This window comes from Sinomonas flava (assembly GCF_039531875.1).
Taxonomy (GTDB): Bacteria; Actinomycetota; Actinomycetes; order Actinomycetales; family Micrococcaceae; genus Sinomonas; species Sinomonas flava.
Window position 1 is genome coordinate 67,971 of sequence record NZ_BAAAQW010000003.1, and the last position, 104,625, is coordinate 172,595.

General features: G+C 71.2%; 95 protein-coding genes and 2 tRNA genes (1 of these 97 cut by a window edge). 20 read left to right on the plus strand and 77 right to left on the minus strand.

Annotated features, from left to right (window positions below; translation table 11 throughout):
* The 3 genes in view from ABD298_RS02990 to pyrR are tightly spaced (each overlapping or abutting the next) and all read right to left on the minus strand, a layout consistent with a single transcriptional unit that may run on beyond the window.
* On the minus strand, positions 1-659 hold the start of the coding sequence (locus ABD298_RS02990; RefSeq protein ID WP_344298218.1) for a dihydroorotase. It extends 682 nt beyond the left edge of the window; the window shows 659 of its 1,341 coding nt (coding positions 1-659); the start codon lies at positions 657-659; its stop codon lies beyond the left edge, outside the window.
* On the minus strand, positions 656-1,681 hold the full coding sequence (locus ABD298_RS02995) for an aspartate carbamoyltransferase catalytic subunit (protein WP_344298219.1): 1,026 nt from the start codon (positions 1,679-1,681) through the stop codon (positions 656-658). Before ABD298_RS02995 ends, ABD298_RS02990 begins: the two co-directional genes overlap by 4 nt.
* Positions 1,678-2,304 (minus strand): bifunctional pyr operon transcriptional regulator/uracil phosphoribosyltransferase PyrR, encoded by a 627-nt coding sequence (gene pyrR, locus ABD298_RS03000; RefSeq protein ID WP_344298220.1) that lies wholly within the window; start codon positions 2,302-2,304, stop codon positions 1,678-1,680. The genes ABD298_RS02995 and pyrR overlap by 4 nt, the downstream gene beginning before the upstream one ends.
* 178 nt (positions 2,305-2,482) lie before the next feature.
* Between pyrR and ABD298_RS03005 the strand changes: the two genes are divergently transcribed.
* Positions 2,483-3,652, plus strand: coding sequence for a PrsW family intramembrane metalloprotease (locus tag ABD298_RS03005; RefSeq protein WP_344298221.1), 1,170 nt, complete (start codon positions 2,483-2,485; stop codon positions 3,650-3,652).
* Positions 3,653-3,736: 84 nt separating this feature from the next.
* On the opposite strand, the gene nusB is transcribed toward ABD298_RS03005, so the two are convergent.
* From nusB to aspS, 15 genes are all read right to left on the minus strand, one after another.
* On the minus strand, positions 3,737-4,147 hold the full coding sequence (gene nusB, locus ABD298_RS03010) for a transcription antitermination factor NusB (RefSeq protein ID WP_208712629.1): 411 nt from the start codon (positions 4,145-4,147) through the stop codon (positions 3,737-3,739).
* Entirely contained in the window at positions 4,147-4,710 is a 564-nt protein-coding gene (gene efp / locus ABD298_RS03015; RefSeq protein WP_208712630.1) for an elongation factor P, read from the minus strand. The genes nusB and efp overlap by 1 nt, the downstream gene beginning before the upstream one ends.
* An 88-nt stretch (positions 4,711-4,798) precedes the next feature.
* Positions 4,799-5,308: a tetratricopeptide repeat protein gene (locus ABD298_RS03020; protein ID WP_344298222.1), complete on the minus strand. Its 510-nt coding sequence runs from the start codon at positions 5,306-5,308 to the stop codon at positions 4,799-4,801.
* The gene (gene aroB / locus ABD298_RS03025; RefSeq protein ID WP_344298223.1) at positions 5,305-6,408 is read right to left on the minus strand and encodes a 3-dehydroquinate synthase; all 1,104 of its coding nucleotides are present in this window, start codon (positions 6,406-6,408) and stop codon (positions 5,305-5,307) included. Before aroB ends, ABD298_RS03020 begins: the two co-directional genes overlap by 4 nt.
* Positions 6,405-6,947, minus strand: coding sequence for a shikimate kinase (locus tag ABD298_RS03030; protein WP_344298224.1), 543 nt, complete (start codon positions 6,945-6,947; stop codon positions 6,405-6,407). Before ABD298_RS03030 ends, aroB begins: the two co-directional genes overlap by 4 nt.
* A 50-nt stretch (positions 6,948-6,997) precedes the next feature.
* Positions 6,998-8,197 (minus strand): chorismate synthase, encoded by a 1,200-nt coding sequence (gene aroC / locus ABD298_RS03035; RefSeq protein ID WP_344298225.1) that lies wholly within the window; start codon positions 8,195-8,197, stop codon positions 6,998-7,000.
* 26 nt (positions 8,198-8,223) lie between these two features.
* The gene (locus tag ABD298_RS03040; RefSeq protein ID WP_344298226.1) at positions 8,224-9,105 is read right to left on the minus strand and encodes a shikimate dehydrogenase family protein; all 882 of its coding nucleotides are present in this window, start codon (positions 9,103-9,105) and stop codon (positions 8,224-8,226) included.
* Complete coding sequence (gene mltG / locus ABD298_RS03045; protein ID WP_344298227.1) at positions 9,102-11,069, minus strand: endolytic transglycosylase MltG; 1,968 nt, start codon at positions 11,067-11,069, stop codon at positions 9,102-9,104. The genes ABD298_RS03040 and mltG overlap by 4 nt, the downstream gene beginning before the upstream one ends.
* Positions 11,070-11,119: 50 nt before the next feature.
* Entirely contained in the window at positions 11,120-11,656 is a 537-nt protein-coding gene (gene ruvX, locus ABD298_RS03050) for a Holliday junction resolvase RuvX (RefSeq protein ID WP_208712980.1), read from the minus strand.
* 31 nt (positions 11,657-11,687) lie between these two features.
* Positions 11,688-14,369: an alanine--tRNA ligase gene (gene alaS / locus ABD298_RS03055; RefSeq protein ID WP_344298228.1), complete on the minus strand. Its 2,682-nt coding sequence runs from the start codon at positions 14,367-14,369 to the stop codon at positions 11,688-11,690.
* Between the two features lie 106 nt (positions 14,370-14,475).
* Positions 14,476-14,688: a hypothetical protein gene (locus tag ABD298_RS03060; RefSeq protein WP_344298229.1), complete on the minus strand. Its 213-nt coding sequence runs from the start codon at positions 14,686-14,688 to the stop codon at positions 14,476-14,478.
* A gap of 24 nt (positions 14,689-14,712) precedes the next feature.
* Positions 14,713-15,093 (minus strand): DUF948 domain-containing protein, encoded by a 381-nt coding sequence (locus ABD298_RS03065; RefSeq protein WP_344298230.1) that lies wholly within the window; start codon positions 15,091-15,093, stop codon positions 14,713-14,715.
* Positions 15,094-15,235: 142 nt separating this feature from the next.
* The gene (gene rpsD / locus ABD298_RS03070; RefSeq protein WP_208712638.1) at positions 15,236-15,859 is read right to left on the minus strand and encodes a 30S ribosomal protein S4; all 624 of its coding nucleotides are present in this window, start codon (positions 15,857-15,859) and stop codon (positions 15,236-15,238) included.
* A gap of 148 nt (positions 15,860-16,007) precedes the next feature.
* A complete protein-coding gene (locus ABD298_RS03075) occupies positions 16,008-17,393 on the minus strand; it encodes a replication-associated recombination protein A (RefSeq protein WP_344298231.1) in 1,386 nt (461 codons plus the stop codon).
* 52 nt (positions 17,394-17,445) lie between these two features.
* Complete coding sequence (gene aspS / locus ABD298_RS03080) at positions 17,446-19,221, minus strand: aspartate--tRNA ligase (RefSeq protein ID WP_344298232.1); 1,776 nt, start codon at positions 19,219-19,221, stop codon at positions 17,446-17,448.
* A gap of 56 nt (positions 19,222-19,277) precedes the next feature.
* Between aspS and ABD298_RS03085 the strand changes: the two genes are divergently transcribed.
* Entirely contained in the window at positions 19,278-20,537 is a 1,260-nt protein-coding gene (locus ABD298_RS03085) for an APC family permease (RefSeq protein ID WP_344298233.1), read from the plus strand.
* A gap of 18 nt (positions 20,538-20,555) precedes the next feature.
* Here ABD298_RS03085 and hisS read toward each other — a convergent pair whose 3' ends face one another.
* Positions 20,556-21,899, minus strand: a complete 1,344-nt coding sequence (gene hisS, locus ABD298_RS03090; protein WP_344298234.1) for a histidine--tRNA ligase — start codon at positions 21,897-21,899, stop codon at positions 20,556-20,558.
* A gap of 138 nt (positions 21,900-22,037) precedes the next feature.
* On the opposite strand from hisS, the gene ABD298_RS03095 reads away from it, so the two are divergent.
* From ABD298_RS03095 to ABD298_RS03105, 3 genes are all read left to right on the plus strand, one after another.
* The gene (locus ABD298_RS03095) at positions 22,038-22,775 is read left to right on the plus strand and encodes a peptidylprolyl isomerase (protein WP_344299026.1); all 738 of its coding nucleotides are present in this window, start codon (positions 22,038-22,040) and stop codon (positions 22,773-22,775) included.
* Positions 22,776-22,819: 44 nt separating this feature from the next.
* Positions 22,820-24,250 (plus strand): DUF349 domain-containing protein, encoded by a 1,431-nt coding sequence (locus ABD298_RS03100; protein ID WP_425564288.1) that lies wholly within the window; start codon positions 22,820-22,822, stop codon positions 24,248-24,250.
* A gap of 121 nt (positions 24,251-24,371) precedes the next feature.
* The gene (locus ABD298_RS03105) at positions 24,372-24,977 is read left to right on the plus strand and encodes a type IV toxin-antitoxin system AbiEi family antitoxin (RefSeq protein WP_344298236.1); all 606 of its coding nucleotides are present in this window, start codon (positions 24,372-24,374) and stop codon (positions 24,975-24,977) included.
* 6 nt (positions 24,978-24,983) lie between these two features.
* Here the strand turns inward: ABD298_RS03105 and ABD298_RS03110 are convergent, their stop codons facing one another.
* The 9 genes from ABD298_RS03110 to pdxT all read right to left on the minus strand — a co-directional run bounded on the left by ABD298_RS03110 (position 24,984) and on the right by pdxT (position 34,917).
* Entirely contained in the window at positions 24,984-27,299 is a 2,316-nt protein-coding gene (locus ABD298_RS03110; protein ID WP_425564342.1) for a RelA/SpoT family protein, read from the minus strand.
* 151 nt (positions 27,300-27,450) lie between these two features.
* The gene (secF, locus tag ABD298_RS03115; RefSeq protein WP_344298237.1) at positions 27,451-28,446 is read right to left on the minus strand and encodes a protein translocase subunit SecF; all 996 of its coding nucleotides are present in this window, start codon (positions 28,444-28,446) and stop codon (positions 27,451-27,453) included.
* On the minus strand, positions 28,446-30,212 hold the full coding sequence (gene secD, locus ABD298_RS03120; protein ID WP_344298238.1) for a protein translocase subunit SecD: 1,767 nt from the start codon (positions 30,210-30,212) through the stop codon (positions 28,446-28,448). Before secD ends, secF begins: the two co-directional genes overlap by 1 nt.
* A 96-nt stretch (positions 30,213-30,308) precedes the next feature.
* Positions 30,309-30,743, minus strand: a complete 435-nt coding sequence (gene yajC / locus ABD298_RS03125; protein WP_425564289.1) for a preprotein translocase subunit YajC — start codon at positions 30,741-30,743, stop codon at positions 30,309-30,311.
* A gap of 123 nt (positions 30,744-30,866) precedes the next feature.
* Complete coding sequence (ruvB, locus tag ABD298_RS03130) at positions 30,867-31,940, minus strand: Holliday junction branch migration DNA helicase RuvB (RefSeq protein WP_344298239.1); 1,074 nt, start codon at positions 31,938-31,940, stop codon at positions 30,867-30,869.
* Positions 31,933-32,574, minus strand: a complete 642-nt coding sequence (ruvA, locus tag ABD298_RS03135; RefSeq protein WP_344298240.1) for a Holliday junction branch migration protein RuvA — start codon at positions 32,572-32,574, stop codon at positions 31,933-31,935. Before ruvA ends, ruvB begins: the two co-directional genes overlap by 8 nt.
* Positions 32,575-32,834: 260 nt before the next feature.
* Positions 32,835-33,437, minus strand: coding sequence for a crossover junction endodeoxyribonuclease RuvC (gene ruvC / locus ABD298_RS03140; RefSeq protein ID WP_344298241.1), 603 nt, complete (start codon positions 33,435-33,437; stop codon positions 32,835-32,837).
* Between the two features lie 32 nt (positions 33,438-33,469).
* On the minus strand, positions 33,470-34,225 hold the full coding sequence (locus tag ABD298_RS03145) for a YebC/PmpR family DNA-binding transcriptional regulator (RefSeq protein ID WP_344298242.1): 756 nt from the start codon (positions 34,223-34,225) through the stop codon (positions 33,470-33,472).
* Positions 34,226-34,227: 2 nt separating this feature from the next.
* Positions 34,228-34,917: a pyridoxal 5'-phosphate synthase glutaminase subunit PdxT gene (gene pdxT, locus ABD298_RS03150; protein ID WP_344298243.1), complete on the minus strand. Its 690-nt coding sequence runs from the start codon at positions 34,915-34,917 to the stop codon at positions 34,228-34,230.
* Positions 34,918-35,028: 111 nt separating this feature from the next.
* On the opposite strand from pdxT, the gene asnB reads away from it, so the two are divergent.
* From asnB to ABD298_RS03165, 3 genes are all read left to right on the plus strand, one after another.
* The gene (asnB, locus tag ABD298_RS03155; RefSeq protein ID WP_344298244.1) at positions 35,029-37,692 is read left to right on the plus strand and encodes an asparagine synthase (glutamine-hydrolyzing); all 2,664 of its coding nucleotides are present in this window, start codon (positions 35,029-35,031) and stop codon (positions 37,690-37,692) included.
* Between the two features lie 5 nt (positions 37,693-37,697).
* Positions 37,698-39,710 (plus strand): M3 family metallopeptidase, encoded by a 2,013-nt coding sequence (locus ABD298_RS03160; protein WP_344298245.1) that lies wholly within the window; start codon positions 37,698-37,700, stop codon positions 39,708-39,710.
* Positions 39,711-39,798: 88 nt separating this feature from the next.
* The gene (locus tag ABD298_RS03165; protein WP_344298246.1) at positions 39,799-41,094 is read left to right on the plus strand and encodes a phosphoribosyltransferase family protein; all 1,296 of its coding nucleotides are present in this window, start codon (positions 39,799-39,801) and stop codon (positions 41,092-41,094) included.
* A gap of 91 nt (positions 41,095-41,185) precedes the next feature.
* Here the strand turns inward: ABD298_RS03165 and ABD298_RS03170 are convergent, their stop codons facing one another.
* The 10 genes from ABD298_RS03170 to ABD298_RS03215 all read right to left on the minus strand — a co-directional run bounded on the left by ABD298_RS03170 (position 41,186) and on the right by ABD298_RS03215 (position 52,949).
* A complete protein-coding gene (locus ABD298_RS03170; protein ID WP_344298247.1) occupies positions 41,186-41,434 on the minus strand; it encodes an acyl carrier protein in 249 nt (82 codons plus the stop codon).
* Positions 41,431-42,723 (minus strand): dihydrolipoamide acetyltransferase family protein, encoded by a 1,293-nt coding sequence (locus ABD298_RS03175; RefSeq protein ID WP_344298248.1) that lies wholly within the window; start codon positions 42,721-42,723, stop codon positions 41,431-41,433. Before ABD298_RS03175 ends, ABD298_RS03170 begins: the two co-directional genes overlap by 4 nt.
* Positions 42,716-43,696: an alpha-ketoacid dehydrogenase subunit beta gene (locus ABD298_RS03180; RefSeq protein ID WP_344298249.1), complete on the minus strand. Its 981-nt coding sequence runs from the start codon at positions 43,694-43,696 to the stop codon at positions 42,716-42,718. The genes ABD298_RS03175 and ABD298_RS03180 overlap by 8 nt, the downstream gene beginning before the upstream one ends.
* Positions 43,693-44,694: a pyruvate dehydrogenase (acetyl-transferring) E1 component subunit alpha gene (pdhA, locus tag ABD298_RS03185; protein ID WP_344298250.1), complete on the minus strand. Its 1,002-nt coding sequence runs from the start codon at positions 44,692-44,694 to the stop codon at positions 43,693-43,695. Before pdhA ends, ABD298_RS03180 begins: the two co-directional genes overlap by 4 nt.
* A complete protein-coding gene (gene acsA / locus ABD298_RS03190) occupies positions 44,691-46,493 on the minus strand; it encodes an acetate--CoA ligase (protein WP_344298251.1) in 1,803 nt (600 codons plus the stop codon). The genes pdhA and acsA overlap by 4 nt, the downstream gene beginning before the upstream one ends.
* 170 nt (positions 46,494-46,663) lie before the next feature.
* Positions 46,664-47,572, minus strand: a complete 909-nt coding sequence (gene pdxS, locus ABD298_RS03195; protein ID WP_344298252.1) for a pyridoxal 5'-phosphate synthase lyase subunit PdxS — start codon at positions 47,570-47,572, stop codon at positions 46,664-46,666.
* Between the two features lie 68 nt (positions 47,573-47,640).
* On the minus strand, positions 47,641-48,261 hold the full coding sequence (pgsA, locus tag ABD298_RS03200; RefSeq protein ID WP_344298253.1) for a phosphatidylinositol phosphate synthase: 621 nt from the start codon (positions 48,259-48,261) through the stop codon (positions 47,641-47,643).
* A complete protein-coding gene (locus tag ABD298_RS03205) occupies positions 48,251-48,910 on the minus strand; it encodes an HIT family protein (protein WP_344298254.1) in 660 nt (219 codons plus the stop codon). Before ABD298_RS03205 ends, pgsA begins: the two co-directional genes overlap by 11 nt.
* Before the next feature lies 1 nt (position 48,911).
* Positions 48,912-50,942: a threonine--tRNA ligase gene (gene thrS / locus ABD298_RS03210; RefSeq protein WP_344298255.1), complete on the minus strand. Its 2,031-nt coding sequence runs from the start codon at positions 50,940-50,942 to the stop codon at positions 48,912-48,914.
* Between the two features lie 99 nt (positions 50,943-51,041).
* Complete coding sequence (locus ABD298_RS03215; RefSeq protein WP_344298256.1) at positions 51,042-52,949, minus strand: PHP domain-containing protein; 1,908 nt, start codon at positions 52,947-52,949, stop codon at positions 51,042-51,044.
* Positions 52,950-53,077: 128 nt separating this feature from the next.
* Here ABD298_RS03215 and ABD298_RS03220 point away from each other — a divergent pair, with 128 nt between their 5' ends.
* Together ABD298_RS03220 and ABD298_RS03225 are read left to right on the plus strand one after the other, a co-directional pair.
* Entirely contained in the window at positions 53,078-53,815 is a 738-nt protein-coding gene (locus ABD298_RS03220) for an SOS response-associated peptidase (protein ID WP_344298257.1), read from the plus strand.
* Positions 53,816-53,886: 71 nt separating this feature from the next.
* On the plus strand, positions 53,887-54,147 hold the full coding sequence (locus ABD298_RS03225) for a mycoredoxin (protein ID WP_344298258.1): 261 nt from the start codon (positions 53,887-53,889) through the stop codon (positions 54,145-54,147).
* 62 nt (positions 54,148-54,209) lie between these two features.
* On the opposite strand, the gene ABD298_RS03230 is transcribed toward ABD298_RS03225, so the two are convergent.
* The 3 genes from ABD298_RS03230 to ABD298_RS03240 are packed head-to-tail and all read right to left on the minus strand — an operon-like array spanning position 54,210 to position 56,373.
* Positions 54,210-54,932, minus strand: a complete 723-nt coding sequence (locus ABD298_RS03230) for a lipoate--protein ligase family protein (protein WP_425564343.1) — start codon at positions 54,930-54,932, stop codon at positions 54,210-54,212.
* A gap of 47 nt (positions 54,933-54,979) precedes the next feature.
* A complete protein-coding gene (locus tag ABD298_RS03235) occupies positions 54,980-55,816 on the minus strand; it encodes a thioesterase family protein (protein ID WP_344298260.1) in 837 nt (278 codons plus the stop codon).
* Positions 55,813-56,373: a DedA family protein gene (locus ABD298_RS03240; RefSeq protein ID WP_344298261.1), complete on the minus strand. Its 561-nt coding sequence runs from the start codon at positions 56,371-56,373 to the stop codon at positions 55,813-55,815. The genes ABD298_RS03235 and ABD298_RS03240 overlap by 4 nt, the downstream gene beginning before the upstream one ends.
* Before the next feature lie 105 nt (positions 56,374-56,478).
* Between ABD298_RS03240 and ABD298_RS03245 the strand changes: the two genes are divergently transcribed.
* Complete coding sequence (locus tag ABD298_RS03245) at positions 56,479-57,933, plus strand: MFS transporter (protein ID WP_344298262.1); 1,455 nt, start codon at positions 56,479-56,481, stop codon at positions 57,931-57,933.
* Between the two features lies 1 nt (position 57,934).
* On the opposite strand, the gene ABD298_RS03250 is transcribed toward ABD298_RS03245, so the two are convergent.
* Positions 57,935-59,068: an FUSC family protein gene (locus ABD298_RS03250; protein ID WP_344298263.1), complete on the minus strand. Its 1,134-nt coding sequence runs from the start codon at positions 59,066-59,068 to the stop codon at positions 57,935-57,937.
* 135 nt (positions 59,069-59,203) lie between these two features.
* Between ABD298_RS03250 and ABD298_RS03255 the strand changes: the two genes are divergently transcribed.
* Positions 59,204-60,931, plus strand: coding sequence for an alpha-amylase family protein (locus ABD298_RS03255; RefSeq protein ID WP_344298264.1), 1,728 nt, complete (start codon positions 59,204-59,206; stop codon positions 60,929-60,931).
* 27 nt (positions 60,932-60,958) lie between these two features.
* On the opposite strand, the gene ABD298_RS03260 is transcribed toward ABD298_RS03255, so the two are convergent.
* Entirely contained in the window at positions 60,959-61,933 is a 975-nt protein-coding gene (locus ABD298_RS03260) for a hypothetical protein (RefSeq protein WP_344298265.1), read from the minus strand.
* 56 nt (positions 61,934-61,989) lie between these two features.
* Positions 61,990-62,874 carry a hypothetical protein gene (locus ABD298_RS03265; RefSeq protein WP_344298266.1) on the minus strand — a complete coding sequence of 295 codons (885 nt, stop codon included), beginning with the start codon at positions 62,872-62,874 and terminating at the stop codon, positions 61,990-61,992.
* A gap of 147 nt (positions 62,875-63,021) precedes the next feature.
* On the opposite strand from ABD298_RS03265, the gene ABD298_RS03270 reads away from it, so the two are divergent.
* The gene (locus ABD298_RS03270) at positions 63,022-64,320 is read left to right on the plus strand and encodes a DUF2254 domain-containing protein (RefSeq protein WP_344298267.1); all 1,299 of its coding nucleotides are present in this window, start codon (positions 63,022-63,024) and stop codon (positions 64,318-64,320) included.
* Positions 64,321-64,390: 70 nt separating this feature from the next.
* Here the strand turns inward: ABD298_RS03270 and nrdF are convergent, their stop codons facing one another.
* From nrdF to nrdH, 4 genes are read right to left on the minus strand one after another with little or no spacing between them, the layout of a single operon-like run.
* A complete protein-coding gene (gene nrdF, locus ABD298_RS03275) occupies positions 64,391-65,368 on the minus strand; it encodes a class 1b ribonucleoside-diphosphate reductase subunit beta (RefSeq protein ID WP_344298268.1) in 978 nt (325 codons plus the stop codon).
* 37 nt (positions 65,369-65,405) lie between these two features.
* Positions 65,406-67,526, minus strand: a complete 2,121-nt coding sequence (gene nrdE / locus ABD298_RS03280; protein ID WP_208712990.1) for a class 1b ribonucleoside-diphosphate reductase subunit alpha — start codon at positions 67,524-67,526, stop codon at positions 65,406-65,408.
* Between the two features lie 20 nt (positions 67,527-67,546).
* Entirely contained in the window at positions 67,547-68,035 is a 489-nt protein-coding gene (nrdI, locus tag ABD298_RS03285) for a class Ib ribonucleoside-diphosphate reductase assembly flavoprotein NrdI (RefSeq protein ID WP_344298269.1), read from the minus strand.
* Positions 68,036-68,073: 38 nt separating this feature from the next.
* Positions 68,074-68,322 carry a glutaredoxin-like protein NrdH gene (gene nrdH, locus ABD298_RS03290; RefSeq protein ID WP_208712668.1) on the minus strand — a complete coding sequence of 83 codons (249 nt, stop codon included), beginning with the start codon at positions 68,320-68,322 and terminating at the stop codon, positions 68,074-68,076.
* Between the two features lie 353 nt (positions 68,323-68,675).
* On the opposite strand from nrdH, the gene ABD298_RS03295 reads away from it, so the two are divergent.
* From ABD298_RS03295 to ABD298_RS03305, 3 genes are read left to right on the plus strand one after another with little or no spacing between them, the layout of a single operon-like run.
* Positions 68,676-69,590 (plus strand): LysR family transcriptional regulator, encoded by a 915-nt coding sequence (locus ABD298_RS03295; protein ID WP_344299029.1) that lies wholly within the window; start codon positions 68,676-68,678, stop codon positions 69,588-69,590.
* Complete coding sequence (locus ABD298_RS03300) at positions 69,587-70,429, plus strand: DUF72 domain-containing protein (RefSeq protein WP_344298270.1); 843 nt, start codon at positions 69,587-69,589, stop codon at positions 70,427-70,429. Before ABD298_RS03295 ends, ABD298_RS03300 begins: the two co-directional genes overlap by 4 nt.
* A 38-nt stretch (positions 70,430-70,467) precedes the next feature.
* Positions 70,468-70,968, plus strand: a complete 501-nt coding sequence (locus tag ABD298_RS03305; RefSeq protein WP_344298271.1) for a DUF2004 domain-containing protein — start codon at positions 70,468-70,470, stop codon at positions 70,966-70,968.
* 65 nt (positions 70,969-71,033) lie between these two features.
* On the opposite strand, the gene metE is transcribed toward ABD298_RS03305, so the two are convergent.
* From metE to ABD298_RS03360, 11 genes are all read right to left on the minus strand, one after another.
* Positions 71,034-73,424, minus strand: coding sequence for a 5-methyltetrahydropteroyltriglutamate--homocysteine S-methyltransferase (gene metE, locus ABD298_RS03310; protein WP_344298272.1), 2,391 nt, complete (start codon positions 73,422-73,424; stop codon positions 71,034-71,036).
* Between the two features lie 43 nt (positions 73,425-73,467).
* On the minus strand, positions 73,468-74,418 hold the full coding sequence (locus ABD298_RS03315) for a methylenetetrahydrofolate reductase (RefSeq protein ID WP_344298273.1): 951 nt from the start codon (positions 74,416-74,418) through the stop codon (positions 73,468-73,470).
* Between the two features lie 296 nt (positions 74,419-74,714).
* A complete protein-coding gene (locus ABD298_RS03320) occupies positions 74,715-75,554 on the minus strand; it encodes a hypothetical protein (protein WP_344298274.1) in 840 nt (279 codons plus the stop codon).
* On the minus strand, positions 75,551-76,549 hold the full coding sequence (locus ABD298_RS03325) for a VWA domain-containing protein (protein ID WP_344298275.1): 999 nt from the start codon (positions 76,547-76,549) through the stop codon (positions 75,551-75,553). The genes ABD298_RS03320 and ABD298_RS03325 overlap by 4 nt, the downstream gene beginning before the upstream one ends.
* Positions 76,546-77,526: a vWA domain-containing protein gene (locus ABD298_RS03330; RefSeq protein WP_344298276.1), complete on the minus strand. Its 981-nt coding sequence runs from the start codon at positions 77,524-77,526 to the stop codon at positions 76,546-76,548. Before ABD298_RS03330 ends, ABD298_RS03325 begins: the two co-directional genes overlap by 4 nt.
* A complete protein-coding gene (locus tag ABD298_RS03335; protein WP_344298277.1) occupies positions 77,517-77,984 on the minus strand; it encodes a hypothetical protein in 468 nt (155 codons plus the stop codon). Before ABD298_RS03335 ends, ABD298_RS03330 begins: the two co-directional genes overlap by 10 nt.
* Positions 77,974-78,858: a DUF58 domain-containing protein gene (locus ABD298_RS03340; protein WP_344298278.1), complete on the minus strand. Its 885-nt coding sequence runs from the start codon at positions 78,856-78,858 to the stop codon at positions 77,974-77,976. Before ABD298_RS03340 ends, ABD298_RS03335 begins: the two co-directional genes overlap by 11 nt.
* Positions 78,859-78,865: 7 nt before the next feature.
* Complete coding sequence (locus ABD298_RS03345) at positions 78,866-79,885, minus strand: AAA family ATPase (RefSeq protein ID WP_344298279.1); 1,020 nt, start codon at positions 79,883-79,885, stop codon at positions 78,866-78,868.
* Positions 79,886-79,952: 67 nt separating this feature from the next.
* Positions 79,953-81,212 (minus strand): ROK family protein, encoded by a 1,260-nt coding sequence (locus ABD298_RS03350; RefSeq protein ID WP_344298280.1) that lies wholly within the window; start codon positions 81,210-81,212, stop codon positions 79,953-79,955.
* 85 nt (positions 81,213-81,297) lie between these two features.
* Positions 81,298-82,443 (minus strand): class I SAM-dependent methyltransferase, encoded by a 1,146-nt coding sequence (locus ABD298_RS03355; protein WP_344298281.1) that lies wholly within the window; start codon positions 82,441-82,443, stop codon positions 81,298-81,300.
* A 9-nt stretch (positions 82,444-82,452) separates the two neighbouring features.
* Entirely contained in the window at positions 82,453-83,871 is a 1,419-nt protein-coding gene (locus ABD298_RS03360) for a phytoene desaturase family protein (protein ID WP_344298282.1), read from the minus strand.
* Positions 83,872-83,937: 66 nt separating this feature from the next.
* Here ABD298_RS03360 and ABD298_RS03365 point away from each other — a divergent pair, with 66 nt between their 5' ends.
* On the plus strand, positions 83,938-85,803 hold the full coding sequence (locus ABD298_RS03365) for a SulP family inorganic anion transporter (RefSeq protein ID WP_344298283.1): 1,866 nt from the start codon (positions 83,938-83,940) through the stop codon (positions 85,801-85,803).
* Here the strand turns inward: ABD298_RS03365 and ABD298_RS03370 are convergent.
* The gene (locus tag ABD298_RS03370) at positions 85,793-87,265 is read right to left on the minus strand and encodes a sialidase family protein (RefSeq protein WP_344298284.1); all 1,473 of its coding nucleotides are present in this window, start codon (positions 87,263-87,265) and stop codon (positions 85,793-85,795) included. The two genes, ABD298_RS03365 and ABD298_RS03370, sit on opposite strands and share 11 nt — an antisense overlap.
* A 138-nt stretch (positions 87,266-87,403) precedes the next feature.
* Here ABD298_RS03370 and ABD298_RS03375 point away from each other — a divergent pair, with 138 nt between their 5' ends.
* Complete coding sequence (locus ABD298_RS03375) at positions 87,404-87,607, plus strand: hypothetical protein (protein WP_344298285.1); 204 nt, start codon at positions 87,404-87,406, stop codon at positions 87,605-87,607.
* Positions 87,608-87,726: 119 nt separating this feature from the next.
* On the opposite strand, the gene ABD298_RS03380 is transcribed toward ABD298_RS03375, so the two are convergent.
* A complete protein-coding gene (locus tag ABD298_RS03380) occupies positions 87,727-88,404 on the minus strand; it encodes an alpha/beta hydrolase family protein (RefSeq protein ID WP_344298286.1) in 678 nt (225 codons plus the stop codon).
* Between the two features lie 52 nt (positions 88,405-88,456).
* Between ABD298_RS03380 and ABD298_RS03385 the strand changes: the two genes are divergently transcribed.
* A complete protein-coding gene (locus ABD298_RS03385; RefSeq protein WP_344298287.1) occupies positions 88,457-88,840 on the plus strand; it encodes a cupin domain-containing protein in 384 nt (127 codons plus the stop codon).
* 64 nt (positions 88,841-88,904) lie between these two features.
* On the opposite strand, the gene ABD298_RS03390 is transcribed toward ABD298_RS03385, so the two are convergent.
* The 16 genes from ABD298_RS03390 to ABD298_RS03465 form a co-directional block, all read right to left on the minus strand.
* Positions 88,905-89,321, minus strand: coding sequence for a MarR family winged helix-turn-helix transcriptional regulator (locus ABD298_RS03390; protein ID WP_344298288.1), 417 nt, complete (start codon positions 89,319-89,321; stop codon positions 88,905-88,907).
* Between the two features lie 63 nt (positions 89,322-89,384).
* Positions 89,385-89,531, minus strand: a complete 147-nt coding sequence (locus tag ABD298_RS03395) for a hypothetical protein (RefSeq protein WP_208712684.1) — start codon at positions 89,529-89,531, stop codon at positions 89,385-89,387.
* Between the two features lie 171 nt (positions 89,532-89,702).
* A tRNA-Ala gene (locus ABD298_RS03400) sits at positions 89,703-89,775 on the minus strand.
* A 1-nt stretch (position 89,776) separates the two neighbouring features.
* Positions 89,777-89,849: transfer RNA gene (locus ABD298_RS03405), tRNA-Ala, on the minus strand.
* 140 nt (positions 89,850-89,989) lie between these two features.
* Positions 89,990-90,667, minus strand: a complete 678-nt coding sequence (locus ABD298_RS03410) for a histidine phosphatase family protein (protein ID WP_344298289.1) — start codon at positions 90,665-90,667, stop codon at positions 89,990-89,992.
* Between the two features lie 4 nt (positions 90,668-90,671).
* A complete protein-coding gene (gene rsfS, locus ABD298_RS03415; protein WP_344298290.1) occupies positions 90,672-91,064 on the minus strand; it encodes a ribosome silencing factor in 393 nt (130 codons plus the stop codon).
* Between the two features lie 30 nt (positions 91,065-91,094).
* Positions 91,095-92,405: a hypothetical protein gene (locus ABD298_RS03420; protein ID WP_344298291.1), complete on the minus strand. Its 1,311-nt coding sequence runs from the start codon at positions 92,403-92,405 to the stop codon at positions 91,095-91,097.
* A gap of 5 nt (positions 92,406-92,410) precedes the next feature.
* Complete coding sequence (nadD, locus tag ABD298_RS03425) at positions 92,411-93,043, minus strand: nicotinate-nucleotide adenylyltransferase (protein ID WP_255405760.1); 633 nt, start codon at positions 93,041-93,043, stop codon at positions 92,411-92,413.
* A 71-nt stretch (positions 93,044-93,114) separates the two neighbouring features.
* Entirely contained in the window at positions 93,115-93,357 is a 243-nt protein-coding gene (locus ABD298_RS03430) for a hypothetical protein (RefSeq protein WP_344298292.1), read from the minus strand.
* Positions 93,358-93,459: 102 nt separating this feature from the next.
* A complete protein-coding gene (locus ABD298_RS03435; RefSeq protein ID WP_344298293.1) occupies positions 93,460-94,809 on the minus strand; it encodes a glutamate-5-semialdehyde dehydrogenase in 1,350 nt (449 codons plus the stop codon).
* Positions 94,810-94,853: 44 nt separating this feature from the next.
* Entirely contained in the window at positions 94,854-95,984 is a 1,131-nt protein-coding gene (gene proB, locus ABD298_RS03440; protein WP_425564344.1) for a glutamate 5-kinase, read from the minus strand.
* Positions 95,974-97,575, minus strand: a complete 1,602-nt coding sequence (obgE, locus tag ABD298_RS03445; protein WP_344298295.1) for a GTPase ObgE — start codon at positions 97,573-97,575, stop codon at positions 95,974-95,976. The genes proB and obgE overlap by 11 nt, the downstream gene beginning before the upstream one ends.
* A gap of 175 nt (positions 97,576-97,750) precedes the next feature.
* Positions 97,751-98,002: a 50S ribosomal protein L27 gene (gene rpmA / locus ABD298_RS03450; RefSeq protein ID WP_208712691.1), complete on the minus strand. Its 252-nt coding sequence runs from the start codon at positions 98,000-98,002 to the stop codon at positions 97,751-97,753.
* Positions 98,003-98,055: 53 nt separating this feature from the next.
* Entirely contained in the window at positions 98,056-98,367 is a 312-nt protein-coding gene (rplU, locus tag ABD298_RS03455) for a 50S ribosomal protein L21 (protein ID WP_208712996.1), read from the minus strand.
* A gap of 271 nt (positions 98,368-98,638) precedes the next feature.
* Positions 98,639-100,159 carry a bifunctional hydroxymethylpyrimidine kinase/phosphomethylpyrimidine kinase gene (locus tag ABD298_RS03460; protein WP_344298296.1) on the minus strand — a complete coding sequence of 507 codons (1,521 nt, stop codon included), beginning with the start codon at positions 100,157-100,159 and terminating at the stop codon, positions 98,639-98,641.
* Between the two features lie 2 nt (positions 100,160-100,161).
* Positions 100,162-103,569 (minus strand): Rne/Rng family ribonuclease, encoded by a 3,408-nt coding sequence (locus ABD298_RS03465; protein ID WP_344298297.1) that lies wholly within the window; start codon positions 103,567-103,569, stop codon positions 100,162-100,164.
* A 389-nt stretch (positions 103,570-103,958) separates the two neighbouring features.
* On the opposite strand from ABD298_RS03465, the gene ABD298_RS03470 reads away from it, so the two are divergent.
* The coding region (locus ABD298_RS03470; RefSeq protein ID WP_344298298.1) for a vitamin K epoxide reductase family protein at positions 103,959-104,625 on the plus strand (667 nt) is incomplete at its 3' end.

The window sequence follows — 104,625 nt, forward strand, 5'->3', positions numbered from 1 at the left end:
AGGACGTCGCGGGCGATGATGCTCTCCTCCGCCACCGCGGGCCAGCCGGGCAGGCCGAGGACCGCGGACACGGCGCCCTCGTTCATCTGGGCGCCCGCGGTAAGGCGCGGCTCCTGCGCGTGCTGGGCCACGACGCCGTCGAACGCCTTGACGTACTCGAGGGCGCGGCGCATGAGGACGGGGTCGTGCACGCACATGCCGTCGTCCGAGAACATCCGCACGTGCGCTGCGGACTCGGCCATCGCGCCGAGCTCGGCGAGCTGCTCGCCGGCGAGTCCCACGGTCACGGCGCCGACCGGCCGGACGTCGACCCAGCCTGCGCGCCGGCCGAGCGTCGCGACCTGTTCGACGACGCCCGCGGTGTCCGCGACCGGGTTGGAGTTGGCCATCGCGTGCACGGCGGTGTAGCCGCCGAGAGCGGCCGCGCGGGACCCGGTCTCGACGGTCTCCGCGTCCTCGCGGCCGGGCTCGCGGAGGTGGGTGTGGACGTCGACGAGGCCCGGGAGCGCGACGAGGCCGTCGGCGTCGACCACGGTGGCGCCCTCGGCGTCGAGGCCCGAGCCGACGCGGGCGATCCGGCCGTCGGCGATGAGCAGGTCGACCCGCTGCTCGCCGTAGAGCGAGGCGCCGCGGACGAGGTACGTCTCTGAAGCGGTCATGAGGCAGTCTCCTTGGCGAGGTGTGCGGGCAGGGCCTGTCGTTCAGGCTGGGGCGGACCGTCCAGGCCCCCGGACATGAGCAGGTAGAGCACTGCCATGCGCACCGACACGCCGTTGGCCACCTGTGCCAGGACCTTTGACCGCTTTGAGTCGGCGGCCGTCGAGGAGATCTCCAGGCCGCGCACCATCGGGCCGGGGTGGAGGATGATCGTGTCCTTGAGCCCGAGCTCGTCCAGACGGGCGAAGCGCTCGTCCCCGAGCCCCCAGCGCCGCGAGTACTCACCGGTGGACGGGAAGTACGAGGCGTTCATGCGCTCCGCCTGGACGCGCAGCATCATGACCGCGTCGGGGCGCGAGGCGAGGGCGGTGTCGAGGTCATAGGAGACCGCGCACGGCCACTGCTCGATGCCCACCGGCAGGAGCGTGGGGGGTGCCACGAGAGTCACGGAGGCGCCCAGCGCGGTCAGGAGCCACACGTTCGAGCGCGCGACGCGCGAGTGGAGGATGTCGCCGACAATGATGACCTTCGCCCCGGAGAGCGCAGTCCCGGTCGACGCGGTTCCCGCGAGCCGGGCCCAGTGGCGGCGGAGCGTGAACGCGTCCAAGAGTGCCTGGGTCGGGTGCTCGTGCGTCCCGTCGCCCGCGTTGACCACGGCGGCGCTGATCCAGTCCGTCGTCGCCAGGCGGTGCGCGGCGCCCGAGGCGCTGTGGCGGATCACGACGGCGTCTGCGCCGATCGCCTCGAGCGTCTGGGCGGTGTCCTTGAGCGACTCCCCCTTGGAGACGGACGAGCCGCGTGCAGCGAAGTTGATCACGTCCGCCGAGAGCCGCTTGGCCGCGGCTTCGAAGGAGATCCGCGTGCGGGTCGAGTCCTCGAAGAAGAGGTTGACCACGGTGCGGCCGCGCAGCGCGGGGAGCTTCTTGACCTCGCGGTCGTTGACGGCGCTCATCTCCTCGGCGGTGTCGAGAATGCGGATGGCGTCGTGGGCGGAGAGGTCCTTGGTGCTCAGGAGGTGCCTCACCGGGCCACTCCCTCGCTGGCCGGGGCCTCGATCGAGACCAGGTCCTCGTCGTAGCCGCCCGCCGCGTCCACCTCGGTCAGGCGGACGCGGACCTTCTCGGCGCGCGACGTCGGAAGGTTCTTGCCCACGTGGTCGGCCCTGATCGGGAGCTCGCGGTGGCCGCGGTCCACGAGGACGGCGAGGCGCACCGAGCGGGGGCGCCCGAGGTCGGTGAGGGCGTCGAGTGCGGCCCTGATGGTGCGGCCCGAGTACAGGACATCATCGACGAGCACGACGACGCGGTCGTCGATGCCGCTCGCGGGGAGGATGGTCCGGGCGGGCGAACGCGTAGGCTGGCGTGCGAGGTCGTCCCGGAACATCGTGATGTCGAGCTGGCCCACGATCGCGGCCGCGTCGACGCTCGGGTCGGCGGTTGCGAGCTTGGCCGCAAGCCGGACGGCGAGGGGGTAGCCCCGCCGCGGGATGCCGAGGAGGACGAGCCCTTCAGGGCCCTTGTTGGCTTCGAGGATCTCGTGCGCGATGCGCGTGAGCGCGCGGTCGATGTCGCCCGCGCTCAGGACGATGCGCTCCGCCCCTGAGGAAAGGTCCTCGCCGCCGGATTTCTCTGCCTGGGATGATGCCACAGCAGACCCCTTTCCCCGCCTCGCAGGACGGAATTAAAAGGACAACGGTCGATCCACGCTACCACAGCGCCGAGGGCCCTCAAGGCCCCTGTGGCTCCCGTCACCGGCACCCGGCGCAGGCCGGCTGCAGGGTCCTCACGCTGCCCCCGGGAGAGCGCGCCGGCGCTAGCCTTGAGCCATGACCAGGTACGACGCCGGCTGGCCGCCTGCCTTTCCCAGTCAGGCTCCCCAGCCGCCGCCCGCCCGCAGGGGCGCCGGGCTCCTCGCCCTCTTCGTCGCGGGCGGGGTGCTCGTGGTCGCGAGCCTCCTGCTCGTCGTCCCCTTCCTGCTGCGCTCGACCGGCAGCGCCGGCTTCGCGATCGGGTTCGTCCTCTCTCTGTTCCCGCTCGCCGTCGTGCTCCTGGCGGTGTATGCCGTGGACCGATGGGAGCCGGAGCCGAAGCGCCTGCTCGCCTTCGCCCTGGCGTGGGGCGGGGCGGTCGCCGTGGCAGCGACGACGCTCGTCCAGCCCCTCTTCATGGCAGCGTTCGCCCCGCGGGGGGCCACCGAAGCCCGCACCATGGAGTTCCTCGCCACCGTCCAGGCCCCCATCGTCGAGGAGACGGCCAAGGGCGTCGGACTGCTCATCCTCATGCTCGTGGCGCGCAGGCATGTGGGCGGTCCGGTGGACGGGATCGTCTACGGCATGACGGTGGGCGCGGGGTTCGCCTTCACCGAGAACGTCCTGTACTTCGGGCGCCTCTATGACGACAGCTCGGGCTCCCCAGCGTCGCTCGCAGTCATCTTCACCCTCCGCGGGATCCTGTCCCCCTTCGCCCACGCGATGTTCACCGGTGCCATCGGCCTCGCGATGGGATTCGCCGCGCGGCGGTCCGGCCCCGTCGGGATTGCGGTCGCGTTCGTCGTGGGCCTCGTCCCCGCCATGCTCCTGCACAACGTGTGGAACGGCGCGGGCGAGGACTTCTTCATGCTCTACGCCCTCGTGCAGGTCCCGCTCTTCGCCGCATCGGTGGCGGGCGTCTACGTCCTCAGGCGCGCCGAGGCGCGGATCACGCACGCCCGCCTGGTCGAGTACGCCCAGGCCGGCTGGTTCACGCCGCTCGAAGTCGAGATGCTCGCGACCCCCCGCGGCCGCTCCGCCGGCCTCCGCTGGGCCACGTCGGCAGGACGGCGGGCGCCGATGCAGGCCCTCATCCGCACGGCGACGCAGCTGGCCTCGAGGAGGCAGCGCGTCCTGAGCGGGAGGGACCTTGACGGCTACGAGGGCGCCGAGCGCGACCTCCTCGACCGAGTCGTCCGCCTGAGGGCCGAGATCACGGGCGTTCCCCACGACCGCCCGCAGCTGTGAAGCTCAGGACGACGCGTGCCGGGACCACGCAAGGAGGGGCCCCGCCAGCGGCGGGACCCCTCACTTCACGCAGACACCGGCGGGTCAGGCCAGCAGGGTCGGCTTGAGCTGCTGCAGGCGCCCCAGGAGGCCGTTGACGAACTGCGGCGACTCGTCGGTGGACATCGTCCGGGCGAGGGCGACCGCCTCGCTCACGGCAACACCGTCCGGGACGTCGTCGTTGAAGAGCAGCTCCCACGCACCGATCCGCAGGACGATCCGGTCGACGGCCGGCATCCGTTCGAGGGTCCAGCCCTGCGCGTACGTGCGCAGGATCTCGTCGATCTGCGCCTGCTTGGCCGTCACGCCGTCGACGATCTCGACCGTGTACGGGTTGATGGTCTGCTCGGTCGAGTCGCGGCGCCGCTGGATGACCTCAGACGGCGTCACCGAGCGCTGCTCGGCTTCGAAGAGGATGTCGAGGGCCCGCGAACGGGCCTTTCCACGGGCGCTCACTAGTCGTTGACACGTCCCAGGTAGCTGCCGTCACGGGTGTCGACCTTGACCTTGGTCCCGGTCTCGAGGAAGAGCGGCACCTGGATCTCGTAGCCCGTCTCGACGGTCGCGGGCTTCGTGCCGGCAGACGAGCGGTCCCCCTGGAGGCCCGGCTCGGTGTAGGTGATCTCGAGGACCACGCTCGGCGGGAGCTCGACGTAGAGCGGGGAGCCGTCGTGGAGGGCGATGAGGATCGTCTGGCTCTCCAGCATGAAGTTCGCGGCGTCGCCGACGGTCTCGCCCGGAACGGTGATCTGGTCGTAGGTGTCCGTGTCCATGAACACGAAGTCCGCGCCGTCCTTGTAGAGGTACTGGTAGTCGCGGCGGTCCACCGTGGCCGTGTCGATCTTGGTTCCGGCGTTGAACGTCTTGTCGACGACCTTGCCCGAGAGGACATTGCGCAGCTTGGTGCGCACGAACGCCCCGCCCTTGCCCGGCTTGACGTGCTGGAACTCGATGACGTTCCACAGCTGGCCGTCCAGGTTCAGTACGGTGCCGTTCTTGATGTCGTTGGTGGTTGCCACGAAAAGCCTCTCTGGTCTGCTGTGAGAAATCCGCAGACCATTCTACCCGTACGGGACGCCTCCGCCCCGACGCGGCGGCTCCGGAGCGTCAGGACTGGGCGCTGAGGACTTCGCGGACCCGCCCCAGAGCCACCGTGGAGGTGTAGATGAGGCTCGCATCCGCCGAGGCGGCGACCCGGAGGTCGAGTGCCTTGGAGAACGCGCTCTCCGCGGCGGAGTACTTCCCGCGGGTGAACTGGATCTTCCCGAGGTAGTGGTAGACCACCGCCTCGCGCGGCGTCCCCTTGACCTCGGCGAGCAGCTTCTGGGCGCGCTCGACGGCGCGGTCGTTGCGGTGGCCCGCGCGCATGACGTCGAGCTCGAGGACCTTGAGCTTGAACGACTCGGGATCCTGGTAGCGGGCCTCCATGAGGATCTCGGCCGCCTCGTTCACGTGTCCCCGCGCCAGTTCCACCATGGCGTGGTCAGCCGGCTCTGCGGTGGCTGCCAGCGCGGACTCGCAGCGTTCCTCGTCGACGATCTCGGCGTCGAGCGTGTCAGGGTTGAGGGCGATCCCGGGGAAGCCGGCGTCCGGCCATTCGCGGCGATCGAGCATCATGCCGGTATCCCCTCCGCAATCTCCTGGTAGGCGGCGAAGAGGAGCGATGTGTCCGGGACCTCGAGGATTCCGGGCTTCGCGACGTCGTCCAGGACGACGAAGCGCAGCAGGTCGCCACGTGCCTTCTTGTCCCGGCGCATCCCGTCGAGGAGTGCCTGCCACCGGTCCGGCCGGTAGGAGGTGGGCAGCCCGAGGGAGGTGAGGATGCTGCGGTGGCGGTCGGCGACCTCGTCCGAGAGCCGTCCGACGCTGCGGGAGAGCTCCGCAGCGAACATCATCCCGACGCTCACGGCGGCCCCGTGCCGCCACGAGTAGCGCTCCGCCAGCTCGATGGCGTGGCCGAGGGTATGGCCGTAGTTGAGGATCTCGCGCAGGCCGGACTCCTTGAGGTCGGCGGAGACGACCTTCGCCTTGACGGCGATGGCCCGCTCGATGAGCTCCCGCACGGTCGACGACGCCGGGTCGGCCACGGCGGCCGGGTCGCGTTCGATGAGCTCGAGGATGGCGGGGTCGGCGATGAAGCCGCACTTCACGACCTCTGCCATGCCCGAGACGAGCTCGTTGCGGGGAAGCGTCGCGAGCGCGTCGAGGTCGGCGAGCACGGCGGCCGGCGGATGGAAGGCGCCGACGAGGTTCTTGCCCTCCGCCGTGTTGATCCCCGTCTTGCCGCCGACAGACGCGTCGACCATCGCGAGCAGGCTCGTGGGCAGGTGGACGACCCGGACGCCGCGGAGCCAGGTTGCGGCCACGAAGCCCGCGAGGTCGGTCACGGCCCCGCCGCCCACCGCGACGATCGCGTCCGACCGGGTGAAGTCGTTCTGTCCCAGCACCTGCCAGCAGAACGCCGCGACCTGGATGTGCTTGCCCTCCTCGGCGTCCGGGATCTCGGCGGTGACCGCCGTGAATCCGTCGGCTGCGAGGGAGTCGCGCACGGCGTCGCCGGTTGCCCGCAGCGCGCGGGGGTGGATGACGAGCACGCGGCGGACGCGCTCCCCGAGGATGGGCGCGAGCCGGTCGAGCAGGCCGTGGCCCACCACCACGTCGTAGTTCTCCGCGGGTGTGGCTCCCGTGACCTTGATGACTGCAGCGTCGCTGCTCATGCCTGGACTCCCTCGTCGATGCGGTGTGCCGCCGCCTGCGTGTGTGCGCCCGTGTCGCTCCCCGAGCAGATCCGTCGCGCGATGAGTTCCGCGACTTCCGGGGCCGTGCTCGTCCCCGTGTCCACCGTCAGCGACGCGAGCTGCTCGAAGACGGGCCTGCGCCGGTCCATGAGCGCCTTCCAGCTGCCTTCGGCATCCCCGTGCAGGAGCGGCCGGTCCGCGCTTCCGGCGAGCCGGGGGGCGACGTCGTCCCATGAGGCGCGCAGGTAGACGCGGTGGACGTCCGTGAGCCGTGTGCGCGTCTCCTCGCGCAGGACGGATCCGCCGCCGAGCGCGAGGACAAGGCCTTGGGGGTGGATTCCGGTGAGGGCCCGCGCGATGGCCTCGGCCTCGGCGGCGCGGAACGCCTCCTCCCCGTGGGCGGCGAAGATCTCGGGGATCGGGCCGTGCTCGGCCACGACGAGCGCATCGGAGTCGAGGAACTCGGCCCCCACGAGCTCGGCGAGGGCGACGCCGACGGAGCTCTTCCCCGCGGCCATGGGACCGAAAAGGACTACCGGTCGGTCAAGCCGGCATGGAGCCGGCGCGGTCATCCAACCACCGAGTCGAGGTTCGCGGGGATGGCGGCGACGTAGGCTTCGAGGTTGCGCCGGGTCTCGGCGACCGAGTCGCCGCCGAACTTCTCGAGCACGGCCTGGGCCAGGACGAGCGCGACCATCGCCTCGGCGACGACGCCGGCGGCGGGGACGGCGCAGACGTCGGAGCGCTGGTGGTGGGCCTTGGCCGCCTCTCCGGTGGAGACGTCGATCGTGCGCAGGGCGCGCGGCACCGTGGCGATGGGCTTCATGGCCGCGCGGACGCGGAGGACGTCGCCGATGCTCATGCCGCCCTCGATGCCGCCGGCCCGGTTGGTAGAGCGGACGATCTTGCCTGCGGCGTCGCGGACGATCTCGTCGTGGGCGGCGGACCCGCGGCGGGCAGCGGTGCGGAAGCCGTCCCCGACCTCGACGCCCTTGATGGCCTGGATGCCCATGAGTGCCCCGGCGAGGCGCGCGTCGAGCCGGCGGTCCCAGTGGACGTAGCTTCCGAGGCCCGGCGGGAGCCCGTAGGCGAGGACCTCCACGACGCCGCCGAGGGTCTCGCCCTCCTTGTGCGCGGCGTCCACCTCAGCGACCATCGCCTCGGAGGTGGCGGCGTGGAAGCAGCGCAGGGGGTCGGCATCGAGCGCTTCGACATCCGCCGGCAGCGGCAGAGGAGCGTCCTCGGGGGCAGCCACTCCGGCGATCTGGGTCGTGTGGCTCACGAGCTCGATCCCGAGCTCGCGCAGGAACGCTGCGGCCGCGGTGCCGAGCGCTACCCGGGCAGCGGTCTCCCGGGCTGACGCGCGCTCGAGGACCGGCCTGGCCTCGTCGAAGCCGTACTTCTGCATCCCGGTGAAGTCGGCGTGGCCCGGGCGGGGCCGGGTGAGCGGAGCGTTGCGCGCCTGTCCCTCGAGCTCGGCCGCGTCGACGGGGTCAGCCGCCATGATCTGCTCCCACTTGGGCCACTCGGTGTTGGCCACCTGGATGGCGACGGGGCCGCCCTGGGTCAGTCCGTGGCGCACGCCGCCGACGATCGTCACCTCGTCGGCCTCGAACTTCATGCGGGCGCCGCGGCCGTAGCCGAGACGGCGGCGGGCGAGCGCCGCCTTGATGTCCTCGCTTGTCAGGCCGACGCCGGCCGGGAGGCCCTCGACGATTCCAACGAGTGCCGGGCCATGGGACTCACCGGCGGTCAACCAACGCAACATGTATTCCATCCTGCCACGCGCGCGCACTAGGCCGTGCGCCGCGGTACTCCCACTGAGTCGCACATCACATCTATGACGCGCGGTTCCCTCGCGTCCTCGCGGCCGGTGAACAGCACGATCTGTTCGACGGCCTGGTAGACGAGCATCTCGAGCCCGTGCAGCACACGGCCCCCGCGGTCGGTCCAGGCATCGCCGAGCCTGCTGGGCCACGGATCGTAGGCGACGTCGAGCAGGACGCGGTCGCCGCCGTCGGACGCCGCCGGCAGTGACCCCAGCTCCGCCGCCAGGGGGTCGGCGGCGCGGGGCGGGAGGGTGCTCACGACGGCGTCTGCCGCGGTAAGGCGGCGTGCGCCCCCCATGATCGGTGCGAGGGAGACCGCCAGTCCGAGCCGCTGGGCGAGGCCCGCAGCCTCCCCTGCACGTGCAGGGTCCCGGACGAGGAACTCGACACCGGTCGCCCCGAGCTGCGCGAGAGCGGCGACGGCCGCGAGGGCGGTGTTGCCAGCCCCGACGACGACCGGGCACTGCACCCGCTGCAGTCCCGCGTGCCGGAAGGACTCGACGATCCCGGCGACGTCCGTGTTGTGACCGACGAGGACGGGGCCGCTCGGGCCGTCCTCGACGACCACGGTGTTCAGGACGCCCAGCTCAGCGGCGAGGCCGTCGAGCCGGTCGACGAGCGGGACGAAGGCAGCCTTCAGCGGCATGGTCACCGAGAGCCCCCGCCAGCCCGGCTCGCTCCGCACGCGCGAGGCGAAGGCAGGCAGCTGGGCCTCCGTGAGATCGAAGGATCCGTACTCCATGTCGATGCCGAGGACCGCGTAGGCGGCACCGTGCAGCGCCGGGGACTTCGAGTGGCCGATCGGATGCCCGAGCACCGCGGCGCGGCGGCGGGGGGATCCGGTCACTTGCACTTCCCCGCGTTCGCCTGGCACCACTGCTCGTACTGCTGCGCGTACCCGAGGTGCTCGGCGTACGTCTTGGAGAACTTGGTCTCCCCCGTGTCCAGGTTCACGGTCACCCAGTACAGGTAGTCGTTGGGCGTGGGCTTCGCCGCGGCCTGGATCGCCGTGGCTCCCGGCGAGCCGATCGGGCCCGGCGGCAGGCCGGCGTGCTGGTAGGTGTTGTACGCGTTGCCCTGGTCGGCCTTCTCGGCCTCGCTGATGTGGTAGCTCTTCTTGCCGATTCCGTAGGTGACGGTCGCGTCCGACTGGATGAGGCCGTTCGTCTCGGGGTTGGGCTTGAGCCTGTTGTAGATGGCGCCTGCGACGTTCCCGTAGTCGGCCCGGCCGCCCTCCGCCTGGACGATGCTGGCAACGGTGAGGACCTGGTACTGCTTCGCCGGGTCAGTCACCCCCGCCTTCTTGAGCTCGTCGAGGGTCGTGTTGACGAGCTTGGTCAGGATGTCCTTCGCGGAGCTCCCCACGGGGAGCCGGTACTCGCCGGGGGCGAGGTAGCCCTCGAGGTTCTTCGCCTGGGCCGGCAGGCCGAACTCGGACGGCTTGGCGTTGAGCGCGTCGAGGTCCTTGCGGTCCACCGAGGCCGCCTTGGCGATCTCGTCGAGGGACTCCGAGACGCGCAGTCCCGCGTTGAGGGCCAGGTAGATGACCTTCTCGCCCGAGGTTCCCGCGAGCACCTGGGCGGCGTCCGAAGAGGGCATCTCCTTCTTGAAGGTGTAGTCGCCGGGGTGGAGGCTGCCCCCGGTCGCTGCGAAGGCCTTGAGGAAGGTGTTCGCGTCGGCGACCACGCCCTGCTTCTCGAGGCTGTTCGCGACGGCGGCGGGCCCCGATCCGGGCTGGACCGTCACCGTGACGGAGCCCTCCCCCGGGCCGGGATAGTCGGTGACCTTCCCGATGCCGAGCACGGGGCTGAGGATCTGGACGACGACGAGGGAGGCGCCCACGAAGAGCGCGATCGCGAGCCCGAGCCCGACGACCAGCCGGAAGCGGCGGGAACGCTTCGAGGGCGCGGGCGCCACGACGGGCTCCCCGAAGACCGCGTGGTCCACCTCTTGGGGCTCGTCGTACGCGGGGTCGTGCCCATGGTCGTACGCGTGGTCGTTCCCGTGGTGTACGGCCGTCCGGACGTCGTCCCCGTAGCCGGCGGGTGCCTGGGCGTTCCATTCCTCGCGGCGGGAATCCTCGAGCGTGTCCGCGTGCCGATGGGCGGCACCGGCGTGGCCGCGGGTGTAGCCCTGGGCGGCGAGCGGGAAGACGCTGCGCCGGTCCTGCTGGTCTGCCGAGCCTGTACCGGCACCGGTCCGCTCGTCAGGGGAGCTCACGCGGCTCACCGGGACGGTCGCGGGCGCCGACTCGGGGACGGCCGGGAAGAAGGCGGTGGGCGGCGGCAAGGCCGGTTCGGCGGAGCGGGCAGGCGTGGGCGCGGGGACCACGGGCTCCGGAAGGACGGCCGGGGGGCCGGCGTCTGCCGCGGGGACCGGCGACGGCGGCGTGAACGCGAGCGCGCTGGGGCCGGACGACGGCGGGTACGCACCCCATCCCATGGCCGCGGAGGTGGGGCTCGTGCCGGATGAAGGCCGGGCCTGGGGCGCCTCGGGGCGGCTTGGGCTCTGGGCGGGCGCTGCGGCGGAGAACGATCCGCGGCGGCGGCCTTGGGGCGCCTGCCGGTCCCGATCGTGCGCGGGGGCAGCGGGCGAGGAGGCCGGCTGGACTGAGGAGGTGGGGAAGGCCCCGCTCAGCGCGGCTGCCGCCGCCGGCGAGGGCGTGGCGGTCGCCGCCGGAGGGGTCGGATCCGACGGCAGGCGCGGGAACGCCGAGGGCGGCGGCGCGTAGGCGCGCCGCTGCGGCGTGAGCATGCGCTGCTGCGCCTCCTGCCGGGCACGCTCGCGCTCGCGCAGCTCCCTACGGGTCAAGGGCCGATCAGGCACGGCGGGGGTCGTGTTCTCCTGGGGGTCCATCCTTGCTAGCCTCTCATATCCGAGTCGTCGCCACGGATTTCCCCATTCCGCGGACTGCGGGCCATCACTGCAGTCCCCGCTTCGCCGCGCCCTCTGAGGAGGTCCAGCGCGTGCTGGAGGATGCCCACGGCGGCCACTTGGTCCACCACTCTACGATGCTCACGCGAGTCGAGGCCAGCTGCGTGGAGGGTCCGGTGGGCCTCGACGGTCGAGAACCGTTCGTCCACCAGCCGGACCTCGCATCCGGCCCCGGCGTCGGCCAGCCGGTCCGCGAGCAGCTCTGCGACGCCGCGCGCGAGTGCCGCCGACGCGGTCTCCCCGCCTGCCAGGGTGCGCGGCAGGCCGACATAGACCTCGACGGCGCCGCGTTCGAGCACCTCGCGCACGAGCACCTTGATGTCGCTGTTGCGCTTCGGATCCCGCGCGAGCGTCTTCAGCGGCGTCGGCAGGATGCCGTCGGCGTCGCACACCGCGACGCCGACGCGCACCGTGCCCACGTCGACTCCCAGGCGGACTCCGCGCCTGAATCCTTCTGACACCATGCCTTCAGCGGTGGCCATAGGCGCCCCGCCGTCAGCGCTGCGCCACGGCTGCAGCGACGGCCGAGAGCGCCTCGACGATCTTGGACGGGTCGGTGCCGCCGCCCTGGGCGATGTCGTCCTTGCCGCCGCCTCCGCCGCCGAGCACGCCGGCTGCGGCGCGCACCAGCGCACCGGCCTTGACGCCTTCCGCGCGGGCCTCCTCGTTCGTCGCGACGAGGACCGCGGGCCGCCCCTTGGCGACGCCCGCCACGGCGACGGCGGCGGGCGACCCGCTGCCGAGCCGCGCCCGGAGGTCGAGCGCGAGGGCGCGCAGCTCGTCAGCGGAACCCAGCTCGCCGGCGTCGTGCGTGATGAGCCGGACTCCGGCGACGTCCTTCGCAGAGCCCACCAGCGAGCCGGCCGCGGCCTGCAGCTTCTCCTTGCGGAGCCGCTCGAGCTCCTTCTCGGCTGCCTTGAGCTTCTCGAGGGTTGCCGAGACGCGCTCGGTGAGCTGGGCGGACGGCGCCTTGAAGATCTCCGTCAGCTCCGAGACCAGCGCCCGTTCCGCGGCCTGGTGGCGGAACGCGTCGAGGCCGACGAAGGCCTCGACGCGGCGGTTGCCCGAGCCGACGGACTGCTCCCCGAGCAGCGTGAGCGAGCCGATGAGCGCGGTCGTGTCGACGTGCGTGCCGCCGCAGAGCTCCATCGACCACGGGCCGTTGATCTCCACCACCCGCACGCGCGAGCCGTAGTTCTCGCCGAAGAGCGCCATCGCGCCTGCGGCCCTGGCCTCAGCGAGGGGCATCTCGGCGGTGTTCACCATGAAGTTGTCGCGGATCGCGAGGTTGGCGACCTCCTCGATCTCGCTCCGGGCCGCGCCCGAGAGCTGCTCGCCCCAGGCGAAGTCGAAGCGCAGGTACCCGGCCTTGTTGAAGGAGCCCCTCTGGACGGCCTCCGGGCCCAGGATCTGGCGCAGGGCCGCGTGCACGAGGTGCGTCGCGGTGTGCGCCTGTTCGGCGCCGTGGCGCCGCTCGCGGTCGACGGTGGTGCGCACGACGGCGTCGGCGTTCAGCTCGCCTTCGCGCACGATGGCCCTGTGCACGCTCAGGCCCTTGATGGGCCGCTGGACATCGAGCACTTCGGCGACGAATCCGTCGCCCGTGATGAGGCCGGTGTCGGCCGCCTGGCCGCCGGCCTCGGCGTAGAACGGGGTCTCCTCGAGGACGATCTCGACTTCCTCGCCACTGCCGGCGCGGTCGACGCGGGAGCCTGCGGCCACGAGGCCGCGGATGCGGGATTCGCCGTCGAGCTCGGTGTAGCCGGTGAACACGGTGTCGCCGGCGCCGTGGAGTTCCTGGAAGACGCTGAGGTCGGCGTGGCCGCTCTTCTTCTCCTTGGCGTCCTTGCGGGCGCGCTGGCGCTGGTCCTCCATGAGCGCACGGAACCCGGCCTCGTCGACCGTGACTCCCGCTTCCTCGGCCATCTCGAGGGTGAGGTCGATCGGGAAGCCGTACGTGTCATGCAGCGTGAAGGCCTCCTCGCCCGAGAGCGGCGAGCCCTGGGCCTTGGAGAGCGTGACGGCCTCGTCGAGGCGGGCGGTCCCCGCGGCGATGGTCCGCAGGAACGCCTTCTCCTCGCCGTAGGCGATCCGGCTGATGCGGTCGAAGTCCTTCTCGACCTGCGGGTAGACGCCCTTCATCGCGTCCCGCGAGGCGGGGAGGAGCTCGGGGAGGACGGGCTTCTCCACCCCGAGGAGCCGCATGGCCCGGACGGCCCGTCGGATGAGGCGTCGCAGGACGTACCCGCGCCCCTCGTTCGACGGCGTGACGCCGTCGGCGATGAGCATCAGGGCACTGCGCACGTGGTCGGCCACGACGCGCATGCGGACATCATCCGTGTGGTGGGGGTCCTCGTCGGACTCGGCAGAGGTGTACTCCCTGCCCGAGAGCTCCGCGGCCTTGTCGATCACGGGGCGGACCTGGTCGGTCTCGTACATGTTCTCGACGCCCTGGAGGATCATCGCGAGGCGCTCCATGCCGAGGCCCGTGTCGATGTTCTTCTTCGGCAGCTCGCCCAGGACCGTGAAATCGGTCTTCGAGCGCACGTCGTCGATCTGGTACTGCATGAACACGAGGTTCCAGATCTCGATGTAGCGGTTGTCGTCGGCCACGGGGCCGCCCTCGACGCCGTAGGCAGGGCCGCGGTCATAGTAGATCTCGGAGCAGGGTCCGGCTGGGCCGGCCTGGCCCGTATGCCAGTAGTTGTCCTTCTTGCCCATCCGCTGGATGCGCTCGGCCGGGATGGAGGTGTGCTTGATCCAGAGGCTCGCGGCCTCGTCGTCCTCCTCGTAGACCGTGACCCAGAGCTTCTCGGCGGGCAGCCCGTACCCGCCGTCGTCGACGCTCCTGGTCAGGAGGTCGAACGCGAACGTGATCGCGTCCTCCTTGAAGTAGTCGCCGAAGGAGAAGTTCCCGCACATCTGGAAGAACGTGCCGTGGCGGGCGGTCTTGCCGACCTCCTCGATGTCCGCGGTGCGGATGCACTTCTGCACGCTGGTCGCGCGGCTGTAGGGCGGCTCTTCGCGCGCGGTGAGGTACGGGATGAAGGGGACCATGCCCGCGACGGTGAACAGCAGGGACGGATCGCTGGAGACGAGCGACGCCGAGGGCACGGCCGTGTGCCCCTTGCTGACGAAGTAGTCGACCCAGCGCCGGGTGATCTCGTGCGACTTCATGTGCGTGTGCTTCAACCTTCCGCAAAGTTGCGGGCGCGGTGCGTCCGCGCCGAGCATGCGCCCCTCCCCTGCGGGCGGGCGCCTCCATCAATTCTAGGCGTCCAGGCTAGGCCTCGAGCCCGAGCCCCCTGCGCAGCTCCGCCTCGCGCTCGCCCATGCCCGCCCTCACCTGATCGGCGAAGTGGGCCACGCTGTCCGCGAGGGAGGCGACGGCACGGTTGAGGCCGCCGGGCGAGGCCAGCGAGCGGGCTTCGGTGATCTTCTGGTAGGCGATGACCCCAAGGGCCACGCCGACGCCGAGCCAGACAATGCGCTTCACGTGGTGTGTTCCTTCGTCTGCTTCTCAGCGGCTCCGCCGGCCGGGCCGGCGGGCACCGCGCTGCGGCTGGGAGAGGGCGGAGCGGACGCCGTACGAGAACGCGGCGACCTTCACGAGCGGGGACCCGACGGTCGCGGCGACGAGCGACGACAGGGCAGAGACGTTGGCCGTTGTGTCGGAGACGTTCTCTGCGATCACATCGACCCTCTTGAGCTCGCCGTGCGCCGTCGTGACGGTCGCGGTGACCTCGTCCATGAGCGGTGTGGCGCCGTCCGCGAGTGTGCGGATGGAACCGCGGAGCTCATCCAGGACCCTCCCGAGCTTCAGGATCGGCACGGCCAGCAGCGCCACGAGGACGGCGAACACGCCTGCGGCGATGAGCCCAGCGATATCCCCTCCGGACACGGATTCCACCTCTTCTTCCTCCCCCAATTTCCGCTTCAGGTGCGGACCCTCTGGCTACCTTACACACGCAAGGAGCCCGCGGCGCGCGCCGCGGGCTCCTTGCGTGCAGCCCGTCCGTCCCCCGTCGGGGGACGGAGCGGGATCAGCGGGCGTAGTACTCGACGACGAGCTGCTCTTCGCAGGTCACGGGGACCTCGGAGCGCTTCGGACGGCGCACGAGGCGGGCCTGGAGGGCCTCGAGCTTGACGTCGAGGTAGCCGGGAACGGCCGGGAGGACGTCGCGGTGGGCGCCGGCAGCGGCGACCTGGAACGGCGTCATCGTCTCGGAGCGCTCGTGGACGCCGATGAGCTGGCCCTCGGCGACGCGGAACGACGGACGGTCGACACGCTTGCCGTCCACCGTGATGTGGCGGTGCACGACGAGCTGGCGGGCCTGGGCGATCGTGCGGGCAAAGCCGGCACGGAGCACGAGGGCATCGAGACGCATCTCGAGGAGCTCGATGAGGTTCTCACCGGTGAGGCCCTTGGTGCGCTTGGCCTCCTCGAAGGCGCGGGTCATCTGCGCCTCGCGGATGCCGTACTGGGCGCGGAGGCGCTGCTTCTCGCGGAGGCGGACGGCGTAGTCCGAGTCCTGCTTCTTGCGGGCGCGGCCGTGCTCACCGGGGCCGTACGGGCGGCGCTCCATGTACTTGGCGGCCTTGGGGGTGAGGGCGAGGCCGAGAGAGCGCGAGAGGCGCGTCTGACGGCGGGCACGAGTGCTCGACACGTGTGTCCTTTCATACTGCCGCGGCGATGGAAATCCTGGCCTCCGGATGTGGAGAGCGTTGGCCCGCGACTGCCTCTTGCTGCCGACGGGACGCGCCACATCGAAGGGCGTCCCAGTCGTGCCAGACGAGCGTCAACTCTAGCACGGCCTAGGAGCCGCGGACGATTCCGCGCAGCCGCTCGACGCGGGCCTGCAGCTCGCGCTCCGCCCCGTTGCCCGTCGGGAGGTAGTAGTCCTTGCCGACCAGGTCGTCCGGCGGGTACTGCTGGCGCGCCACCGAGTGCGGCGCGTCGTGGGCATACGCGTAGCCCTTGCCGTGGCCCAGCCGCTGCGCGCCGGCGTAGTGCGCATCGCGCAGGTGGGGCGGAATGCCGGTGCCGAGTCCGGCGCGCACGTCCGCGATCGCGGCGTTGATGCCCATGTAGGCGGCGTTGGACTTCGGGGCGGTGGCGAGGTGCACCACAGCCTCCGCGAGCACGATCCGGCCTTCGGGCATCCCGATCAGCTGGACAGCCTGGGCCGCGGCGACCGCGGTCTGGAGTGCGGTCGGGTCGGCCATGCCGATGTCCTCGGCAGCCGAGATGATGATGCGCCGCGCGATGAAGCGCGGATCCTCCCCGGCCTCGACCATGCGCGCGAGATAGTGCAGCGCGGCGTCCACGTCCGAGCCGCGGATCGACTTGATGAACGCGCTCACGACGTCATAGTGCATGTCGCCCGCGCGGTCATATCGGACGGCGTGGGCGTCGACGGCCTTCTCGGTGTGCGCAAGCCCGATGGTGACGGGCCCGTCCCCGCCGTGGCCCGCCTGGTTGAGCGCGACGGCGGCGGCGGCCTCAAGCGCGGTCAGGGCGCGCCGGGCGTCCCCCCCGGCCAGCCGCACGAGGTGCTCGGCGGCGTCGTCCGCGAGCACGACGGCGCTGGCCAGCCCCCGCGGGTCCGTCACTGCGCGCTCGACGAGGCCCCGGATGTCCTCGTCCGTGAGCGGCTTGAGGGTGAGGAGCAGCGAGCGGGACAGCAGCGGGGAGACGACGCTGAACGACGGGTTCTCCGTGGTTGCCGCGACGAGCACGACCCAACGGTTCTCGACGCCCGGCAGGAGCGCGTCCTGCTGGGCCTTGGTGAACCGGTGGATCTCGTCGAGGAAGAGGACCGTGGTGGTCCGGTGCAGGTCACGGGCGGTGAGCGCCTCGTCCATGACGCGCCGGACGTCCTTGACGCCCGCAGTGATGGCGGAGAGCTCGACGAACTTCCGGCCAGGTCCGCGGGCGATCACGTGCGCGAGCGTGGTCTTGCCTGTGCCCGGAGGGCCCCAGAGGATGACCGAGCTGGGGCCGGTCGGCCCCGAGCCCGCGGCGCCAGCGGCAAGCTGGCGAAGCGGCGAGCCCTCCCCCAGGAGGTGCTGCTGGCCCACAACCTCATCGACCGTGCGCGGCCGCATGCGCACCGCGAGGGGTCCCCGCTGGGCCTCGGCCGCCGCGCGGGCGGACGAGGGTTCCCCAGCGGCAGGCTCCGATCCGAACAAATCTTCCATCGCCCCTACGCTACCGCGTGGGACGAGGACGATTCACACTGAGCTGCCTCGCCTACGCCTCGGGCTTCTTCGGCTCGGGCTTGGCGTCGACGCCCGCCTCCTTGCGCTGCTCCGGGGTGATCGGGGCAGGGGCCGCGGTGAGCGGGTCGTAGCCGCCGCCGGTCTTCGGGAACGCGATGACCTCCCGGATCGACTCCACGCCCGCGAGCAGCGCGACAACACGGTCCCACCCGAAGGCGATGCCGCCGTGCGGCGGGGCGCCGTACTTGAATCCCTCGAGGAGGAAGCCGAACTTCTCCTGCGCCTCGTCGTGGTCGATGCCCATGACCTTGAACACGCGCTCCTGGACGTCGCGGCGGTGGATACGGATCGACCCTCCGCCGATCTCGTTGCCGTTGCACACGATGTCGTAAGCGTAGGCGAGGGCCTCGCCGGGCTCCTCGTCGAACGTGTCCATGAACTCGGGCTTGGGCGACGTGAAGGCGTGGTGCACGGCCGTCCACGCCGAGTAGCCGAGGGCGACGTCGCCCGAGGCGGTCGCGTTCGCCGCCGGCTCGAACAGGGGCGCGTCCACAACCCACACGAAGGCCCAGTCGTTGGGGTCGATGAGACCGGTGCGGTGGCCGATCTCGACGCGCGCTGCGCCGAGAAGGGCGCGCGCGTCATCCTTGGCGCCCGCGGCGAAGAAGATGCAGTCGCCCGGCTTCGCGCCGACGGCCGCGGCGAGGCCCGCACGCTCGGCCTCGGTGAGGTTCTTCGCGACCGGCCCGGCAAGCTCGCCGTCCTCCTTGAACAGGACATATGCGAGGCCCTTGGCGCCGCGCTGCTTGGCCCACTCCTGCCACGCGTCGAGCGTGCGGCGCGGCTGCGAGGCCCCGCCGGGCATGACCACCGCACCGACGTACGGTGCCTTGAACACGCCGAACGTCGTGTCCTTGAAGTACTCGGTGAGGTCCGTGAGCTCGAGCCCGAAGCGGAGGTCCGGCTTGTCGGAGCCGTACTTCGCCATGGCCTCGGCGTAGGTCATGCGCCGGATCGGAGTCGGGATCTCGACGTCGATGAGCTTCCACAGCGCGGACACGATCCGCTCGCCGAGCGCGATGATGTCGTCCTGCTCGACAAAGCTGGCCTCGATGTCCAGCTGCGTGAACTCCGGCTGCCGGTCGGCACGGAAGTCCTCGTCCCGGTAGCAACGGGCGATCTGGAAGTACTTCTCGATCCCGCCGACCTGCAGGAGCTGCTTGAACAGCTGCGGGGACTGCGGGAGCGCGTACCACGACCCCGGCGCGAGGCGCGCGGGCACGAGGAAGTCGCGGGCGCCCTCGGGGGTCGAGCGGGTCAGGGTCGGGGTCTCGACCTCGAGGAAGTCCTCGGCGTGGAGCAGCTCGCGGGCCACGCGGTTCGCCTCCGAGCGCAGGCGCATGGCGCGGGCCGGCCCCGGGCGGCGGAGGTCCAGGTAGCGGTGGCGCAGACGCGCCTCCTCGCCGACCTCGACGTGCTCGTCCACCTGGAACGGGAGCGGGTCGGCGGTGTTGAGGACCTCGACCTTCTCGGCGATGACCTCGATCTCGCCGGTGGCGAGCTGCGGGTTCTCGTTGCCCTCGGGGCGGCGTTCGACCGTTCCGGTGACCTGCAGCACGAACTCGTTGCGCAGGCCGTGGAAGACCTCCTCCTCGCGGACCACGATCTGCGACACGCCCGTGGAGTCGCGGAGGTCCACGAAGGCCACCCCGCCGTGGTCGCGGCGGCGGGCTACCCAGCCCGCGAGGGTGACAGTCTGGCCAATGTGCTCGGAGCGCAGTGTCCCGAGGCCGTGTGTGCGCAGCAAAGGTCTTCCTTCACTAGGATCGACAGTGGTTCGCATCGAGTTTACCCGGAGGTCCCGTGCCGCCCGCCCCCCGCCTCGGCCGACGCCTTGGAACGCTCGACGCGACGGCTATCGGCCTCGGCTCCATGCTGGGGGCCGGCGTCTTCGCCGTCTTCGGCCCGGCGGCCGCACTCGCGGGCCCGTTTATGCTGCTCTCGCTTCTCCTCGCCGGCGCCGTCGCGTACGCGAACGCGGTCGCCTCGGCGGCGCTCGCGGCCAAGTACCCCTCGAGCGGGGGCACCTATGTCTACGGCCGGGAACAGCTCGGCCCCTGGGCGGGCTTCCTCGCCGGCTGGGGCTTCGTCACGGGCAAGAGCGCCTCGTGCGCGGCGATGGCCCTCACCTTCGCGCACTATGTTGCGCCCGTGCATGCGGTGCCCGTCGCGGTCGCCGCTGTGGTGGCGCTGACCGGGGTCAACCTGGCCGGGATCACGCGGACGGCCCTGGTCACGAAGGTGCTCCTCGCCGTCGTCCTCGCTGTCCTGGCCTTCGTCGCAGTGGCGGGTCTCGCGCTGCCTGCGCCCGGGCTGCCCGCCTCCGCGCACGACGGGGCGCCGCCCGGCCCCCTCGGCCCCGTCACCGCCGCCGGGGTGCTGTTCTTCGCCTTCGCCGGCTACGCGCGCATCGCGACGCTGGGCGAGGAGGTGAAGGACCCCTCCCGCACCATACCCCGCGCGATCCTGGGGGCTCTCGCCGGCGCCTTCGCCATCTATGCCGGCCTCGCACTCCTCCTCTCGGCGCGCCTCGGGCCCAGGCTCGCGGATGCAGCGGCCCCGATCCACGACCTGGTCGCGGGGGCGGGACCCGCTGCGGGCGGGATCGTCCAGGCCGGGGCGGCTGCGGCGTGCCTCGGGGCGCTGCTGGCGCTCATCGCGGGAGTGGGCCGCACCTCGCTCGCCATGGCGCGCGAGGGGGACCTGCCCGGGCCGCTCGCACGCATCGCCGGGTCGCACAGCGTTCCGTGGGCGGCGGAGCTCGCGGTGTGCGCCGTCGTCGTGCTTCTCGTGGTGGGCGGTAGCGTCCTGACCGTGATCGGCTTCTCGAGCTTCGGGGTGCTCGTCTACTACGCCGTGGCGAACGCCTCGGCGTTCACGCTTCCCCGTCCCGAGCGGCCGTGGTACTCGCCCCGCTGGCTCAACGCCGCTGGCGCCGTGGCGTGCCTCACCCTGGCCTTCACGCTGCCGTTGACCTCGGCCCTCGTCATGGCCGGAGTGCTCGCGGCGGGCGTGGCCGGACGCGCGGCCGTGCTCGCCGCACGACGGCGCCGGGCCGGCTGAGGCGTGCGCCTCGCCGGCCTAACGGCTGGTGGCCAGGACCTGCGGCACGAGGTCCCGGGCAGGGGGCATCCAGCTCGCCGGATCCGCCTCGACCTGCTCGCCGGAGCGGATGTCCTTGACCTCGTGGCGGCCGTCCGCGTGGGAGAACCAGACGAACGGGATCCCGCGGCGGTCCGCGTACTTGATCTGCTTGCCGAACTTCTCGGCCTTCGCCGCGACCTCCACCGGGATGCCCCTGCTGCGCAGCTGCGCGGCGACGCGCTGGGCGTCGGTCCACGAGCCGTCGTCGACGAGCGTGACCAGCACCGCCGTAGGCACCGAGCGGCTCGCGGCCGCGAGGTCCTGGCTCAGGATGCGGGACACGAGGCGCGTGACGCCGATCGAGAGGCCCACGCCGGGGAACTTGCGGTTCCCCTTGGTCGCCAACGCGTCGTAGCGGCCGCCGGAGCAGATCGAGCCGAGCTGCTCGTGTCCCACCAGGACCGTCTCGTACACGGTGCCGGTGTAGTAGTCGAGGCCGCGGGCGATGCTCAGGTCCGCGACCACCTTGCCCGGGGCTGCGGCGGACGCGGCGGCGATGACCTGCTCGAGCTCGGCGAGGCCCTCGTCCAGGAGCTCGTCCTGCACGCCGAGCGCCCGCACCTGGTCCACGAACGAGGTGTCCTCGGTGCGGATCGACGCGAGCTCGAGGGCGGCCTTGGCCTGCTCGGGCGTGGCGCCCAGCTCCTGCTGGAGGAGCTCGGCGACCTTCTCGGGGCCGACCTTCTCGAGTTTGTCGATGCTCCGCAGGACGCCCGCGGTGTCGGTGAGGCCGATCCCCCGGTAGAACCCCTCGGCCAGCTTGCGGTTGTTCACCCGCAGCCTGAACGGCGGGATCGGGAGCGCCGAGAGGGCCTCCGCGATGACGAGCGCGAGCTCGACGTCATAGCGGAACGGCAGCTCGCCGTCGCCCACCACGTCGATGTCCGCCTGCGTGAACTCGCGGGCGCGTCCCTCCTGGGGCCGCTCGCCGCGCCACACCTTCTGGATCTGGTAGCGCCGGAACGGGAACGCGAGGTACCCGGCGTTCTCCACGACATAACGCGCGAACGGGACAGTGAGGTCGAAGTGGAGCGCGAGGGCGTTCGAATCGTCCTTCGACGCCGAGTCCTCGTCGTCCTGCAGGCGGGAGAGCCCGTAGACCTCCTTGTCGATCTCGCCCTTGCGCAGGAGCTGGCCCACCGTCTCCACGGCGCGGGTCTCGATCGAAGCGAAGCCGTGCAGTTCGAAGGTGCGCCGGAGCGTGTCGAGCACATGGAGCTCCACGAGCCTCTCCTGCGGAAGCCACTCGGGGAATCCGGACAGCGAGGCGGTACGTGCCATGGGTGAAGAACTCCTTGTGCGTAGACTGACTGCTGCACAAGTTTATGCGCCTCTCATCCACCCAGAAGCGCCAGAGCGTAGGAGGAGACGTCGGTGGCCAAGCGGAACGTGCGTGAGGACCGCCGTCGCGTCCGGCTCATGGAGGCGAAGGCGGACCTGCGCCGGGAGAAGGAGCGGCGTCGCCGGCGGGACAACACCATGGCGGCCGCAGTGGCCGCAGGGGCCATCGTGCTCGCCGCCGTGCTCCAGGGGACGGTCTTCGCCTCCAATCCCACCGCGGCGGACTATGCCGCTGCGCAGGCCGGGCTCAACCAGGCCTCGGCCAGCCCCTCCCCCAGCGCGAGCAACGGGCCGCAGATCCCCTCGCCCGAGACCGCCGCGGGGAAGACGTTCACCGGGGACCTCGTGCTCAACGGCAAGACGCTCGGCGTCGAGCTCGACGGGACGAAGGCGCCGCAGGCAGCGGCGGTGTTCTCCTCGCTCGCCCAGGCGGGCACCCTCAACGGGCGCTCGTGCGCGCGGCTGACGACGGGCGCGCAGTTCGCGCTCCTGCAGTGCGGGCAGGTGGCCGAGGGCCAGCCCCAGCCGGACTACACGTGGGGGCCGCTCGAGAACACCCCTGCGGACGCGATGTACCCGGCGGGGACCATCGCCGTCGCGAGGACGGCGAACAATGCGTACGGCAACGGGCAGCAGTTCTTCATCGTGTACCGGGACACCACGATCCCCGCGGACAGCGCAGGCGGGTACACCGTCGTCGGAAAGGTCACCTCGGGCCTCGACGCCGTCCAGGCCATCGCGGCCGGCGGTGTCACGACCGGCGAGGACGGGGCCCCGGTGACACCTGTCACGATAGACTCGTTCACGGTGAAGTGACGTGGCTGCCCGTGCCGACTGCTGTGCCGGCAGTGCCACCTGAAATGCAACCTCTAAGCGAAAGAGTTCTAGCGGTGACCGAAAGTCAGAAATCCGACGACACCGCGGCCCCTTCGGCCGCTCCCGTTCCCTCCCCCGCTGCCTTCGCGGCGAAGCCGAGGCCGGCCTCGCCCGCGGTCGTGGCACCTCAGGCGCCGACCCCGGCACCGGCACCGCCGGTGTCCCTCACGGAGGCTGCGAAGTGGGGCCGCGTCGAGGGTGACGGCCACGTCTTCCTCACGGTCGACGGCGAAGAGCACCCGGTAGGCCAGTACCCGGGGGTCTCCCCCGACGAAGCCCTTGCCTACTTCGCGCGGAAGTTCGAGGACGTCGTCGCGCAGATCTCGCTGCTGGAGCAGCGCGTGAGCTCCCACGCCTCGGTTGCGGACGTCCGCAAGGCCGTCACGCACCTGCGCGAGCAGCTCACGGAGCGGGCCATGGTCGGCGACGTGCGCTCCGCCGAGGGCCGCCTCGACGCGCTGGAAGCCTCCCTCGCCGACGCCGAGGCCCAGGAGAAGGCCGCCCACGAGACCGCCCGCGCAGAGGAACTCGCCCGCCGCGAGGCCATCGTCTCTGAGGCCGAGCAGATCAGCGGGCAGGACCCGGAGCGCACGCAGTGGAAGTCCAGCGGCGCCCGCATGAACGAGCTGTTCGAGGAGTGGAAGACCTCCCAGAAGTCTGGGCTCCGTCTGGGCAGGGCCACCGAGGATGCCCTGTGGAAGCGCTTCCGCGCCGCGCGCACCCAGTTCGACCGCCACCGCCGCGCCTACTTCTCGCAGCTGGACAGCCTCAACGCGCAGGCCAAGTCCGTCAAGGAGCGCCTCATCGCCGAGGCCGAGTCGCTGCAGACCTCCACCGAGTGGGGGTGGGCCGCGGGCGAGTACCGCCGCCTCATGGACGAGTGGAAGGCCGCGCCGCGGGCGAGCCGCAAGGACGACGACGCCCTCTGGCTGCGTTTCCGGGCGGCGCAGAACGTCTTCTTCGAGGCCCGCCAGGCAGCGAACGAGGCCGTGGACCGCGAGTACTCGGCCAACCTGAAGGTCAAGGAGCAGCTGCTGGCCGAGGCCCAGCAGCTCCTGCCGATCACCGACCTCGCGACCGCCAAGAAGGCGCTCCAGTCCATCCGTGACCGCTGGGAGGAGGCCGGCCGCGTTCCCCGGGCAGATATGGGCCGTGTCGAGGCCGGCCTGCGCAAGGTCGAGGACGCCATCGCCCACGCGGACCAGGAGAACTGGCGCCGGACGGACCCCGAGACGAAGGCGCGCACCGATTCCGCGCTCACGCAGCTCGAGTCGTCGATCGCCGCCCTCGAGGACGAGCTCGCCGACGCCGAGAACTCCGGCGACGTGCGTGCCGCCTCCAAGGCCCGCGAGGCCCTGGACGCCCGCCGCGCCTGGCTCGAGACCCTGCAGCGGTCCGCGGGCGAGCTCGGCTGAGCCCCGACGTTCCGCCTCCGGGAGGGGGCCCGCAGCGGTATGCTGCGGGCCCCCTCCCGCTTTATCCACAGGGGTGGCGCACGGGATGCGCGGTTCGCGCGGACGTGAGCATGATGGCCCCATGGCTACCCCGCTCCATCCCGCACCGGCGTCCGACGCCGATCCGCCGGTCCTCGTCGCCGGCGGCCCGTTCACCGCAGTCGAGCTCCAGGCGATGGAGCACGACGGCGTGCTCCGCCGCCTGATCGCCGACGCGTACGTGCCAATCCAGTGCGGGGAAGCCCCAGAGCTCCGAGCACGCGGCCTCGCCGCGATCCTCGCGCCGCGCCTCGTCCACCGCACAGTGGTCGGCCGCCTGACGGCCGCCTGGGTCTACGGCTGCGCGGGGAGGCCGGACACCCCGGTTCTCCTCGTCGACGGCTCCCGACGCATGTCCACGCTGCGTGCCACGCATCGGCTGCTCGTCCACGAGGTGTACTTCGGGCCCTTCGACGTCGTCGAGCTGGCCGGGGTGAGGGTTACGAGCCCGCTGCGCACCGCCGTCGACCTTGCGATCCACTCCGAGGAAGGCGTGTCCGTCCCGGTGCTCCGCAGGATGCTCGCCCAGCCCCGGCTCGGCCTCACGGTCGGTCTCGTGGCGCGCGGGCTCGATGCGCTCCCAAGGCAACCGCATCTGGCGCGGGCGCGCCGCGTCATCGCCCGGGTGGCGGGAGCGCCGGCGTCGTGAATCCCCTCAGGTGCGCCGGCGGTTGCCGGTCGTGCGGTACACGTCGAATACCCCGTCGATCCGCCGCACGGCGCTCAGCACGTGGCTGAGGTACTTCGGGTCGCCCATCTCGAACGCGAAGCGCGAGACGGCGAGACGGTCGGTGGACGTGTGCACGTGTGCGGAGAGGATGTTCACGTGGTTGTCGGAGAGCACGCGCGTCACATCCGAGAGGAGGCTCTTGCGGTCGAGTGCCTCGACCTGAATCTCCACGAGGAACACGCTCGACTGCGTCGGCGCCCACTCGACGTCCACCATCCTGTCCGGCTCCGACCGCAGCGTCGCGATGTTCGTGCAGTCGGTGCGGTGGACGGAAACGCCGGAGCCGCGGGTGACGAAGCCGACGATGGGGTCCGGCGGCACGGGGGTGCAGCATCGCGCGAGCTTGACCCAGACGTCCCCGACACCCTTCACGATCACGCCGGAGTTCGAGTACTTCGGCGGGATGCTGCCCTTGGTCGGGGCGATCGTCTCCGCGATGTCCTCGGCCGCGCCCGCGGCGCCGCCGAGGCTGTCGACGAGCTTCTCCACGACCGACTGGGCAGAGGCGTGGCCGTCGCCGATCCCTGCGTAGAGCCCGGCGATGTCCTGGTAGCGGAACTCCTGGGCGACGGCGAGGAGGGCGTCGTGGCTCAGGAGGCGCTGGAGCGGGAGGTTCTGCTTGCGCATCGCGCGCGTGAGCAGCTCCTTGCCCTTGTCGATGGCCTCCTCACGCCGCTCCTTGGTGAACCACTGCCGGATCTTGTTGCGCGCGCGGGCGCTCTTGACGAAGTGCTGCCAGTCCTGGCTCGGACCGGCTCCCTCCGCCTTCGACGTGAAGATCTCCACCCAGTCGCCGTGGTTCAGCTCGCTGTTGAGCGGCACCAGCTTCCCGTTGACGCGGGCGCCGATGGTGCGGTGGCCGACCTCCGTGTGGACGGCGTATGCGAAGTCGACCGGGGTCGATCCGGCCGGGAGCGCCATGACCTCGCCCTTCGGCGTGAAGACGAAGACTTCCTTGGCGTTGATCTCGAAGCGGAGCGAGTCGAGGAACTCCCCCGGGTCAGAGGTCTCCTGCTGCCAGTCCACGAGCGAGCGCAGCCAGCCCATCTCGGAGGCCTTGCCGCTGGGCGTGTGGCTCTGCCCGTTCGGCTGGTTCTTGTACTTCCAGTGCGCGGCGACGCCGTACTCCGCGCGCCGGTGCATCTCATGGGTGCGGATCTGGATCTCGACCGGCTTCCCACTCGGCCCGATGACCGTCGTGTGGAGAGACTGGTACATGTTGAACTTCGGCATCGCGATGTAGTCCTTGAACCTGCCCGGAAGCGGGTTCCACCTCGCGTGGAGGGTGCCCAGTGCGGCGTAGCAGTCGCGGACCGAGTCCACGAGCACGCGCACGCCCATGAGGTCATTGATGTCGTCGAACTCCTTCTGCCGGACGATCATCTTCTGGTAGATGGAGTAGTAGTGCTTCGGGCGCCCGGTGATCTCGGCCTTGATCCGCGCCGAGCGCAGGTCCTCGGCGATCTGCGCGCGGATCACCGACAGCTGCTTCTCGCGCTCCGGGGTGCGTGCCCCCACCATCCGCACGATCTCCTCGTACACCTTCGGGTAGAGCGCGGCGAAGGAAAGGTCCTCGAGCTCCCACTTGATCGTGTTCATGCCGAGCCTGTGCGCGAGGGGCGCGAAGATCTCGAGGGTCTCACGCGCCTTCCGCGCCGACGACTCCGGGGACACGAAGCGCCAGGTGCGGGCGTTGTGCAGGCGGTCCGCGAGCTTGATCACGAGGACCCTGATGTCCTTCGCCATCGCCACGACCATCTTGCGCACGGTCTCCGACTGGGCCGCGTCACCGAACTGGACCTTGTCCAGCTTCGTGACTCCGTCGACCAGCATCGCGACCTCGGGGCCGAAGTCACGCCTGAGGTCGTCGAGGGTGTAGGGGGTGTCCTCGACCGTGTCGTGCAGCAGCGCGGCCGCCAGGGTCGTGCCCGTCATGCCGAGCTCGGCGAGGATGGTGGCGACGGCGACGGGGTGGGTGATGTACGGGTCGCCGCTCTTCCGCTTCTGCCCCTGGTGGCTGCGCTCGGCCACCTCGTAGGCGCGCCGGATGAGATCGAAGTCCTCCCGAGGGTTGTTGGCCCGGACGGTGCGCAGCAGCGGCTCGAGGATCGGCGAGTGGGCGTTCGGGCCTCGCCCGGTGAGCCGGGCGAGGCGCGAGAACGTCCAGTCGCGGCGGCCCAGCGTGGGCCGCTCGAGGAGGCTGTTGCCTCCGGCGGGCGCATCGGAGAGGGCCGCCGCCACAGGGTCGGCGGGAGGCTGCGACGTCGTGTCACGCGTGCCGCTGTCCGCGGCGCCGGGCGCCGCGGGCTGAGCTGGCGTCGGACGCTCTACCACTGGCGGCACCTCCACACTTCTCGTCGGGATTCCCTCAGTGTATGCCTCGGCGAACCGCTCAGACGCCCGCGTTCGCTGTGGACCGACGCGACCGCACCCGGTCCGCCTGCTTCACGAGCTCGGGCTCGCGCTCGCGCAGCCACGCATACATGGGAGCCGCGATGAAGATCGTCGCCGCGGTGCCGATGAGGATGCCGACGAACAGGGCGAGCGAGAGGTCCCTGAGGGTGCCGGCACCGAGGAGGCCCGCGCCGATGAACAGGATGGCCGCGACGGGAAGGACCGCGACCATCATGGTGTTGATCGACCGGACCAGCGTCTGGTTCACCGCGAGGTTGACCTCCTCGGTGAAGGTCCGCCGGGTCGACGCTGTGATGTCTGCGGTGTTCTCCCGGATCTTGTCGAACACCACGACGGTGTCGTACAGCGAGTAGCTCAGGATCGTGAGGAAGCCGATGATCGCCGAGGGGGTGACCTCGAAGCCGCTGGCCGCGTAGACGCCGCCGGTGACCACCATGGTGACGAGCATGCCGGTGAGCGCCGAGAGCGACATCTTCCACGTCCGGAAGTACAGCGCCATGAGGACAGCGGCGAGGAGCACGAAGACCACGAACCCGATCATCGCCTGCTGGGTCACGTCAGCGCCCCAGGTCGGGCCGACGAACGACGACGTGACCTTGTCCGCCCCGACGCCGTACGCCTGCGCGAGCTTGTCCTTGACCTGGATGGTCTGATCGTCGGTGAGTCGCTCGGTCTGGACCCGCATCGTTCCCGGGGCGATGTTGCTGGCCCGTGGCGCGCTGTCGGCAGCGACCGACGTGACTGCCGCCTCGCCGAGGTGGGCATCGGTCGTGGACACCTGGGACACGCGGAACTCGCTGCCCCCGCGGAACTCGATGCCGAGGTTGAAGCCGCCGGCGAGGATGGGGATGAGGATCGAGGCGAGCACCAGGATCCCCGCGACCCCGAACCAGATCTTCTTGTTCTGGACGAACCCGTAGGAGCGCTTGCCCGTGTAGAGCTCGTTGCCGAACCGTGCGAAGAAGTTGGACATCAGTTCTCCTCCTCGGAACGCTCGTCGGCGCGGCTGGCGCGTCCCGCCGGCGACGAGACCCGTGCCCGCTCCGCCTCGGCCGCGCGCCGTTCTGCGATGGTCATGCGCCGCCCGGCCTCGCGGGCAGCGGCCGCGTTCTTCGGCCTGAGGTTCGCCTTGGCCGCCTCCGACGCCTCGCGCAGGCGCCCCGCGCCCCGGTACAGCGGGACGGCGCCGAGCCGCTCGGGATCGAGGCCGGAGAACCGGTGGCCCTCGCCGAAGAACCTGGTCCGCGCGAGGACCTGGAGCATCGGGTGGGTGAACATGAACACGACGAGGAGGTCGGCGATTGCCGTGAGGCCGAGCGTGAACGCGAAGCCGCGTACGTTGCCCACCGCCACGAAGTAGAGCACCACGGCGGCGAGGAGGTTCACGGCCTTGGAGGCGAGCACGGTCCGCTTGGCACGCTTCCAGCCGTTCTCGACGGCGGAGACCAGGCCGCGGCCCTCGCGGAGTTCGTCGCGGATGCGCTCGAAGTACACGATGAAGGAGTCCGCCGTCTGGCCGATCGCGACGATGAGGCCAGCGACGCCGGCCAGGGAGAGCCGGTAGTTCTCCGTCCAGCCGAGGATTGCGATCGCGAGGTAAGTCAGGACCCCGGCGACAACGAGCGAGGCGATGGTGACGAAGCCGAGCGCCCGGTACTGGAAGAGGGAGTAGATGACGACGAGGAGGAGGCCGATTCCGCCCGCCAGCAGGCCCATCTCGAGCTGCTGGCTGCCCAGGGTGGCCGAGATCTGCTCTTCGCTCTGGATCTCGAAGCTGATCGGCAGCGCCCCGTAGCGGAGCTGGTCGGAGAGGGTCTTGGCAGTCGCCTCGGTGAAGTTGCCGGTGATCTGCGGCCGACCGTCGGTGATCACGGCGAGGGAGCGCGGCGCCGAGATGACCTTGTCGTCGAGCACGATCGCGAACTGCGCCTTCGGATCGTTCTGGTTCGCCACGTAGAACCCGTTGAGGCGCTGCGTCACGGCCTTGAACTTCTCGGTTCCGGAGTCGTTGAACTGGATGTTCACAGCCCACTCGTTGGTCACGGCGCCCTGCCGGCCCTGCTGGAGCTGGAACGAGGAACCGGCGATCTCGGTGCCGAGGACCTCGACGGGGCCGAGGATGTACTTCACCGCGCCGGCGCCGCTCCCGGCGGTCTCGCACGTGACGAGCGGCTTGGAGGGATCAGACCGCTGGGTGGTCTCCGGCAGTGCCCCGGTGCAGTCGAGCGCCTCGAACTGCTGGTAGACGTCCGCGGTGATCCAGTTCGTGTCGCTCGCGTTGGCCGGCGCGGCCGTCGGCTTCGGGAGCTGGTCCGCGGGAGTGCGCTGGTCCGCCGGCACCGCGGCAGGGTTGCCGGCCACGAGGACGGGACGGAAGTTCATGTCGGCCGAGGCCTGGATGAGCTGGCGGGTCTCAGCAGACGGGGTGCCCGGCAGGCTCACGACGACGTTGCGGCCCGACTGGGTGCTGATCTCCGCCTCGGAGACGCCGGAGCCGTCGACGCGCTGGCGGATGATCTCGACAGCCTGGTTGAGCTGCTCCTGGTTGATCTGGGAGCCGCCCGCGACCTTCGGCGCGAGGATCATCTGGGTGCCGCCCTCAAGGTCGAGCGCGAGCTTCGGCGCCCAGGAGGCCTGGCCGGCGATAGTGCCACCGGCGAGGATGCCGGCGAGGGCCAGCAGGAGGACGACGAGCGAGAGGAGTGTCTTCAGTCCCGGCCGCGTGCGGGATCGTGCCATGGTGGTCCTTCGGGTGAGGGAGCGTGCGCGCCATCAGCGCCTGGAGCGCCTGACGCCGCGCCGCCCGGGATTGCGGGCCGGGCGGCGCGTCAGGGACTACTTGTCGTTCTTGCCCTCGTCGTTGAGGCGCCTGATCGTCTCTTCCGGGGTCTCATTCAGCTGCGACTGCGCGCCCGCCGCGGGGGCCTCACGCTTGTCGAGCCCAAGGGTCCCGCCGGCAGGAGCCACGGCGCCGGGCTCCCCGGAAAGCGAAGCGTCGGCGGCCGGAGCGGCCGGCTCGACGATCTTCGTGACCGCCTGGCGGTGCACCGTGGCCTCGTTGCCGGGGCTGAGCTCGAGAACCACCTTGTTCTCGGCCTCGTCGATGGAGATGATCCTGCCGTAGAGGCCGAAGCTCGTCATGACCTCGACGCCCGGGCCGAACTTGGACTGCATCTGCGCCTGCTGCTGCTGCGCCTTCTTGTTCCGACGGAACATCGTGAAGATGAAGAAAGCGAAGACAGCCAGCAGGAGGATGGTCATAAAGTCCATGAAAGGTCCAATCTTTTTCGTCGGCGCGGACACCGGCCACCGGGCGGGCCCGGGCACAGCGTAGCGGCCCCCGGCAAGGCGGGAGCGTGTATTCAGTCTAAGCGCACGCGCGCAGCGCGCCGCTCACTCCTCCAACGATTCATCGGGCTCATCCGAGCCCGGACCGAAGAGGGTTGCGCTCTCAGCGAACGGAGCCGGCGCAGGCACGGGGAGCCCGAGGTGCTCGTAGGCCAGCGGGGTCGCGATGCGCCCGCGAGGCGTGCGCCCCATCAGACCCTCCCGTACGAGATATGGCTCGGCAACGGTCTCCACAGTCTCCGGCTCCTCACCCACCGCGATCGCAAGGGTCGAGAGCCCGACGGGGCCCCCGCCGAACTTCGTCGCGAGCGCCGTCAGGACGTTCCTGTCGAGGCGGTCCAGCCCCTTCGCATCCACCTCGTACATGTCCAGGGCAGCACCGGCAGCCCGCGCATCGATCTGGTCGATCTGGTGCACGAGCGCCCAGTCGCGCACCCTGCGCAGCAGCCGGTTCGCGATACGCGGCGTCCCCCGCGACCGACCGGCCACCTCGGTGAACCCCGCTGAGGTGACCCTCAGGTCCAGCAGCCCCGCCGAGCGCCGCAGCACGAGCTCGAGCTCCTCGACGGAGTAGAACTCGAGGTGGCCCGTGAACCCGAAGCGGTCCCGCAGGGGCCCGGGCAGGAGGCCCGCGCGCGTCGTCGCACCCACGAGCGTGAACGGCGGCAGGTCGAGCGGGATCGCGGTCGCGCCGGCTCCCTTGCCGACCACGATGTCGACGCGGAAGTCCTCCATGGCCATGTACAGCATCTCCTCGGCAGGCCTGGACATGCGGTGGATCTCGTCGAGGAACAGGACCTCGCCCTCCGACAGGGACGAGAGGATGGCCGCGAGGTCCCCCGCGTGCTGGATCGCCGGGCCGGAGGAGATGCGTAGCGGTGCGTTCATCTCGCCCGCGATGATCATGGCGAGCGTGGTCTTCCCGAGTCCCGGCGGCCCTGAGAGCAGCACGTGGTCAGCAGTGCGGCCGCGCAGCCGGCTGGCCTCGAGCACCAGCGAGAGCTGGCGCCGCACCCGCGCCTGCCCCACGAACTCATCGAGGAACTTCGGCCGGAGCGCGGCCTCGATGACGCGTTCCTCGGGCTCCTCCTGGCTCGCGACGAGCGACGGCTCAGCCACGCGACCCCGCCTTCACGCCCCGGGTCCCCTGGCCCAGCCAGCGCAGGGTCGCACGGAGAATCTCCGGCACGCTTCCCGTCTCGGCCACGTCCGGCTGGTCCGCCATCGCCTTGTCGATGCTGGATGCCGCGTCCTTTTCGCTCCAGCCCAGCGACGACATCGCCTCGATGACCTGGGGCTTCCACCCGGCGCCGTCGCTGGCCGCGGCCGCCGCAGGCGCATCCCCGGTGCCGAGCGGCACGAGTTTGCCCTTGAGCTCGAGCACGAGCCGCGCGCCCACCTTCGGGCCGATCCCGGGAACCTTCGTGAACGCCTTCGCATCCTCGGAATGGGCTGCCACCCGGACTGCCTCGGGACTGTGCACCGCCAGCACCGCCAGCGCGAGGCGGGGTCCGACGCCGGAGACACCCAGGAGCACCTCGAAGACCTCGCGCTCCTCGGGCGCTGCGAAACCGAAGAGCGTCATCGAATCCTCGCGCACCACGAGCGACGTGTGCACGACGGCTTCATCGCCCACCCGGAGCCCCGCGAGGGTCTGCGGCGTGGCCCAGAAGGACATGCCGGCCCCGTTCACATCGATCACGCCTGACGACAGGCCCACATGCGCCACCGGACCACGGAGGAAGCTGATCACCGGGACTCCTTGCCTGTCACCCACAAACCGAACATATCTACGAGAACTCTAGCGGCCGACGGCGCCCGGTCCCCTCATCTGCCGCGGCGCGCCTTCGCTTCGGCCCGCACCGTCCGCCGCCCGGAGTCCCCTCGCCTCAGCCGCCGCGGCGCGCCTTCGCTTCGGCCCGCACCGTCCGCCACCCGGATTCCCCTCGCCTCAGCTGCCGCGGCGCGCCTTCGCTTCGGCCCGCACCGTCCGCCACCCGGAGTCCCCTCGCCTCAGCCGCCGCGGCGCGCCTTCGCTTCGGCTTCCTGCCATAGCCTCTGCGCCGGTGTCAGCGCCGTCGCCGTCATCGCCGTCGTGCGTCCGGCAGCCGACGGCGAGCCTGGAGCGCTTCCCCGCCACGCGTGCGCCAGGGCCAGCGCGAGGGCGTCTGCGGCGTCGGCGGGGCGCGGAGCCGTCTCGAGCCGCAGGATCTTCATCACCATCCTGGTCACGGCGGCCTTGTCGGCGCGCCCGCTCCCGGTCACGGCGGCCTTGACCTCGGACGGCGTATGGAGCGCAACGGGGATCCCACGCTTCGCCGCTGCGGCGATCACGATGCCGGACGCCTGCGCAACCCCCATCACGGTGCTCACGTTCATCTGCGAGAACACGCGCTCGACGGCGACCACCTCGGGCTCGAAGCGGTCGAGCCAGGCCTCCACGGCCTCGGCAATGGCGAGCAGCCGCGCATCCAGCGGCTCATGGGCCGTCGTGCCGACCACGGTGACGCCGACCAGCGTCGCCCGGCGGTCGCGCTCGACGTCGACGACCCCGATCCCGCAGCGCGTGAGGCCCGGGTCCACGCCCAGCACGCGCAGGGCAGACCCGGGCCTCACGGGAGCGGCGGCTCCATCAGAAGGGGCCACAGCTAGTCGTTCTCGAGCTCCGCCATGACGTCCTCGCTCATGTCAGCGTTCGTGTACACGTTCTGCACATCGTCGAGATCTTCGAGGGCGTCGACGAGGCGGACGAACTTCCGGGCGCCGTCGGCGTCGAGCTGGACCTCCATCGAGGGCACGAACTCGGCCTCGTCGGTGTCGTACTCGATGCCGGCCTCGGCGAGAGCATCGCGGATCGCCTGGAGGTCAGCGGGCTCCGAGTAGACCACCCAGTTCTCGCCGCCGTCCTTGACCTCTTCCGCCCCCGCATCGAGGACGGCCATGAGCACGTCGTCTTCCGAGAGGCCGTTCTTCGGCAGGCTCACCACGCCCTTGCGGTTGAAGAGGTAGTTCACGGAACCCTGGTCAGCCATGGTGCCGCCGTTGCGCGTGACCGCGAGGCGGACGTCGGCCGCGGCGCGGTTCCGGTTCTCGGTGAGGCACTCGATCAGGAGCGCGGAACCCTGGGGGCCGCGGGCCTCGTACATGATCTCGGTGTAGTCGATCGCCTCGCCGGTCAGCCCGGCGCCGCGCTTGATGGCGCGGTCGATGTTGTCGTTCGGGACCGAGTTCTTCTTCGCCTTGCTGACCGCGAGCTCGAGGTTCGGGTTGCCTGAGAGGTCCGGGCCGCCAAGCCTCGCGGCAACCTCGATGGTCTTGATGTACTTGGCGAATGCCTTGGCACGCTTGGCGTCGATGACCGCCTTCTTGTGCTTGGTGGTCGCCCATTTGGAGTGGCCGGACATGCCTACGCTTCTCCTCTGATCATGCGGATGAAAAGTTCATGGATCCGTGTCTCGCCGGTCACCTCGGGATGGAACGATGTGGCGAGCAGCCGTCCAGAACGCACTGCGACAATTCTAGACCTGCCCCCGAGCGCGGCCGTGTGCGACGCGTGCGCAGGATCCACCTCGGCGAGCACCTCGACGTCGGGCCCCACCCGCTCGACCCAGGGTCCCCTGATGAAGACGGCGTGGACCGGGCCCCCCGACTGGTCGACCTCCTTGAAGTCCAGGTCCGTCTCGAACGACTCGCGCTGGCGCCCGAAGGCATTGCGGCGGACGGTGATGTCGAGTCCGCCGAAGGTCTCCTGCGGCTTCCCGGACAGGTCCGACGTGGGGTCCGCGATCTCGTCTGCGAGCAGGATCATCCCAGCGCACGAGCCGTAGACCGGGAAGCCCTCCCGGATCCTGGCGCGCAGGGGGTCGGCGAGACCGAAGGCGCGGGCGAGCTTGTCGATCGTCGTCGACTCCCCGCCGGGGATCACGAGCCCGTCGAGACCGTCCAGTTCTTCGGGCCGCCTGACCTTCACGGCGCGGGCGCCCACGTGCGTCAGTGCCGCGAGATGCTCGCGGACGTCGCCCTGGAGGGCGAGCACGCCGACAAGGGGCGCGTTTCCGGTGCGCTCGGACGGAGGGGGCGGAACGAGAGAAGTCACCGGGACAGTCTAGTCAGCCCGCCGTCACCGCGGGTGGCCCGCCCCCCGAGTCCGCAGGCCGCCGGTAGCATGGACCCCAGACCCCGACGGACAACAGATGAGGACAGCACTATGTGCGGAATCGCCGGATACTTCGGCGCCGGGCTCGACGAATCGCTCCTGAAGGAGATGAACTCCTGCATCCTGCACCGGGGGCCCGACGGCGAGGGGTACTTCGCCGACGGGAAGGTAGGCCTGGCGCACCGCCGGCTCGCCATCGTCGACATCGCCCACGGCCAGGAACCGATGGTCAGCGCGGACGAGGACACGGTTCTCGTCTACAACGGCGAGGTCTACAACTACCGGGAGCTGCGGGGCGAGCTCGAGGCGCTCGGCCGCACCTTCCGCACCGCCTCCGACACGGAAGTCGTGCTCCAGGCGTATGAGCAGTGGGGCACGGAAGCGTTCGACCGCTTCAACGGCATGTTCGGCCTCGCCATCTTCGACCGACGCCGCAACCAGCTCGTCCTGGCCCGCGACCACTTCGGCATCAAGCCCCTCTACTGGGCCAACGCTGGCACCGAGTCCGATCCCCAGCTGCTCTTCGCCTCCGAGATCCGCCCCATCCTCGCCACGGGCCTCATCGAGGCCAAGCCCAATGAGCGGATCCTCTACCGGTACCTCCAGTACCGGATCCACGACGACACCGCGGAGACCTTCTTCGAGGGGGTCAACAAGCTCCTGCCCGGCGAGATGATGACGGTCGACCTCGGCACCGGACGCTTCCGCATCTCCTCGTACACGCGGCTCCGCGAGGAGCTCGAGGAGCTCGCCAAGGTCGGCACGCCGTACACGCCTGAGGTCGTCGACGAGTACCGCCGCCGGTTCACCGAGGCGATCCGCATCCGCCTCAACTCGGAGGTCCCCGTGGGCAGCGCCCTCTCGGGGGGCCTGGACTCGTCCGCCGTCGTGGTGACGATCAACCGCCTCATGCAGGAGAAGGCCGAGGGTCTCGAGGCCGTCGGTGCGAAGCAGAACACCTTCAGCGCGGTCTTCCCGAACGCCATCAACGACGAGGAGAAGTACGCCGATGCGGCCATCAACGTCTGCAGCGGCAACATCGCGGCTCACAAGATCAAGCCGACCCCCGAAGGATTCGACGCCGACCTCGTCGACTTCGTGCGCACCATGGAGGAGCCCATCATCTCCTCGGGCCCCTACGCGCAGTACTGCGTGATGAAGGAGGCGAGCAAGCATGTGACCGTGCTCCTCGACGGCCAGGGCGCCGACGAGATGATGGCCGGCTACATCCCCTACTACTTCGCCTACCTGCGGCAGCTCAAGGCCAAGGGCGACTACGCCACGCTCGCCAAGGAGACGGCGTCGAGCCTCGACATCTTCTACCGGCTCGGCCGGTTCCGCCTCCAGGGCAAGGTCAGCGGCAAGAAGACCGTGAGCATGGGCTCGCTCCTGAAGAAGGCGTGGACCAAGCAGTTCGCGGGCGAGACCTTCGGGAACATCCCGGCGAACCTCAAGCTGCGCCTCATCGACGACCTCTTCGCCAAGTCCCTCCCCTCGCTCCTGCGCTACGAGGACAAGAACACGATGCGCTTCTCGCTCGAGGGCCGCGTCCCCTTCCTGGACAAGGAGGTCGTGAAGTACCTCTTCTCGCTCTCGGACGAGGCGATCATCAAGGAGGGCTGGAACAAGCGGGTCCTGCGCGACGCCACCCGCGGGCTGCTCCCCGAGCTCATCAGCAACCGGCGCAACAAGATCGGCTTCACCACCCCTGAGGCGGAGTGGTTCACGCTCATGAAGGAGCGCCTCTACAAGATCTTCATGTCCAACTCGTTCTACTCGCGCCCTTACTGGGACCGCGAGCAGGTCCTGACGGCCTTCGAGGAGTACCTCGACGGCAAGAACGACGCGGACACGATGATCTTCTGGCGCCTGCTGAACGTCGAGCTCTGGCTGCGCGAATTCATCGACAAGGACGAGGCCCCCGCGGACGTCAAGGCCAACAAGAGCGACTACGAGGCCAACCCGGGCAAGGAGCTCGACATCGCCTCGAACGGCTCGGTGTTCCGGCGATACCCGCTGCAGACCGACGTCTTCGCGAAGGACACCGATCTCGCCGCCGGCGTCACCTCGTACGTCAAGCGCTTCTTCGACGGGCTGCCGGACGCGCCCGCCGAGGCGCGGACCGCCGTCGGGGGCAAGAAGTGGTACCTCCTCGTGAGCGAGAAGATCGTCGCCATCACCCAGGGCCGATCGTTCCCCGTCTGGGAGATCAAGGTGACACCCGCCGCGCGCGTGCTCTCCAAGTTCGTCACGCGCACGCCAGCCGGCATCGGCCTCGGGAGCCCATGGTCCATGCAGATCGCGATCAACGAGGTGGGCCTGCCGCTCATCGTCAAGGCCGCTGCCGCGTCCATCGTCGGCAAGGTCCAGGGCAAGAGCGGCGTCTTCTACGACGTCGTGGGCCACAACATCAACGCGATCGACGGCGCCACGCCCTACAGCCTCGGCGCGGCCAGCAACTCGGTGAAGCTCGCACCCAAGGATCCCGACGGCGTCGCCCGCGCCCTCAGCGCGGCCGTGAGGGCGGCGCTCCCGGCCGAGGCGGTGGCGTCGTTCGGCGGCAGCGCGGTCATGGACGCGAACGACCTCGGCGTCGTCGTCATGGGCCACGACACGGACCTGCCGAAGGAGACCATCGCAGGGATGTTCAAGGACAACCCCCAGGGCCAGGGCTCCCAGGCCACGCCGATGTCGCTCGTCTTCGCGCAGGACTGAACGCGGTGGGCAACCCGCTCCTTTCGCCCAGCCCGCTACCCTACGGGCTCCCGCCGTTCGCCGGCCTCCGCGAGGAGGACTACGCGGAGGCCGTCCGGGCCGGCCTCACCGAGCATCTGGCCGAGATCGAGGCGATCACCGGCTCGGACGAGGCGGCGGACTTCGAGAACACCGCTGTGGCGATGGAGCGTGCGGGAACCCTGCTCAACCGAGCGGTCTCGGCGTTCATGACCCTTGTGTCCTCACACGGCACCGACGGCATCCGCGCTCTCGAGACGGAACTCATGCCCGAGCTCTCGGCGCACGAGGACGCGGTGTACCTCAACCGGGCGCTCCACGAGCGTTTCGCGGCCATCCCCACGGGGGGCCTCGACGAGGAGTCCGCGCGCCTCGTGTCCGAATGGCTCGCCGCTTTCCGGCGTGCGGGCATCGTACTCGACGACGTCGGGCAGGCCCGCCTCCGCGCGATCAACGCCGAGCTCTCGCGGCTCGGCACGGAGTATGGCCAGCGGGTGGCCAGGGGCATCAACGAGGCCGCCGTCGTGGTGGTGGACGAGTCTGAACTCGCAGGCATGCCTGAGGACGACAGGGCCTCCGCGGCCGAGGCGGCCCGAGCAGCCGGGCACGAGTCCGGCTGGCTCCTGACCCTCATCCAGCCCACGGGTCAGCCGCATCTCGCGGTCCTCGAGGACCGCCGGCTTAGGCGCCGCATCTTCGAGGCGTCGGTGGCGCGCGGGAGCTCCGGCGGCGCGACGGACGTCCTCGGGCTCGTTACGGACATGGCCCGCCTGCGCGCCGAGAAGGCCGCCCTGCTGGGCTTCGCGGACTTCGCTGAGCTTGCCGTGGACGACCAGACCGCGGCCTCCATCGCCGCGGTCAGGGGCATGCTGGCCCAGCTCGCGCCCGCCGCGGTGCGGAACGCTGCGGCGGAGGCCGAGGTCCTCGCCCGGGCGGCCGGCCATGAACTCGAGCCCTGGGACTGGGATTTCTACTCGGCGAAGGTGCGCCGCGAGAAGTACTCGGTGGACGAGCAGGCGCTGCGGCCCTACCTCGAGCTCGACCGGGTCCTCGAGGACGGGGCGTTCTACGCCGCAGGCCAGCTGTTCGGCCTGACGTTCCGCGAACGCGACGACCTCGTCGGCTACCACGAGGACGTAAGGGTGTGGGAGGTGCTCGACGCCGACGGGGACGGGCTGGGCCTCTTCCTCGGGGACTACTTCGCCCGCCCGACCAAGCGCGGCGGCGCGTGGATGAACTCGCTCGTCGAGCAGTCCCGGCTCCTCGGCCTCCGGCCGGTGGTGGTCAACAACCTCAACGTCCCCAAGCCCGCCCCGGGCGAGCCGGCGCTCCTGACGCTCGACGAGCTGCGCACCGTGTTCCATGAGTTCGGGCACGCCCTGCACGGGCTGCTCTCCGACGTCGCGTACCCGCGGTTCTCGGGGACGAACGTGCCCCGCGACTTCGTCGAGTATCCCTCCCAGGTGAACGAGATGTGGATGTTCGCGCCCGAGGTGGTGCGGAACTACGCGCGGCACCACGCCACGGGAGAGCCGCTGGGCGCTGCAGTGCTCGAGCGCCTCGATGCCGCCCGGCTGTGGGGGGAGGGCTTCGCAACCACGGAGTACCTCGGAGCCGCGGTGCTCGACCTCGCATGGCACAGCCTGCACGCCGGCGAGGAGCCCGGCGATCCCGTCGCGTTCGAGGCGAAGGCGCTCGCCGATGCGGGCGTCGCGGTGCCTCTCGTGCCGCCGCGGTACCGCACGGGCTACTTCCAGCACATCTTCGCCGGCGGGTGGTACGCCGCCGGATACTGGTCCTACATCTGGAGCGAGGTCCTCGACGCGGACACCGTCGAGTGGTTCAGGGAGAACGGCGGCCTGACGCGCGCCAACGGCGACGCGTTCCGCCGCGAGCTGCTCTCGCGCGGCAACTCCCGCGACCCGCTGGCCTCGTTCCGTGCCTTCCGCGGCCGGGACGCCGACGTCGGCCCGCTCCTCGCCCGGCGCGGCCTCGCCTGATCCGGGCACCGGGCGGAACACGGCCCTTCGCCCCTGCCCGCGCACGCGCACCTGCGCGACAGTGGAGGGGACACGCGAGGAGGACCAGATGCACGTGTTCAAGGACAGGTCCGAGGCCGGCCGTGAACTCGCCCGCGCGCTCACACGCCTCAGGGGGCCGGGGACCGTCGTCCTCGGGCTCCCCCGCGGCGGCGTCCCGGTGGCGTTCGAGGTCGCCGTGGCCTTGGACGCCCCTCTGGACGTGATCGTGGTCCGCAAGCTCGGCGTGCCGTTCCAGCCTGAGCTCGCGATGGGGGCGGTCGGCGAGAACGGCGTCCGGGTCCTCGACGACCGGGTTCGCTCGCTGTCCGGGGTGACCGAGCGCGAACTTGCGCTGGTTGAGGCACGGGAACGTGAGGTCCTCGAGAAGCGCGTCGCCCAGATCCGGGCGGTCCGCGCGCCCGAGGACCTCCACGGGAAGACAGCCGTCATCGTCGACGACGGCATCGCCACCGGCTCGACGGCCCGGGTCGCCTGCCGGGTCGCCCGTGCTCTCGGCGCCGAGCGCGTCGTGCTCGCCGTGCCGGTGGGCCCGAAGGACACCGTCGGGGACTTCCCGGAGGCCGACGAGGTGGTCTGCCTGACGACTCCGTCGCCGTTCCGGGCGGTGGGGCGCTTCTACAGCGACTTCTCCGCGACGGAGGACGACGAGGTCCTCCACCTCCTCGGTGCGGCCGCGCGGCGCCCGGCCGCGGTGTCCCCGCAGAAGGATGCCGCGCCCGTGCACGAGGACGTGCTCATCCCGCTCGACGGGGTCACCGTCCAGGGCAGCCTCCACCTCCCGGCCACGGGCGGCGTCGTCGTGTTCGCACACGGAAGCGGCAGCAGCCGGCACAGCCCGCGGAACCGGGCCGTGGCCCGCGTCCTCCAGAACGCCGGGCTCGGCACCCTCCTGCTCGACCTCCTGTCGCCGGACGAGGAACTCGAGCGCCGCGCCGTCTTCGACATCGGACTCCTCGCCTCCCGCCTCATGGCAGCCACCGACTGGCTGCGCTCGGAGCGCGCCGGGTCCAGGACCGTGGGCTACTTCGGGGCCAGCACCGGCGCGGCAGCCGCCCTGTGGGCTGCCGCGGAGCCCGACTCCGGCATCTCGGCCGTGGTCTCGCGCGGCGGCCGGCCGGACCTCGCCATCGGGCGCCTTGGCGATGTGCAGGCGCCCACCCTCCTGATCGTCGGGGGGGCGGACCACCAGGTCCTCGAGCTCAACCGCGAGGCGGCCCGGCACCTCAGGTGCCCGCACCGGCTCGAGGTCGTCCCGCGCGCTACCCACCTCTTCGAGGAGCCTGGCACGCTCGACGCCGTGGCGCGCCTCGCCCGCGACTGGTTCACCGATCACCTGGCGTGAGGGCCGGGGTCCCGCCTGAGAGCCGGGTCCCGGCCTGCGCCTCGCCCGGGCCTCCAGGCGGGAGGCAGTGGCGGGAGCCTCGGGCGGAGGCTCAGGCAGTGCCGTGCGCGGCGACGTAGGCGACGAGGCCGCCGAACGTGCCGACCTGGGCGTAGTCCCGCTCAGGCACGTCCACGCCTGTGGTCTGGGCAATCTGCTCGATGAGCCGCAGGAAGTCGAGGGAGTCGAGGTCGAAGTCCTGGCGCAGGCGGTCGGCGTCGTCGATCTCCTCCGGCTCGATCTCGGGTGCGATCTCGCGCAGCGCCGCGGTCACGGCGGCGCGTGGGTCAGTGGGGGTCATAGCTCCTCCGGTGTGAGCAGAAGTTCCTGGATGCGGGTCAGGTACCGTCCGCCGCCGAGGCCGTCGCTCACCCGGTGGTCGGCCGAGAGGGTCGCCGTGACGGCCTGGCGCACGCCGAGCATCCCGTTCTCGGCCCACGGGCGCTCGACGACGCGCCCGAACCCGACCATCGCGACCTGCGGGGGGACGATCACGCCGAAGACGGCCTCGACGCCGAGGTCGCCGAGGCTCGTGACGGTGATGGTCGCGTCCGCCATCTCGGTCCGGAGCAGCCGGCCAGCCCTCGCGCGGGCGACGAGGTCGCGGAGCTTCTCCATGAGCTCGTCGACAGGCAGCGCGTCGGCGTCGTGCAGGGCGGGCGCGACGAGCCCGCCCCCGCGCAGCGCCACTGCGACCCCGAGGTGCACCCGCTCGCCCGCGGCGAACCCCGAATCCGTCCAGTAGCCGTTCATGGCGGGCACCTCGCGGGCGGCCACGGCGGCCGCCTTGAGCAGGAACGCCGCCGGGACGAGCCGTGCCGAGACGGGGCGGGTCAGATTCCGCTCCTGCATGAGGGCCATCGTCGCCGAGAGGTCAACGGTGGTGCTGAGGTAGTAGTGGGGGACGGTCGCCTTCGACTTCGCCATGAGGCTCCCGAGGGCCGCGCGCAGTGTCGCCGCCTTCCCGGCAGGGGGCTGGGCTGCCGGCCGCCCACCGGCCGACGACGCCGCAACCGCCTCGCTCCCGGACGGAACCGGGCGTGCGGCCGCCTCGGCGGCACGGCGCACGTCGGCCTCGGACACGCTCCCCTGCTGGCCCGTACCGACGACGGCTTCGAGGTCGATTCCTAGCTTGGCCGCGAGGCGCCGGGCCAGGGGCGACGAGCGGATACGGCGGGGGCCCGTGGGAGACGGGATCGGAAGCGGCGAGACGGACGTCCGCGGGCTGGGTACGGGCTTACTGGGTGCAGGCAGGCTGGCCGGCGGGGCCGCCACCTCGCGCGGAGGCTCCGCCGGTGCGGGCTCTGCGGCGGCGCCGTCGCCACCCGGTTCCGCTGGCTCCTCCGCTGCCGCACCGCCCTGGCCAAGCCGGACGATCGGGGTCCCGACCGGGACCGTCTCGCCGAGCCCCACGAGGTACTCCCCCACCACGCCGTCCTCGAACGACTCGACGTCCATGACCGTCTTGTCGGTGTCCACGACCGCGACCAGGTCGCCCCGGTGCACTGCATCGCCGGGCTTCACGAGCCACTCGACGACCTTGCCGTGGTCCATGTCCGCCCCGAGCGAGGGCATCCGCAGCTCAGGCACCGGACGACACCGCCTCGAGCGCCGCCGCGACCACGCGTGGCGCGGAGGGGAGAGCTGCCTCCTCGAGGTGCTTGGCGTAGGGCATGGGCACCTCCGCGCCGCAGACGCGGCCCACCGGCGCGTCCAGGTCGTAGAAGGCCTTCTCGCCGATCCGGGCGGCGATCTCGGCGGACAGGCTGCCGCTGCGCCATGCCTCGTCCACGACGACGGCGCGGTGGGTGCGGGCAACGCTTGCGAGGATGGTCTCCTCGTCGAGCGGCCGGAGCGTGCGCAGGTCGATGACTTCGGCACTGACGCCCTGCTCGCCCAGCTGTGCCGCGGCGTCGAGGGTGAGCGGAAGGGTCCCGCCATAGGTGATCAGGCTGATGTCCGTACCGGCCCGGCGCACGGCGGCCCGGTCGATCCCCACCGGCCCTGCCTCGCCGTCCAGCTCGCCCTCGACGCCGTAGAGCGAGCCGTGCTCGAAGATGAGCACCGGGTCCGGGTCCTCAAGGGCGGTCCACAGCATGCCCCGCGCGTCCTCGAGCGTGGCCGGTGCCAGGATGCGCAGGCCTGGGATGTGGGCGTACCAGCCCTCGAGGCTGTGCGAGTGCTGCGCCCCCAGCTGCCGTCCGGCCCCGGTGGTCATCCGGATCACCAGCGGCACGTTGAACTGGCCGCCGGACATGTGGAGCAGGGTTGCCGCGCTGTTGACGATCTGGTCGAGTGCCAGGAGGCTGAAGTTGACCGTCATGATCTCCACGATCGGACGCATTCCGCCGAGCGCCGCGCCGATTCCGGCGCCCACGAAGCCGGATTCGGACAGGGGCGTGTCACGCACGCGCGACGGCCCGAACTCCTCGAGGAGTCCCAGGCTCACGGCGAAGCAGCCGCCGTAGGCGCCCACGTCCTCGCCCATGAGGAACACGCGCTCATCCCGCTGGAGCGCATCGCGCAGCGCGGCACGCATTGCCTCGCGGTAGGTGGACTTCATAGCGTGCGCCTCTCGCTGTAGACGAAGCGAGTCAGCTCCTCGGCGGGCTCGAGCGTCCCCGCCTCGGCGAACGCGATGGCGTCCCCCACCTCGTCGTCGACCTCCCGTCCGATCCGCGACCACGCGTCGTCGTCCAGCTGGCCGGCCGCCACGAGCGCGTCGCGGAGGGCGGGGATGGGGTCCCGCTGCATCCAGGTGGCGACTTCGGCCCTCTCCCGGTAGCGCTCCGGATCGAACATGGAGTGGGCGCGGAAGCGGTAGGTGCGCAGCTCGAGGAAGTACGGGCCGCCCCCGGCGCGGACGGACTCGGCGGCGCGGCGCGCGGCGTCGGCGACCGCGAGGGCGTCCATGCCGTCGACCTCCCACGCGGGCACGCCGTAGGAGGCGGCCTTGAGCGCGAGGTCCGTCTGCGACTCTGACCTGGTCAGGGCGGTGCCCATGGCGTAGAGGTTGTTCTCGCAGCAGAAGAGGACGGGGAGGCGCCACAGCGCCGCGAGGTTCATGCTCTCGTGGAACTCCCCCTCGGCCATGGCGCCCTCGCCGAAGAAGCACGCGGTCACGCGGTTCCGGCCCTGCATCGCGTCTGCGAGGGCCAGCCCGACGGCCAGCGGGAGGCCTCCCGCGACGATGGCATTGCCGCCGTAGAAGCGGGCACCGGCGTCGAACAGGTGCATCGAGCCGCCGCGTCCCCGGCTGCAGCCCTCGGCCTTGCCGAACATCTCGGCCATGAGGCTGCGGGCTGAGACGCCCCTCAGGAGGGCGTGGCCATGCTCGCGGTACGTGGCGACGACGGCGTCCTCCGCACCGAGCGCGTGCATGACGCCGGCCACGACGGCCTCCTCGCCGATGGAGACATGGAGGAACCCGCGGATCTTCTGCTCGGTATAGAGCCGCACGCACGCCTCCTCGAGGCGCCGGACGCGCAGCATGGACCGCAGCAGCCCGAGCGCCGCCTCTGGGTCGACCGCGAGCAGCCCGTTCGAGAGCGAGGTGCTCATGGCCGTGCCTCCAGGGTCGAGACGTCGCCCTCCGGCAGGCCCAGCTCGCGCGCCTTGAGCAGGCGCCGCAGCACCTTCCCGCTGCGCGTGTGCGGCAGGGCCTCCACGAACTCGATGTCGCGCGGCGCAACCGCGGCACCGAGGCGCCGCCGTGCGAATCCGATGATGTCGAGCCTCAGCTCGCTGCTCGGCTCGCGACCCGGCCGGAGTTCGACGAAGGCCTTGACCGTCTCCCCCGCCACCTCGTCCGGCACGCCGATCACGCCCGCCTCGGCAACCGCGGGGTGCTCCATGAGCGCACTCTCGACCTCGAACGGGCCGATCAGGTGACCGGAGGACTTGATGACGTCGTCGCCCCGCCCGACGAACCAGAAGTAGCCGTCGTCGTCGCGCGTCGCGAGGTCGCCGGTGAGGTACCAGCCGCCGGCGAAGCACTTGCGGTAGCGCGCCTCCTCGTTGAGGTAGCCGCGGAACATCGAGGGCCAGCCGGGGCGCAGCGCGAGCTCGCCGACGTCGCCGGCGTGCTCCACCTCGACGGCCTCCCCATCACGGAGCACGGGGCGGTCGTCGGGGCCCCGCATCAGGACCGCCGCCTCGACGCCGGGCAGCGGCTTCCCCATCGACCCCGGGCGGATGTCCATCGCGGCGTAGTTTGCGATCATGATCCCCCCGGTCTCGGTCTGCCACCAGTTGTCGTGGATCGGCAGGCCCAGGGACTCCTGGCCCCACAGCACGACCTCGGGGTTGAGCGGCTCGCCGACGCTCGCGACGAAGCGCAGGGCGGACAGGTCGTAGCCCGCGGCCCGTTCCGCGCCGGCCTTCATGAGCATCCTCAGCGCGGTCGGGGCCGTGTACCAGACGGTCACCCGCTGCTCCGCGAGGATGCGGTACCAGCGGTCGACGTCGAGCTCCTCCTCGTCGACCACGGCGGTCACTCCATGCACGAGCGGGGCAATGATCCCGTACGAGGTCCCGGTCACCCAGCCGGGGTCGGCTGTGCACCAGTAGACGTCGTCCTCGTGGAGGTCGAGGGCGAAGCGGCCGGTCGCCCAGTGGGCCACGACCGCCTCGTGGACGTGCTGGGCGCCCTTGGGCGTGCCGGTGGTGCCGCTCGTGAAGTGCAGGAGGGCGTAGTCGCCGGGACGGGTTGCTGCCGCGGCTTCGAGCGGTTCGGCGGTGTCCAGCAGCGCGGCGAGGTCGAGCGTCCCCGGCTCGGGGGCGCCGTCGGCGTCGACGAGGAGCACGTGCTGCAGGTCGGGGAGGTCCGCCCTGAGCGCGGCGACCTTCTTGCGGTACAGGGACCGTGTCGTGACGAGCACCCGGCCGCTGCCCAGCCGGAGCCGCTGGCGGACTGGGTCCGGCCCGAAGGCAGAGAACAGGGGGCAGAACACGCTCCCGGCCTTGAGCGTGCCCAGCACGGCGGCGTACAGCTCGGGCCTGCGCCCGAGGAGCGAGAAGACGCGCTCGCCGCGCCCGACGCCGAGGCCGCGCAGCACCGCGGCGAAGCGGCTCACGCGGTCGGCGAGCCCGGCGTAGGTGATCGATTCGAGCGACCCGTCGGCCCGCACGAAGCGCAGGGCTTCACGGGCCGCCAGCGGTCCCGCGGCGTGCCTGTCCACGGCTTCATGCGCGATGTTGAGCCCGCCGCCGGGCAGGCCCGAGAGTGCACGGCGCGCATCATCCCAGCTGAAGGCGGCGCGTTCGGCGTCGTAGTCGGCAAGGTGCGGCAACACGGCCAGGGTGCTGGCGTCCTTGCGGATGACCGGCCACGCGGTTCCCGTCGGAGTCTCTGCGCTCACGTGACCATCTCACGCCCGCAGCCCGTGGGGGCCAAGTGCCGAAAGTCCCCGCGCCCTCCGCGGCGCGCGCCCAGCCGCACGCACGACGGGGGGCCGCGCCTTCGCCGGGAAGGTGCGGGCCGCCGTCGTGCTTGGGTGAGGCTCAGCCGGCGGTTGCCGGCCGCGGCCTGCTACCAGCCGCGCTCGGCGAGTCGGTGAGGTGCCGGGATGTCGTCGACGTTGATGCCCACCATGGCCTCGCCCAGGCCGCGGGAGACCTTGGCGATCATGTCGGGGTCGTCGAAGAAGGTCGTGGCCTTCACGACGGCGGCCGCGCGCTCGGCCGGGTTGCCGGACTTGAAGATGCCGGACCCGACGAACACGCCGTCGGCGCCGAGCTGCATCATCATCGCCGCGTCAGCAGGGGTCGCGATGCCGCCCGCGGTGAAGAGCACCACCGGGAGCTTGCCGGTCTCGGCGATCTCGCGCACGAGCTCGTACGGGGCCTGCAGCTCCTTCGCCGCCACGTAGAGCTCGTCCTCGGGCATCGAGGAGAGCCGCTTGATCTCCGCGCGGATCTTGCGCATGTGGGTGGTCGCGTTCGAGACGTCGCCGGTGCCCGCCTCGCCCTTGGAACGGATCATCGCCGCGCCCTCGTTGATGCGACGCAGCGCCTCGCCGAGGTTGGTGGCACCGCACACGAACGGGACCGTGAAGGCCCACTTGTCGATGTGGTTCTCGTAGTCGGCCGGCGTCAGGACCTCGGACTCGTCGATGTAGTCCACCCCGAGGGACTGCAGGACCTGGGCCTCGACGAAGTGGCCGATACGGGCCTTGGCCATGACCGGGATCGAGACCGCGTTGACGATCGAGTCGATCATGTCCGGGTCCGACATGCGGGACACGCCGCCCTGGGCGCGGATGTCAGCAGGGACGCGCTCGAGCGCCATGACCGCCACGGCCCCGGCGTCCTCGGCGATCTTCGCCTGCTCGACGTTGACGACGTCCATGATGACGCCGCCCTTGAGCATCTCGGCCATGCCACGCTTGACCCGGCTGCTGCCGGTCGTGGGTGCCGAGGCGTTTGCTTCAGTAGACACGTACTCGTCTTTCTTGTCGCGCGAAAAAGCTTGGATACGTCTGGTGGGACACCCCAGTCTATCGCCCGTCAGGCGGGTGCGTCCCCAGTGGCGGCCTGCACCCGGACGGTCACGATCCGCTGCCCCACGGTGATGGCGCTGGCGACGGCGAGCACCCCCAGGGCCCACGCCAGGACCACAGTCGGCAGCCCCAGACCACACAGTCCCGTGACGACCAGCGTGAGGACGAGTCGCTCGGCCCGCTCAGCGATGCCCACGTTCGCGTCGAAGCCGAGAGACTCCGCCTTCGCACGGGCGTAGGAGACCAGGTTCCCGAGGGCGAGGCACACGACGGCGAGGACGCCGACGGCGGGGCTCCCGCCCAGTCCGAAGAACCAGAACGCGATTCCTGCGAAGACGGCACCGTCCTGGACGCGGTCCAGGGTCGAGTCGAGGAAGCTCCCCCACCGGCCGGTTCGGCGCGTCAGCCTGGCCATGATGCCGTCGAGGACATCCGAGAAGATGAACAGCGTGATCGCGATCGTGCCCCAGAACAGCTGGCCGAGTGGGTACAGCACGAGGGCCGAGGCCGTCACACCGAGCGTGCCCACGGCGGTCACGGCGTCCGGGGACACGCGCAGGCGCAGGAGGAATGCCGCGAGCGGCGTGAAGAGCCGTGTGAAGAGCGCCCGCGCGTGCCTATTGAGCACCCGTGTCCGTCCCCGGCCCGCGCCCGGCCAGCCGCTCGCCGTCGTCCTCCCCCGTCCCCGCCACGGTGGGCCAGGCCTCCGCGATGATCTCCCGGGTCTCCCCGAGGGTCTGGGTGATCTGCTTGGTCTGGGCGATGATCGGCAGGAAGTTGCCGTCGCCTCCCCAGCGGGGCACGACGTGCTGGTGGAGGTGCGCGGCGATGCCCGCCCCGCCGGCGTCGCCCTGGTTGATGCCGAGGTTGAAGCCGTGCGGTCCGGCCACCTTGCGGATCACGCGCATCGCGGTCTGCGTGATCTCCGCCATCTCAGCCGTCTCCTCGGCGGTGATGTCGGTGTAGTCGGCCACGTGGCGGTACGGGCACACGAGGACGTGGCCGGGGTTGTACGGGTACAGGTTCAGGATGGCGAAGGACGTGCGGCCCCGGTGGACGATGAGGGCCTCCTCGTCGGTCCGGCCCGGCGCGGCGCAGAACGGGCACTCCTTGTCCGTGAACTGCCCCTGGCCGCCTTTGATGTAGGCCATGCGGTGGGGCGTCCACAGGCGCCCGAAGGCGTCGGGCGTGCCGGGCAGCTCGAAGTCGTCCGTCACTTCGCTGTCCTGCGGCGCGGGGCCTGCGGGAGCGCTCTGCGCGCCGGTGGGGTCCGCCATGTCAGCGCGCCCTCGTGCGCACGGCCTCGACGATGCGCTTGACCGCCTCCTCCACGGGCACGCCGTTGTCCTGGCTGCCGTCGCGGAAGCGGAAGGAGACGGCCCCGGCGTCGGCGTCCTCGCCGCCAGCGATCAGCACGAACGGCACCTTCTCCTTGCTCGCCGTGCGGATCTTCTTCGGGAACCTGTCGCTCGAGGCGTCAACCTCCGCGCGGATGCCCTCCTTCTTCAGGCGCGCGACGACGTCGAACATGTAGTCGTTGAACGCCTCGGCGACCGGGATCCCGACGACCTGCACCGGGGCGAGCCATGCCGGGAACGCGCCCGCATAGTGCTCGGTGAGCACGCCCAGGAACCGCTCGATCGAGCCGAACTTCGCCGCGTGGATCATGACCGGCTCCTGGCGGGTGCCGTCGGCGGCCTGATACTCGAGCCCGAAGCGGGCGGGCTGGTTGAAGTCGTACTGGACGGTGGACATCTGCCACGTCCGCCCGATCGCGTCGCGGGCCTGGACCGAGATCTTGGGGCCGTAGTAGGCCGCGCCGCCCGGGTCGGGGACGAGCTCGAGCCCGGTCTCGAGGGCCACCTGCTCGAGGACTGCGGTGGCCTCCTCCCACTGCTCGTCGGTGCCGATGAACTTGTCCGACTCCGGATCGCGGGTCGAGAGCTCAAGGTAGAAGTCGTCGAGCCCGAAGTCGCGCAGGAGCGAGAGGATGAAGTCCAGCAGGTGCTTGACCTCGGCCGGAGCCTGCTCCTTGGTCACGTAGGAGTGCGAATCGTCCTGGGCGAAGCCGCGGACCCGGGTGAGGCCGTGGACCACACCCGACTTCTCGTACCGGTAGACGTGGCCGAACTCGAACAGCCGCATCGGCAGCTCGCGGTAGGACCGGCCTCGCGAGCGGTAGATGAGGTTGTGCATGGGGCAGTTCATGGCCTTGAGCCGGTAGTCCTGCCCCGGCTTCGTGACATTGCCGTCCTCGTCCCGCTCCTCGTCGACGTGCAGCGGCGGGAACATGGTGTCGGCGTAGTAGGGCAGGTGGCCCGAGGTGTGGAAGAGCCCGTCCTTGGAGATGTGCGGCGTCCCGACGTACTGGAAGCCCTCCTCGATGTGCCGGCGGCGGACGTAGTCCTCCATCTCCCGCTTGATGATCCCGCCCTTGGGGTGGAACACCGGCAGTCCGGAGCCGAGCTCGTCGGGGAACGAGAACAGGTCCAGCTCGGCGCCGAGCTTGCGGTGGTCGCGCCGCTCGGCCTCGGCGATCCGGTCCTGGTACTCCTTGAGGGCTTCCTTGGTGGGCCACGCCGTGCCGTAGATGCGCTGCAGCTGCTTGTTCTTCTCGGAGCCGAGCCAGTAGGCCGCGGCCGAGCGGGTGAGCGCGAACGCGTTGGAGATGAGCTTGGTGTTGGGCAGGTGCGGGCCGCGGCACAGGTCGCACCATACGACCTCGCCGCTCTTGCGGTCCACATTGTCGTAGATCGTGATCTCGCCGGCGCCGACCTCGACGTTCGCGCCCTCCTTGGCCGCGGCCTCGTGCGTCTTCGACGTGTCGTCCTTCGCGCCGAGGATGATGAGCTTGTACGGCTCGTTCGCCATGGCGGCGCCGGCCTCGACCTCGGTGACGACGCGGCGCTTGAAGAGCTGGTTCTGGTTGACGATCTTGAGCATCATCTTCTCGAGGGCGCGCAGGTCCTCGGGGGTGAAGGGCTCGTCGACGTCGAAGTCGAAGTAGAAGCCGTCCTTGATGTACGGGCCGATGCCCAGCTTCGCGTCGGGCCGCAGCTGCTGGACCGCCTGGGCCATGACGTGGGCGGTCGAGTGGCGCAGGACATTGAGGCCGTCCTGGCTCGCGATGTCGACGCCCTCGACGACGGCGCCGGCTGGCACGGGCTGGTCGAGGTCCTTCAGCACGCCGTCGACGCGCATGACGACGATCTCACGGCGCCCCTCGAAGAGGCCGGTTCCCGTGGCGCCCTCCGCGACGGTGCGCTCCTCGCCGTCGACGGTGATGGTGATCTGCTGGGCATCTGACACGGGGGTCTCCTCTTCATCTGTGGGCTTCGTAGCTTGTGGCGTACGGGGACCACAGCCAGCCACCGACAAGCCTATCGGACGCCGGGCACGCCGGACGGATCATGCCAGCTCGAGCGTGAGCTGGCCCGCCACCGGCGGCGCGCTCCTGCCCGGCGGCGTGGACGCGAGGCCGGCGAGGGATGCGACGACGTCGGCGTGGGTGCCCGCTCTCGCGGCAGCCCGATGCAGCGCATCGAGGGCGCCGGCGTCGGCGAGGCGGCGGAGGGCCGACGGCGAGAGGCGGGCGCTGTCACGTACCTCGGCGATCGACGCGTACGGCTGGCCGGCGACGAGCCGGCCGACGTCGCCCCGGGACAGTCCCGGCACGCCGCCGAGCGGGAGCCGGACCCCGAGCCGCCCCTCTGCCGGCCCTGCGGTGACCCGCTCGACGCGGTGCCCGGCCCCGCTCAGGGCCACGTCGACGGGCAGGAGCGGGATGCCGAGGCTGTCCGCCTCGGCGCGGAGGTCGCGCTGGGAGCGGGGGTCACGGCAGCGCTCGAGCCTGGCGGCGAGGAACGCCTCGGGATGGCGCTCCTCGAGCCAGCGGGCCTGGTCGTCAGCGGCGCCGGCCGCCTCCAGGCCCAGGCCGACGCCGCCCATCCGCCGGGCCTCGGCATCCGCGTGCGCCACGATGTCCAGCATCGCCGATCCACGCAGGCCCACCGGGTCCAGGCCCAGCCAGGCGAGGTCCTCGGGCGCGAACTGGGCCACCGGCGGGCCCAGGCGGCTGGGCTGCACCGGCACGCGGTCCAAGAGCCCGGCGTCGCCGAGGACGACGCCGACGGGTTCCGCCGGGACGGGCTCCTGCGCCGGCCGCTCGGCGGCGGCCAGGAGCTCGGGCTGCCCGCACGCCGGCGGCGCCGGTTCAGCTGCGGCTCGAGCGCTCTGGGGCGCCGCGGCCAACACGGCGCGGTCCGGGCCGAAGCGCTCGAGAACGCGTCGGAAGACCCGCTCGGCCTGCGCGGCCTCGACGTCGAACCCGTGCCCGGCGACGCCGGAACCGGCGTCCCGGGGCGCGAACCGGACGCCCAGCTCCTTCAGGGCCTCGGCGACGTCATCGGCGACCGCCGCGGCGCCCCCCATCGCTCCCCAGCCGAGGTCCGCCCCGGGGTCGAGCCGGCAGCGGCCAGCGATGCTCTCGGTGTTGGACAGGAGGTTCCCCAGGTCCCCGGGACCGAGTCCTGCCGCAGCGATGATCCGCCGCGCGGCGTCGTGCATGAGCCCCGCGGGCTTGAGCCACGACTCTCCGACGCCTTCGCCCCCCGGGACCGCGGCGCGGGCGGCGTTGGTCAGGACAGCGGGGATCCCGTGCTCGGCGGCCAGACGGAGCATCCGCACGGTGCCCCCGGCGATCGGAGCCTCGGCCTCGCCATCCGCTGGAGCCACGAGTTCGACGGCGGCCACCCCCTGCGGCAGCGCCTCCAGCCATTCCCGGAACAGGGTCCGTGGGCGGAGGAACCGGGACCCGAGCATCGCGCGCCCCACATCCGAGTCCGGCCCGATCAGGACCGTCAGGACGGGACGGCCGGTGCGCGGGTCGAGGCAGCGCGCGGCGAGCTCGGACCGCAGCACACCGACCGGCACCGTCCCCTTCGGCTTCCGGCCGGTGTGGGCATGGGCATCGGACACGAGCCGGCACAGCGCCCCCCAGCCCGCCCCGCCGTTGCCGCCCCGGGCCAGGACGACGACCCGACCTGACACTCCCGCGCCTCCCCGCCCGGGCGCGCACGCGCCGTCGTGCGCCGGATCCTCCGCTAGCACCGCGAGGTCGACGCCGACGATGGCTCCCAGCCCGTGCCCGAGGCACGCCCGCACATGCCGGAGGGCGCCGTAGAGCCCGTTACGGTCGGTGACTGCGAGCGCGGGCGCCCCATCCGTGGCGGCGGCCTCGGCGAAGTCCTCGGGCCACGAGGTCCCGTGGCCGGGACTGAAGGCACCGGCGACATGGAGATGGGTGAACGGGGCCATCGGGGTCCTGACCGGGTCCTTCCTCGCATCAGCGTCAATCGAAGATGTCTTCGAACTCGCTCAGTCTAGCCCGACCCCGACGGCCATCAACCCGGCGCGGCTCCGGCAGCGCGGGCAATAATGGCCTCATGTGCGGCAGATACGTCATGGCCCAGTCCGTGGGCGACCTCGTGGCGGAGTTCGACGTCGACGAGACCTACGTCGAGACGGTCGAGCCCTCGTACAACATCGCCCCCACCGACCCCGTGCCGATCGTCCTGGACCGCCGCGACAGGGAGACCGGCGGCACGTCGCGGAAGCTCGTCCCGGCCCGGTGGGGCCTCGTGCCGCCCTGGTCCAAGGACACCAAGGGGGCCGCGAGGCTCATCAACGCCCGCCGCGAGACCGTGACCGAAAAGCCCTCGTTCCGCAAGGCGGCCGCGGCGAAGCGGGCGCTCGTGCCGGCGAACGGCTACTACGAGTGGGAGAAGCGGGCGGCGCAGGAGGCCGCGGGCAAGGCCGGCAAGGTCGAGAAGATCCCCACGTACCTCCACGCGGCCGACGGCGGCCTGCTGGCCTTCGCGGCCCTCTTCGAGAACTGGCCGGACCCGACGCTGCCCCCGGACCACCCCGAGCGGTGGCTCCGGACCTGCACGATCCTCACCGGCCCGGCGTCGGACACGCTCGGCTACATCCACGACCGGACCCCGGTGATCGTCCCCCGCGAGATGTGGGACGACTGGCTCAATCCGGAGACGACCCGCGAGGAGGACGTCCGGGCGCTCATCGACTCGATGCCCGAGCCCCACCTGACGCCGCGGATCGTCGGCAGCATGGTCAACAGCGTCAGGAACAACGGGCCAGAGCTCATCGAGCCCGTGGGCTGAGGCTCGGAATACCCTGCGGCTGCGCGCCGTTGACACCTTTCGGATCCACCTACCCCTCCAGGAGCACACCTATGGACACCTTCACCCCCACCCCCGGCGCGATCACGATGTTCTCCACCACGTGGTGCGGCTACTGCAACCGGCTGAAGAAGCAGCTCGACGCCCAGGGCATCGGCTACACCGAGGTGAACATCGAGGAGGTCGAGGGGACGGCCGAGCTCGTCGAGCAGATCAACGGCGGCAACCGGACGGTCCCGACCGTGATCTTCCCCGACGGTTCCGCCGCGACGAACCCCTCCGCGGCCCAGGTGAAGGCCAAGCTCGGCGTCTGAGGCCCGGCGCTGCAGCGCCTGACGGCCGGCACTCCCCCACGGGGGCGCCGGCTGTCGGCGTCTCAGCCGAGCGCGCCGTGCTCCCGGTACATCGACAGCAGGGCCTGCTCGACCTCGCCGACGCCCAGGCCCGGGACGAGGTCGTCGAGAGCGCCTGCGGTCGACGGGTCGAAGGGGAGCTCCAGCGCGCGGTACACGTCGGTGAGGACCGAGCGGACGGGAGCGGCGTGGGAGACAACGAATACCGAGGAGAACAGCCACGCCCCGGCGACCACGCGCTGTGCGGTGCCCACCAGCTTGACCCGGCCGCCCGGCGTCGTGCCCGGGGCGGGAACGCCGTGGACGCTGAACTCGCCCGGGCAGTACTCTCCGGGGATCTCGCCCACGCGCGCGTCCACGCCGAGGCCGCGCAGGACCTCGGCATAGACCTCGCCGAAGACCTCGAAGCGGCGGCGGTGATGGACCATCGCTTCGCGCGCGGGCTCGATGTGGTCCACGATCAGCGTGCCCTCATGGTAGGCGGCGGCGCGGCCCCCGGCTTTGCGGACCACCGGCTCGAAGCCGTGCGCGAGGCTCGCCGCCCGGGCCGCTTCGAAACCCGGCAGCCTCGTGTCCCGCTGGCCGAACGCCATCGTGGGGCGCGGCCGGTACAGCCGGAGGGTGCCGCCCCTCACGCCCCGCTTGACCTCGTCGAGGAGCTCCGCGGCCCGGGACAGCTCCGCCGCAGCCTGCGCGTCCCCAGCTGCCGCGTCAGCAGCTGCACTGTCCGGCAGGCCGCTGCCCATGATGACGTCGAGGGAGACGTCTTCCCCCTCGTTCCAGACCGCCACGCTCAGCTCCGGCGGAGCGTGAGGATCTGCTCGGCCCGGCCGAACGGGCCGTCCACGTCATGGAGCACCGAGGAGGTCAGGCCGATCCCGTCCGTGCCGAAGGAGACCGCGTTGTCGATGCCGAGCCACTCCCCGTGGGGCAGCCGGTAGAGGTGGATCTGCAGGTCCACATTGGGGAAGGCCCAGCTCCCCGCCCCCGGCGGCACGCGCGTGGCGATGCCGTTGGCCGTGTCCACGAGTCCCATGAGCCGAGCCCAGTCCGGGGTCTCCACGCCTCCGACGAGCGGGTGCGCCGTGCGGATCCAGACCGTCCCGCGGCCCGAGCGGTGGTGCGGGGCCTGGTACATCTCGAGCGAGCGGATGTAGCCGCCCGGCCATTCGGTGGCCCCGTCCCAGCGCTCGCACTCCTGGCGCGGGGTGATCGGGGCGTCCTCGACGGCGGCGACCTCGGAGCTGTCCGACGTCACGAGGCGCCACGCGCTCGCCCGGATCGCGACGCGCCCGTTGGCGGTGAGCTCGGCCTCGACCAGCTCGATCGTTTTGCCGGGACGGACCGTGCGGGTCGTGACCTCGAACTCGCCGGCGTGGATGAGCCCCAGGATCTCGTAGCCGATCCTGGCGATGCGCATGTCCGGGCGGGGCTCGTGGAGCGCGAGGCAGTGGGCGATGATCCCCGACGCCGGCGCCATGTGCTGCTCGTGGGGGTTCCAGGCGCCCTGCGCGTGGATGGTCGAGCGGAACCTGCCGCCGCCGAGGTCCTCGTAGTAGAAGTCACCGTCGGCAAGCTCGGGGAGCTCCTGCTGACTCCACCCAGACTGTGCCGATGCCTGCTGCGTCACGTCCCGCTCCTCTCCTGGTCCGCCCCTCCTCGGGCGACCCCGTCCACACTAGCCGCCCCGCCGCCGTCGTGCGTCGCCGCGCGCCTGCGGCCCCGCCTCAGCAGGCCCACGCGCACGACGGCGACGAGCACCGCCGCGGCGACGATCACCCACAGCCACGGGGAGGCCGAGGCGTGCTCGACCCAGAGGTCGAGCGCGGCGAGCCCGACCGTCGCGTAGAGGAACGCCCAGACCACAGACCCGACCGCCGTCGCCGGGATGTAGTAGCGCAGGTGCATCCGCCCGAGGCCGGCGGCCAGGTTCACCGCCGTCTGGAGCCCGACCGTGAGGAAGGTCAGCACGATCGCGAACGGGCCCCAGCGGTCCAGGAGCTTCTGGGCACGGACGATCCTGCGGGCCGAGGCGGGCCGCTCGAGCCTCTCGGCGATCCGGGTACTGCGCGCGGCCCCCGCTGCGATCCCGCGGCCGAGCCAGTAGGTGGCGTTCGTCCGGGCGAGGACGATCACGAAGAGGACGGCCCAGGCGACCCCGAACGGCAGCGAGAGGATCTGGTCCACGCACACCCCCTGAACTGATTACAGCAGGAACTATTGCCCTAATCATTCAGCTTAGTCCAACCCTCGCCGGGACTAATCCGCGCCCCTGCGCGGTTCTACGCCACCATGAGCATCTCTCGCGCCGACGTCGGCCTCCGTTCCGAGCGCGGCCCCATCCTGGCGGCCCTGATGCTGACGACCGGGCTCGTGGCGATCGACGCGACGATCGTGGCGACCGCCGTTCCCTCCATCGTGGCGGATGTCGGCGGGTTCTCCTCATTCCCATGGCTCTTCTCGGCCTACATGCTCGCCCAGGCCGTGTCCGTGCCGGTGTACGCGAAGCTCGCGGACACGCTGGGCCGCAAGCCGGTGGTCCTCGCGGGCATCGGACTGTTCCTGGTCGGGTCCGTGCTGTGCGGGATCGCGGGCTCCATGACGGCGCTCATCGCGTTCCGGGTCATCCAGGGCCTCGGCGCCGGTGCGGTCCAGCCGATGTCGATCACTATCGCCGGGGACATCTATACGGTCGCCGAGCGCGCGAAGGTGCAGGGCTACCTCGCGAGCGTGTGGGCCGTCTCCTCGGTGGTGGGGCCGACGCTCGGCGGGGTCTTCGCCCAGCTCGGCATCTGGCGCGGGATCTTCCTCGTCAACATCCCGCTCTGCGTCCTCGCCGGGTGGATGCTCGCGCGCACGTTCCATGAGTCGGTCCCCCGCACGCGGCACAAGATCGACTACCTCGGCTCGGCGCTCCTGACCGTCTCCATGACACTGCTTATCCTCGGCGCGCTCGAGGGCGGCCAGGCGTGGGCGTGGGACTCGCCGCCGAGCATCGGCGCGTTCGCGGCCGGCGGGCTGCTGTTCGCAGCCTTCCTGGCGGCCGAGCGGCAGGCCGTCGAGCCGGTGCTTCCGCTCTGGGTTGTCTCCCGGAGGCTCCTGCTGACCACCACGCTCGTGTCCTTCGGCGTGGGGGCGATCATCCTGGGGCTCACCTCGTATGTGCCGACCTTCCTCGAGGGGGCCCTGTCCGCGTCGCCGGTGGTGGCCGGACTCGCGCTCGCGGCGCTCACCATCGGGTGGCCGATCAGCGCGTCGCAGTCGGGCAGGCTCTACCTGCGCATCGGCTTCCGGTGGACGGCGGTCATCGGGGTCGTGACAGCGGTCGCCGGAACCGCCGTCCTGGCCACGACGGCCCTCACGCCGAATGTGTTCCTCGTCGCCGCGAGCTGCTTCGTCACCGGCCTGGGCATGGGCCTCGTCGCCTCCCCGACCCTCATCGCCGCCCAGGCGAGCGTCGACTGGAACGAGCGCGGCGTGGTCACCGGCACCAACCTCTTTGCCCGTTCAATCGGCAGCGCGCTCGGCGTTGCCGTGTTCGGAGCGGTCGCCAACGCGGTCTACGCGCGGGGGGCGGCCGACCACGCGGCCGCCGTCGTCCCCGCCTCCGCCGCGGTGTTCCTCTCGGTCCTGGTGGCAGCGCTCCTCGCCGTGGTCGCCGTCCTCGCCATGCCGCGGGACCGGGGGCGTACGACGGCGGGCGGCCCGGCGGTCGGGGATCAGGCCGAGATCCGGGGGCGGGACTGAGTCAGGCCTGCGGCTGGCCCTCAGTCCGCGATCGGACGCCCCGGACGATCCGGGCGAGGTCGAGGCTGACCGAGGCGGCCGCCGCGACCGGAGCGTCGCGCACGGCAGCGCCGTGGACGGCGACGGCGAGCGCATCGATCGCCTCCTGCGCGCCGTCGAGGTGGCCGTCGACGTCGTCCGACTCCCCCCACGTGCGCAGCACAGTGCCCGTAGCGGCGAGTGCGTCGGCGAGCTCGTTCGCGAGATCGGGTGGCACCGAGGCGACGGCGTGCTCGTCCCAGACGACGCTCGCCAGCACGTCGGTGATGTCCTCCACCTGGAAGGTGGCCCGTTCCACGGTGCGCAGGTCCGCGAGGTCCGCCGAAAGGTCCCGTTGGTGGCGTCTACGGCGCGGGTTCGCGCGCGCGCTCAGGTCGGCGCGGTCGACGGCGGCGCGGACCTCGGCGGCGGTCTGCGCGAGGATGCCCTCGCGTTCGGCCCAGTCCTGGTGGCTCGGGGGCCAGGGCTCGGTCATGGCCGCAGCCATATCCTCGAGCTGCCCGGCGAGCGCGTGCCGCAGCCTCTTGAAGGCTGGGGTGACGGCCCGGTAGTGCAGCGGCGGCAGGATGAACCAGTTCACGGCGAACCCGATCGCGACGCCGGCCGCCATCTGGAGCAGGTACCCGAGGGAGAACTCGTCCCGGCCATTGACGCCGATCACCAGCACGAACAGTGCGGCCATGGGGACCCAGTCTGCGGCGGAGCCCATCCGGGGAAGCCCGCCCACGAGAACGCCGGTGCCGACCACGAGGGCGACCGCGAGCGCCGTCGGGCCCGAAAACGTGCCGACAGCGATCGCGACCCCGATGCCGAGCGTGAGCCCGAGAAGGCTCTGGAGTCCCCTCTGGAAGGAGTCGGCGACGGTCGGGTACATGCTCACGAGGGCGCCGAGCGGGGCGTAGTACGGATAGTTGGCGGCGGGGCCCGGCATGTACTGGGCGACCATCCACGCGAGGCCGGCGGCAAAGGCGCTCTTCGCGGCGAGCAGGAGCCGCTCGCGGGAGGCGGCCTGGCGGACGCCTGCACGGAGGGCCGTCGCCCGCCATGCCAGAGTCCGTCTGGGCGCCGGGGAATCAGGGCGTGACATGGGGGGCATGGGTCAAGCTTTCCACCTTCCTGCGGGGAGCGTCGAGCCGGGCAGGCATCGTCCCGGTTCTCGCCGCAGCCTCGACAGCCGGAGCCAGCGCTGTTAGACAGAGGCCCTGAGTGGCGCCGACCTCCAGGAGTACGCATGCGCATCACGGACACGTCCGACCTCTGGTGGAAGACCGGGGTCATCTACTGCGTCGACGTCGAGACGTTCTTCGACTCCGACGGCGACGGAATCGGCGACCTCGCCGGACTCGCCCAGCGCGTCGACTACCTCGCCGAACTCGGGGTGACCTGCCTGTGGCTCATGCCCTTCTACCCCACCCCGGGCCGGGACGACGGGTACGACATCACTGACTTCTATGGTGTCGACCACCGGCTCGGCCACCACGGGGACCTCGTCGAACTCATCAGGACCGCCCGCGACAGGGGGATGCGCGTCATCGCGGACCTGGTGGTCAACCACACCTCGGACCGCCACCCGTGGTTCAAGTCGGCGCGATCGTCGAAGGACAGCCCCTACCGGGACTTCTATGTCTGGCGTTCCGAGCCGCCGCCGGACACCTCCCGGGAGGTGGTGTTCCCGGACCAGGAGCAGTCCATCTGGACGCTGGATGAGAAGACCGGCGAGTGGTACCTGCACCACTTCTACAGGCACCAGCCTGATCTGAACGTCGCGAACCCGCAGGTCCGGGACGAGATCGCCAAGGCAATCGGGTTCTGGCTCGAGGTCGGACTGAGCGGGTTCCGTGTCGATGCGGTGCCCTACTTCCTCTCGATGCTCGGCGTCGACAGCAAGGAACTGGCGGAGTTCGCCAACCCGCACGAGTACCTGCGGGCGCTGACAAAGTTCATGGGGCGCCGCTGCGGCGACGCCGTGCTCCTCGGGGAGGTGAACCTGCCGTACAAGGAGCAGCTCGAGTACTTCGGCGGAGCCGAGGGCGGGGAGCTGACCATGATGTTCGACTTCATCCTCATGCAGAACACGTACCTCGCCATGGCCCGTCAGGACGCGCGACCTCTGGCCCGGGCCCTCAAGGACCGCCCGCAGACGACGCCCGACTGCCAGTGGGCCACCTTCGTCAGGAACCACGACGAGCTCACGCTGGACAAGCTCAGCGACAGCGAGCGCCAGGAGGTCTTCGATGCGTTCGGGGCGGACCCGTCGATGCAGGTCTACGGCCGGGGGCTGAAGCGGCGCGTCCCTCCCATGATGGACGGGGACCCGCGCCGGATCCGGCTCATGTACTCGCTCCTGTTCACCCTCCCCGGCACGCCCGTGCTGTACTACGGCGAGGAGATCGGGATGGGCGAGAACCTCGAGGCCGAGGGCAGGATGGCGGTGCGCACTCCGATGCAGTGGACGGCGGACGCCAGCGCGGGCTTCTCGACGGCGCCCCCGCACCGCCTGGTCGCCCGGGTCACGGGAGGCGGGTACGGGCCGGAGCATGTGAACGTCGCCGGGCAGCGGCGCGACCAGGGTTCGCTCCTGAGGTTCATCACACTCCTGACCCAGCGGTACCGCGAGTGCCCCGAGCTGGGCTGGGGCCACTATGAGGTCCTTTCGCACCGCACGCCCTCGGTCCTCGCGCACCGGTGCACGTGGGACGACGCGAGCATGCTCGCCGTGCACAACCTGTCGTCGGAAGCTGTGACGGTTTCCCTCGTGCTCGGCGACCCGCCGCTCGGGCCCTCCGGTGAAACGGATGGGGGGTGGCGCGGCGTCGTGCTCGTGGACCTCCTCCCCTCGGGCGACTATCCCGAAGACGGCATCCCCGTGGCCGACGACGGCGCGGTGACAGTGCCGCTGGCGGGCTACGGCTACGCGTGGCTGCGGATCCAGCACCCGGCGCAGCGGCGCCTGATCTGACCCCCGGCCGTTGAGGCGGGTCCCGCGTCAGGGCAGCTGCGCCAGCCGGTCCCGTGCCCGCTGAACCGCCCGGCGCCCCTGCTCCGCGAGCCGGGAGGCGAGCCGTCGGGCGCGGTCGGCGTGGGCACCCTCGCGCTCGGCAGCGGCGAGATCCTCCTCGAGCTCGTCGATGCGGCGGCGGAGCCTGTCCAGCTCGTCCGCGATCTCGTTCCGCCGCGCGGAGGCCGTGTCTGCCTGGGCCTGGGCCTCGGCCAGCTCGGCCTCTGACTCCGCCAAGCCCTGCTCCGCGTCGGCGAGGTCAGTCTCTGCCTGCTCCCGCTCGCGACGCTTGGACTCCTCGGCTTCCCGCTGTTCGGCTTCCCGCTGCGCTCTGTCCCGCGCCCGCGCTTCCGCGTCGGCATCGGCCCGCTGCGTCCGGGGCGTCTCGGTGCCCTCCGGCTCGGCGCCCCGGGCGGGGCGCTGCTGGGCAGGCGGCGGAGAGGCCGGTTCGGGCAGCGCGCCGGGGACCGCGACGGCACCGGCGAGGTCAACCGGTTCGAAGCCGCTGCCCGTCAGCGTCCGCACCAGCAGGCCGCTCCGCACGGCGTCGGCCGCCTCGGGGTCTGCCATCGCCGCATGAAGCGTCTGTTCCATCTCCTCCGCGGCGGCGTCGGAGACCTTCACCCCGAGCTCGCCGGCGGCTTCCCGACCGTCACGCACGACGGCGGCGAGGAGCCTCGAGCGCTCACGGCCCAGCGCGCGCATGGCGGCCGGGTCGAGGCCCTCCTGCGCCTCGCGCAGCGACGCCCCCAGGTCGAGGACCTGGCCGAGCTCCTCGCGCCGGCGCCGCGCCAACACGTTGACTGCCCACGCCGCTGTCGACGGCTTGGGCAGCTTCGCGATCTGCTTGGCCAGGAGGGGCTGGCCCTCGGAGCGTGCCCGCTTGGCCCGGGCGTTGCGCGCTGCGGTGAACTCGGCCAGCGGCAGGGCGTACAGTTCGTGGGCGACGTCGGCCAGGTCCATGGGAGGCATCATAGGGTCGTCAGCGCCCCAAGGACCCGGCCTTCGTCGTGAGGGGACTACGGGGTCGACGTGGAGCTCGGCTTCGACGTCGCGGTCGCGCTCGACGTGCCGGGCTCACCGCCCATGCTGCTGCTGGAGCTGCTGCTCGAGCTGGTGCTCGGGGAACTGGTCGACGACGAGCTGCTCGAGCTGCTGCCCGAGGACGACGGCGAGGATGACGACGCAGACCCAGTCGAGGACGAGTCGGCCTTCTTCAGGACGTCGTTCACAAGGCCCTCCAGCTCCTTGCGCTCCTGGTCAGCAAGATTCGACCCGCTCTTGGTCGCGACCACGAGCAGGCGGCCCTTGGCGCCGGAGATCTGCATGAGCATGTCCTCATTCTTGCCGTCACGGGTGCTGACGGTGCCGAACGTCTCCGTCGCGTCGGTCTTCGCGTCGAGCTTCTTGCTCGAGACGCTGACCTTGTTGGTGAGCACCTGGACGCTGAAGTTCGCGCACTTGTCCATCTTGCCCTCGATGTCCTTGAGCACCTGGACCGCATCGGGGCCGTCCGAGCCCGACTGCGCGGACACAGTCCGGGGCTGCTGGCTGTCGGAGATGGCGACGGCGACCGACCCGCTGTCGACGCTCGTCTTGAGGCCGGCGGTCGCGATGGACTTGCAGTCCGACGGGTCCACGGTCGCGGTGTTCAGGAGGAGGTTCCCGATGCTCTTGCCTTGGGCCACCTGGTCCTGGGAGTACAGCTTGAGCTCGTTGCCGTCGCCGTCCTTGAGGCCGGAGATCATGCTGCGCAGCTCGTTCTCGCTGTACACCTTGTCCGTCTTGGAGGGGCTGGCCGAGGTCGAGGACGCTGCGCCTCCCCCGCCTCCGCCGGTGCATGCCGCCAGCGCAACCGCCGCCGTCGCAGCAAGTCCAGCCGAGCCGAGTTTCCTGATGTCCATGGTGTCTCCTCCGGTTGCCATCCTGGTGATGCCGGAGCACTACCCCGAGGTCGAGACCGTGACACCACACGCCTCATGGGCAGCGCCGCGCCGTCGATTCGCGTCTTCCTCCTTGACCGCCGAGGCCGCTCGGCCGAGAGTTGCGCTGTGAGACGTGAGGCCATCCGGGAGTACCTGGCCAGCGCCCTATGGGCGATGCCGACCGCCGCCGTCGTCCTCGCCCTCATCGCGGGGGCCGGGGTGTCGTCGATCCGGATCGATCCGGCCTCTCCTTTCGCCGTCCTCGTGTTCCAGGGCACGTCAGACGACGCGCGGAGCCTCCTCATCAGCATTGCGAGCACGATCGTCACGGTCATCGCCCTCGTCCTGGGCCTCACCATCGTCGCCCTCCAGCTCGCGTCGACGCAGTTCAGCCCCCGGCTGCTGCGCAGCTTCCTCCGGGACATTCCCAACCAGCTGACGCTCAGCGTCTTCGTCGCGACCTTCGCGTACAGCACCGCGGGCCTCTACACCGTCGGGGTCGCCAGCGGCCAGCGCATCGAGGACTTCCCGCGCATCGCCGTCAGCGGCGCGCTGCTCCTGCTGTTCGTGAGCATGGTCATGCTCGTCTTCTTCGTGCATCATCTCGCTCACTCGATCCAGATAGACCAGGTGATGAGGAGCGTCGAGAGAGGGACTCTGAGAGTGCTCGAGCGGTCGTTTGCCGAGGGAGACCCTGATCTGCGGGTGCCAGAGCCGCCGCGCGGCGCGGTGGCGCTTCCGGCACCGAGGTCGGGGTACGTCCAGGCGTTCCACGTCGAGGCGTTCGTGGCAGCCTTGTCGAGCCGCGGCCTCACGGCCCGGATCGTTCCCGTGGTGGGTCGCCATGTGGTTGCGGGCACGCCCGTCGTGTGGGTATGGGAGGACGACGGCGCGCGCCCACCGCTGCAGGAGGCGCTCACTGAGCTGAGGAGGACGCTGCCGACGATGGTGCGGGTGGGCTACGAACGGACCCTCGAGCAGGACATCGCCTTCGGTATCCGGCAGCTCGCCGATATCGCGTCCAAGGCGCTCTCGCCCGCCGTCAACGACCCCTATACGGCGAACCAGGCCGTCGACCACTTGGCCACCGTCCTGGCGGCTCTCGCGGAGCGGCGGCATGGGCCGCGCGCAGTGAGGGACGGTCACGGCGTCGTCAGGGTGTACGTGCCTGCGAGGGATTTCGGCTATCTTCTGGAGCTCGCCCTGGGGCAGGTGCGCCGCTATGGGGCGAACGAGCCGCGCGTCGTCAGGGCTCTCTTGCGGGTCTGCGGCGATGTCGCGGGGTTCGGCGACGAGTCGCATCGGGCGGTGGTCCGGCGCTATGTCGAGACCCTTCTGGACGATGTGCGCCGGATGGTCCCCCAGCCAGCCGACCGCGAGCCCCTGCTCGCGGAGGGTGCAGCCTTGCTGGCGTCCCTCCCCTAGGGCCGTCGACGACAAGGCCGCCGGCCTGCGGGGAGCAGTTCCCAGCAGGCCGGCGGTTCCTCGCGCAGTCTCAGAAGTCCCAGTCCTCATCTTCCGTGTTCACGGCCTTGCCGATCACGTAGCTCGAGCCCGATCCGGAGAAGAAGTCGTGGTTCTCGTCCGCGTTGGGGCTCAGGGCCGAAAGGATGGCCGGGTTCACGTCGGTCACGGACGACGGGAACATCGCTTCGTAGCCGAGGTTCATGAGCGCCTTATTGGCGTTGTAGTGGAGGAACTTCTTGACGTCCTCTGACAGGCCCACCGGGTCGTAGAGGTCGTGCGTGTACTGGACCTCGTTCTCGTACAGCTCGAAGAGCAGCTCGAACGTGTAGTCCTTGATCTCCTGGCGCTTCTCCTCGGAGACCCGCTCGAGCCCCTTCTGGAACTTGTAGCCGATGTAGTACCCGTGCACCGCCTCGTCACGGATGATGAGGCGGATCAGGTCTGCGGTGTTCGTGAGCTTGGCCCGCGAGGACCAGTACATGGGCAGGTAGAAGCCCGAGTAGAAGAGGAAGCTCTCGAGCAGGGTCGAGGCGACCTTGCGCTTGAGCGGCTCGTCGCCCCGGTAGTAGTCCATGACGATGTGCGCCTTGCGCTGGAGGTTCTCATTCTCGACGCTCCAGCGGAACGCGTCGTCGATCTCCTTGGTCGAGCACAGTGTCGAGAAGATCGACGAGTAGCTCTTCGCGTGGACCGACTCCATGAACGCGATGTTCGTGTACACGGCCTCCTCGTGCGGCGTGACCGCATCGGGGATGAGCGAGACGGCGCCCACGGTGCCCTGGATCGTGTCGAGCAGCGTGAGGCCCGTGAACACGCGCATCGTGAGCTGCTGCTCCTGCGGGGTCAGGGTGGCCCACGACGGGACGTCGTTGGAGAGCGGCACCTTCTCGGGCAGCCAGAAGTTGTTCACGAGGCGGTTCCACACCTCGACGTCCTTCTCGTCCTGGATCCGGTTCCAGTTGATCGCCTGGACGTGGTCGAGGAGCTTGAGCTTCTCGGGTGTCATCGCTGGTCCTTTCCCGCGAACTGAGGGGTAGCCGTTCCTAGAGCATGCAGCTGACGCAACCCTCCACCTCCGTGCCCTCGAGCGCGAGCTGGCGGATGCGGATGTAGTACAGCGTCTTGATGCCCTTGCGCCACGCGTAGATCTGGGCCTTGTTGATGTCCCGCGTCGTCGCAGTGTCCTTGAAGAACAGCGTGAGCGAGAGGCCCTGGTCGACGTGCTGCGTGGCGGCAGCGTAGGTGTCGATGATCTTCTCGTACCCGATCTCGTAGGCATCCTGGTAGTAGTCCAGGTTCTCGTTCGTCAGGTACGGCGCCGGGTAGTAGACGCGGCCGATCTTGCCTTCCTTGCGGATCTCCACCTTGGAGGCGACCGGGTGGATCGACGAGGTCGAGTTGTTGATGTAGCTGATCGAGCCGGTCGGCGGAACCGCCTGGAGGTTCTGGTTGTAGATGCCGTGCTCCATGACCTCGGCCTTGAGCGCGCGCCAGTCGTCCTGGGTGGGGATGTGGACGTTGGCGAACAGTTCCTTGACCTTCTCGGTCTGGGGCACCCACTCCTGCTCGGTGTACTTGTCGAAGAACTCGCCCGAGGCGTACTTCGAGTTCTCGAAGCCGCCGAACGCCTGCCCATGCTCCTTCGCGAGGAGGTTGGAGGCACGCAGGGCGTGGAACAGCACCGTGTAGAAGTAGATGTTCGTGAAGTCCAGGCCCTCCTCGGATCCGTAGTGGACCCGCTCCCGGGCAAGGTAGCCGTGGAGGTTCATCTGGCCGAGGCCGATCGCGTGGGACTTCGCGTTGCCCTCGGCGACCGACGGCACCGACTGGATGTAGCTCATGTCGGACACGGCCGAGAGCGCGCGGATTGCGGTCTCGATCGAGAGGCCGAAGTCCCCGGAGTCCATCGTCTTTGCGATGTTCATCGATCCGAGGTTGCACGAGATGTCCTTGCCGACCGCGGCATAGGTCAGGTCCTCGTTGTACTCGCTCGGGGTGGAGACCTGGAGGATCTCCGAGCACAGGTTGCTCATCGTGACCTTGCCCGCGATGGGGTTGGCCCGGTTCACCGTGTCCTCGAACATGATGTACGGGTAGCCCGACTCGAACTGGATCTCAGCGAGGGTCTGGAAGAATTCGCGCGCGTTGATCTTGGTCTTCTTGATCCGCGCGTCGTCGACCATCTCGTAGTACTTCTCGGTCACCGAGACGTCGGAGAACGGCACCCCGTAGACGCGCTCGACGTCGTACGGCGAGAAGAGGTACATGTCCTCGTTCTTCTTGGCGAGCTCGAACGTGATGTCCGGGATCACGACGCCGAGCGAGAGGGTCTTGATGCGGATCTTCTCGTCCGCGTTCTCGCGCTTGGTGTCGAGGAAGCGGTAGATGTCAGGGTGGTGCGCGTGCAGGTAGACCGCGCCCGCTCCCTGGCGTGCGCCGAGCTGGTTCGCGTACGAGAAGGAGTCCTCGAGGAGCTTCATCACGGGGATGACGCCCGAGGACTGGTTCTCGATCTGCTTGATGGGGGCGCCGTGCTCGCGGATGTTCGTGAGCGAGAGCGCCACCCCACCGCCGCGCTTGGAGAGCTGGAGGGCGGAGTTGATGCCACGGGCGATCGACTCCATGTTGTCCTCGATGCGCAGCAGGAAGCAGGAGACGAGCTCGCCGCGCTGCTTCTTGCCCGCGTTGAGGAACGTCGGGGTCGCCGGCTGGAAGCGGCCGGCGATGATCTCGTCCACGAGCTGGGTCGCGAGCTTCTCGTCCCCGCGCGCAAGGTGCAGGGCGACCATGCAGACCCGGTCCTCGTAGCGCTCGAGGTAGCGCTTCCCGTCGAAGGTCTTGAGGGTGTAGGACGTGTAGAACTTGAACGCGCCGAGGAACGTCTCGAACCGGAACTTCTTCTTGTACGCGCGGCTGAAGAGGTCGCGGATGAAGTTCATCGTGTACTGGTCGAGCGTCTCGCGCTCGTAGTAGTCCTTCTTGACCAGGTAGTCGAGCTTCTCGTCGAGGTCGTGGAAGAACACCGTGTTGGTGTTGACGTGGTCCAGGAAGTACTGGCGCGCCGCGTACCGGTCGGCGTCGAACTGGATCTTCCCGTCCTCGCCGTACAGGTTCAGCATCGCGTTGAGCTCGTGGTAGCCCAGGCCCTTGTACTTGGCGGGCAGTTCCTTGGGGTCCACCGCGGCTACTGCGGCGTCTGCGACAGTCGTGTCCAAAATGCGTCCAATCCCTTGGTGACTCGGTCCACGTCCTCGGACGTGCCCATGAGCTCGAATCGGTAGAGGTGGGGGACATGGCACTTGACGGCGACGATGTCGCCCGCAGCGCAGTAGTTGTCCCCGAAGTTCGTGTTGCCCGCGCTGATGACGCCTCGGATGAGGCCCCTGTTCTGCGGATCGTTGAGGAATCTGATGACCTGCTTCGGGACCGAGCCCGCTCCCCCGGTCCCGCCGTACGTGGGCACGACGAGCACGAACGGCTCGGTGGCGCGCAGCGGGCGTTCGTTCGCATGGAGCGGGATCCGCTCGGCATCCAGACCGAGCTTGCCCACGAACCGGTGGGTGTTGCCGGAAGCAGAGGAGAAGTAGATCAGGCGGCTCGCCACGAGGCGGGGCCCGGGGTCCGAGCCCGTCGCCTCGACGCTGGCCGAGTCCACGATGACCTGGGAGGCCATCTCAAGCACCCCCTGGAAGCGAAGCGGATGGCGGCGGCTCAGGCCACCGACGCGGAGGCGCTGCCCTGGGCGAGGGCAGCGATCTTGTCCGGGCGGAACCCGGACCAGTGGTCACCGTCTGCGACGACGACCGGGGCCTGCATGTAGCCCATGGCCTTGAGGCGCGCGAGGGCCTCAGGGTCCTGGGTGACGTCAACGCTCTGGTAGGCGATGCCCTTCTTGTCGAGGGCGCGGTAGGTAGCGTTGCACTGCACGCACGCCGGCTTCGTGTAGACCGTGACGTTCATGGTTCCTTTACCCCTTACGCGAAAGCTCTGCCCGGCCGAGGCGTCCTCTCCGCCGCTGCCGCACCGACGGCTGCCCCTCATCCTGATGGCTGCCCCCGGTGCCCTCGATACTACATGTAGTGCACGGCGCCGCTGCGGACCCCAAGATGTTGTCTTACAAGTATGTCATTCTTCGGGCCGTGAGTCCACAGAATCCACACACTTAATGCACCGGGAAGACCCGCGTATTCCCGCGGTTCGGGGCCCCTCGTCCACACCCTGTGGACGCGGCGAACGCACAGCGCACTGTGTTGGCGTGTCGTTAATCTCTCGGCGTGTCGTACGCTGGAGCGGCCCACAGGAAGGGAGCGAGCGTGGTCAACCCGGTCCATCTCCAGACCCTTCTGGAGGTCGTCCGCCTCGGAAGCTTCGCCTCAGCCGCCTCCCAGCTCGGGTACACGCCGTCGGCCGTGTCCCAGCAGATGGCGGCGCTCGAGCGGGAGACCGGGGTCGAGCTCTTCCACCGCACGGCCCGCAGCATCGTCCCCACCGAGGCCGCGCTCGTCATGACCCGGCACGCCGCCAAGGTCCTCACGGACATCGACGCGCTGCGCGCCGCAACGGCCCGCGCCGCAGAGGCAGCCGGGCGGGAGCTCCGCCTCGGGATCTTCCCGAGCCTGGCGACCTATGTCCTGCCCGTGGTCCTGCGCAGCGAACGCTGGCGGCGGCTCGGCCTCGACCTCCACGTGTCGGTCGCGGAGCCGGGCCAGACCATCCGGGGACTCCACGACCGCGGCGACCTCGACGTCGTCCTCGTCTACCAGGTGGGACAGAGCGGGCTGGCATGGCCGCACACGATGGACCGGCTCTGGGTGGGCGACGACCCGTTCCGCGTGGTCCTGCCGGAGTCCTGGGGCATCGCCGAAGGGGTCCAGGTCAGCGCAGACCAGCTCGGCGACATGCCCTGGATCGTCCACCATCCGGGGACGAGCGACGCGACCGTGATCGACCGACTCTTCGCCAGCTGCGGGCTCCAGCCCCGCGTGGTGGCCTACAGCGACGACTTCAACGCGAGCCTCGGCCTCTCCTCCGCGGGGCTCGGCGCGGCGCTCGTGCCCGAGCTGGCCCTGCAGTCGCGGCCCGGCGGCGTGGTCGTGGTCGACGTGCCGGAGATCAGGCTCGCCCGGACGATCTTCGGGCTGCGCCCCGGCGGGGCGGCCGACCCGCAGGCACGGATCTTCCTCGACCTTGTCGCCGAGGCACTCACGGGCCTGGTGCGGCACGCATGACCGCGCCGGGCGGTGGGAGGGCGCGAGGCCGCGCGTTCGTGGGCGTCTCCGGCTGGCGCTACGCACGCTGGCGCGGCGACTTCTACCCCACGGGGCTCCGGCAGCGGGACGAGCTGGCCTACATCGCCGGGCGCATGCCGTCGGCAGAGATCAACGGCTCGTTCTACTCCCTCCAGCGGCCCTCCTCGTACACCGCCTGGCGTGACGCGACCCCCGAGGACTTCGTGTTCGCCGTCAAGGGCGGCCGCTACATCACGCACCTCCTGAAGCTGCAGAAGGCGGAGACCGCGCTGGCGAACTTCTTCGCTTCCGGGATCCTGGCGCTCGGGGAGAAGATGGGCCCGTTCCTCTGGCAGCTGCCGGAGCGCCTCGCGTTCGACGCCGAGCGCCTGGCCGGGTTCTTCGACCTCCTCCCGCGCACGGTCGCCGAGGCGGCCGAACTCGCCAGGCGGCACGACGAGAAGGTCCCCGAGGACCGGGCCTTCACCGAGGCCCTGGCCGACGGACCGCTGCGGCATGCCCTCGAACCGCGCCACGAGAGCTTCGGTTCGAAGGCCGCGAGGAGCCTCCTCGAGCAGGCCGGGATCGCGACCGTGGTGGCGGACTCGGCCGGCCGCTTCCCCCAGTTCCGGCACCCGGGCGCTGATTTCCGGTACGTCCGGCTGCACGGCGAGACCGCGCTCTACTACGGCGGGTACTCCGACGAGTCCCTCGACGCGTGGGCCCGCGAGGCCAGGGCATGGATGGACGACGGCCTGGACGTCTACGTCTACTTCGACAACGACGCCGACGGGCGGGCGCCGCACGACGCCGTCGCCCTCCTCGAGCGCCTCGCGTGACGCTGGCCCCATCGGGGGTCCGGGACTATCGTGATGCCATGGAGGCAGTCAGCCAGCATTTCGGCCCCGTAGTCCTCTCCACGGCAGGCAGCCGGGCGGTGCCGGGGACGTTCAGCGTCGAGGGCGCGCGCGTGCCGCTCGAGCTGACGATCTCCGACCACGACCACCTCGACGAGGCGGCCGTGCACAAGGTCGACTACCGCCTCCGCTTCCTCCCGGAGCTGATCGACTCGGTCCGCGAGCGCATCACCCAGGAACTCGACGACGACGAGAGCGCCGCGAGCCAGTTCCGCCACTTCCACTGCCAGAACCTCGGCAACGGCTCGGTGAAGAAGGTCTTCGGCGTCGAGGACCCGGCCGAGCTGACGCCCGAAGTCTTCGTCCGGGCCCTGCGCCTCGCACGGGTCGGGATCTACCCGGGCCAGCCCGAGCGCTACTTCGTCCTGAACCTCACGCTCGGTGAGGGCTTCACGGACGAGATGCTGGTGGCCGCCGCCGATGCGGACGGCGTGGTGGACGACGAGATTCTCTGGGACTGACCCGCGCCCGAGGGGCCCCGGTTCGAGGACGAACCGGGGCCCCTCGCGGTCTGGGAGCCGCTGCCTCAGACCTTCGCGAGCGCCGCGCGGGCGACCTTGGCGGCCTCGACGAGGTTCCGCAGGGATGCCTCGGTCTCGGCGTAGCCGCGCGTCTTGAGGCCGCAGTCCGGGTTGACCCAGAGCTGGCGCGCCGGGACGTGCTTGACCGCGGTCTCGAGCAGCTCCTCGACCTCGGCCTGGCTCGGGACGCGCGGCGAGTGGATGTCGTACACGCCCGGTCCGACGCCGCGGCCGAACCCGTGCGCCTCGAGGTCGTTGACGACCTCCATGCGGGAGCGGGCCGCCTCGATCGAGGTCACGTCGGCGTCGAGGCCGTCGATCGCGTCGATGATGACGCCGAACTCCGAGTAGCACAGGTGCGTGTGGACCTGGGTCGCGTCCCGGGCGCCCGCCGTCGCGAGGCGGAACGACTTCACGGACCAGTCGAGGTAGGCGGCCTGGTCGGCACGGCGCAGCGGGAGCAGCTCGCGCAGGGCAGGCTCGTCCACCTGGATGATCTTGATCCCGGCGTCCTCCAGGTCCGTGATCTCGTCGCGCAGGGCGAGGGCCACCTGGTTGGCGGTCTCGGCGAGCGGCTGGTCGTCGCGGACGAACGACCACGCGAGGATGGTCACGGGGCCGGTGAGCATGCCCTTGAGCGGCTTCTCGGTGAGCGACTGCGCGTACGCCGCCCACGGGACGGTGATCGGTGCACCGGTGGAGGCATCGCCCCACAGGATCGAGGGTCCGGCCGCACGCGAGACGTCGCCCCACAGGATGGACGGGCGGGTGCAGCGCGAGCCGTAGGACTGCACCCAGCCGTGAACGGTGACGTCGAAGCCGTCGAGGTTCTCGGCGAAGTACTGCACCATGTCGTTGCGCTCGGGCTCGCCGTGCACGAGGACGTCGAAGCCGAGCTCCTCCTGCAGGTCGACGACGCGCTTGATCTCATCCTTCATGAGTCGCTCGTACTCGGCCGCATCGATCGCACCCCTGTTCAGGCGGGCGCGCGCCCCGCGGACGTCGGCAGTCTGCGGGAAGGAGCCGATCGTCGTCGTCGGCAGGGGCGGCAGGTTCAGGACGGCGTCCTGCGCCGCGGCGCGCACGGCATAGTCCGAGCGGGAGAAGTCGGCCGCGGTGAGGGCCCCGGTGCGCTCGCGGACCTCGGGGCGGCGCACGCCAGGAGCCTGGGCGCGGGAGGCGATGACGCGGGTCGCCTCGTCGAGGGCGGCCTGCGCTGAGGCCGGGTCTGCCAGGTAGGCCGCAAGCGTGGCGACCTCGCGGACCTTCTGGTCGGCGAACGCGAGCCAGCTGCGCAGCCCGGCGTCCAGCTGGGTCTCCTCCTCGACGTCGTGCGGGACGTGGATGGTCGAGGTCGAGGTCGAGACCGCGACGGCGAAGCCGTGCTCGGCGCCAGCCGCCCGGAGAGCGTCGAGCTTCGCAGCCGAGGCCGCGAGGTCGTTGCGCCAGATGTTGTGGCCATCCACAACACCGGCCACGAGCGTCTTGCCTGCGAAGCCGGCCAGCTCGGCATCGGACGGGAGCGCACCCTTGAAGAGGTCCAGGGCCACAGCCTCGACACCGGTGGCCGCGACGGCTGCGGACTGGGCCCCGAGGCCCCCGTACGGGGCGGACAGCAGGATCTGCGGACGGGCGGCGGGGGCGGTCAGCGCGGCGTAGGCGCGCTCGACGGCGTCGCTCACCTCGAGCGCAGGGGTGTCGAGGTCTGCCACGAGCGCCGGCTCGTCGAGCTGGACCCACTCGGCGCCGGCGGCGGCGAGCTTCTCCAGGAGCTCGGCGTACACGGGCAGGACATCGTCGAGGCGGGACAGCGGCGCGAAGTCCGCGGGGGCTTCGTCGGAGGCCTTGGACAGGAGCAGGAACGTGACCGGGCCCACGAGGTACGGGCGCGTCAGGGTGCCCTGGGCCTTGGCGAACGCGAAGTCCTCGACGACGCGCTCCGAGGAGAGCGAGAAGGACGTCTCGGGGCCGATCTCCGGGACGAGGTAGTGGTAGTTCGAATCGAACCACTTCGTCATCTCGAGGGGCTGCTGCTCGGCGTTCCCACGGGCCAGCGTGAAGTAGGCGTCGACGCCGAGGGTCCCGTCGGCGTCGTGCAGCGCCCCGAAGCGGGCGGGCACCGCGCCGAGCGCGACCGCGGTGTCGAGCACCTGGTCGTAGAGGGAGAAGGTGCCGGGGACCGAGGAGCGCTCGGTGAGGCCGAGCCCGGTGAGCCGGGCCAGGGTCGCGGCCTGGATCTGCTCGGCGGCGGCCTGGAGCTCGGCGGCGGTGGAGGCGCCGGCCCAGTAGGCCTCGACGGCCTTCTTCAGCTCGCGCCGGCGGCCGATGCGGGGGTAGCCGAGGATGGTCGCCGACGGGAAGGAGGGCGCGGCGGAGGAAGGGTTCTGTGCAGTCATGGGAAGTCCTTGTGTTCAGGCGAAGTGTGCGGAAGGAACGGAATCAGTGCGCGGCCCGGCGCCGGGCAGCCAGGGAGGGCCGGCGGGGACGCGGGAGGCTGAGCCTGGCGAGGACCTCGAGCGAGGCCTCGTGCTCGTTGAACGTGTAGAGGTGAAGGCCCGGGGCGCCCGCCTCGAGGGCGGCCTCGGCGAGCGCGACGCTCGCCTCGATGCCGATGCGGCGCGCGGCAGCCTCGTCGCCCGCGGAGCGGAGGCGGTCGACGAGCGACGCGTCGGGGCGCACCCCGGACAGGCTCGCGAGCTTCTCGATCCGCCTGACGCTCGTGAGCGGCATGATGCCGGGGATGACCGGGATCGTCACGCCCGCCCGGCGCGCCCGGTTCAGGAGCGAGGCGTACTGGTCCGTGTGGAAGAAGACCTGCGTGATGGCGAAGTCGGCCCCCGAGCGCTGCTTGGCCAGGAGCACCTCGATGTCGTGGGCCTCGCTCGGCGATTCAGGGTGCTTGGTGGGGTAGGCGGCCACGCCGATCGCGACCTTGCCGGCGGCGAACTGTGCGGAGCGGCGCAGCTCGACACGGCGGATGAGCTCGATGAGGTCCTGGGCGTAGCGCAGCGCGCCGTGAGGCAGCACACCGTCTCGGGGCGTGTCCCCGCGCAGGGCGAGGATGCCGCGGACGCCGCGGTCGAGGAGCTCGTTGACCACCGTGCTCAGCTCGGCCGGGCTGCCGCCGACGCAGGTGAGGTGCGCGAGCGGCCGCAGGGTCGTCTCGAGCTGCAGGCGGTCGACGAGGTCCAGCGCAGTGTCGTGGTTCGAGCCGCTCGCCCCGTACGTGACCGAGACGTAGTCCGGGTCGGTGGCCTCGAGCTCGCGGATGGTCTTCCACAGGGTCTCGGAAGCGGCCGGGCTCCTGGGCGGGAACAGCTCGTAGGAGAGGGCCACAGGGGCCGGTGCGGCGATGGATGTGGGGGCGTCGATCAGGGTCGGTGGAGACATTTGCGTCCTTTGGCGGTCCAGTCCGTCCCTGCACAGCGGCATGCGCGTTGCAGGGCAGAGGTGTCTTCAGGAACGCAGGGTGCACTGCCCGTGGGGCGCCGCCGCGGCTGGCGCCCGGCATGGAGGGCAGTTTCCCTGCGGCAAATGTCAGGCCCACACGGGGGCACCCACATCCCCGGGACCGGGGATCGCTGACACGTTGCAGAGGCAACTTGGGTACGAGCCTAGGAAGCGGAGCCGGTGCGCTTCAAGGAGATTCCGCAATGTGTCAGACCGTGACGGCATGTGACGCCGGCTCACCACGGTCGGTCGACGGGCGCGGCCGGCGGGTTCTGCAGGTAGTCCCGGCGCTGGTCCCCCTCGGAGCGCTCCTGCTGGCCAGCCTCCGAGGAGCGCTCGAGCGCGTCCACCCGACCGTCCTGGGCCTGCTGCTCGGGCGTTCGGGGCGGTTCTGTGCTCGGCTGGGACTGCGGCGGCGTCCCCTGCCCCGGCTGCTGGCTCTGGTTCCCGCTGGCCTGCTCCTCGGCGCGCTTGCGCTCGAGGCGGTCGCGGGCCTCGCCGAGCCGGTCTCCCTGCTGCTGCTGGTTCTGTGGGCTGTCAGGTTCGAAGCAGCCCTCGGGGGCCTGCTTGATGACCGTCGCGGCGTCGGCATAGAGCCGGTCGGCCGACGCCGCGTCCCCGCCGTCGCGCGCGGCGTCCCCGAGCTTCTCCGTGGCCAGGACGAGGTTCACGCGGATCGTGCACTCGTCGTCGCTGCCGGTGCGGCGCAGGGCCTCCTCGAACGCGGAGCGCGCACCGGCGAAGTCCCCAGCGAGGACGAGGGCATCGCCGCGCGCGAAGTGCGACTTGTGGGTCTCGACGACATCGGCCGCGCCCATCCAGTCCGCTGCCCCGGAGACGCCGGCGCCGTCCTTCGCGTCGTAGGCCCAGATCGCCTGCTGCGCGGCGGCGGACATCGTGAGGAGCTTGGCCGCGACCACGAGGGCAAGGAGCACGAAGGGGAACCCCCAGGAGAGCAGGCGCGCGCGTCGGCGGAGCCGGGCGGCGCGGGCCCCGTCGGTCTCCCGGGGCTGTGCTCCCCCGGTTCGGCTCCGTTCGGGAGCCGGGGCCTTCCGTCTCCGGTCCAGGAGTGTCATGGCTTCTCCCTCCGCCGCGGCCTGAGCTCTGCGAGCGCTGCGCCCGATCGGACCACTTCAGCCAGGACGAGGGCGAACCCCGCGAGGGCGAAGGCCCAGTACAGCTCGAAGCGGCCGAACAGGCCGGATTCCTCGCTCGCCTTGAGCGCACCCGGCTGCGCCTCAACGAGCGCGGTGTCCACCGCATCCCCGGGCGCGCGGTGCACGTACGGGACGCCGAGCTGGCCCGCGATGTCGCGCAGCGCGCCCTCGTCGATCCTGCTGAGCGCGTCGGCCCCCGTGGTGGGGTCCTTGATGTAGCCGGTGTTCTCGCTGTCGCGCGGCGAGTTCTCCAGCATCCGCCCGCCGGACTCGGTCCCGTAGCCCAGGACGGCGCCGCCGCTGATGAGGCTGCGGTCGATCCCGAAGGGGGCCGCGGGCTCGGGGCTCGTCTGCTCGCCGTCCCCGAGGTAGAACACGATGCGCGCCCGCTCGGGCGAGTCGTGGGCTGACGCCTCGAGCCGGGCCTTGAGCACGTCCGCTCCGGCGGAGATGCTCGAGCCCTTCGAGTACAGGTAGTAGGCCGGGCGCATGACGTCGGCCGTCGCCTCGAGCGCGGCGGTGTCGGTGGTGAGGGGCATCCGGACCGCACCCTTCGTGTCGAACGTGAGGACGGCGAACTTGGCGCCTGCGAGCCGGTCGGCGATCGCCTCCATGTCCGCCCGCACGCCGTCGAGGCGCGGCCTGCCGCCGTAGTCCTCGGCGGAGGCGCTCGTCGTGAGGTCGACGACGAAGAACACGTTGAGGTCGTTGACGGCGCCCTGCGCCTCGGCCCCGGGGATGCCGGGGCGCCAGGCGGCAGCCACGAGGCACACGGCGAGGAGGCTGCGCAGCACCCACGGGGCCCGCGGGCGGCCGGATCGGACGGCCCGGAACGCCGCCCAGCCCACGAGGCCGAGGATGATCAGGCTCAGGGCCAGGGCCGCCCACCACGGCACCACGGGGAGCACGGTCATGAGCGGACCCTCCAGAGCCCGAGCGCGAGGACGGCGCCGGAGACGAGCGCGACGCCGAGGGGCACGTCGGGGCGGTCCGCGACCAGGCCCTGGGCGGAGCCGCGCGTCGAGGTGGCCTCGCTCGCCTGGATCTGCCCGATGATGGTGCGCGCCGCCGTCGCGCTGCGGAGGGGGAAGTAGGCGCCTCCGGTCGACTCGGCGGAGTCGCGCAGCTCGCGTGCCTCCGTCTCGGCGATCCCGCCGCCGAAGTCCGCGGGATTGAGCGCGAAGACGCGCACGGCCTTCTCCTTCGCGAGGTCGGTGGCCTGCGCGAGGGTGAAGATCGGCTTCCCGGCAAGGTAGTTGTCCGTGGAGAAGATCACCGAACGGGAGCGCTTCTCGGTGGCCAGCTTCGGGAAGTCCTGGACGCACGAGGCCAGGCCGTCGCCGATGAGGGAGGTCCCCCGCCCCTGCCACGTCCCCTCGAAGAAGGCCGGGTCGGAGCTGCGCCGGTCGAAGGCGGCGCGGGCTCGCTGGAGCTGCTCCTCGATGTACGAGTAGTCGTCGGTGAGCGGGAAGACCTGCACGCCGCTGCCGTCGAAGATCGTCATGCCGATCCGTTCCCCGCGGAAGTCCCTGACCATGCCGGCGAACACGTCCACGATGGCCGAGTCGGCGCGGCTCATGGACCCCGAGGTGTCGAGGCACAGGATGATGTCCCGGCTGCGCTCCTCGGGCCGCTGCGAGGATGTCAGCACCGGGCGGGCGGCAGCGAAGAGGAGCGCGCCCGCGAGGACCAGGGCGGCGAGGACGACGGCGGCGAGCCAGAACCGCTGCTTCCTCACCAGGCGCTGGTAGCTGGGCAGGGAGGCGAGCCGGTCGCCGTGGGCGACCGGGACGGCGTCGTGCGTGCCACGACGGCGGCGCAGTGCGACCACGACCGCGCCCAGGATCGCGAGCGCCCCGGGGACCAGGAGCCAGGCGGCCATCAGCTCCATTGGCCCACCACCGTCCGCGCGGCCTCGATCGAGGCCCGGGCGTCGGACTCGCCGTCCCGCGAGAACTCGCCGGGGTAGAAGTGCTCGACGGCGGCCGCGACCGCGGGCGTCGACTGCTCGCGGAGCTCGTCCAGGGTCATGCGGGAGGCCCGGATCCCGGTGACCTCCTGCACGAAGCCGCGCACGATCCGGGACATCTCCTGGGCAGCGGTCCGGGGGCCGATCTCTCCGAGGTCGAGGAGGGCGGCGATCTGGTCGATCTCCCCGAGGTACTTGCGCCGCAGGCCCACGGGCGCGTGGAAGCGGGGGATCGGGACGTCGCGGCCGAGCCGCGGCGCGCGCGTGCTCGAGACCGAGTACCACACCCACGCGAGGGCGGCCGCGACGAGGGCGAGTCCGAGGAAGAGCCAGAACCCGGAGTAGCCCAGCGGCCCGTAGAAGCCCGTATCAGCGCCCACGGCGGTGCTTCTCGAGCAGCCGGAAGATCGCCGGCAGGACCCCGTCGACCGAGTCGACGTGGCCCTCGACGATTCCCAGGCGGGTCAGGAGCGCCTCGCGGCGGTCGTTCCGCTCGTCCACGAGCCGGCGGTAGTCGGCCAGGACGTCCCCGGCGTCGGCCAGCAGGCTCAGAAGCACTCCCCCGTCCGCCACGTCGTAGCTGCGGCGGGGGGCGTCCGGTCCCGCGAGCTCGGCATCACGGACCGTGAGCCAGAGGATCTCGTGCTGCGCGGCGAGCCGCCTGATGAGGGCCTCGTCCTCGTCGTCGATGGCGGCCTCGTCCGCGACGACGACGAGCAGGGTCCGCTGCGCCACGGTCCTGGCGACGTGGGCGAGCTGCGCTGTCAGGTCGCTGCGGCCGCCGTCGGGCGCGACCGCCTCGTCGACCCGGCGCAGGAGGACTTCGAGGTGCGCCTCCCCGCCGCGCGGCGGAAGGCTCGAGGAGGATTCCGCGTTTCCTGAGACGAGCGCGATGAGGTCGCCGTGCCGGTGGGCGAGGTAGCCCAGCACGCCCAGCGCCATGACGGCGACGTCCTTCTTCGCGTCCCCGCCGCGGGAGACGGCGGCCATGTTGCGGCCTGTGTCGGCGACGAGGAGGACGGTCTGCCGCCGCACGGCGGCATAGCGCCTGACGAGCGGCGCCCCGTAGCGCGCCGAGGCCTTCCAATCGATGTCGCGCACCTCGTCCCCGGCGTTGTAGGCGCGCAGGTCGTCGAAGTCGAGGCTCCTGCCGCGGAACACCGACCCGTACTCGCCGTCGAGCATCGTCCGGGCCCTGCGGTGGGCCACGATGAACATGCGCGACTTGACCTTTGCGACGAGGCTCGTGGTCATGGCGTTCCTAAGGGGTCTGGACAGCGGCGACGATCGCGTCCACGACGGTCTCGACGGGGACCTGCTCGGCGACCGCCTCGAAGCCGAGGATGATGCGGTGCCGCAGGACCCGGTGCGCGAGGGACTTGACGTCCTCCGGCACCACGTAGTCCCGGCCCGCGAGCAGCGCCGCGGCGCGCGCGGCGGCGCTGAAGGCGATCGAGGCCCGCGGGCTGGCCCCGAACTCGATGAACCGGGCGAGGCGGGGCTCGATGTAGGTCTCGGCGTGCCGGGTCACGTAGGCGAGGCCGACGATGTAGCGGGTGATGGCCGGGTCCAGGTACACCCGGCGGGCGGCGTCCCGGAGGGCGCGCACGTCCTCGAGCGTGGCAGCGGGCGCCACTGCACGTCCCGGGGCGTAGACGCCGCGGTCCATCCGGTGCAGGACCTCGGCCTCCTGCTCGGGGCTCGGGTAGTCCAGGACGTCCTTGAGCATGAACCGGTCCATCTGGGCCTCGGGCAGGCGGTAGGTGCCCTCGTGCTCGATCGGGTTCTGGGTCGCCAGGACGAGGAAGGGTTCGGGGAGGCGGTGGACCTGGCCGCCGATGCTGGTCTGCCGCTCCTGCATCGCCTCGAGCATGGCGCTCTGGGTCTTGGCGCTCGAGCGGTTGATCTCGTCGAGCAGCACGATGTTCGCGTGGACGGGTCCGAGCTGGGTCGTGAAGCTCGCGTCCCGGGCGTCGTAGACCTGCGTTCCGACGATGTCGCTGGGCAGGAGGTCCGGGGTGCACTGGATCCGGCTGAAGGATGCCTGCACGGACTCGGCGAGGGTGGCTGCAGCGGTGGTCTTGGCGAGGCCGGGGACGGATTCGAGGAGGACATGGCCTCCGGTGAGCAGGCCGACGAGCAGGGTCTCCCGCAGCCGTTCCTGCCCCACCACCTTCGCCTCGAACTGGGCCGTCACGGCGGCGATCACCTCGGCAGAGCGCGCGAGCTCATCCGCGGCGAGCGGCGCGTTCGCCGCGGCGGTGTCGGCAGAAGTCGGCACAGATTCCCCCTCGAGTGCACGATAGGAGGGCCCGTGCGCGGAGCTCGCGGCCCTCGTGCGTTCCATGCTACCCGCCCAGCAGGAGGCGCTCAGCGCGCGGGGCGAGGGCCCGCTCGAGGACGAGGCACGCGGCGCCGACCGCACCGACGTCGTCGCCGAGGCCGGTGCCCATCAGCTCCACCCGGTAGATCCCCCGCGTGGCGAGGAGCTCGTTGACCATGTCGGGCATGACGGAGAGGCAGAAGTCCGCGACCGGTTCCCAGAACGGCCCGCCGAACACCATGCGCTCGACGTCGAGCATGTTGCCCACCACCGCCGCCGCCCATGCGAGGTTCCGTGCGGCGGCACGGAGGATCTCCACGGCCCGCTCGTCCCCGGCGTTGACGAGCTCGCACAGTCGTGCAAAGGCCTTCTGGAAGTCGGGTGCCGTGGGGTCCTGCGGGAGCGGCGGCAGGACCCCCGCGTCGATGGCCTCGCCGACGATGCGGACGGGTTCGAGCACGGTTGCGATGGTCCCGCGCATGCCGCAGCCGTCGAAGCAGGGGGGACCGTCGGGGTCCACGATGATGTGCCCGATCTCGCCGACGTTGCCCGAGCTGCCCCGGTAGATCTCGCCGTTGAGGGCCAGGCCGCAGCCCAGGCCCGTGCCGAGGTAGAAGAACGCGAACGTCTCGGACCCACCGGGGCCGCCGGCCCAGATCTCGGCGACCGCTGCGCTCGTGACGTCCTTGTCCATGGTCGTCTCGATGCCGGTGGCCTCCTGGACCATCTCCTGGAGCGGGACGTCGACCCAGCCGCGCAGGAGCGGCGGTCCGACCACGGCGCCCCGGTCCAGGTCGATGGGCCCGGGGGCGGCGACGCCGATGCCGCCGACGAGAGCGCGCGGCACGCCCGAGGTCGTGATGAGCCGCCCGACGCACTCCGCGATCGCCTCGACGATCTCCTCGGGCTCGTGCGAGCGGGGTGTCAGGAAGGTCTCCTTGGCGACGATGGCACCGACGAGGTCGAGGAGGACGAGCGTGATGATGCTCGGGTCCAGGTGGACCCCGACGGCATACATGCCCTGGGGGTTGAGCCGCAGGATGGTCCGCGGCTTCCCCGGGCCGCTGCCCTCCTTGCCTGCCTCGATGATGAGGCCCTGGTCGAGGAGGCGGCGGGAGATGTTCGAGATCGTCTGCGGCGACAGGCCCACGATCTGGGCGAGTTCCACACGGCTGAGCCCTGACTCCGAGCGGCGGATGGCATCGACGATCACCGTGAGGTTGAAGTCCCCCATCCGCGGCAGGTTCGTCCCCCGGCGGGCAGCGGGCTGACGTGGCTCCGTCACTGGGTCCTCTCTGCAGTTCAGGGCGTGTCTAGAAGTACGTTACCCCGTGCGCCACGCAGGAGGGCACAAGGACTCTGGCGTGCGCTCAGCCGCGCCGCACCGACCTGGTGACCGTGAACTTCCTGTTCCGCCCCACGACCTCGGTAGGTCCGACCTGCGCCTGCAGCGCGCGGCGGTAGTCCAGATGGGTGTTGAAGACGCACCAGAGCTCCCCGCCGGGCCGCAGCAGCGTGGCCGCGGCCGCGATGAGCTTGAGCCCCGCCCCGGCGTGGACGCTGGCACCGAGGTGGAAGGGCGGGTTGAGGAGCACGACGTCGGCGCTCGCCTCGCCCAGCTGCGCCGCGGCGTCGTCGTGCTCGACGGCGACCCTGCCGGCGAGCGCGTTGGCCTCCATCGTGGCGCGCGCGGAACGGACGGCCGCCGCGGACCTGTCGGTGGCCACCACCTCGGCCGACGGGTGCTGGAGCGCGTAGGCCGCCGCGAGCGCCCCGGTGCCGCAGCCGAGGTCGACCGCCCGCCCCGACGGCATGCGGTCCACGAAGCCGAGGAGGAAGCGCGTGCCGATGTCGATGCGTGGCCCCGCGAACGCGGCGCCGTGCGCGCAGACGGTGAGGCCCACGTCGTCGTGCGCCGCGCAGACCGGGAAGGGCGGCCGGTCGGGCACGGTCAGGGGCCCCGACGCGGTGAGGAGCCGGGACTTCTGCACGGCGAGGCCTGCGGAGACCTCGGCGAAATGACTGCGGAGCACGTCGTTCATGGCCAGGCTCATGTGCTTGACCCGCCCGCCGGCGATGAACGTCACGTCCGGCGCCGACCAGCGGGCGACGGCGTCGGCCACCTCGTCGAGCTCGGCGAGGCCGCGGGGAAGCTGGGCAAGCACGAGCCGTGCGCCGGCCAGCAGCGACGGGCCGAGTTCGCAGGGCACGAAGGTCCCGGAGAGCCCGAGCGCCTCGGCATTGCGGGCGAGAGCGGCGCGGCCGGTCACGAGGTCCTGGTGGACGCGCAGGCCGCGCAGGCCCGCGGCGGCGAGCTGGAGGGTCAGCGCGCCGTACGCGTCCCCCACGACGGCGACGTCACCGCCGTCGAGCCCGCGTGGGGCCGCCTCCTCGAGCCCGCGCGCTGCGAGGAGCCTGTCCGTCGCGTCGTAGGCCTGGAGGTTCTCCGCTTCGACGTCGGGGAAGCGCCGGAGCGCTTCGAAGGGGAAGGGCGCCGGGGCGGGGTGGTCGTGCACCCGTCCACCCTATCGGCGGGCGAGCCACCTGAGGGCGGCGGAGGCGGCCCGGTAGCCGCCCATGCCGTGGGTTCCGGCACCGGGCGGGGTCGAGGCGGAGCAGAGGTACACGCCCGGCGCGCCGGTGGCGTAGGGGTCCGGTGTGAGGCGTGGGCGGGCGAGGAGCTGCAGCCCGGTGTTGGCGCCGGCGCCGATGTCGCCGCCCACGTAGTTCGCGTTGTGCGCCTCGAGGGCGGCGGGCCCGCGGACCGCCGTGGCCCGGACCGTGCGGCGGAAGCCCGGTGCGAAGCGCTCGATCTGGCCGACGAGGGCCTCGGTGGCGTCGCCGGCGAACGCGTGGGGCACGTGGGCGTAGGCCCACACGGGGTGGACGCCGTCCCTCGAGCGTCCCGGATCGGCGAGGTACTGCTGCCCGACGAGGACGAAGGGGCGCGCGGGCATGCGGCCGCGGGCCGTCGCGGCCTCCGCCTCGGCGATCTCCTCGATCGTCCCCCCGAGGTGGACTGTTCCGGCCCGGCGGGCGAGCTCCGAGGTCCACGGGATGCCGCCCTCCACGGCGAAGTCCACGCGATAGGCGGCGGGGCCGTGGCGGAAGCGGCGGTAGCTGGCGGCGACCCGCGGCGGAAGGCGGTCTCCCAGGATCCTCGCGGCAGCGGACGGGGTGACGTCGAGCAGGACCACGTCGGCGCCGTCGAGCTCGCGGACATCCTCGACCCGCCGGCCCGTCTCGATGGAGCCTCCGAAGCGGGCGAGCCGGGCGGCCAGGGCCGCCGTGATCGCGCCCGAGCCGCCCTCGGCCACGGGCCACCCCACCGTCTGGGCCGCTGCGGCGAGGACGATCGCGACCGAGCTCGTCAACGGGGAGCCGAGCGGCGCGAAGGCGTGGGCCGCGATCCCGCCGAACAGCGCACGGGCCTCGTCGGTCCGCCAGCGGCGAGCCGACAGGGTCGCCGGGAGGACGGCGTCGAGGCCGAACCGCGCGAGCGCGAACGGGTGCCGGGGAACGGCGACGAGGGGTCCCAGGATGTCCTCGACGAGGGTGCCGAAGCTCCGGGAGGCACGGCCGATCAGCCGGTCCCAGGCGGGACCGTCGAGCCCGAGGCCGGCGGCGGTGCGCGCCTCGTCCCGCCAGAGAGCTGCCGCGCGGCCGCCGTCCAGCGGGTGGACGAGCTGGATGTCGGGCTGCCGCCACCGCAGGCCGTGCTCCTCGAGCCCGAGGCCCGAGAGGTAGGGCGAGGCCGCGGCGAACGGGTGGAACGCGGAGCACTCGTCGACCAGGAGGCCCGGCAGGTCCTCAACCGACGAGCGGCATCCTCCCCCGATGGTGGGCTCGGCCTCGAGCACACGCACGTCCAGCCCGTGCATGGCAAGGTGCACGGCCCCTGCGAGCCCATTGGGCCCGCTCCCGACCACGACAGCGCTGCTCACCCCTCCATCCTCGCACCAGCATCGGCGCCACTGGCGCGGGGCGCGGCCCTGGACCATGATTCCGGCATGGGCAGAACCGAGGCGCGGCGCACGACGGCGCGCGCCCGCCTGCCCTCGTGGGTCCCGGTCGCGCCGTGGGTCACCGACTACCGAATCGCGTGGCTGCGCAGCGACGCCATGGCGGGGGCGGCCCTGTTCGGGCTGCTCATCCCCTCGGGCATGGCGTATGCGCAGGCCGCCGGGCTCCCGCCGGCCACCGGCCTGTACGCGACGATCGTGCCGATGGTCGTGTACGCGGCCATCGGGCCGAGCCGCGTGCTCGTGCTCGCGCCCGATTCGTCCCTGGCTCCGCTCATCGCCGCGGCCGTGCTGCCCCTTGCTGCGGGCAGCGAGGCACGCGCCGTCGCGCTCGCTGGCCTGCTCGCGATCCTCATGGGACTGGTCATGGCCGCGGGAGCCGCACTGCGGCTCGGTGCCGTCACGCACCTGCTCTCGCGGCCCATCCGGCTCGGCTACCTCGGCGGTCTCGCCCTCGTCGTGGTGGCCTCCCAGCTGCCGGTGCTCCTCGGCGTGGAGGCGCAGGGGGACACGCCCTGGCAGAAGCTGGCCGCCACGGTGGGGGTCCTCGGCGAGACGAACCTCGCCGACCTCGCCCTCGGCGGCGGCGCCCTGGCCCTCATCGGCGCCGTGCGGGCCTTCGGGTGGAAGCTCGCGGGCGTGCTCCCCGCCGTCGTGCTCTCGGCGCTGGTCACGTGGGCGGCCGGCCTCGGGGAGCGTGTCCAGGTTGCCGGCGCGCTCCCCCGCGGGCTGCCAGCGCCCGCGCTCGGCGGGATCACCCTCGCTGACGTGGTGCCGCTGCTGCTGCCCGCGGCGGGGATAGCACTCATGGCGTTCGCGGACACAGGCGTGCTCTCGCAGAGTCTGGCCCGGCAGCAGGGCCAGTCCGTGTCCGGGAACCGCGAGATGGCCGCGGTGGGGATCGCGAACGCATCGGCGGGGCTGTTCGGCGGGTTCCCGATCTCCGGCAGCGGGTCCCGGACGCCGGTGGCCGTCGCAGCGGGGGCCAGGAGCCAGCTCGCAGGGGTCTTCGCCTCGCTGCTCGTCGTGGCCTTCATGCTCGCCGCGCCGGCGGCCACCGCGTACCTGCCCACGGCGGCCCTCGCCGCCGTCGTGATCGCCGCGGTCATCGGTCTCGTCGACGGGCCGGCGATCGTCCGGCTCGCGCGGATGAGCCTGACGGAGACGACGCTCATGGCCGCCGCGTTCGTGGGCGTGACGACGCTGGGCGTGCTTCCCGGGATCCTCGTCGCGGTGGGACTGGCCCTGCTCGAGTTCGTGCGGCGGGCCTGGTCGCCGTACCGCGCCGAGCTCGGGGACCTCGAGGACGTGCCGGGCTACCACGACCTCTCGCGCCATCCGGAGGGCGTCCGCGTGCCGGGCCTCGTGATCGCCCGCTTCGATGCGCCGCTGTTCTTCGCCAACGGCGCGGTCTTCACCGGGTTCGTGCGCTCCCTCGTCGAGCGGGCCGACCGCGACATCCGGCATGTCGTCATTGCGGCCGAGCCGATCACGGGAATCGACACCACGGCGCTCGACGAGCTCGTGGACCTCGACGAGTGGCTCGACCGGCACGGGATCGAGCTTGTATTCGCCGAGCTCAAGGGACCGGTCAAGGACCGGCTCCTGAAGTTCGGCACGCGGGCGCGCTTCGGGCCCGGCCACTTCTATCCGACGGTGAGCGCCGCCGTCCGCGCCCTCCGCGCGGACCGCGACGAGCGCGCGGACCGCGACGAGCGCACCGACCGCGAGGAGCGGAACCATCACGATGGGCGCGACGAGGGCGACGGGCGCAGCCAGAGCCGCGCGCGCGACGCCGGCGGCGAGCCGCCGGGGGACGGCTCGCCTTCCCGCAGTGGTCCTCCTAAGGGGTGATGACGGTGAAGACGGCGTCGGTCCTGTTGGCGGTGTTCGCGTCGTTGGCGCGGACGGAGAGGGATGCGAAGGACGAGCCGAGCGCGGCCAGACCCTGGTAGTCGCCCAGGAAGAAACCGCGGGCGACCGGGGCCGTCATCAGGTCGAACGGGCCGTAGACGTGCTTCTCGTTGCCGAAGGCCGTTCCGCCCACGGGCGACGACGTGAACCAGTAGTCGGTGGGAAGCGTGCTCGTGTTGCCGGCCGTGAGGCTGCGGAAGTCGTCATATGTGACGGCCACGGTGCCTCCGGCCACCCTCACGCTCGGGTTGAAGGCCGGGACGCCCCTGGGGGTGTTGACCTGCGCCGGCGTGCTCCACGTGGCTCCGCCGTCCGCTGACGTGGAGATCGCGACCTCGTCGTAGTGGCCTCCGTTGAACCGGGAGTCCTGCCACACGACGTACATCCGTCCCGTCACCGGGTCGATCGCGGGTTCGGGGATGATGTCGCCGGTGCGTACTGGCGCTCCGGTGTTCGGGTCGGTGACTCCGACCGTTTCGAGCGACGCGATGACCTGCGGGGCAGTCCAGGTCTCGCCGCGGTCGGTGGACTTGGAGAAGGCGACATTGAGCCCGTGGAGGCCGTCGATCCCGTTCGCTCCCGTGCCGAGGGTGAGCTCGAAGACGTTGTAGAGGGTGCCGTCAGGGCTGACGACGATCTGGTTGCCGATGGTCTGCTGGTTCTGCTGGGTCGGGACGATGATCTTCGCCTCGCTCCACGTCTTCCCGCCGTCAGTTGTCCTCGAGAACCAGGACGGCCCCGTGAACGCCGCCGCGTGGGCGGACGAGCGCGGATTGTCCGCTGGCGACACGAGCCGGTCCCAGACCGCGTATGCAGTGCCGGCCACGGCGGGGTCCGCCGTCACGGACTCCTTGTCGTTGAAGTACTTCGGGGACCCGTCGTCCTTGAGGACGTTGAGGTTGTCCCATGTCCTGCCGCCGTCGGCCGACGTCGCGGCAAGCACCGCCGTGACCGGCCCGCTGCCCTGGAAGGACAGGCCCACCGAGTAGGCGGTGCCGTCGGGACCGATCGACACCCAGGGGTCGGACGCGCGGTCGTAGCGGCTGGGACCCCCCGCGCACGCGCTGAAGGGCTGCGCGGTCTCGTGCCAGGTCTTGCCGCCGTTCGTCGAGTAGCCCGCCACGAGGCCGCGCGAGCCGCCGTCGGACCAGCGGTCCTGCTGCCACACCCCGACGATGTTCCTCGAGTCGTTCGGATTGACGGCGACCCAGGGCTCGACCTCGGCGTCGGGATAGAGCACGGCACCCGAGGCGGCGCCGGGGGTGCAGCGGGCGAAGGGGGTGGGACCGCTCGCCGTCGTGAGCGGGCTGAGGGTCGCCGCGTAGGCGCCCGGCATGGTGAGGATGAGCGCGCCCGGAAGCATGGTGAGCAGCGCGGCGCGGCGGAGGCCTCTGACAGTCATGGCGTTCTCCTTCGGATGGATCATGTGCTGCGGGTGCGCGGACGGAAGGTGTGGAACTCATCGGCGGCGGGGGTGCGCACAGGCCCGTGCACCGCCGGCTCGCAGTGCGGCGCAGGGCCGAACTCGCAGGTCGCAGTCTTGCCGAGCGTCACGAGCCCCGCCCGGGCGTGGCGGAGGGCGAGCTCCTGGGTGCGCTCCGAGACGGTCTCCCGCGCCCAGCGTGACCCCTCCCTGAAGGGCGTGCCGGATGTGGGGTTCGAGGAGGAGGCGGATGCGCTCGCGGTGCTCAGCCTCGAGCTCCGCCGGGCTCGCCCTGCGGGTCCGGACCAGATCGGCCTGTGAGAGGCCGTCGAGCCAGCGTAGCTCGGGGTCCACGCAGTACAGAGGACCACTCCGCGCGCGCCTGCGCAAGAGGCCGGTGCGCCGATTGCGAGCCGACCTTGCGCCCCCTGCGAGCCGGCCTAAGCCCGCGGGGCGTGCTCCCTGACGAATGCGGCCGTGGGGTCGGCCAGAGAGGCGCCGATCGCGTAGGGGGTCCGTTTCGCGCCCTTGACGGCGAAGGAATGGTCCCCGCCCTCCTGCCAGGCGAGCGTCGCCGTCGGCAGCTTCGAGACCACGCCCTGGAGCAGGTCTGCGGACGCGAGGGTGTCGCGCGTCCCTTGGAGGAACAGCATCGGGAGCCGGAGCGCGTAGAGGTGCTCGTCGCGGAGCCTCTCCGGCTTGCCCGCAGGATGCAGCGGGTAGCCGAGGAACACGAGGCCCGCCGGCTCGATGGCCCCCTCGGCAGCGGCCATGGAGGCCATGCGGCCCCCGAATGACTTGCCCGCGGCCCAGAGCGGCTCCCCTGCCGAACGCCGTCGCGCCTCGTCCATCACGGCCGCCCACACTGCGATCGCCTTCGGCGCCCGGTCGGGCACCTTTTTGCCTGCTTCCATGTAGGCGAAGTTGAAGCGCAGCGTCGCGACGCCCACCTCGTTGAGCGCGTCGCAGTAGCCGAGCATGAAGGGGTGGTCCATGCCCGCCCCGGCGCCGTGGGCCACGAGGACCGTCGCGTGCGCCCCGTCGGGCCGGGACGAGTCGGCGGAGACGTCGCCCGACGGCGTGGGGAGGGTGATCCGGGTGCCGTGCTCGCGCGTCATACGACCATCATGCCTGCCCGGGCCGGGCGGCCGGGACGCCTAGAGTGTGGTCATGGCAGAGACGTCCGGCACAGGCCTCCCCCGCATCTTGGCCGACACGGGCGTGCTGGCCCAGACGCACGACGCCGCGGCGTCGGGTGCCGTCTTCCGGCTCACCATGGATCCTCGCGACCTCGACGCGAACGTGGTCGCCCTCCCGGCGGGCGGGACCATCGAGGGCCACGTCGGGCCGGACCTGGACGTCCTCTTGCACATCGTCTCGGGCGGCGGAGTCCTCTCCACCGACGGCGGCGACCTCCGGCTATCCCCGGGGAAGCTCGTGTGGCTGCCGCGTCGGTCCCGGAGGGCGTTCGCCGCGGGACCGGACGGCCTCAGCTACCTCTCCGTCCACGTGCGCAAGCCGGGCCTGGGCCTCTCGCCTCGCCCCCGGCCCTAGGGCGGCGCGGCAGAGGCGTACCCGCCCAGAGAGCTGTTCGGGCGCGCGGTTCAGGCGCGGGGTGTCAGGCGCTGAGATTGTCGATCATCGCCTCGAGGGCACGCAGGGTCCGCTCGTACTCGCCGTCGTCGAGCCCCTTGACGGTGGCGTCCCGGAGCCCCTCGACCGCCTCCCTGGCCGTGCGCAGCTCGGTCCGGCCGGCGTCCGTGAGCCGGTAGACGCCGGCCTTCTCGGCCACCAGGCCTCCGCTGAGCAGCGGTTCGAGGTACCGCTCGGAGGTCTCCCCCGCAGCGGTGTTCAGGAACGGGGCAACGGCCTCGTCGAGCTGCCCGAGCGTCTCCTCCCCCGCCGCGAGGACGTTGAGGAGCTGCCACTGGCGCCGGCTCAGGCGATGCCGCTCGAGGGCCTCCTCGAAGCGCTCCTCGAGGAGCCTGTCGAGGGTCTTGAGCAGGTAGCCCAGCGGCTTCTGGGGGTCGGTCATGGCTTCCTCCCGGGTCGTCCGCAGGACCACTATGCCGCAGGCGCCGGGCGCTGCCCAGGGCCTTCAGTCCACAGCTGCCCCGGTCTCATGGCGTACTTCCCTGCCCATCGCCTTGACGGTCTGGGCGAGGCTCGAGGCGGCTGCGGCGTCTCCGTCCAGGACGGCGGACGTCAGGTCTTCCACAAGGTCGATGTACTCGAGGAGCTTCACGGCACGTTCCCTCTCGGAGGCGAGCGGATCATCGGATCGTTCTGGCCAAGCCCGGGCAGCGCCAGTCTAGGGAGGCTGGGCGACGTCGAGGTGAACGCCCGCGGAACGCCGAGCGCAGGTGCAAGCGGGAATGCAGAAAGGGCCGCCCTTCCGGACGGCCCTCTCATTGGGTGGAGGTAAGGGGATTCGAACCCCTGACCTTCTGCATGCCATGCAGACGCGCTACCAACTGCGCCATACCCCCGTGGAGCTGAGGGGACTCGAACCCCTGACCCCCTGCATGCCATGCAGGTGCGCTACCAGCTGCGCCACAGCCCCGAGAGTCGCATTCCGAACGGTGTGGAGGAGACCGATGACCACCGCTCCCCGTCCGGAGCAACTCGAATATCTTAGAACGATTCGGCCCCTGCGCACAAATCGATGGGCCGGTGTTTCGACTCCGCTCAACCGCCGTGGGCTCAGCCCTCCTCGACGGTCACGGGCACCGGCAGGGTGCCCGCATTGTGCTCGCCGAGGCGCCACCGCGGCGTCCCGTCGTCGTGCGGGCGCCGCTCCTCGAGGATGGACCACGAGCAGTTCGACAGGCCTGAGAGAGCGCCCCACAGTCCGTGCGGGAGGCCCAGAAGGTGCGCGAGGCCCACGCGGATCGCTCCGCCGTGGCTCACGACGACGAGTGTCCCGTCCGCGGGCACGCCGGCCAGGGCGCGGTCCACCGCCCGGTGCACGCGTGCGGCGACGTCGAGACGGGTCTCGGCACCGCCGGCGGGGAGGTGGACATCGCCCTCTTCCCAGCGGTGCAGGCCCTCGGGATCCATCGCCCGGATGACGTCGAAGGTGTGGCCCTGCCACACGCCGGCATTCGTCTCGCGCAGGCCCGAGTCCACGGCCACCGGCAGCCCCGTGAGCGAGGCGAGTGCGTCCGCCGTCGTGCGTGCCCGTTCGAGGTCCGAGGCGACGATGCCGCTCGGCTCGAGGGACGCGAGGCGTCGCGCTGCCGCAACAGCCTGGCGCTGCCCTTCCTCATTCAGGGGGATGTCAGTCTGGCCCTGGAAGCGGCCGGCAGCGTTCCAGTCGGTGCGGCCGTGGCGCCAGAAGACGATGCGGCGTCCGACGGCGCGGAAGTGGTCAGGCTTCACCGGCTCAGCCCGCGGCGGGCGCGGCCGCTCCCGAGCCGTCCAAGCCGAGGTCCAGGAAGGGGCAGTCCTTCCAGAGCCGCTCGAGCGCGTAGAAGGCGCGGTCCTCGGCGTGCATGACGTGGACCACCACGTCGCCGAAGTCGAGGAGCACCCAGCGTCCCTCGGAGCGGCCCTCGCGGCGCACCGGGCGCCGGTCCAGCTGCTCGATGAGCTCGTCCTCGATGTTGTCCACCACCGCGTTCACCTGACGCTCGGTCTCGGCGGACGCGATGACGAAGATGTCCGTGATGGCGAGCCGTTCGCTCACGTCCACGGCGACGATGTTCTCCGCCAGCTTGTCGGCGGCGGCATGGGCTGCCGTGCGGGCCAGCTCGATGGCCGAGTCTGTTGCGCTCACTCTTCTCCTTGGAGGCTTGGTCGCGGGCAGCTAGCTGCTGCCCAGCACGATGATGACGATGGCGACAATGAGGGCCAGGATGCCCACGGCGCCGATGCCCAGCAGGATGAGCCGCTCGCGCTCCGCACGGCGGGCCCCGGACTGCGCGGCGTCGAGCGGAGTGAGCCCGTGGGCGTTGCGCGCCGACACGGGTGCTCCCTCCGGAAGCTCCGCCGCGGCCCGCCGTTCGGCCGGACGCCTCTTCTGGCGGTCAGTCTGACCGGTGGTGATGGGCACGTGCGTGGTCGTCGGGGGCTTCATGACGGGGTGCGGGACCCCGGGCACGTTGACGAACTCGAGCGGCGTCACCATCGCGAGGTTGTCCGTGGCGGTGGGTGTGGGCGCCTTCCGCGCGGGAGCAGCGGTCTCCCGCCGGCTCTCCTCGGCCAGACGCTGCTTGGCCTGGGCGCGACGGTTCAGGATGGCGGCACGTTCGGCCATCCTGACCTGCTCCGCGAGCACCTCCGGGTCGACGTCGGTGGCGTCGCCCCCGCGCTGGCCCTCGAGCATCGCGGCCTGGTTCTTCGCCTGCTCCTTGAGCAACTCGCGCGCGGCGGCGATCTGCTCATGGCTGAGCTTGCGGAAGGACCCGGTCTCGGGACCCAGCGCGGGCGTGACGGTGAGCCCCTGCGGGACGATTCCCTGCATCGCCGTGGGCGGCGCGGGGTCGAGGCCGGGGACCGGGACCCTCGCTTGGGGCTGCGCCTGGGGCTGGGCGGGCGACACCGCTGGCTGCGGAGCCCCCGAGCCCTGGAGGGGCCCACGGGGGGCCTCGCTCTCCGGGGCGCGGGGCGCCTCGGAAAACGCCTCCTGCGGGGTGACCCGGGGCACCTTGCCGGTCTCCCGCTCCCGCAGCGCCCGGCGCGAGGGGTAGGGGCTGGACGAGCCCTGGACTGCCTGCTCCTTCTCCGCGAGCTCACGGAGCATGCGCTGCGCCGCCCGATCGCGGGCCCTCGCCTGCGAACTGCGCTCGGGTCCGCTCTGTCGGACGCTGTCAGCGGGCACGTCCAGCGCCCGGCGGGCACGCACAGCGGCCGTCCGGTCCGTGAGCGGCTCCGATGGCTGAGCAGAGGGCCGGGTCCCTTCTCCGAAGGGCCGCGCCTGCGCCTCCGCTGCCGCATGGGCGGCCGAGACTCCCGCTGCGTGCGCCCGCGCAGCCTCGGCCTGCGCCGCCGCCTTGGCGCGGGCCTCGGCCTCGGCCTGGGCTGGTGTGAGCCGCGGCTCCTGCCCCGTCGCTGCAAGCCCAGCCTGCGCGAGACGCCGCTCGCGCCGGCTCGTGATGGGCTTCTCCTCGTTGCTCATGGCTGTCACCGCGCAGCTGGCGCTGCGTCTCCTGCCTCTCCGTGCTTCTCTTCTGCCGCGTCCCCGTCCGGACCGTCCCGGTACAGGCCGTACTTGGCGATGTACTGCACGACTCCGTCCGGCACGAGGTACCACACCGGCTCGGCGACGGCGACGCGGGCCCGGCAGTCCGTCGACGAAATGGCCATGGCGGGCACCTCGAGCAGGCTCACGTCCTTGCGCCCCAGATTGTGGAGCTCATGGCCCGGCCTCGTCACGCCGACGAAATGGGCCAGCTCCCACAGCTCGTCGACGTCCTTCCACGAGACGATCTGTGCCATCGCGTCCGCGCCCGTGATGAAGTACAGGTCGGCCTCGGGGCGCAGGCGCCTCAGGTCGCGCAGGGTGTCGATCGTGTAGGTGGGCCCGGGGCGGTCGATGTCCACGCGGCTGACCGTGAAGCGCGGGTTCGAGGCCGTCGCGATCACCGTCATGAGGTAGCGGTGCTCGGGCGTGCTGACGCGGCGCTTGGACTTCTGCCACGGCTCGCCGGTCGGCACGAACACGACCTCGTCGAGGTTGAACTTGGACGCGACCTCGCTCGCGGCCACGAGGTGGCCGTGGTGGATCGGGTCGAAGGTGCCGCCCATGACGCCCAGGCGGACTCGACGTCCGCTCCCGCGCTGTCCTGACGGCGCCACAGCCTCTGCCGGGGCCAACGCCAGAGGGCTCAGTGGCCCTGGCCGCGGTCGTGCTTGTTCGGGTGCTGGCGGTGCGGGTCCGCGTGCTCCTCGATCGCCTCGTGACGGCGGCCCAGGTTCGAGTACGACATCGTGACGAACATGAGCACGACGAAGATCACGAACAGCGTGATGCCGATCACCCACGGCTCGGCGATGAGCGGAGCCTTCTCCTCGTGCCCACCGGCCTGGCCGGACGCGATGACTGCGGTGCTGATCAGCGTTGCCAGCATGGTCTCCCCTTCAGAGTCGTTCTCACGGCGTCCGCAGGGCCGCGGACGGTGCGGTCCGCGGCCTCGCGGCGCCTGCTGCTGAAGATCATCCTACCCCGCAGCTCAGGCGCGAACCTGCCCCTCGCCCTGCACGATCCACTTCGTGGTGGTGAGCTCGGTCAGGCCCATCGGCCCGCGCGCGTGGAGCTTCTGCGTGGAGATGCCCACCTCCGCGCCGAGGCCCAGCTCGCCGCCGTCCGTGAAGCGGGTGGAGGCGTTCACGATCACCGCCGCGGAGTCGATCTCGGCGATGAACCGCTCGGCGTTGCGGAGGTCGTTCGTGATGATCGCCTCGGTGTGGCCCGTGCTCCAGCGGCGGATGTGCTCGAGGGCGTCGTCGATCGAGTCGACCGTGGCCACCGCGAGGTCAAGGTCCATGTACTCGGTGGCCCAGTCGTGGTCGGTCGCGGCCTCTGCGCGCACGCCCTCCGGAAGCGCGGCCATCGTGCGGCCGTCGACGTGCAGCCGGACACCCTTCCCGGCGAGCGCCCGGGCGACGGCGGGCAGCACCGTCGAGTCGCGGTGGACGAGCACCGTCTCCACGGTGTTGCACACGCTGGGGCGCTGCGTCTTGGCGTTGAGGAGGATCTCCACGGCCATCTCCTCGTCGGCGGAGGCGTCGACGAAGATGTGGACGTTGCCCTCGCCGGTCTCGATGACGGGGACGGTCGAATTGAGCACGACGCTCTGGATCAGCTCCCGGCCGCCGCGAGGAATGAGGACGTCCACGCGGCCGCGGGCGCGCATGAGGACATTCGCGCCCTCGCGCCCGTACGCGTCGACGCTCTGCACGGCGTCGGCGGGAAGCCCGACCGAGTCGAGGGTGTCGCGGAGGATCGCGACAAGGGCGGTGTTGGTGTGGGCGGCCGCACTCCCGCCCCTCAGGATCACGGCGTTGCCGCTCTTGAGCGCGAGCCCAGCGATGTCCACCGTCACGTTGGGGCGGGCCTCGTAGATGGCGGCGACGACGCCCATCGGGACGTTCACCTGGCGCATCCGCAGCCCGTTGGGCAGCGTCTGGCCACGCACCACGGTGCCGACGGGGTCAGGCAGGCCCGCGAGGTTCTCGAGTGCGGCGACGAGCCCGTCGATGCGCTGGGGGTTGAGCGCGAGCCTGTCGAGCAGGGCCTTCGACGTGCCGCCGGCGAGCCCGGCCTCGAGGTCCTTGGCGTTGGCCGCGAGGATGGCGTCCTCGTTCTCCTTCAGGGCCGCACCGATCGCGCGCAGCGCGCGGTCCTTCCAGGCCCGGTTGGCTCGTCCGATGGTGCGCGACGCGCGCCGTGCGCGGTCGCCGATGGCGAACACTGCCGACTCGACGTCCGCTGGCGAGAGCTTCGGCTGCTCGGAGGCCGCGGGTGACGCTGCGACGCTCGCCTGCTCGGCGGGGACGGTCTCGTGGGCGGTGTCAGTCATGGACCAAGTCTACCGAGGCGGCCCGCTGCGCGGGGCGCCCTGCGTCACACCAGCACGAGGTCGTCCACGTGCACGAGGACGCGCTCGTACTCGGGCCCGAGCTCCCGCCCGAGGTCCTTCGTGGAGCGCCCGAGCATGGCCGGCATCTCGTCGGCGGAGAAGTTCACGAGTCCGCGGGCCACCACGGTCCCCGCGGAGTCGGCCAGTTCCACCGGGTCGCCCGCCTCGAAGTCTCCCGCGACGGACGTCACCCCGGCGGGCAGCAGCGACCGGTGGCGGTCCCGCACGGCGCGGACGGCGCCGTCGTCCAGCACGAGGGTTCCCCGGGTCGCCGCGAGGTGGGCCAGCCAGAGGAGCCGCACCGGCTTCCGGCGGCCATTGACGCTGAACCAGGTGCCCACGTCCTCGCCGGCGAGCGCCCGTCCGGCGGCGGCGGTCGAGGTCACCAGCGCGGGGATGCCCGATCCTGCGGCGATGGCGGCGGCCTCGACCTTCGTGGCCATGCCGCCCGTCCCCACGCCGGCCTTGCCGGCGCTCCCGATCCGCACGCCCTCGAGGTCATGGGAACCGCGCACATGCTCGATGCGCTCCCCGCCCTCGGATGGGGGCCCGGTGTAGACGGCGTCGACGTCCGAGAGCAGCACGAGCGCGTCGGCGTGGACGAGGTGCGCCACGAGGGCCGCGAGGCGGTCGTTGTCGCCGAAGCGGATCTCGTGCGTCGCGACGGTGTCGTTCTCGTTGACCACGGGCACGACCCCGAGGTGCAGGAGCTTCTCGAGCGCGCGGTGCGCGTTGGCGTACTGGGTGCGCCGGACGAGGTCGTCCGCGGTGAGCAGGACCTGGCTCACCGTGACGCCGTGCGCGCCGAAGGCCTGGGTGTAGCGGGCCATGAGGAGGCCTTGGCCCACGCTCGCGGCTGCCTGCTGGGTCGCCAGGTCCTTCGGGCGCCGCTCGAGCCCGAGGGGCGCGAGCCCCGCGGCGATGGCTCCCGAGGACACGAGCACGATCTCCGCACCGGCGTTGGCGCGGTCGGCAAGCGTGTCGACCAGGGCCGCGAGCGCCCGCTCGGAGATCCCTCCCCGGATGGTCGTGAGCGAGGAGGAGCCGACCTTGACCACGATCCGCTGCGCCTGGGGCAGCCATTCGCGCCCGCGCACGAGCGGCTCAGCGGTCATCGTCATCGGCCCACTCCCCCTCGTCCACCTGCTCCCGCGCCGCGTCGCGCTGTGGGGCACGACGGCGCGTGGACTCGGTCCAGATGCCGGCGCGCCGCTCGGCCTCGAGCTCCTCGCGCGCCGCGGCCTTGGCGGCCTTGCGGTCCTCGTACTCCTCGCGCTTCTGGGCGCGGGTGGGCCGCTCCCAGTCGGCGAAGCGGATGTCCGTTCCGCGCGGCCCGGTGAGGACCTCGGCCCCGGTCATCATGGTCGGCTCCCAGTCGAACACGACGGCGTCGTCCTCGCCGATCACCACCGTGTCGCCGGGCTTCGCCCCGACCTTGAACAGCTGGTCCTCGACGCCGAGTCGGTTGAGCCGGTCGGCGAGGTAGCCGATCGCCTCCTCGTTCGCGAAGTCGGTCTGCTTGACCCACTTCTCGGGCTTGTCGCCGAGCACGCGGAACAGCGGCTCGAGGTTGCGCTCCTCGCGCCGGATCGTGAACCCGGCCTCGTTGACGGCCCGGGGACGCAGGACGGCGGGTGCCACCTTGGGCGGGGCCGTCTCGACGGCGTCGCGGGCGGCCTGGACGATCTCGGCCATCGCGAAGCCGAGGGCCCGGAGCCCGGCGTGGGACGTCGCGGAGACTTCGAACACCCGGTAGCCGCGCCGCTCGAGCTCGGGCCGGACCATCTCCGCCATGTCCTTCCCGTCGGGAAGGTCGGTCTTGTTCAGCGCCACGAGCTTGGGGCGGTCGTTGAGGGGCACCACGTCCCCGTCGACGCCGGCGTAGCTCATGTCCACGGCGTACTTCTCGAGCTCGCGCTCGATCACGTCGAGGTCGTCGATGGGGTTCCGCTCCGCTTCGAGGCTCCCGCAGTCCAGGACGTGGACGATGGCCGCGCAGCGCTCGACGTGGCGGAGGAAGTCATGTCCCAGGCCGCGGCCCTCGCTCGCGCCTTCGATGAGCCCGGGGACGTCGGCGATCGTGAAGCGCACGTCGCCGGCCTGCACCACGCCGAGGTTCGGCACGAGGGTCGTGAAGGGGTAGTCGGCGATCTTCGGGCGCGCCGCGGACATCGCGGCGATGAGGCTCGACTTGCCCGCCGACGGGTACCCCACGAGCGCGATGTCGGCGATGGACTTGAGCTCGAGGACGATGTCGCGGGTGTCCCCCGGGATGCCGAGGAGGGCGAATCCGGGCGCCTTGCGCTTGGCGGAGGCGAGCGCGGAGTTGCCGAGGCCGCCCTGGCCGCCGGCGGCAGCGACGAACTCGGCCCCTTCGCCGACGAGGTCCGCGAGGACCTTGCCGTCGGGGGACTTCACGACCGTGCCGTCCGGCACTGACAGGACGAGCGTCTCGCCCTGGTGGCCGACCCGCCAGTCGCCCATGCCCGGGCCGCCGTTCTGGGCGTGCCGGTGCGGCGAGTGGTGGTAGTCCAGGAGGGTCGTCGTCTGGTGGCTCACGCGCAGGACGACGTCGCCGCCGTTCCCGCCGTTGCCCCCGTCGGGGCCGCCGAGCGGTTTGAACTTCTCGCGCTTGACAGAGACGCAGCCGTGCCCGCCGTTCCCGCCCGAGACATGCAGGACCACGCGGTCCACGAAGCTGGCCACTTCATTCTCCTTAGCTGTTCGGGTCTGACCCGATTCTAGTGTTCGCTGCCGCCGGGCCCCAGAAGGATCCCGGACACAGCAAAGGGTGGAGCGGACCGAAGGCCCACTCCACCCTGATGCTCACCTGTGCGCCCGAAGGCGCAGGCCGCTTGCGCGGCCTTCGCGTCTGTGCCTGCTAGGCAGCGACGATGTCGACGACGCGACGGCCACGGCGGGTGCCGAACTGGACCGCGCCGGCCGTGAGTGCGAAGAGGGTGTCGTCCTTGCCGCGGCCCACGCCGTTGCCGGGGTGGAAGTGCGTGCCGCGCTGGCGGACGAGGATCTCGCCGGCGTTGACGGACTGGCCGCCGAAGCGCTTCACGCCGAGGCGCTGGGCGTTCGAGTCGCGGCCGTTGCGGGTGGAGCTTGCGCCCTTCTTATGTGCCATGAGCTGTGCCTCCCTGGGAGAATCGTGTCAGGTCTGGGTGAACCGGTGAGGGTTCAGGCGTTGATGCCGGTGATCTTGACCTTGGTCAGCTCCTGGCGATGGCCCTGGCGCTTCTTGTACCCGGTCTTGTTCTTGTACTTCTGGATGATGATCTTCGGGCCGCGGAGGTCCTCGAGGACCTCGGCGGTGACCGTCACGTTGGCCAGCTCGGCCGCTGCGGAGGTGACCTTGTCGCCGTCGACCACGAGCAGGGCGGGCAGCTCGACGGTGCTGCCGGCCTCGCCGGCCACGCGGTTGAGGGTCACGAAGTCTCCGACAGAGACCTTCTCCTGGCGGCCGCCGGCGCGGACAATCGCGTACACCACTTGGGAACTCACTTCTCTCGACGATATTTCTAAAGCTCTTTGCGCGCAGCGCCCGGGTCCCACACCGAAGCATGGTCCGTCAGGCGCTCTTGCTGTGCTTCTGCCGTGAGTCCGCGAGGGGAATCCCTGGGATAACACCCAAGTGACGGCGCAAGCACCGAGGATCAAGGATACGCCAGTCCTCCGCCCGGTCGCAAATGCGCCGGGGCCAGCCGCTCAGGCCGGAAAGCACGCACGGTTCAGTCTAGCCCATCCCGAGCCCGGCACGGACTCACGCGAAGCGGCGCGGCGCGTCGAAGAACTCGCGCTCGTAGACCGCTGAGGAGGTGAACGCCGTGCGCATCGCCTCCCGCTCGGCGGCGGAGGCCCGGCGGCCCGCCGCGTCCGTGAAGGAGATGGCCCGCCGTGTCGCCTCCGCGAACCGTTCGTCTGCGTAGGTGCCGATCCACTGGGCGTACGGGTGGGATTCCCTGTCCTCGCGGGCCGCGTGGCGCGCATGGAGCGCGGCGCCCACCTCGGCGTAGATCCAGTAGCAGGGAAGGGCCGCTGCCGCGAGCACGCCGTACGAGCCGGACGCCGACGCGGCGAGCAGGTGGTCCACGTACGCCTTCGTCACAGGGCCGGGGACCGCGCCGCCGGTGCCCCGGCCGCCTCCGGAGGACGCGGCGTCGTGCGCGGCGTGGCGGCTGAGCCAGGTCCGGTGCAGCTCCGCCTCGACCTCGAGGCACACGCGTGCGCCTTCCGCCCAGAAGGCCTGCTCGGCCTCGGATGGCGCCAGCGCGCTCGCCCGGGCCAGGACCCGCGAGTAGCCGTTCAGGTACATCGCGTCCTGGGAGAGGTAGTAGGCGAAGTGCTTCTCGGGGAGGCTGCCCCCGTCGAGCTGCGCAATGAACGGCAGGGCATCGATCTCGGCGCGGACCTTGGCCGTGGACTCCCACAGCGAGTCTGTGAATTCGCCGGGCGCCAGAGGGACCGCAGCGCGCGCGTGGTGGAAGTGGTGAATGGGCCCGTGCCCCGAGCCGACCTCAAGCTCGTCCGAGGCCTCGAGGGCGCCGCGGAGCCACTCCTTGACCACGGCGAGCGAGTTCGCCCAGTCACCCGTGCGGGCCTGGACTGTCGCGATCGCCGAGGACAGCGAGCAGCCCGTCCCGTGCGTGTTGCGGGTCTGCACACGCTCGCCCGGGATCTCGGCCACAACCGGCGACCCCACGGCCTGGGCGTCCACGAGCGCATCAGGGCACTCTGCGCCGTCGAGGTGGCCGCCCTTGACGAGGACGGCCGCGCCGGTCCGCTCGGACAGCCGCCGGCCCTGCTGGAGGGCCTCGCCCCACGTCGCGGCCACCGGCTCGGCGAGCAGCGCGGCCAGCTCGGGCAGGTTGGGCGTGATGAGGTGCGCGCGGGTGAGCAGGTCGCGCAGCGCGTCCTCGGCGTCGGCCTCCAGCAGCCGGTCGCCGCTCGTGGCGACCATGACCGGATCGAGCACGACGACGCCCGGCCGGTTCGCGTCGAGCCACTCGCGGACCGCAGCGATCACCGCGGTGTCGGCGAGCATGCCGATCTTCACGGCGTCGACCGCGATGTCGTCGGCGATCGCCTCGAGCTGCGCCACGAGGAACTCCGCCGGCGGGGTATGAACCGCCGTGACGCCCCGGGTGTTCTGCGCGGTGAGCGCGGTGATGGCGCTCATCCCGTAACCGCCCATGGCAGCGATGCTCTTGAGGTCGGCCTGGATGCCGGCGCCTCCCGAGGGGTCGGAGCCGGCGATGCTGAGGACCCGGGGAACGCGGGCCACGCTCACAGCTCCGACGCCGGGACGCCGACGCCCAGGATGAGGGGCTCGTCGCCGGACCCGGACGGCGCCGTGGCCGGCTTCGCGGCGGCCTTGGCCGAGCTCGTCTGCCCGCCGACCGCGCCCGCCGCCGCGTCGACGCGCGTGACCTCGGCCGATCCCTGGCCGCTCCGCGCCCCACGGCTGCGGCGGCGCCGACCGGTCTTCTCCTCGCCCGCGGGGGCGTGGCGTTCCCCCGTGAGCTGGTCGAAGGCGTGGGTCAGCGCGTCGAGGCTCAGTGCCGGGGCCGCGGCGGGTGGCACCGGCACGCTCTCACCGTGGGGCAGTTCGATTCGCTCGCCACCGATCGTGAGCACAGCCGGGGCCAGCTCCGACGCGGGCGAGTCGGGGGCGGGGGTCTCCGACGTGTGGACGTGCTCGACAGCTGCGTCGACGGGCGACACCACCGGCTCGGGGGCCTCGGCCTCGGCCTGCCCGGCGTCCACGTGGGCCGGGGCGGCACCGGCCGGGCCGGCGTCGTGGGCCAGCGCCTCGGCCTCGGTTCCGGAGCCCCGCGAGGCGGCCACCTCGTCGTCGTGCACGTGTGCAGCGTGGGCGGCAGCGGCGACCGCGGCGAGAGCCGCGCGGGTTGCCTCGGCGCGGGCCTTCCGTTCGGCGTCGTCCGCCGGGGGCGCGGCTGCGGGCGCCGGGACGGGCTGAGGCTGGGCCTCCCCATTCTGGGCACCTCCACGGCGGCGGCGCTTGCGGCCGCCTGCGGAGGCGCTCTCCGTGCGGACCGGCTGCTGCTCGGCAGCGGGGACTGCGGGACGGGCTCCCCCGCGCTCGACCGGCTCGTCGTGGGTGATGACCCCGCGGCCGGCGCACACCTCGCAGGTCTCGCCGAAGACCTCGAGCAGGCCCGTGCCCATGCGCTTGCGGGTCATCTGGACCAGTCCAAGAGAGGTCACTTCTGCGACCTGGTGCTTTGTCCGGTCGCGGCCGAGGCACTCGACCAGGCGTCGGAGCACGAGGTCCCTGTTCGACTCCAGCACCATGTCGATGAAGTCGATGACGATGATGCCGCCCACATCGCGCAGGCGCAGCTGCCGGACGACCTCCTCCGCGGCCTCGAGGTTGTTCTTGGTGACGGTCTCCTCGAGGTTGCCGCCGGAGCCGGTGAACTTGCCGGTGTTGACGTCGATGACCGTCATCGCCTCGGTGCGGTCGATCACGAGCGAGCCGCCGGAGGGCAGGAAGACCTTGCGGTCGAGGGCCTTGTGGATCTGCTCGTCGATGCGCCAATGGGCGAAGATGTCCTCGTCGCCCTCGTACTTCTCGAGGCGGCCCAGGAGATCCGGCGCCACATAGGTCACATAGGCCTCGATCGTGTCCCACGCCTCTTCGCCGCTCACAATGAGCTTCGAGAAGTCCTCGTTGAAGACGTCCCGGACCACCTTGATGGTCAGGTCCGGCTCACCGTAGAGCAGCTCAGGCGCGAGCACCTTGGTCGAGGCCGCCTGGGTCTGGATCGACTCCCACTGGGCGCGCAGCCTGTTGATGTCGTGGGTGAGCTCCTCCTCGCTCGCACCCTCGGCCGCGGTGCGCACGATCACGCCCGCGTCCTCGGGCAGGCGGTCCTTGAGGATCTTCTTGAGCCGGGTGCGCTCGACGTCGGGCAGCTTCCGCGAGATGCCCGTCATCGACCCGCCGGGCACGTAGACGAGGTAGCGGCCAGGAAGCGAGATCTGACTCGTCAGGCGCGCGCCCTTGTGGCCCACCGGGTCCTTCGTGACCTGCACGAGCACCGAGTCGCCGGACTTGAGGGCGTTCTCGATGCGGCGCGGGGCACCATCGAGGCCCGCGGCGTCCCAGTTGACCTCGCCGGCGTACAGCACAGCGTTGCGGCCGCGGCCGATGTCGACGAACGCCGCCTCCATGGACGGCAGGACGTTCTGGACCTTGCCGAGGTACACGTTGCCGATCAGCGAGTCCTGCTGCGTCTTGGAGACGAAGTGCTCCGCGAGCACCCCGTCCTCGAGGACGGCGATCTGGATGCGGTCCTCCTTCTGCCGGACGACCATCTGGCGGTCCACGGATTCGCGTCGCGCCAGGAACTCAGCCTCGGTGATCACATGGCGCCGACGGCCCGACTCGCGCGATTCCCTGCGGCGCTGCTTCTTCGCCTCGAGGCGCGTCGAGCCCTTGACGGTCGCCACGCGGTTCCCCGCTGGCTCCGACGGCGCGCGCGGAGCGCGCACCCGCGTGATGGTCCCGGGCGGGTCGTCGTCGAGGCCGCCCTCGAGCTCCAGGTCGGCCTCTCCCCTGCGGCGCCGACGACGGCGGCGCGAGGTGACCTCTTCGCCGTCGGCCTCGGCTGCCTCCGAGTCGCCGTCGCCTTCGTCACCTGCCGACTCGGCGGCATCCTCGCCGCCCGTCCGCGTGCGGGCGCGGCGGCCGCGGTTGCGACGACGGCGGCGGCTGCCCGCGCCGGTCTCCTCGTCCTCTTCCTCGTCCTCTTCGGCTTCCTCCTCCGGCTCCGGCTCTGGCCGGACAATCGCGCTGAGATCGGGTGCCTGGAAGATCATCGACGTCGGCGAGAGCGCCGAGCTGAAGAGCCCGGGGAAGCCGGAGGCCTGCTCCTCGTCGTCCACCCCGTGCTCCTGGGATGCCGCCGCCTTCGGGGCGGCCGCGGTCTCGGCACTCGCCGCTTCCGGCTGGGCGGGCGAGGAGCTCTCGGCCGCGGGCTGGTTCGCCGGGGCGGCCGCGGTCTCCGCGGCGGCAGGCGCCGCTGGAGCGGGCCCCGCCGGAGCGGTCTCGGTGGCCACCGTCCCAGTGCGGCCGGCTGCCTCCTCGGCGGGGGCGGTCGGTGCGGGGTCGGTCTGCGCGGCGGCAGAGCCGCCTGCGGCCGAGCGGGACACCGTGGCGCGGCGCCGCGCACGGACCGAGCTCTTCGCCCGCGGCGCCGAGGCGTCTGGGTCCGCCTGGGCCGTCTCCGGCTCGCTGGCATCCGGCGCCGGCGGCGTAGCCGCGGCGGACTGTGAATCGGCCTTGGCGGCAGCCGCCCGGGCGGACGTGCGCCGCCGCGAGCGCGACGGCACCTCTGCGGGGGCCTCCTGCTGTGCGGGAGCAGCAGCCGTCGCAGACGGTGCCGCCTCCTCGCTGGGGGCTGCGGGCCCGTCGGACGGAGCGCTCTGCCCGGCCCCGACGACGGGTTCCTGGGCGGGATCCTCCACTGCCGGGGCTTCTGCCTTGCGGCGGCTCCGCGTCGCCCGCTTCGGCTTCGCGGGCGCCTCCTCGGCGGTGCCCGTGTCCCCGTCGTCGGGACGGGCGTTCTCCGCGGCCCGACGGCGCGTGCTGCGGCGGGGCTTGTCCTGTTCCACCTCGGCGGGGGACGTTTCAGGAGCCGTTTCGCCGGCCTGCTGTTCGATATCCATCTGTGCGTACTCCAAAGCCGCCCCGGGAACCCCCACATACGGCACCCGTGGCGGCGCCACGAGCCGGCACCCGCGGGCGCCGACGAAAGTCAGTCCGTTGCCCGTGCGACTCGGTCGCGCGGGCCGGTGCCGCGTGCAACCCGCCTCCCGTGAGGGCCGGCCAGGTGCCGCTCCTGCCCCGAGCCCCGCGGGGGATCTGTGGATCCCGGAGGGGCGTGCAAGGGCCGGCGGTCTTCTCGCTGTACACCGGACCGGCCACTGCATGTGGGGCAGTGCCCGGCCACAGGCATTGTCTCACACACCGGCGAGCCGGTGACGGACCTTCGGCTCAGCTTCCCACCAGACCGCGCGCCTACAATCGAGGCATCCGCCCAGGAAGGACCTCCTGAATGACACCCCATACCGACACGGGCCGCGCGCACACCGTGCCCGGAAGCAGCCATGCCGCATCCCGCCCCGGCACCGGCGCTCCCGACGTTCCCACCATGGCCAGGCGCGTCCCGTTCGCGTGGCTCGTGCTCATCACGAGCGTCGGTGGCTGGATCGCCTCGGGCATGCTCGTGCTCGAGAAGATCGAGAAGCTCCGGGACCCCGGACACGTGACGGTGTGCGACGTCAACCCGTGGATCTCGTGTGGCGAGGTGATGGACACGTGGCAGAGCCAGGCGTTCGGCTTCCCCAACATGTTCATCGGCATCGTGGCGTTCGCGGTCACGCTCACGACGGCGATGGGCCTCCTCGCCGGCGCCGCCTTCAGCCGCTGGTACTGGATCGGCCTCCAGATCGGCGTGACGCTCGGCTTCGCCTTTGTCGTATGGCTCTGGAGCCAGGCGCTCTACGCGATCGGCATCCTCTGCCCGCTGTGCATGGTCGTGTGGTCCATGATGATCCCGCTGTTCGTGTGGACCACAGTCCGCAACCTCGTCCACGGCGTGATCCCCGCTCCCCGGGCGCTCGCCCGCGGTCTTGCGGACTGGGGATGGATCATCGTCGCCGTCCTCTACGTCGGTGTGATCGCCTCGATCTTCTTCCGCTTCATCCACATGTTCATCCCGT

Bases quoted from the DNA above. Each gene is read 5' to 3' on its own strand.
- alaS (WP_344298228.1), bottom strand. From the start codon at position 14,369: ATGAAGTCGCACGAGATCACCCGGCGCTGGGTCGACTACTTCGTCAGC.
- ABD298_RS03385 (WP_344298287.1), top strand. From the start codon at position 88,457: ATGGCAGAGACGTCCGGCACAGGCCTCCCCCGCATCTTGGCCGACACG.
- ABD298_RS03435 (WP_344298293.1), bottom strand. From the start codon at position 94,809: ATGACTGACACCGCCCACGAGACCGTCCCCGCCGAGCAGGCGAGCGTC.
- hisS (WP_344298234.1), bottom strand. From the start codon at position 21,899: ATGGCACGTACCGCCTCGCTGTCCGGATTCCCCGAGTGGCTTCCGCAG.
- proB (WP_425564344.1), bottom strand. From the start codon at position 95,984: ATGACCGCTGAGCCGCTCGTGCGCGGGCGCGAATGGCTGCCCCAGGCG.
- ABD298_RS03105 (WP_344298236.1), top strand. From the start codon at position 24,372: ATGGCTACCCCGCTCCATCCCGCACCGGCGTCCGACGCCGATCCGCCG.
- ABD298_RS03230 (WP_425564343.1), bottom strand. From the start codon at position 54,932: ATGGGCAGCGGCCTGCCGGACAGTGCAGCTGCTGACGCGGCAGCTGGG.
- ABD298_RS03205 (WP_344298254.1), bottom strand. From the start codon at position 48,910: ATGGCGGACCCCACCGGCGCGCAGAGCGCTCCCGCAGGCCCCGCGCCG.
- aroC (WP_344298225.1), bottom strand. From the start codon at position 8,197: ATGTTGCGTTGGTTGACCGCCGGTGAGTCCCATGGCCCGGCACTCGTT.
- pdhA (WP_344298250.1), bottom strand. From the start codon at position 44,694: ATGAGCACCTCGCTCTCGAACGGGCTGCTCGCGGTCGACCCAGAGGCG.
- ABD298_RS03255 (WP_344298264.1), top strand. From the start codon at position 59,204: ATGCGCATCACGGACACGTCCGACCTCTGGTGGAAGACCGGGGTCATC.
- metE (WP_344298272.1), bottom strand. From the start codon at position 73,424: ATGACTGCACAGAACCCTTCCTCCGCCGCGCCCTCCTTCCCGTCGGCG.
- ABD298_RS03180 (WP_344298249.1), bottom strand. From the start codon at position 43,696: ATGAAGTCCACCTACCGCGAGGCAATGCGTGCCGCGCTGCGCGATGCG.
- ABD298_RS03390 (WP_344298288.1), bottom strand. From the start codon at position 89,321: ATGACCGACCCCCAGAAGCCGCTGGGCTACCTGCTCAAGACCCTCGAC.
- ABD298_RS03420 (WP_344298291.1), bottom strand. From the start codon at position 92,405: ATGAGCAACGAGGAGAAGCCCATCACGAGCCGGCGCGAGCGGCGTCTC.
- ABD298_RS03170 (WP_344298247.1), bottom strand. From the start codon at position 41,434: ATGACCCCCACTGACCCACGCGCCGCCGTGACCGCGGCGCTGCGCGAG.
- ABD298_RS03245 (WP_344298262.1), top strand. From the start codon at position 56,479: ATGAGCATCTCTCGCGCCGACGTCGGCCTCCGTTCCGAGCGCGGCCCC.
- secF (WP_344298237.1), bottom strand. From the start codon at position 28,446: ATGTCCAACTTCTTCGCACGGTTCGGCAACGAGCTCTACACGGGCAAG.
- asnB (WP_344298244.1), top strand. From the start codon at position 35,029: ATGTGCGGAATCGCCGGATACTTCGGCGCCGGGCTCGACGAATCGCTC.
- ABD298_RS03340 (WP_344298278.1), bottom strand. From the start codon at position 78,858: ATGACCACGAGCCTCGTCGCAAAGGTCAAGTCGCGCATGTTCATCGTG.
- ABD298_RS03250 (WP_344298263.1), bottom strand. From the start codon at position 59,068: ATGCCCCCCATGTCACGCCCTGATTCCCCGGCGCCCAGACGGACTCTG.
- ABD298_RS03030 (WP_344298224.1), bottom strand. From the start codon at position 6,947: ATGGCCGCGGGGAAGAGCTCCGTCGGCGTCGCCCTCGCCGAGCTCGTG.
- ABD298_RS03365 (WP_344298283.1), top strand. From the start codon at position 83,938: ATGGGCAGAACCGAGGCGCGGCGCACGACGGCGCGCGCCCGCCTGCCC.
- yajC (WP_425564289.1), bottom strand. From the start codon at position 30,743: ATGGACTTTATGACCATCCTCCTGCTGGCTGTCTTCGCTTTCTTCATC.
- ABD298_RS03300 (WP_344298270.1), top strand. From the start codon at position 69,587: ATGACCGCGCCGGGCGGTGGGAGGGCGCGAGGCCGCGCGTTCGTGGGC.
- ABD298_RS03005 (WP_344298221.1), top strand. From the start codon at position 2,483: ATGACCAGGTACGACGCCGGCTGGCCGCCTGCCTTTCCCAGTCAGGCT.
- ABD298_RS03325 (WP_344298275.1), bottom strand. From the start codon at position 76,549: ATGACCGTGCTCCCCGTGGTGCCGTGGTGGGCGGCCCTGGCCCTGAGC.
- ABD298_RS03215 (WP_344298256.1), bottom strand. From the start codon at position 52,949: ATGGCCCCGTTCACCCATCTCCATGTCGCCGGTGCCTTCAGTCCCGGC.
- ABD298_RS03430 (WP_344298292.1), bottom strand. From the start codon at position 93,357: ATGCTGGCAACGCTGATCAGCACCGCAGTCATCGCGTCCGGCCAGGCC.
- ABD298_RS03370 (WP_344298284.1), bottom strand. From the start codon at position 87,265: ATGACTGTCAGAGGCCTCCGCCGCGCCGCGCTGCTCACCATGCTTCCG.
- ABD298_RS03225 (WP_344298258.1), top strand. From the start codon at position 53,887: ATGGACACCTTCACCCCCACCCCCGGCGCGATCACGATGTTCTCCACC.
- ABD298_RS03220 (WP_344298257.1), top strand. From the start codon at position 53,078: ATGTGCGGCAGATACGTCATGGCCCAGTCCGTGGGCGACCTCGTGGCG.
- ABD298_RS03260 (WP_344298265.1), bottom strand. From the start codon at position 61,933: ATGGACCTGGCCGACGTCGCCCACGAACTGTACGCCCTGCCGCTGGCC.
- ABD298_RS03100 (WP_425564288.1), top strand. From the start codon at position 22,820: ATGCAACCTCTAAGCGAAAGAGTTCTAGCGGTGACCGAAAGTCAGAAA.
- ABD298_RS03305 (WP_344298271.1), top strand. From the start codon at position 70,468: ATGGAGGCAGTCAGCCAGCATTTCGGCCCCGTAGTCCTCTCCACGGCA.
- ABD298_RS03465 (WP_344298297.1), bottom strand. From the start codon at position 103,569: ATGGATATCGAACAGCAGGCCGGCGAAACGGCTCCTGAAACGTCCCCC.
- nrdH (WP_208712668.1), bottom strand. From the start codon at position 68,322: ATGAACGTCACGGTCTACACGAAGCCGGCGTGCGTGCAGTGCAACGCT.
- rpmA (WP_208712691.1), bottom strand. From the start codon at position 98,002: ATGGCACATAAGAAGGGCGCAAGCTCCACCCGCAACGGCCGCGACTCG.
- ABD298_RS03020 (WP_344298222.1), bottom strand. From the start codon at position 5,308: ATGATGCTCGATCGCCGCGAATGGCCGGACGCCGGCTTCCCCGGGATC.
- ruvX (WP_208712980.1), bottom strand. From the start codon at position 11,656: ATGGTGTCAGAAGGATTCAGGCGCGGAGTCCGCCTGGGAGTCGACGTG.
- ABD298_RS03165 (WP_344298246.1), top strand. From the start codon at position 39,799: ATGCACGTGTTCAAGGACAGGTCCGAGGCCGGCCGTGAACTCGCCCGC.
- ABD298_RS03095 (WP_344299026.1), top strand. From the start codon at position 22,038: ATGGAGGCGAAGGCGGACCTGCGCCGGGAGAAGGAGCGGCGTCGCCGG.
- ABD298_RS03315 (WP_344298273.1), bottom strand. From the start codon at position 74,418: ATGTCTCCACCGACCCTGATCGACGCCCCCACATCCATCGCCGCACCG.
- aroB (WP_344298223.1), bottom strand. From the start codon at position 6,408: ATGAGCAGCGACGCTGCAGTCATCAAGGTCACGGGAGCCACACCCGCG.
- ABD298_RS03265 (WP_344298266.1), bottom strand. From the start codon at position 62,874: ATGGACATCAGGAAACTCGGCTCGGCTGGACTTGCTGCGACGGCGGCG.
- secD (WP_344298238.1), bottom strand. From the start codon at position 30,212: ATGGCACGATCCCGCACGCGGCCGGGACTGAAGACACTCCTCTCGCTC.
- ABD298_RS03330 (WP_344298276.1), bottom strand. From the start codon at position 77,526: ATGGAGCTGATGGCCGCCTGGCTCCTGGTCCCCGGGGCGCTCGCGATC.
- nrdF (WP_344298268.1), bottom strand. From the start codon at position 65,368: ATGACACCCGAGAAGCTCAAGCTCCTCGACCACGTCCAGGCGATCAAC.
- ABD298_RS03075 (WP_344298231.1), bottom strand. From the start codon at position 17,393: ATGGAAGATTTGTTCGGATCGGAGCCTGCCGCTGGGGAACCCTCGTCC.
- nrdI (WP_344298269.1), bottom strand. From the start codon at position 68,035: ATGGCCTCCCAGGTCATCGTGGACTCGGCCAGCGTCGAGGCGACGGGC.
- ABD298_RS03320 (WP_344298274.1), bottom strand. From the start codon at position 75,554: ATGACACTCCTGGACCGGAGACGGAAGGCCCCGGCTCCCGAACGGAGC.
- ABD298_RS03145 (WP_344298242.1), bottom strand. From the start codon at position 34,225: ATGTCCGGCCACTCCAAATGGGCGACCACCAAGCACAAGAAGGCGGTC.
- ABD298_RS03380 (WP_344298286.1), bottom strand. From the start codon at position 88,404: ATGACGCGCGAGCACGGCACCCGGATCACCCTCCCCACGCCGTCGGGC.